Genomic DNA, 112,581 nt, shown 5'->3' with positions numbered 1-112,581 from the left:
TCGCGCGATGCTGCTCGCGTTCTCGGTCGCCACGCTCGCGTCGATTGCGGTCCTCTGGGCGGTCGGGATGTCGGCGTGGGCGGCCCTCAACCACGGCCTGTCCGCCATCTCGACCGGCGGGTTCACGGTAACCGACGCGAGCGCGGCGGCCTACGGTGCCCCCGTGCAGGTCGCGCTGATGCCGATTATGGTGGTCGGGGCGGTCCCGGTTCCGGTGTACTACCTCGCGCTCCGGGGCGACCTCCGGGAGTTCTACGTCGACCTCCAGTCGCGGTGGCTGTGGGTGTCGCTCGCCGTCGGGTCGGTCGCGGTCACGGGACTGCTCGCGTTCGACGCGACGTACCCGTCGGCCCAGTCGGCCGCCCTGTACGGGACGTTTCAGTTCGTGTCGGCGATGACGTGCGCCGGGTTCGGGACTGCCTCGGTGGGTTCGTGGCCGACCTCGGCGCTCGTCGTCGTCACTCTCGGGATGTTCGTCGGCGGCGCGATGGGTTCGACCGCGGCGGGCATCAAGGTGATTCGGGGTCTCAGCCTCGTCAAGGGGACGTGGCACAGGGTGACGAACGTGTTCTTTCCCGGCGGCGACACCGGGTACCGGGACGCGGCGGCCAGCGAGTCGTCGTACATCGGTTCCATCGTCACCCGACACGCCGCGACCAACTACGACGACGCGTCGTTCGTGACGGTCCTGTGGTTCGGAACGTTCGTCTTCGGCGTCCTCGCCCTCGCGATACTCATGCCCGACTCGGTTCCGCTCGCGCGAATCGTTTTCGACGTGGCCAGCGCCGTCAGCGCCGTCGGACTCTCGACGGGCATCACGGGCGCGGAGATGCCGGGGTCGGCGAAGCTGACGCTGGTGGTCGTCATGTGGGCCGGTAGACTCGAAGTGTTCCCGGTCCTCGTCCTGCTCCGGAGTCTCCTCGTGGCGGACGACGACACGTTCGACGTCACCGAGGACTCCGACGACTGACCGGTCGGCGTTCGGATGCCACCGACGGTCGGCCGCCAGATTCGACTGCGCCGCCCGCAGCGAACGCTGTTCGGTCGGCGGACGCGAAGAAAGCAGAACGAAATGGGTTCCGGGACGCGGTGCCAGACGACAGCGCGCAACTGAATCGGATGGTCGGTCGGTGCGGTCGAGCGTCGGTGGAGCGGTGAAGCGAGGCGGTGGGCCTAGCTTACATCGCGCCGCCCATACCGCCCATACCGCCCATGCCGCCCATGCCGCCGCCCATACCGCCGCCGGGGCCGCCAGCGCCGGGGTCGCCGCCGTCGTCGCTGTCGACCTGACCGCCTTTCAGGTCGCCCGCGGCGATGACGTCGTCGATGCGGAGCAGCATGACGGCCGCCTCGGTGGCGGACTCGATGGCCTGCGTCTTGACTCGGAGCGGCTCGACCACGCCGTCCTCCTCCATGTCCACGATGTCGCCGGTGTAGGCGTCGAGACCCGCGTTGAAGTTACCGCCGTCGTGCTGACTGCGGAGGTCGACCAGCGAGTCGATGGGGTCGAGACCCGCGTTCTCGGCGAGGGTGCGCGGGATGACTTCGAGGGTGTCGGCGAACGCTTCGACCGCGAGCTGTTCGCGGCCGCCGACGGAGTCGGCGTAGTCGCGCAGTTCGAGCGCGAGTTCCGTCTCGGGCGCGCCGCCGCCGGGGACGACCTTGCCGTCCTCCAGCGTGACGCGCACGACGCCGAGACTGTCCTCGATGGCGCGCTCGACTTCGTCCACGACGTGTTCGGTGCCGCCGCGGAGGATGAGGCTGACGGACTTGGCCTCTTCGACGTCCTCGACGAAGATGCGCTGGTCGCCGCCGACGTCCTTCTGGGCGACGGAGCCGGCGAAGCCGAGGTCGTCGGCCTCGATGTCCTTGACGCTGCTGACGATGTTCGCGCCGGTCGAGCGGGCCAGCTTGCTCAGGTCGTCGGACTTGGCGCGGCGGACCGCGATGATGCCCGCTTCCGCGAGGAAGTGCTGGGCCATGTCGTCGATGCCGCCGTCCACGAAGACGACGTCGGCGCCGACCTCTTCGAGCTTGTCGACCATCTCGCGGAGCTGCTCCTCTTCCTGGTCGAGGAACTGCTGAAGCTGGTCGGGGTCGGTGACGTTGACCTCGGCGTCGATTTCGGTCTCCTTGATTTCGAGGGCGTCGTCGAGCAGGGCGATGTTCGCGTCCTCGACGAAGTAGGGCATGTTCTCGTGGACGCGCTCCTTGTCCACGATGACGCCTTCGACGAGTTCGGACTGGTCGATGGAACCGCCGACGACCGTCTCGACCTTGACGTTGTCCGTGTCGACGCCGTCCTCGTCGGCGACGCTCTGGACCGCGCGGACGACGAGTTCGGCGAGGTACTCCTTGGAGTTCTCCGCGCCCTTGCCGGTCATCGCGGTGGACGCGATCTTCTCGAGGTATTCGGTGTCGTCGGCGTCCACGTCGATGGCCTTCTCTTCGAGGATGTCCTTGGCCTTCTCGGCGGCCTGACGGTACCCCTGCGCGAGCGTGGTCGCGTGGATGTCCTGTTCGAGGAGGTCCTCGGCCTTTTCGAGGAGTTCACCGGCGACGACGACCGCGCTGGTCGTCCCGTCGCCGACCTCGTCCTCCTGCGTCTCGGAGACTTCCACGACCATGTTGGCCGCGGGGTGCTCGATGTCCATCTCCTTGAGGATGGTCACGCCGTCGTTCGTGACGACGACTTCGCCCGTGGAGTCCACGAGCATCTTGTCCATCCCTTTCGGACCGAGCGTCGTCCGAACGGCCTCGGCGACGGCGGTCCCGGCGGTGATGTTCATCGACTGCGCGTCCTTCCCGGAGGTGCGCTGGCTGTCCTCGGAAAGTACAATCATCGGCTGGTTGCCCATTCGTTGTGCCATGTTCGTTGCAATGATTGATTGCCATTCTACATAAACCTTTCCCTAAACGCCGTGAGAACGCCATGCACAGAAGCCGACACATGATATGGGAATGGTTATCACATCGGGTTTTATATACTATGGTGCGAACCGTCGGCTCGGACAGAGACGCACTCGATTTCGATTCCGAGACGGGCGTCTCTGTATTTCATCGCTTCTCTACATATTAGAAGAGTAACATTACTGAGGGAACGCTCGACGATACCGCTGTGACAACGAAACCCCGAGCCGAAACTGCCGAACGCTCCGAAAGAAGAGGACGCCTATCCGGGGAACTGGTGGAACTCCATCCCCTCGCGCTTCATCTCGTTGCGCTTGCGTTCGAGGAACGAGTACACCGACCCGTGGGGCGCACCGTCGAGAATCATCTCGGCGGCGCTCCGGACGACGTCGACCTGCTTGGGACTGCCGATGACGCCCATCGTGGTGCCGTAGATGACGACGCTCGCGCCGGTCAACTCCTCCATGAGTTCCCGAGTCCGGCCGTTCTCGCCGATGAGTCGCCCCTTCTGGCGTTCGAGGTCGTTCTTGTTCCGGGCGGCGGCGTCGATGTCGATGATGTCGAACATCATCATGTCGTCGTCCAGAAGCGTGAGCGCCTCGTCGGGCGCGAACCCGCGGCCGATGGCCTTCACGATCTCCGGTCCCTTGAGGCCGAGGATGGGGTCGCCGTTCTTCTCGATCTCGACCTTCCCGTTCTCGGAGTCGATGTCGAGTCGCACCTCCGCGCGACTCTCGATTTCGCGCATCGTCTCACCTCCTTCGCCGATGAGAACACCGATTCGGTCCTGCGGAATCTTCACGTGTTGCATGCGAATACGTACTCGCTCGGGGTCTTTTAAGCCTTCGTCCGCGTGCGAACGAATAGAAAAACCGCCACTGGTCAGTCGAAGCGACCGACGCCCTCCGGGAGCGCGCGCTCGCGTTCGTCGTCGGTGAGCCGGTACTTCTCGAACTCGGCTTCGAGGTCGTCGATGCGCTCGCGGCGCTCCCGATGGCCTTCGAGGAGGTCTCCGATTTTCTCGGCGGCGTAGGCCTTGAGTTCCCCGCTGAGGAGGTCGCCCGCCCGGTACTCCCGAGCGAGTCTATCGAGGGTCGCGTCGTCCTCCTCGAAGAAGAACGCGAGCAGTTGGTAGGCGACGTCCACCTCGGGGGCGCCGCCGTGTTCGCGGTGAGCGTCGAGGCTCGACCGTCCGCCGGAGTAGGCGTGGGTCTGGACCTTCTCCTCGACCGTCTCGCGGTCGTCGGTGAGGTAGATGGCGGGCGCGCTGTCCGAACTGCTCATCTTCCCCGGCCCGTCGAGCGTCGGCAGGAACTTGCTCAGCAGGGCCGCGGGCTTGTCCACGTCGAAGCGCTCTTTCCCCGCAACGTCGCGCGCGAGGCGGACGTGGGGGTCTTGGTCGGCCGCGATGGGAACGAGGCTGGCGTGTCGCCCGTGGACCAGTTGGGGCAAGAGCAGATGGGCGATTTGGACGGCGGGGTAGAACGACGCCCCGACGTTGTCGGGTCGCCCATACGTCGCCTCCATCGTCGACTGGGTGACGTGCTTGGCGAACTGGGCCGCGAGCGGATATATCACGTCAGCGTCGGCGGTATCGACCACGATGCGGGTTCGCTCGGGGTCGAAGCCGACTGCCAGCAGGTCGCGCAGGTTCTCGCGCGCGTACTCGCCGACCTCGGCCAGCGAGAGGTCCTTCCCGAAGTACTTCTCGTCGTCCGACACGGGGACGTAGACGTGCGCGCCGGTCCGCTCTTGGAGGTGCTTGGCGTGGTAGAAGTGCATCGCGTGGCCGACGTGCATCGGTCCCGAGGGGCCGACGCCTGTCACGAGCGAGACGGTCTCGCCCGACTCCGCGGCCTCGTCGACCTGCGTCGAGTTGCCTGCAGAGCCACGCTCTACGGCGTCGAGGAACCTGTCAACGTCCCGGCCCGCGTAGAACACCTTCCGGCGAACCATCGGGTGCGGGTCGGGGAAGCGGGCTACCTGTTCGTCGGTCAGTTCGTCCGCGCCGAAGCGTTCGAGCAGTTCGCGGTAGTCGACGTCGCCCTCGACGGTGTCGGGGGTGACGGTGAACTCGGCGTCTCGCGTCGCGTCGTCCGTCGCGGCGTTTTCGGTTGCGGTGTCGTCTGTCGTGGTGTCTTCTGCCATGTGTCTGGATACGGGTGGCTGGCGCTCGGAAGTCGATGCGCGAGAAAGCGAGTGAGCGCCGCCGCCTCGGACGCCCGGTGAAGGCCGGTGCGCCCTCGGTTACGACACTGTCCGCTCTCCGGGCGACTGCCAGCGCCAAGTGCGGAGAGCGGACTCCATCGAGTTCACGTAGCCGCTCCGGGAGTATCAGCGTTTCGCCGACCGCTCGCCCGGCCGACGCTCCGACTCACTTGTCCGGGTCGGCGTTCTCCCGAATCCACGCCTCCAACTCGTCGCCGTGAACGTCCATCCCCTGTCGCTGGAAGAAGGAGGCGACGTTGGCGCAGTCCCGCGTCAGGAAGTCGTCGCTGTTAGGGTGGTGAATCGTCACGGCCTGACCGAGGTCGATGATGACGAGTTCGCCGTCGTGGACGATGATGTTGTACTCGCTCAGGTCGCCGTGGACCAGTCCGGCGTCGTAGAGTCGTCGCATGTACTCGCGGACCACCTCGAAGGTGGTCTCGGGATTTTCGAGGTGGGCGTCGTCGAGGGTCGGCGCGCGCTCGCCGTCGGACCCCAGAAACTCCATGACGAGGACGTTCCGTTGGACCGCGATGGGTTCGGGGACGCGCACGCCGGCCTTCCGGGCGCGCTTGAGGTTGGCGAACTCCTTGCGGGTCCACGCGAGGACGACCCGCTTCTTGTTGCCGCCCAACTCCTCGAACCGGGGGTCGCCGACGAGGTACTCGCGCATGTCCCGGAAGTCCGAGGCGTTGATGCGGTAGACCTTCACCGCTACCTCGCCGCGTTCCTCGCTCCCGAGTGCGGTGTAGACGTTCGCCTCTTTCCCCGAGGAGATGGGGCCGCCGAACGCCTGCACGTAGCCGTCCTGAACCAGTTTGTAGAGGGCCGCCAGCGTGGCGTCGTCGAACACCGACTGCTCGACTTTGAACTGTTCGGTGTTCTTCAATCGCTCGCGGAACTCGTTGAACTCCCGGTCGCGCTGGCGCTGGACTTTGTCGGCCTCGGTGTCGGATACGTCTATCTCCTCCCACTCGTCCCCGACGCCCTCGACGTTCTCGGGTTCGAGCAGGCTGTGCTCCTCCGTCATCTGACCGGACCTAGCGCGCCCAGCGATAAAAGGGTGGGCTTCGGTACGAGGGAGTAGACTTCAGTACGTCTCGCGGTGGAGAATCTCCTCGACGTCGCGTCGCGGGAGTCGCTCGGGTTCCTCGCCGCCGCTCGGTCCGACGGCGATGAGCATCACCGGAATCTTGTCCTCGGGCAGGTCGAGGAACTCGGCCATCCCCTCGAAGTCGAAACCGCTCATCGGCGTGGCGGTCAGGCCGCGGGCGTGGGCCGACAGCAGCAGGTTCTGGGCCGCGAGGCTGGCGTTCCGGATGCCGTAGTCGCGCCCGGCCTGCTCGCTCTGGTAGCCGGCGACCGTCTGCTCTTTGACCTGCTCGCCGGTCTCCGCGTCGAAGCGGCCCGCTTCGACCCACTCCTCGAAGACGCGGTCGGCCGTCTCGGGTTCGGTGTGGCCGACCACCAGAATCGCGGTGCCGGCTTCCTTGACGTGTTCCTGCCCGTAAGCCAGTTCCACGACCTCGTCGAGCGCGTCGTCGTTCTGCACGGCGACGAACTCCCACGGCTGGAGGTTGTACGACGAGGGCGCGAGCGCGGCGTCTCGAATCAGCGCTTCGAGCGTCTCGTCGTCGAGCTTGGCGTCGGGGTCGAAGTTGTGACCCGACCGTCGGGACCGGATGGCCTCGATTGCGGTCGGAATCTCCTCGTCGTGGGCTACCTCGGGGTCGTCGGTTTCGGACTGCTGTGATGACATACCGAACAGTAGGGACTAAACACTTAACGGGTAATCGCAATCCCGCGTTCTTGCCTATTGGGGTCTGGTGCCCTGACACAGACGTAACCACCCGACGCCGACGTTACTTTGTCGGTGAAAAAGTCCAACTACTTCCGTCGGAGGTAGCGTCAGAGCCGTTCGGGCGAAGCGGCCGAACGTCGTCCGACCGGTCGCTCTCCCGCGAGCGAGAGCGCCGGAGGACGGCCCGCGTCTCTACTGGATGTGGCCTTCTTCGCGGAGTTGGTCGGCTTCCTGCTTGTCGTAGCGCCACTTGATGTCGGCCTTCTCGTCCTGCCAGTCCCACGGTTCGACCAGCACCACGTCGTCCTCTCGAATCCAAATGCGCTTTTGCATCTTGCCCGGAATCCGAGCGGTGCGCTCAGTTCCGTCGGCACATCGTACTTTTACGCGGTTCGCCCCGAGCATATTCGTGACAGTGGCGAAAACCTCGTCGTCGTCGGGCATGCGGAGGTTCTTCCGCCGTCCGCCGTCGTTGTCACTCATATTTCCGGTTTGGAGACGGGGAGGTTTAAATCCGCCGTCGTTCGTCGTCCCGCCGCCGGAGCAAGGGAGTTTAAGTTACGCCCGAACCCACCCCGACGTATGTTCGACAAACTCGGCGCGAAAGGCATCGTCGGGGTGTTGCTCCTGCTCGGCGGAATCGCAGTCATCGCACTCCAGAACCTCATCATCGCGGCCGGAATCGGACTCGTCGTCCTCGGATTCGTCCTCACGGCGTGGGGCCTCGTCTCGGGCCTCATGTCGAGTTTCGGTCTCGGCGGGATGATGGGCGGCGGTGGCGGTGGCTTCCAGTAGAACCGTTCGCGGTACGACTTCTGTCCGACCGACTCTGGCCGACTGACGAACGAAGAATATCGTTCGACGCGTCCGCTCGATTGGAGAGAGAACGAGGCGATTACTGCTCTATCTCTCGCAACTTCTCGCGGCCCGGCGCGACCAACTCGTCGAGGTAGTTCGCCAGCGCGCCCTTCGCGTCCGCCGGATGGAGTTCGCCGCTCTCGAGGTCCTCGGCCAGCGCCTCGTAGTCGTCGTACTCCAGATTCCCGCCGTACTCGTCGGGTCGCTCGACCACGACGGTCTCGAACCGCGGGAAGACGTGGTACTGGAAGATTTCGAGGACCGGGTTCTCGAGGTCGTCCTCGGGGTCGCGGGTCGGCGGGCAGAACGCCGAGTTGACCTTCTCCTCGATGTCCTCGGTCGAGTCCTCCATCGAGATGGTGACGCCCGAACTGCTCGACATCTTGCCCTCGCCCGTGCCGAGGTCGGCGAGGATGGGCGTGTGCAGACACGGCCGCGCCTCGTAGCCGATTTCGGGCAACTCCTCGCGCATCAGCATGTGGACCTTGCGCTGGTCGAGTCCGCCCACCGCGAGGTCCAAATCGAGGTACTCTATGTCCAGCGCCTGCATCAGGGGGTAGACCACGTGGCTGACCTTCGCGGTCTCGCCGCCCTGAATCTCGGCCATCGCGCGCTGGGCCCGGTTGAGGGTCGTGTCGAGTTCCAGTTTGTGGAGGTCCAGCGCGTAGTCGTCGTCCAGTTGGTACTCCGACCCGTAGACGAACTCCGTCTTGTCTTCGTCGAGTCCGTATGCGAGGAACTGCTTGCGCATCTTCTCGGCGGTCTCCTCTATCTCCTCGAAGGTGCCCTTCCCGTTGAGGTAGGCGTGTACGTCCGCCAGCAGGATGACGACCTCCATCCCCGCCTCTTGGAGGTCGATGAGTTTGTTCGCCGTGAGCATGTGCCCGATGTGGAGGACACCCGACGGCTCGTAGCCGACGTAGACGCGCTTGCCTTCGGGGTCCTCGGCGAGCGCTTCGACCTCCTCCTCGGTCACGACCTCCTCGGTGTTCCGCGAAATCAACTCGTAGGCGTCCATACGCGACCTGTGTCTCGCGCGCGGCTTTAGCGTTCCGGGACTGTGCCAACGATTCGAGAACGCGTCGGCGGTTCTCGCGGTATTTCTTCTCGAATAAAAGACGAAATTTACGTCACGGACTCTGCCCGCTGGCCTCCGACCCCGCGTCGTACTTTCGGTCGGCACGGTGTTCGCTGATGAGTCGGTCCAACTGCTCGGCCTTCTGCTCCTTTCGGCGGCTCTCGGCGTCCTCCTCCCAGTCCTCGATGACCGCCTCGACCTCCCGCTCGCGGGTCACGGCCAGTTCGTCGACCTCCTGAATCGTCACGTCGTCGGCGGGACCGACCGGAATCTCGTTCTCGAAGAGGACGCGGTCGGCCGCGTCGGAGAGTCCGCCTTCCCCGATTAGCACGACCTTCGGGTCGACCTCGGCGAGTCGCTCGGCGGTCGAGCGCCCCGCCCCCGAGGCGTCCCGGAGGTACACGATGTCGTCGGTCGCCAGTCCGAAGCTCTCATGGGCCGACTCTATCGCGACCTTGGTGAACTTCTCGACGGGCTTGACCGGCGTGAGTCCGGCCTTCTTCTCGGAGACGTCGCTGAAGTTCGAGTGGTCGAGTTTCCAGAGTTCCTTGAGGCGCGCGAGTTTGCCCTCCAGTTCCTCGATGCGCTCGTCCTTCTGGTCGAGTTCGCGCTCCAGTCGGTCGTTCTCGCGTTCGAGTCGGGAGACCTCCCGGCGCTCGCGAACGTCCTTGCGCTCCTCGCTTCTGGCGGCTTCGAGGTCGCCCTCCAGTTGCCCGATGCGGCCCTCCTTGCTCTCGATGGTGTCGTTCAGGTCCTCGACGTGGTCTTCGAGGCGCTCGACTTGGGCCTCCAACTGCTTGATTCGCTTCTCCTCGGCGGTGAGTTCCCGGGGCGTGTGTTCGGTCTCCTCCTCCTCGGTCTCCTCGTCGTCCGAGAGCGCGGCCAGCGCCGTCTCCACCGAGTCTTCGCCCGCCACCACGCGCGCGGTGACTTCCCCGCGGTCCATCCGCGGGGGCACCTTCTCGGCGATGCGCTGGAACTGGTCCTCGTGGTCGTCGAACGCGAAGAGCGCGGCCGCCATCGCGTCGCGTTCGTGGTCGTTGTCGTAGTCGTCGTCGCGGGTCCGGTGTTGCTTCTCGTCGACCGGCAGGTCCGACTGGGGAATCCACCCGGCGGCGTCGAAGCTTCGGCGAATCTTCTCGACGGTCTCGGGCATCGGTTCCACGTCGGCGGCGACCACGACCGGCCGGCCCCGCTCGATTATCCACTCGATGACTTCGGCGGTGTCGGCGGTCCGCGTGCTGAGCACGTCGAGGAGGTTCCCGTCCAAGTCCGCCACCGCGACCGCAGTGGTGGTTCCGGGGTCGATGCCGACCAGCACGTGGTCGCGGCGCTTGGCGAGCGGTTCGAACTCGATGCCGTCTCGGCGCTGGCGTTCGACCTCGACGCGCACGTCGCCCGAGCGCTCGTTCGACACCGGGATGTCCTCGGGGCGGCCCTCGACCTCGAAGACGGCGTTCGAGAACCCGCCGTACTTCTCGGTCGCGTCGCGCTCGTAGTCGAGGCCCGCCGAGTCCAGTTCGCTCTCGATTTCTCGACTTCGCTTCCGGACCGCGCCGTGAATCCGGCGGGTGTATCGGTCCTCGCTCCATCCGCCCTTGCCGGTCGAGCGCCCCCGCGAGACCTTTATCTCGGTGGTGTTGGTGAAGGCAGCGACCTCGTAGCCGACGTTCCCGGCCGCGAGTCGCGCGGCGGCCTCGGCCTCCTTCATCGGCTTCTTGCCGTAGGGGACCCCGTGGCGCGAGGCGACCCGCGAGAGTGGTTCGGGGCGCTCGGCACCCGTGACCTGGACGAGACGAGTCCCGTCCGGGAGGTCGCGCAGGAAGTGGACGAGCGCGTCCTTGTCGGACGCCAACTCGTACATGTTGTCGGTCGCGACGAGGGTGGGTTCTTCGCGCTCGACGAGTCGCCGTAGCTTTCGGTGAGATACCACGTCGCGGTCGATGTTCTCGCCATCGAACGCGACGAGCGCGTAGGAGGGTGCGTCGCCGCGGACGTCCCCGCTCTGGACGTCCACGCCGAAGACGAGCGTGTCGAGGGCACTCGTGCGGGCGTTCACGCTCCGGAGTAGGGTGTCGGCGGATATAAATCCGACGCGGGGGTCTCGATTTCCGGCACGAGGCGACGCCGGGGAACCGTCCGAGACGACCATCGACGTAGCGCGAGAAAAAGAAAACGGGCGTCGGTCAGACTCGACGCAGCACCACGAACACGGCCGCGAGCAGCGCGACGACGCCGGTCACCGGGGTGAAGCCGGGAATGTCGGTGTGGGTCTCGCCGGTCGTCGTCTCGGTCCCGTCCTCGACCGGAGCCTCCCGGGTCGTCGCCGTGGTGGTGTCGACCGTGGTAGCAGGCTCCGTGGTGGTCGCCGTGGTCGTCTCCGCGCCGAACTCGTCGGCCGACACCTCGGCGTTCAGCACGGAGTTGTTGAAGTAGACGCGCTGGTAGGCCGAGGTGTTGTACCCGCCGTAAATCTGGACGGCGTCGCCGCTCGACAGTTCGCGGAGTTCGGCGATGTCGAACGCGACCGTCACCGTGCCGTTCGACAGCGAGACCGATTCTGCCGCGAGGCGGTCGCTCGCGTCGCCGGTCGTCGCGTAGAACTCGCTGAGGTTCTGGGTGCCGTTCGGCGCGGCGAGTTCGACCGTCGCGGTCCTCTCGCTCGCGGTCACGGACTTCGTCTCGACCTCGGCGTCGACGCGCCGGATGCGGTTCTCGTCGGTCGGCGAGACGGGGCTGTTCGACCGGACGTACTTCACGAGGGCCGTCCCGTACAGCATGTGAGACTCGCTGACGACGGTGGCGTTCTGGAGCACCGAGTCGTCCCACCCGGCCATGTAGGAGTTGACCGTGACGTTGTACGTCTCGTCGTCGCTCACCGGTTCACCGCCGACCCACGCGTCCCGAATCCGGTCCGTGCCGTTGTGGCCGACCCACTCGTAGGTCACGCCGCTGACCTGCAACTTGGACTCCGCGCCGTACTGCTGGCCCTCCTCGCTTTCGAGCGTGACGACCTGACTGGCGAGCAACTGCTCCAGTTGCGCGCCGGTGAGTTCGACGGTGACCAGCGTGTTGCTGAACGGCAGCATGTTGTACGCGTCACCGACGGTCAGGTTGCCGGGTCCGTAGACGCCGTTCGAGCGGATGCCGCCCGCGTTGGTGATGGCGACCTCTGCGCCGGTCTGTGCCCGGAACGAGTCGCCTATCATGTTCCCGAGCGCGGTCTCGTCGTGGTAGTTCGAGGCGAACCGAGCGTCGAGTTCGACCGTCGTCCGCCCGGCGACCTTCGAGAGTTCCGCCTTGCGGGCGTCGGTGACGATGTTCGAGACGGTCTCGTTCTTCGAGACGTTCTCGGTAACGTCGAGGAGGCGACCGTTCCACCCCGTCACGTTGCCGTTCTCGACGGTGAGGTTGAGTTCCGCGACGTGTTCCGCGCGGGCCTCGGCCTCCATGATGACCGCGCCGCCGGTTTCGGCGGGCGGGTACTCGATTTCGTCGTCGCCGACCACGATGGCGTCGACGTTCTCGGTGGTGTTGGCGAGGGTCTTCGCCACGGGAACGCCGAGGTGGGCCGAGACGACGACCACGTCGACGTTCTTCTCCTGTTTGAGCATCGTGGCGTACTCGCTCGCGGTGTCGGAGTAGTTCTTCAGTTCGTAGCCCTGCTCGTCGAAGTCCACCGAGGTCTTGGACTTGATCTTCCGGTCGGCCACGCCGACGATGCCGACCTTCACGCCTCGTCGCTCGACGACGGTGTAGGGCTTCGTGCCGGGAATCGGTTCGCCGGTCTCCTCGTCCACGACGTTGGCCATCAGCCACGGGAACTCCGAGTTCTCGCTGAAGTTCGCCACGGCGTCGAAGCCGTAGTCGAGGTCGTGGTTCCCGATGACCTCGGCGGCCGGGTCGAGGACGTTCAGGACCTCGACCGGGGTTCGCCACTGCGTGAGCGGCGAGAGCGAGTGAGGACTCACTTCGTCACCGCCGCCGACCACGACGGTCGGGTTGTCGTGAGCGGCGCGGCGCTGGTTGATGAGCGTGACCATCCGCGGCAGAGTCCCGTTCTGGGCGGCCGCGGTCTGCACGTCGTTGTACGACAGGATGGTCAGCGTCGTCGCGCCGTCGGACGTGTTGTTCGTCGGGGTCTGCGCCGCGGTCGGTGCGGGCGCAGCGGTCCCGGTCGTGCTGTGCGAATCGGAGGCGCTCGCCGCGGCGGGCGGCACCGCACCCGCGACGACGAGAGAGAGAATCAGGAACAACGTTGCGGATTTGCGCATGCGTTCGGCCAATCGGAGAACCTCAGAATAAAACCAGCTATTTCCTGATAATTAGTCAAACGATGTCACAGTAATGGTTTTTGCGACTATCCTCGAAATGAACCCGCGCACCGGGGAGTGCGGATTACTCGTCGGGGTACGGAACGTCGAGCGTCTCGCCGTCGTCGGGGACGAACGCCTCGCCGTCGAAGACCTCCCGGGCCTCTGCGAGATGGTCGGAGATATCGCCCGCGTACCGCGAGGAGATGTGGGTCAGTGCGAGACGCCGAACGTCGGCCCTGCTGGCGATTTCTCCGGCCTGTCGAGCGGTCGAGTGGCCGGTGTCGCTCGCGCGGTCGGCCCGGTCCTCGGCGAAGGTGGCGTCGTGGACGAGCAGGTCGGCCTCGTCGGCGACTTCCGCGACCTCGGCGCTCGGCCGGGTGTCGCCGGTGTAGACGAACCGGCGGCCGGGTCGGGGGTCGCCGACGACCTGTTCGGGGTCGACGACCGTGCCGTCGTCGAGTTCGACCGATTCGCCCTCGTGGAGTCGCGAGAACTTCGGGCCGACCGGGACGCCCAGTTCCTCGGCCTTCTCGCGGTCGAACCGGCCCTTGCGGTCGTCCTCGACGAGTACGTAACCCAGCGAGTTGGTGTCGTGGTCGGTCCGGACTGTCCGGACCTCGTAGTCGTCGCGCCGGACCGCGGCCTCGTCGGGTCCGACGCCGTAGACGTGGACCGGAAACGACGGGCGGTTGTCGGCGGCGTGAATCAGCGCGTCGATTTCCTCCTCGGTTCCGGCGGGCGTGTAGACGGTCAGAGCCTCCTCGCGGTCGTTGAAGTCGAGGGTCTGAACCAGTCCGGGGAGTCCCAGCACGTGGTCGCCGTGGAGGTGCGTGACGAAGATTTCGGAGATGGTGAACCCCGTGCCGAAGCGCATCATCTGGCGCTGGGTGCCCTCGCCCGCGTCGAACAGCAACCGGTCACCCTCGCGGTTGACCAGCACCGAACTCGGGTTTCGCTCTGTGGTTGGCACTGCCCCGCCGGTTCCGAGAAAGGTAACGCGCATCGACATCTCAGAGAGACTCGGAGAGCGCGCGGGAAAGCGCCTTCGAAATCCCGAGCGCGGTACGCTGCGTTACTAACGCGGAAACAGCGGGTTACGACTCGAAGACGCATCGGAGAATCATCGGATAGTCCGGGCCTAAACCGGCGTATCAGCCTGTTACGGCCGTGAACGGTCGCGCCCGTTTATTCGCGGCCTCGCCGTCGCTTACTCTGCCGATTGGGGGTTACACATGACACGTGACAAAAAGACACTTAGCGCCGTCTTCATGGCGGTGTTGCTGGTTTTGGCGAGCGGAACAGCGGTATCGCTCGCCGTGACGGGGAGTACAGCAGACGCAGGTGCGAACGCCGTGGGGGTTCAGGAGACGACCACCGCGCAGAACGGCGAGGAGACGACCAGACAGGCCGACGAACCGGCCAACGGCGGAGCGAACGTGACGATCAACGAGCAGCAGTCCAACGGTGAGCGGATCGTCGTCGAGTCGGCGACCCTCCCGGAGGGCGGCTTCATCGCCATCCACGACTCGTCGGTCGCCGAGGCTCCGCTCGCGAGCGTCCTCGGCAACTCGGTGTACCTCGAACCGGGCACTCACGAGAACGTGACTATCACGCTCGCCCGGCCTATCACCGAGAGCCAGACGCTCGTCGCGATGCCGCACTTCGACACGAACAACAACCAGGTCTACGACTTCGTTCTCTCGACCGGTGAGGTCGACGGTCCGTACACGACCGACGGCCAAGTTCTCGTCGACCAAGCCAACGTGACCGTCGCGCAGGAAGAGACGACGACCACCGAGGCGGAAGCCGAGGAGACCACCACCACCGAGGAAGAAGTCGAGGAAACCACGACGACCGAGGAGGACGTCGTGGAGACGACCACTACTGAGGAAGAGGTCGAGGAGACCACCACCACCGAAGCGGACGTCGAGGAAACCACGACCGAGGCGGACGCTGAGGAGACCACCACCACCGAAGAAGTAGTCGACGAGACGACGACCGAGGGAGAGGTCGAGGAGACGACGACCGCCGAGGCTCCCGAGGGAATGGAGCAGTTCGTCTTCAAAATCGAGCAGATGAACATCGACCGATGGTCCTTCGTCATCGGTGACGAGGAGACGCCCGACCGGACGCAGACGATCAGTAACGTCACCATCACCGACCGGCGCGTCACCATCAACCTGACCAAGGTTCTCCAGCAGAGCGCCGCGGCCCAGCAGCAGGCGGGACCGATAACGACCGTGAGTCCCGAGAAGGCCGAGCAGATGATAGAGGAGAACCTCTCGCAGGACCTTCAGACCGTCCGCTACGTCATCAGCGACGTCACCATCGAGAACGTGACGTTCGTCGTCACGGCTCCCGAGGACATCGAACTGCCTCAGCCGCCGATGACGACCACGACGGCGCAACCCGAAGAGACCACGACCACCGAAGAAGAGGTCGAGGAAACGACGACGACCGAGGAAGTCGTCGAGGAGACCACGACCACGACCGAGGACGTAGTTAACGAGACTACGACCACGGAGGAGGTCGAGGAGACTACGACGACCGAGGAGGTCGTCGAAGAGACCACGACCACCGAAGAAGAGGTCGAGGAGACCACGACCACCGAGGAGGAAGCCGAGGAAACGACGACCACCGAAGGAGAGGTCGAGGAGACCACCACGACCGAGGAAGTGGTCGGTGAAACCACGACCACCGAAGAGGGTCAGGGCACGGCCGCTGGCGTCCAGTCCTTCGAGGTCGCGCAACTCGACGCGCCCGACAGCGCAACGGCGGGCGACAACGTCACCGTGAGCGCCACGGTCAGCAACCCCAACGACCAGCAGGCGACCCAGCAGGTCGCGTTCCGGCTCGAGGGGACCGTCGTCGCGCGTCAGAACGTCACGCTCGACGCGGGCGAACAGACCACCGTCGAGTTCGAGGTCGGCACCGAAGGCGTGCCCGCGGGTCAGTACATCCACGGGGTGTACACCCGCGACTTCGGTGAACTCGGGGTCATCGTGATAGAGGAACCGAGCGAAGAGACGACCGCCGCCGCGGAGACCGAGACGCCCGGTAACGAGACGACCACGGCCGCCGCGTAATCTCGACGCCGGCGACTCGACGCGGACGACTCAAATTTCTCACTATTTTCGCCGTTCAAAATCGTTGAAACGCAAGACAACGGCGGGTCGAAAACGGATACGAACGAGAACGACGATTTATCAACCCGTGCTGAGTCCGAACGAACCGTCATGAGTCGATACGCAGCGGTTTGTCTCGCGGTCGCGCTACTGCTCGCCGGATGTGTCGGCGGGCAGGGAGGAACGACGACGTCGCCCGCGCCCGGCGACGCCGAAACGACGACAGTCGCCGAAACGACGGAGGTCGCCGGAACGACCGCCGGAGGAGGCGCGACCGGCGGCGGGGAAACCACCAGCGACGCCAGCGCGGTGAACTTCTACCTGAGCGACGAACGGAACGCGATGGGTGACTTCGAGCATCTGAACGTCACCGTCTCGAAGGTCGGAATGAAACGCGCCGACGGTAAGTGGACGAACTACGACGTGGACAACCGCACCGTGGACTTGACCACGCTGACGGGCGCGAACGCGACCCGACTCGGCACCTTCGACGCGTCCAACGGCACGTACGACACGGTGTTCGTCCACATCGCCGAGGTGAACGGGACGCTGACGAACGGCGAGCAGGTCCGAGTCAAGTTGCCGAGCCAGAAGCTTCAGATTCACCAGTCGTTCACCGTCGGCGCGAACCAGTCGGTCGATTACGTCTTCGACACCTCCGTGTTTAAGGCGGGCAAGAGCGGGAAGTACATCCTCAAGCCGGTCATCAGCGAGTCGGGGACCGACAAGAAAATCGAGTCGGTGGACGACGAGGACGACAAGAACGAGCGTGAGGAGCGCGAAGGCGACGAGGACGCGAAAGACGACGAGAAGGCCGAGAAGGACGACGAGACGACAGCGGATGACGAGGCCGCGCTGAACGCGACGTTCGTCGGCAACGTCACCCGCGGCGAGAACGCCACCGTCTCGGTCGCGCAGAACGGAAGCGCCGCGGCGAACGCGACGGTCGCGGTGAACGGCGAGACCGTCGGCCGGACGGCCGCCGACGGGACCCTGACGTTCGCGGTGCCCGACGCCGACGAACTCGAAGTCGAAATCGAGACCGAGAACGGGTCGGCCAAACTCGAAACCGAGTTCGAGTCCGGCGACGACGGGACGGGAAGTGGCGAGACGGGGAACGGTGAACGGGGCGACGGCGGGAACTGACGCCGCGACCCGACGACCGTACTCGCGTGTGTAGGCTGTAAAACAATATACACGATTCTTTCGAGTGGAACTTCACGTCTTAGACGTGACTATAGCTGTCTAAAATTCCCGCAGTGGTGTCACGGCGGGCGTGTCCGAGCGCGGACGCTCGGACCGGACCGACCGATTCTTACCCGCCGACTCCCTACCTACCGGTAATGGACGCGCCGCTGTGGACCGAACGGTACGCCCCCGACCTCGCCGACCTCCCGCAGGAAGAGGTCCGCGACTACCTCCAGAAGGCCGTCGAGGACCCCATCAACCTCGTCATTCACGGCCCGGCCGGGGCGGGCAAGACCGCGGCAGTGCGGGCGCTGGCCCGCGAAGCCCACGACGACCCGGACAACGACCTCGTGGAGATAAACGTCGCGGACTTCTTCGGAATGACGAAAAAGGAGATAGCATCGGACCCGCGCTTCTCGTCGTTCATCGACAGCAAGCGCAAGCGCAACTCCTCGAAGGCCGACCTCATCAACCACGTCCTCAAGGAGTCGGCGAGCTATTCACCCGTCTCGGGGACGTACAAGACCGTCGTGCTGGACAACGCCGAGGCCATCCGCGAGGACTTCCAGCAGGCGCTCCGCCGGGTGATGGAGCGCCACCACGAGGCGACCCAGTTCGTCATCACGACGCGCCAACCGACCAAACTCATCCCGCCGATTCGCTCGCGGTGTTTCCCGGTGGCGATGCGCGCGCCCTCGGTGCCGGAAATCGTCGCGGTGCTCGAAGGCATCGTGGAGGCGGAGGGCGTCGAGTACGACGACAACGGCCTCGAATACGTCGCGGGGTACGCCAGCGGCGACCTCCGGAAGGCGATTCTGAGCGCCCAGACCACCGCCCAGAAGGAGGGCGAGGTGACGATGAACGCCGCCTACGAGGTGCTTGGCGAGGTGGGCGTCGCGGCCGAAATCGAGTCGATGCTGGACGACGCCGAGGCGGGCGAGTTCAGCGACGCCCGCAAGACCTTGGACGACCTGCTCGTCGACGAGGGGTACAGCGGCGAGGAAGTGCTACGGGAGATTCTCGACGTGGCCCACTCCGGCCGGTACACCGGCGACGAACTCGCGGAACTGACCCGCCTCGCCGGCGAAATCGACGCTGACCTCGCGGAGGGCGCGAACGACCGCGTCCACATCGGCCACCTGCTCGCGGAACTCGGCGCGGGCGAGGCGTAGCGAGCGCCGACCCACGTTTCTTCAGCGTCGCCCGCGAAGCCACGGCCATGCCGACGCTCTCGGAGACTCGCATCCAGAACCGCTACCGCGTCCAACCGAACGACGCCAACAACTACGAGACGCTCCACGGCGGCGAACTCATGAAGTGGATGGACGAACTCGGCGCGATGTCCGCGATGCGCTTCGCGGGCGAGACCTGCGTCACCGCGGGCGTCGACGACTTCTCCTTTCACCGCCCGGTCCCGGTCGGCGAAGTCGCGCTCATAGAGGCCTACGTCTACGACGCCGGTCGGACCAGCGTCAAGGTCCGACTCCGCGCGTGGCGCGAGAACCCCCGAACCGGCGACACCGAGCGCACCACCGGGTCGAGCTTCACCTTCGTCGCGTTGGGCGAGGAAGGAAAGCCGGTACCGGTGCCCGAACTGACAGTCGAGACGGACGAGGAGCGAGAACTCCGCGAGGCCGCCCGCGAGGCCGAAAACTGAATCACTCGACGCCCATCGAGTCGCCAATTCGGTCGGGCGACGACCCGTCGCTCGCGTCCAACACCGCGATGTGGCGCACGAGCGACCGATGCACTCGGCGCTCGAACTCGTCCTCGACGGTCCACCCCGCCGCGCGGGCCGCCTCGCCCCACGACCGGTCGCCGACGACGACGGCCCGGTCGGCGACCCGGCGGGCCTCCGCCAGCGCGCCCGCCACGAGGTCGTCCAAGTTCAGGTTCGCTATCTTCGACTGGCGGCCGTACGGCGCGTCGAAGACCACGGCGTCCACCGAGTCGTCGGGCAACGGTAGGTGGGTCGCGTCGCCCAGTAGGGTCGCCCACTCGCCCGTCGCTCGCTCCTCGCCGTCGAGGTAGCGCGACAGGTTCTCGGCCGCGCCGCGGGCCATCTTCGTCTGGGCGTCCGCGCCGAGTACGTTCGCACCGACCAGTCCGGCCTCGATGAGGCCGCCGCCGGTGCCACACATCGGGTCCAGTACGGTCGCGCCGGGCCGGGCACCCGCGAGATTGACCAGTGCGCGGGCCAGCAGCGGGTCCATCCCGCCGGGTTGGAAGAAGGGCCGGTCGGTCGGCTTCCGGGTGCCGAAGTCGCGGACGCTCTCGGCTTCGAGCCAGCCGAGCAGGCAGGTATCGTCGGAGAACAGCGCTCGGAGCTCGTGGTCGGGGTCGTCCAAGTCCACCGCGAAGCCGCAGTCGGTCAGCACTCCGCCGAGGACGCGCTCGGCGCGCTGAGTGTCGATTCCGGCGGTCTCTCGCACGTCGCGGGCGCGGACAGCCACGGTCCCCTCGCGGTCGGGCGCAGCGTCGGACGCGGTTTCCTCGCGGTCGAGTCCGGCTTCGAGCAGGACGCGCGCGGATTCGACGCTCGCGTCGGTCGTCCCGACCAACTCGCTGGCGCGGTGGGTGTAGGCCAGATTCCGCACGCGGTCGGTGACGGCGTTGGCGGTGGCGAGTCCGGGCGCGACGACTTCGACGCCGGTCGCGGCGCTCGCCGCCTCCGCGGCCGCGAATCGGTCGTCCTCTCCGCCGAGTTCGAGCGCGTACACGGTGTACCGGACTCGGCGGTGGCTCTTGGGGGTTTCGTCTGCGCCGCGCTCGTCCGGGCCGCCTCCGTCGGGCGACTCCCTCACGGCGGGCGCATCCGTATTAAAACCGCGACGGCATCTGTCAGGAGGGAGTACCAACCTTTATAAACCTTAAATACGACATTTAAGTCGCATATGACCGACCCAAAGGAGACCATCAACATTGAAAACGTGGTCGCCTCCACCGGTATCGGGCAGGAACTCGACCTGCAGAGCGTGGCGATGGACCTCGAAGGGGCCGACTACGACCCGGAGCAGTTCCCCGGTCTCGTCTACCGGACCCAGAACCCCAAGTCCGCGGCGCTCATCTTCCGGTCCGGCAAAATCGTCTGTACCGGCGCCAAGAGCACGGCCGACGTACACGAGAGTCTCGAAATCGTCTTCGACAAACTCCGTGAACTCCAGATCGACGTGAACGAGGACCCCGAAATCGTCGTCCAGAACATCGTCACGTCCGCGGACCTCGGGCGTAATCTCAACCTCAACGCCATCGCTATCGGTCTCGGACTGGAGAACATCGAGTACGAACCCGAGCAGTTCCCCGGTCTCGTCTACCGACTCGACGAACCCGAGGTCGTCGCGCTGCTGTTCGGTTCCGGCAAACTCGTCATCACCGGCGGGAAGAAACCCGAAGACGCCGAGCAGGCGGTCGACAAGATCGTCTCTCGACTCGAAGAACTCGGTCTGCTGGAATAGCGCGGTCGAACGACGGAACGGCCGGTACTTCGTTTTTCCGGCGCGGCGGGTCCGACGCTCCGGTTCACGTCGCCCCGAATCGCTACTTCCTTGGCCCGTGCCTCCCGAGTGGCCCACATGGCGGTCCCCATCGTCGCGCTGGTCGGCACGTTCCTGTTGGCGGTACTGTTCTACGGCGTTACGGCTCACATCGCCGCCCGGTACGTCCTCGGCGACGTGCCGATACTCCGCGCGTTCGTCGTCGGCGTCGTCCCCGCAATCATCTCGTTCGCGCTGCAAGCCTACCATCCGGGCGTCGTCATCCTCGTCAGCGCCACGGCGGACTTCTTCACGATTCGGGCAGTGTACCGGCTGAAGTACCGAACCGCGGTCGTCGTCGCGATGGCTCACTACACGGTGAGCGCGCTCGCCGGCATCACTATCTTCAATCTGGTCCGTCTGCTCTCGACCGCGCCGGTGTAAGCGCGGACGGACCCGCTACTCCACCAGTCGCTCGATTTCGGTGACGAGAATCCCGCTCGCGCCGACCGACTTCAACTCGTTGATGGTCTCGAACACGTCCCGTTCGTCCACGACGGCGTGGACCGCGACCGTTCCGTCGTCTTCGCTCTCGCCGTCCTCCCTGTCCTCGACGTTCATCACCGTCGGGCCGCCCAACCCGGGAATCACGTCGCGCACTTCCGCGAGACGGTCCTCCGGCGCGTTCATCATCAGGTAGCGCTTGCCGTCGGCCGAGAGGACCGACCGGAGCGCCATCACGACCTGCCGGACCTTCGAGTCCTCGACCACGTCGTCGCGGGCGAACAGGTGCGCCGAACTCGACAGCACCTCGTCCACGACGGCCAGACTGTTCACCTTCAGCGTCGTCCCGGTGCTGGTGATGTCGATGATAGCGTCGGCCATCTCGACGTGCGGGGTGAGTTCGGTCGCGCCGCTGACCTCCACGATGTCGGCCTCCACGTCCTTCTCCGCGAAGTACCGCTCGGCGATGTGGGGGAACTCGGTCGCGACCGTCTTGCCAGCCACGTCCGCGACCGATTCGATGTCGCCGTCCTCGGGGGCCGCGAGGACGAGTCGGCATCGACCGAACTCGAGGTCGAGCATCTCCTCGACGTTGCCGGGGTCGGCCTCGCGGACCTGGTCGAGGCCCGTGATGCCCACCTCGGCCGCGCCGTCGCTGACGTACTCCGGGATGTCGGCCGCACGGGCGAACAGCAGGGTCACGTCGGGGTCGACCGTGTCGGCGTACAGTTTCCGGTCGGCACCGTCGACGGCGTGGAGTCCGGCGCTTTCGAGCAGTTCCATCGCCGGGTCGTGGAGTCGGCCCTTGTTCGGGACGGCGATTCTCATGTGTCGTTTCCGGGTTGGCGTTCGCGGCGGAACTAGCTTTCGTCCGCCCGCAAGCCTCGCCGATACCCGTCGGTGCGCGCCACTCTCGGCGTCCTGCGGGACCGACCCGACCGAGAGCGGCCGTCGCCGCGGCCGGACTCGCCGCTCGTAGCGCGCCGTATCGCCGATTCCCGAACCACTATTCGTCCGCCGAACCAACACGACGACCATGACACACGCCTTCGAGTGCCTGTCGTGCGGCGCGACCACCGACCCCGACGAGCGCCCCGCGGGGTGCCCCGAGTGCGGCGGTCCGCTCGAAGTCGCCCACGACGACCTTCCCGACGCCCTCCCCGACTCGGACCGGACCGACCTCCGGCGCTACGCCGACTGGCTTCCCTCGCTCGGCGAGTCGAGCGTCGACGCCCCGGTGTCGATGGGCGAGGGGTGGACTCCGCTGGTGGAGACGCCGCGACTCGTCGCGACCGCGGCCGCCGAGTTCGAGGACGCGACGCCGGACTGCTACCTGAAGAACGAGACCACCAACCCGACGTGGTCGTGGAAGGACCGCCTCGCCGCGGTGGTCGTGCCCCACGCGGTCGCCGGAGGCCCGTCGGACCGCGACGGCGCCGACCGCATCGCCACCGCCTCGACCGGGAACCACGCCAGCGCAATCGCGGCCTACGCCTCGCGGGCCGGAGTCGAGCGAGTCCTCGCGTTCCTCTCGCCGTCGAGCGAACCGCCCCACCACCGGCAGATTCGGGCCTACGGCGGGGAGGCGCTCGGCCTGACTGACTACGGCGAGCGCAAGCGCCTGCTCCGCGAACTCGCCGACCGGGGGTGGTTCGCGGCGTACGACCTCGACGACCGCTACACCGGCCAACCCTACGTCTACGAGGGCTACAAGACCATCGCGTACGAACTGGTCGAGCAGTTGGGCGAGGTCCCCGACGCCGTGGTCGTCCCGGTCGGCGCGGGCGACGGTCTCTACGGCATCTGGAAGGGCTTCCGGGAACTCGCGGCCCGCGGCGTCGTCGCCGACAAGCCCCGCGTGATAAGCGCCGAATCGGCGGAGCGCCACCCGCTCGCGGCGGCGTTCGAGGCGGGCGCGGAGTCGGTCGGGCGCGACGACGGTCCGGAACCGCTCAGCACCTCCACGATGGGCACCACCTCCGGCGACCACGCGCTGGCCGCGGTCCGGGCCTCGGACGGCGCGGCCTACGCCGCCGACCGCGAGGCGGTCGAGGCGGCGATTCGGACCGCCGGGCGCGACGGGGTCTTCCTCGAACCGGCCTCTGCGCTCGCGCCGGCCGTGGTCTCGCAGGCGGTCGCCGACGGCGTGGTCGGTGCCGACGACACCGTGGTCACCGTCGGGACGGGTTCGGGCGTCGCGTGGCCCGAGAAGACGGCGAGCGCGGTCGGAGAGTCGCCGACCGTCGAACCGACGCTGGACGCAATCGCGGACGCGACGGGTCTCGAACTGGACTGAAGCCGGAGGTTTCAGGCACCCTCGGGGAAAACCCTCGGTCATGACGAAACTCCGAATCGCGGGCGGACAGGTTCTCCGTCCCGACGCGACCGTCGAACGCGCCGACGTACTGGTCGACTCCGAGTCCGGCGACATCGCCGCGGTGGGGGACCCCGACGACGTGCCCGAGGGCGACGAGACGCTGGACGCCGAGGACGGACTGGTGACGCCCGGTCTCGTCAACGCTCACACCCACGTCGCCATGACGCTCCTGCGGGGGCACGCCGACGACAAGGAACTCGACGCGTGGTTGCAGGAAGACATCTGGCCGGTCGAGGCCGAACTCACGCCCGAGGACGTGCGCGCCGGGACCGAACTCGGTCTGCTGGAGATGATTCGGTCGGGTACCACCGCGTTCGCGGACATGTACTTCCACGAGGAGGAGGTCGTCGAAGCGGTCGAGGACGCCGGCCTGCGCGCCCGACTCGGCTACGGCATCGTCACGGTCGGGAAGGACGAGGCGGGCGCACGCGACGACTGCGAACAGAGTCTCGAAGTCGCGCGGGAGTTCGACGGCGCGGCCGACGGCCGGGTGAAGACAGCGTTCATGCCCCATAGCCTCACGACCGTCGGCGAGGAGTACCTCCGGGAGTACGTCGCAACTGCCCGCGAGGAGGGGATTCCGCTCCACTACCACGCCAACGAGACCGAAGACGAGGTCGACCCCATCGTCGAGGAGGAGGGCGAGCGTCCCCTCGAATACGCCCGCGACCTCGACATGACCGACGGGTCGGACTTCGTGGCCCACGGCGTCCACCTCGACGGCGCAGAAATCGACCTGCTGGCCGAGACCGGCACGAGCGTAATCCACTGCCCGGCCTCGAACATGAAACTCGCCAGCGGGATGGCTCCGGTCCAGAAACTCCTCGACGCGGGCGTGACGGTCGGTCTCGGCACCGACGGCGCGGCGTCGAACAACGACCTCGACGTGTTCGACGAGATGCGCGACGCCGCGATGCTCGGCAAACTCGCGGCGGACGACGCCAGCGCGGTCCCGGCCGAGAGCGTCGTCCGGATGGCGACCGAAGGTAGCGCGTCGGCGCTCGGGTTCGACAGCGGCCGCATCGAGGAGGGCGCGAACGCCGACCTCGCCGTGGTGGACCTCGACGCCGCCCACCTTACGCCCCATCACGACCTCGTGAGCCACCTCGTGTACGCGGCCCGCGGGTCGGACGTGCGCCACACGCTCTGCGACGGCGCGGTCCTGATGCGCGACCGGGAGGTCCTGCCCCTCGACGCCGCGGCGGTCAGAGAGCAAGCAGAGGAGCGCGCCGCCGCCGCGGTCGAACGCGCAGAGTAGCGCGCCGCCACCGCGGTCGAACGTGTAGAGCGCCGGACCGTCTCTCCTGACCGTCGGCACAGCGGCCCGGTCGTCCCGTCTGTCGGAACTCCGAGCTAATTCTCGCATTCTCGCTCCGGAAACGAGACGTTGAACGTTTCAATTGAACGGTTAAAACGAGTCTTAAACTTTATCGGATGCTCTGAGCCTTTCTATCGGTCATATTGAACTGCGAAAACAGATTGGACGGCAGGCGGGGTTTAATCTCCCATTTCCCCTCTGAACGAGTGCATGAACTCGAAACATCGCACCCTCGCGGTCGCTCTCGTCGGAGCCTTGCTCCTGTCGAGCGCCGCGACCGCGGGCGCGGCGAGTAGCGCGACAGCCAGCGAGACCGCGAATTCGCTGTCGGTCACGGTCGAACAGGCCGAGAACGACGGCGCAACTGTGACGATAACTCAGAACGGGTCGGCGGTCGAGAACGCCACCGTGACGGTCGGCGTTGCCGACGAGAACGTCACGTACGCGGGTGCCGGTGACTACGCGACCGACGCGAACGGCACGGTCGAACTCCCCGAACCCGCCGAGAACGTGACCGTCGCGGTCACCGCCGAGAAGGGGAACGCGACCGGCACGACGACCGTCACCCTGACCACCGCGCCCGAGAGCGACGAACCGCTCTCGGGGTCGCTCGCGGTCTCGGTGGACCAGACTGACGGTGCCACGGTGACGGTGAGCCACAACGGCTCTGCGGTCGAGAACGCCGCCGTCACGGTCGGCGTCACCGACGAGAACGCCACCTACGACGGCGCCGGCAACTACACGACCGACGCGAACGGCACGGTCGACCTGCCCGCCCCGTCGGAGAACGTCACCGTCGAAATCACCGCCGAGAAGGGGAACGCGACCGGAACGGCGACTGCCACGCTGACCGTTTCCGAGAGTGAGAAGAGCGGTTCCTTCGGCGACCTCGTCTCCTCGTTCGTCCACGAGATGATGAACGCGGGCGACGACGGCGGCCCCATCGGACAGGTCATCTCGGACTTCGTGACCGAGAACAACCCCGGGAATGCCGACGAGAAGCGACCCGACCACGCCGGAAAGCCCGACGACGCTGGCAAATCCGGTGACAAGGGGAAGCCCGACGACGCCGGTAAGTCCGGCGACAAAGGTAAGCACGACGCGGGCACGCAGAACGGCACGGACGGCGACGACTCGCAGGGCCCGCCCGAAGGCGCGGGTAACGACGACGGCAGCACTAGTGAGGATGGTTCCGGCGGAGACGACTCCGAGAAGGGCAACAACGGCAACGGGAAGAGTAAGGGCAACGGCAAGTAGTCCGAACTCGCCCACGCGTTCTGACATTCCGTCCCCGCTGACGTTTTTCGCGGCGTTCGGCCCGCTCGACGTTTCGGCCCTCGACGCTCCGGTTCGTTAGCGGACTTTTCCCTCAGTGACTTTTCTTGCAAGTCGGTCGTCGCCGAGTGACGGGACCACATTCGAAGGTAGCGGTGTCGGTAATTACTGGACGGGGAAACCGCTCACCGAAACGCCGCCGCGTCGACCTTCGGTAGCGTTTTGGGCGCGGTGGCCCTTTGCTCGGGTATGGCAGACTATCCGACGATAAGCGAGCAGGTCGAGGACGTAGAATCTGCTCGCACCGAGGGCCATCGCAAGATGGACTGGGCGCGAGAACACATGCCGATTCTGACCGCGATGCAAGGCGACTTCGAGGCGAACCAGCCATTCGAAGGCCAGCGCATCGGGATGGCGATGCACGTCGAGGCAAAGACCGCGGTGCTGGTCGAGACCCTCGCCGAGGGCGGCGCGGAAGTCGCCATCACCGGCTGTAACCCGCTCTCGACCCACGACGACGTGAGCGCCGCGCTCGACGAACACCCCAACATCACCTCCTACGCCAAGCGCGAGGTGGACGACGAGGAGTACTACGCCGCCATCGAGGCGGTCATCTCCCACGAACCGACCATCACCGTGGACGACGGCATGGACCTCGTGGCGGCCATCCACGAGGACTACCCCGAACTCATCGACTCCATCGTGGGCGGGGCCGAGGAGACCACCACGGGCGTCCACCGCCTGCGCGCGATGGACGAGGACGGCGAACTCGACTACCCCGTCTTCGCGGTGAACGACACGCCGATGAAGCGCCTGTTCGACAACGTCCACGGCACCGGCGAGTCGTCGCTGGCGAACATCGCCATGACCACGAACCTCTCGTGGGCGGGCAAGAACGTCGTCGTCGCGGGCTACGGCGACTGCGGCCGCGGCGTCGCCAAGAAGGCCTCGGGCCAGAACGCGAACGTCATCGTGACCGAGGTCGAACCCCGGCGCGCGCTCGAAGCCCACATGGAGGGCTACGACGTGATGCCGATGGCCGAGGCGGCCGAAGTCGGCGACGTGTTCCTCACCACGACCGGGAACAAGAACGTCGTCACCCGCGACCACTTCGAGAAGATGGACGACGGCGTCCTGCTGGCCAACGCCGGCCACTTCGACGTGGAGGTCAATCTCGACGACCTCTCTGACCTCGCCGTGAACGAGCGCGAGGCACGCGACGGCGTCCGCGAGTACGAGATGGACGACGGCCGCCGCCTCAACGTCCTCGCGGAGGGCCGCCTCGTCAACCTCGCCTCGCCCATCGCGCTGGGCCACCCGGTCGAGGTCATGGACCAGAGCTTCGGCGTGCAGGCCGCCTGCGTCCGCGAACTGGTCGAGAACGGCGACCAGTACGACGCTGGAGTCCACGAGGTCCCCGACGAACTGGACCGGGAAATCGCGGAAATCAAGCTGGACGCCGAGGGCGTCGAGTACGACGACCTGACCGACGAACAGGCCGAGTACATGAGCAGTTGGCAGCACGGGACGTAAGCCCGGTCGACTGGGCAGCGGACGGCCGTAGTTTCGGACGGGAGACCGTGGAGGCGAGGTTCCTTGACGCCGCCGACGGCTGGCGCATCGACAGCCAATGAAGGTCTCGCCCCGGCTCTGACCGCCGGACGCGGCTCTCGCCTTCCGCGGTCGCTAACGCTTTTCCTCCCGAGCGCGTAATCGGAACCGTGACGCTTCAGTACGACCACCGCCCGAGCGAGACGGCGCGACCTTACGTCGAAGCCCTCGCGGAGGTCTGCGACCACTACGACGCGGACGCCGAATCCAGATACGCCGACCTCCCCGACCCCGCCGGCCGGGTCCACTACCTGACCGCTGGCGAGGGTCCGCCTCTCCTGCTCCTCCACGGACTCAGCACCAACGGGGCAACGTGGGTGCCGATGTTCGACGCCCTGACGGACCACTTCACCGTCTACGCGCCCGACCGGCCGGGCCGCGGTCTCTCGACCGCGGTGGACTACCGCGAGACCGGCTTTCGGGAGTTCGCGGTCGAGTACGTCGCCGACTTCCTCGACGCGGTCGGCGTCGAGGAGACGGCCGTGATGGGCAACTCGCTCGGCGGGTTCCAGTCGCTCGCGCTCGCGGTGGACCGCCCCGAGCGCGTCGAGCGACTCTGCCTCGTCGGCGCGCCCGCCGGCCTCTCGCTCGACATCCCGTTTCTCTTCCGCCTGTTCGACCTGCCGGTCGTCGGGCGCTGGCTGTTCGACTACTTCGAGGCCGAGACGGTCCCAGAGGCCCGCGCGGAGTTCCGGCGCATCAACGTCGAGGACGACGCGGCGATTCCCGACGCCTACTTCCGGCCCGGCGTCGTCGGCGAGGGCCTGCCCGGCCAGCGCGAGAGCCTCTGGTCGCTGCTGGAGGCCCTCGGCACGATGCGGGGGATGCGACCCCAGTTCGACCTCCGCGAGGAGGTCCGGGACCTCGCGCTCCCGACCCGGTTCGTCTGGGGCACCGAGGACTACTTCTGGCCGCCGTCGGTGGGTCGGCCGGTCGCGGGAGCGATGCCGAACGCCGACTTCGTGACGCTGTCGGACCGCGGCCACATGCCGTGGATGGAACCCGACGACGAGGCCGTCGAGGCCGCGGTGGCGTTTCTGACGGGCGAGGTCGGTCCCGAGTAGCTTCGTCCGAACGGCTACCCGGTCTCGGACTCGCCGCCACCGCGGACGACGTGGCCGTACTTCAGCAGGGCGACGAAGACCGACCCGCCGACGGCGTTGCCGACCGTGGCGAGCGCGAGGAACCCGGCGTACTGCGCGAACGAGATGCGCGGCGAGACGAGCGTCCCGGCCAGCACCTCGACGTTGCCCGCGATGGAGTGGGGCAGGTGGGCGAGACCGATGCCGGTCGTCACCAGCCAGACGACCGCGATGCGCGAGATGCTCTCTTTGGCCGCCGTGAGAAGCCACGAGAGCAGGCCCATCAGCCACCCGGCGACCACGCCGCCAGCGAGGAGGAGCCACGGGCCGTGAGACGTCAGGTTCGACGCGATTTCGGTGAACGCCGAGGGCTCGACGATACCGTAGGCCGGCGCGAACGACACCATCGCGACGGCGAAGACGCTGCCGCCGAGGATGTTCCCGCCGTAGACGAGCGCCCAGAGCCGGGCCAGTTCGCCGACGCTCGCCCGGCCGTCGAAGACGGGGAGGCTGGCGCGCGTGGTGTGTTCGGTGAACAGTTCCGACCGGCCGCCGATGACGAAGATGAATCCGACCGCGTAGGCGTTGGCGACGACGATTCGCGTCAGGGGGTCGCCCCATCCCTTGCCGACTATCGTGAGCAGGACCGCCATGAACAGCGGACCGAACCCGATGTCGAGTCCGGCCGAGATGCCCGACAGGAACAGACCGTCGGCCGGGCGTCTGAGTTCCTCCAGTCCCTCCTGAATCTCCTCGGCCAGAATCTCCTGCTTGGACTTCTGGCCCTGACCCGGCGGTTCGGTCTCGATTCGCCGGTCGAGTTCTTCCTTCGCCACTACCGATAGCGTCGGACCGTTCGACAAAAAGCGGTCTGGCCGCCCGAGAGGCGGACGCTCGCGTCGAGGCCGGGCGCTTCACTTCCACCGCGCTCCCGAGGGACTTAACACGGGGAAGGCGAGAGTACCAGACATGGCAGACGCGACGGGTCTTCCGGGGGTGCCGTGATGTCCAACGCGAAGGGCGACAGGCGCGAGCGCGAACTCGTCAACCGACTCGACGAGGCCGGGTTCGCGGTCATGCGCGCACCCGCCAGCGGGAGCGCCACCGAACGCGAACTCCCGGACGTGCTGGCGGGCGACGGCGTCGCCTTCTACGCCATCGAGGCGAAGTCGAGTTCCGGCGACCCCATCTACCTCACCGGCGAGGAGGTAGAGGCGCTGGTCTACTTCTCGCAGAACTTCGGCGCGAAGCCGAAAATCGGGGTCCGGTTCGACCGCGAGGACTGGTACTTCTTCCACCCCGCGGAGATTCACCAGACCGACGGCGGCAACTACCGGGTCAAGAAGGAGACGGCGCTCGAAGACGGCGACCCGATGGACGCGCTCAGAGCGACCGACGACGATTCGGACGACGACGACGGCCACGACATCCGCGACGTGCTTCACGCGGTCGAACAAGGCGTTCTCTCGCCGGACGAGGCGGCCTCGATGCTGGAGTAGTACGGGTCTCCGCGCTCTCGCGGCGTTCCGGTTCTCCGCTTCGACGGTCTCGGACGGTCGCCCGATGCCTCAGACGGACGCCTCGAAGTCGTCGAGCGCCGACTGGTCCTCGCGGTCGGCCGGCCGGGCGTCCTCGCGCCTGCGGGCGAGTCGCCCGCGCGGGAACGAGTAGCGCCGGAGGTGCGTGGGTTCGAGGTCGTCGGGACCGAGGCCCGCCGGAACCGGGTACATCGCTTCGACCACCACGTCGTCGTCGCGGTAGCCCTCGTTGGTCGAGTACGCCGCGACGGTGCAGTCGTGGCCGGTGATTTCGACCTCGTCAGCCCGCCGGTTCGTCGTCCGAATCACGACCAGCAGGTCGCCGGTCTCGCGGTCCACGACGGTGTCGCCGGGTTCGAGGTTGCACTCCTCGCAGAAGTGAGGCCCCGACTCGGTCTCGTCCACGAATATTTCGTCGCCGCAGTTTCGGCAGGCCACCGCCCGCTTGCCGGGCGGCGGGACGAGTCCCGCCGTGACCTCCATCGCTACCCGTCGGATGTGCTTGCACCTGACGTGCCGGAAGTTGTGGTCCGGACAGGTACACCGCCCGCCGAGCAGGTCCACGGAGTACGTGTTGCCAGTCTGGCTCTCGACTTCGTAGACGCCGCCGCCGAGCGCCGTAACTGCCATGCGCTCCATGCGGGCGCGCTGTGACCGGAGGTCGGTCACGCCGTCCGCGGGAGGCAGCGATGCTCGCGTTCGTTCGGAAGCTGTTGTGTTTTCCATGGGCTTCCCTCTCAGTGTGCGGCCGACCGACGGTCCGCAAAATCGGCGTCTCCACCCCTCCTCCTCTCTCCCTCGGTCGGTTCCGCGTACGAATGTGTAGGTGCTGGACGCTCCTAAGTGTTGCATCTACCAGTACGGCTAGAAGTGCGAGACAGGACGGTAATGGTTCAATAACGCGTAAATTCGAGGGACGAGGAGATGAATGAATTGGGGGCGAGAAAGCGCCTAACTCGACCGACACGTTTCACCGGGCCGACGGCTCGCACGCCGCCGGTTCGACCGCGAGCGAACCACGAAACCCCTTGACGGAGCGACCGAACGGAGAGGACCGAGCGAGGAAGTGACGCCGCGGTTTCTCACCACGCTTTCGCGAGGGAGCGCCGCCTGCGGCGCGACCGCTGGAAAGAGTGGTTATCGAAGCCCTTTTGCCGATACCATGGGAAGCCACCGCTATGGTAGACCAGGAGACGCGCCGCGAGATTCTCGTCGGTGCGGGGTCCGTCGGCCTGTTCATCGCCCTCCTCGTCGGCGTGGGCATGACGTACGGCAACGGCGGCCTCACGCAGACGGGAGCGTTGGCGGTCGTGGGCGTCATCGTCTTGTTCGTCTTGTTGATGAGTGGCGTCGGAATCTGGATGTCGCGGCAGTACTGAATTCTAACCGAGTTTCGCGGTCTTCGCTTTCGATTTCCGCACCCCCGTTTTTACTCCGTCAGTCTCCGGCGCTCTCAGCGGCGGCCAGTGCGTCCTCGTAGTAGGCCAGTGGGTGGGAGACAGAGTCACAGCGGGCGTCGGTCGTCGGGTCGGCCTCGTCGGCGACCGGACACTCGCCGTAGGCCGCCATCGTCTCGCAGGATGGCGGCGCGTACTGGGCGCCCGACTCGTCGCCGACCCGATTCGACCGGTAGCGGACCGCCTTCGCGCGAGTGTCACTGTCCACGCCGCAGAGCGCCAGCAGTTCGTCGGTGTCGGCGTTGGCGCTGGTCAGGAACGCGACCAGTGCGAACTCCGCGGGGTCGTCCAGACTCTCGCCGTCCTGCGCTCGCTCGACCAGCGAGGCGACGCACGGCGGGAAGCAGTCGGGCGCGAGTACGTCGATGTCCCGCGAGATGTCGATTTCCGAGAAGGTGTCCTGCAACTCGGCCACCTCGTCGGTCAGACCGTCGCGAATCTCGTCGGGCACGTCGGTCGGCAGGCCCGCGGCGACGCGCTGGCGGACCGCCTCCCGGAGGAGTTCGTGGAGTTCGGCCTCGGAGACTTTCACGGTCCCGTCGGCCAACTGCCGGGTGGCGAGCGTCCAAGACTCGCCGTCGAGGTTCGAGGAGAGCGCGAGATAGCGCCCGACGGCGACGCGGTAGCCGTCGCCCGCGGCGGTCTCCCGGACCGCGTCCGATAGGTCGAACTCCGCGAGGAGCGCGTCGAGCGTGATTGCGGTGTCGGCCGTGGACTTCAGGCCGTCGTCGGGGTTCTCGAAGTCGTCGGTGAATCGCTCGTAGGCGGTGTCGGCCTCGGCGCTGGCGTACTTCTCGACCGCGCCGGGCGCGTCCACGAGCGACACCAGCACGCGCGCGACCGGATACGAGAGCAGTTCCGCGCGCGTGCTCCAGCGTCGCTCCCCGTCCGGGTCGGGACGAACCGTCCCGTCGACGAGCGCGCGGCGCACCCGCTCGACGCCGCGCTCGACGGCGGGGTGGCGCTCGTCGCCCGTCACGACGGCGACGAGACCGATGTCGGCCTCGCGGACGCTCTCGCGGGCCGCCGCGAGGAACGGGTACCGGGCGTGAAGCGGGTTCATACTCGCCCCATTTCGGCCGACCCCGATAAACGCGACGAATCGGATGGGTTGATACGGCCGACGACCGTCGGTCCCGACGTGACCGACCCGACCGACCTCGCCCGGAGTTACTACGACGCCATCGACGCGGGCGACTACGACCGATTCGAGGACCTGCTCGCGCCGGACGTCGTCCACGAGCGCCCGGACCGGACCATCGAGGGCCGCGAGACGCTCGTGGGGTTCATGCGCGACGACCGGCCGAACAAGGACACGTCCCACGAGGTCCGGACCGTCTTCGCCGCGAGCGACGGGGTGGCGGTCGAGGGTCGCTTGCTGGACGCCGACGGCGCTCAGATGTTCGCGTTCGTAGACAGCTTCGACGTCGAGGACGCGCCCGACGAGAGCGAGGCGGACGCGGGTCGAGGTGATGGACGTCCGAGCATCGCTCGAATCCGGACCTACACCCGGTAAGTACCGACGCCCGGTAGCTACGGATGCCACTCGCTGCCAAAGCTTATCCCTCGGCTGTGCTTCTCTAGTTACTATGGGCCTCTTCAGAGACCTCGGCAACAAAGTCGAGAAGTTCAAGCAGGCGTCGGAAGCCGCGGCCGACGAGGAAGCGAGCCACGAGTGTCGGGACTGCGGCGAGCGGTTCTTCTCCGACCGCGAGACGTGCCCCGAGTGCGGGAGTTTCGACGTGACGCCGCTGAGCGAGTGAGGTAGCCGGCAGTCGGTCGCCCGTACGTGGCGGACGCGTCGCCGGCGCGTCCCGGTCGCGGGACGGGACGCGTTCCGGAATCCCAACCGATACGTGCGGCAGTTTCCAATGGGCCGCCATGAACTACATCGCGTGGGCGGTCGTCGCGCTGGTCGGCTACTCGATTTTCACGCCGCTGGCGAGTCTGGCGACCAACCAGATTCCGAGTACGGTCGTCGCGCTGGTGGCCAACAGCATGCTCGCGGTGTCGGCGGCCGTCGTCATCGTCTACCGGAACGAGTCGGTCGCGCCGTACCTCGCGGGCGAGAACGCGGTCTACATGTACGCGGCGGGAGTCTTCCTGAGCGTCGGCATCATCGCGTACTATCAGGCGCTGGGAGCGGGCCCGGTCAGCGTCGTGGTCCCCATCTTCGGCATGTTCCTCGTCGGCAGTTCGCTGCTCGGCGTCGTGTTTCTGAACGACCCGCTGACCGCGAAGAAGGCCCTCGGAATCGTGCTGGCGGCCGTCGGGGTCTACCTGACGACGAGTTAGTCCTTCTCGCCCGCGCCGAGCGCGCTCTCGCCGACCGGTTCGTGGCCCTCGATGACCTCCTTGCCGCCCATGTAGGGCCGGAGCGCCTCGGGCACCGTGACGGTGCCGTCGTCGTTCTGGTAGTATTCGAGGATTGCGACCATCACGCGCGGCAGGGCCAATCCCGACGCGTTGAGCGTGTGGAGGTACTCGGTCGATTCGTGGCGCTCGGGCCGGTAGCGCAGGCCGGCGCGCCGGGCCTGGAAGTCCTCGAAGTTCGAGGCCGTCGAGACTTCGAGCCACCGACCGCCCTCCTCGGGGCCGTCGTCCATGTCGTCGCCGGGCGCCCAGATTTCGAGGTCTATCTGCTTGGCGGCCTTGAAGCCGAGGTCACCCGTGCAGAGTTCGAGGACGCGGTACGGCAGGTCGAGGCGTCGGAGGACCTCCTCGGCCTCGTCCAGCAGTTCGCGGAGGCGGTCGTAGCTCTCGTCGGGTTCCACGAAGTTGACCATCTCGACCTTGTTGAACTGGTGGACCCGGACGATGCCCCGCGTCTCGGTGCCGTGTTCGCCCGCTTCGCGCCGGAAGTTCGGCGTGTAGGCCTGATGCTTCAGCGGGAGGTCGTCTTTCAGGAGGATGTCGTCGCGGTACATGTTCGTGACCGGCACCTCCGCGGTCGGACAGAGCCAGAGGTCCTCGTCCTCCAGTTTGTAGGCGTCGTCGGCGAACTTCGGCAACTGGCCCGTCCCGGTCATCGACTCGCTGTTGATGGGGATGGGCGGGAATATCTCCTGATACCCCTGCTCGCGGTGGACGTCCATCATGAATTGCATCAGGGCGTGTTCGAGTTGGCTCCCCTCGCCCTTGAGGAAGTAGTAGCCGCTTCCGGTGGTCTTGGCGGCCCGCGCCTCGTCGATGATGTCCAACTCCTCGCCGAGGTCGTAGTGGGGCGTCACCTCGTCGGGCAGGTCGCGCAGGTCGTCGAAGCCCTCGCGGCGGGTCTCGACGTTGTCGTCCTCGTCGTCGCCCTCGGGGACGCTCTCGTGGGGGACTTGGGGAACGCGCAGGAGCGCCTCCTCCAGTTCCTCCTCTAACTCGGCGGCGCGCTCCTCGACCTCTTCGATTTCGGCCTTGAGTTCCTGCGACCGTTCGATGGCCTCGTCGGCCTCGTCGTGTTCGCCGGCCTGCTTCAACTCGCCGATGCGGTCGCTGACCTCGTTGCGCTCGTGGCGCAGGTCGTCGCCGCGCGCCTTCAGGTCGCGCCACTCCTCGTCCTTCTCCAGAATCACGTCGAGGTCCACGTCCGCCCCGCGCTCGCGGAGTCCCTCGCGGACCTCCTCGGGGTTGTCCCGAATGTAGTTCCGGTCTAGCATTCCTACTCTCTCAATTCTGCTCCCGGCAAAAAACCGTATCGTTCGTGGGGCAGGGGTTGACAGGGGCGTGATTCGGAGACGGCGTACGACCTTTCCGCGGGCGAACACCTTTTACCCCGCCGCGACCCACCAACGAACATGCCAAGAGGCGACCTCCGAGAGGTCACGGTCGGCGACTGTTCGGACCTCTACTACCTCGACACCGGGATGTACGACACCGACGAGTACGGCGCGGTCTACATCTACGATGCCGCTCGGCCCGCCATCGTCGACACCGGAATCGGGACCCACCACGAACTGATTCTGGACGCGCTGGACGAGTTGGACATCGCCCGCGAGGACGTGGCGGTCATCGCGCCGACGCACGTCCACCTCGACCACGCCGGCGGTGCCGGATTCCTCGCCGAGGCCTGCCCCAACGCCGAGGTGATGGTCCACGAAATCGGTGCGCCCCACCTCGTGGACCCGGAACGCCTCGTGGAGGGGACGAAGGCGGCGGTCGGCGACCAGTGGGAGTTCTACGTCGAACCGAAACCCGTGCCAGAGGACCGCGTGGTCGAACTCAACGGCGGCGACACCATCGAACTCGGCGACCACCACCTCGACGTGTACCACGCGCCGGGCCACGCGCCCCATCAGGTTCTCTTTCACGACCGGGACGACGATTCGGTGTTCACCGCCGACGCGGCCGGCATCTGGGTCCCCTCGGTCGAGACGATTCGGGAGACGTCGCCGCCCTCGAACTTCGACCTCGACCAGTGCCTCACCGACCTCGAAACCATCCGGGACCTCGACCCCGAGGCCCTGCTCTACCCCCACTTCGGCCCGCGAGAGTACGAGCAGGGCGTCATGGACGAGTACGCCGATGTCCTCCGCGAGTGGGTCGAGACGGTCGAGGAGAAGTACGAGGAACTGGGCGACGCGGACGAGGTGGAGGACTACTTCGTGGAGAACGCCGAGATGGTCGACGTGTGGGGCGAACGCAAGGCCAGTGAGGAGGCCCGGCTAAACGTCCGGGGCGTCGTGACGTATCTGGACTACCGCGACGACGAGTAATCTCTCCGCCTGCGCTCGCCAAACGTCTCGAAGCGGTCGGGAGTGTGACTTCGCTCGTCAACACGCAGTTGACTCGCAAGACCAGTCACTCGGATGGAGTCATTTGGACAGTCACTTGGAGAGAGCTATCTGGACAGTCACTCGGAGGGAATAATCCGGAAGTCCGCGGCCAGACGAGGACTGCTTTCGAGGAGGACGAACCGATGCCGACCGGGACGCAGTTCTCCGAGGAGGTCCCCAGTCTGGGTCTCCAGTCGCTCTTTGGACATCGTTGCACTCTCGACGCGGGACTCCCCGGGCGGTAGTTCGAGCGCACACATCTGGTAGTGACTCCGCGGCGTGTCCGTAACGTCTCGCCACTCACCGTCCGAATACGTCTGAACGATCCACGCGTTGTCGCATCCGAGGACGACTGTCGAATCGCTGGTGTTGGTGACCTCGAACCGTATCGTCTCTCCGAGTCTGACGCTGTCCCGAAGCGTCTCTAGTCGGAGGTCCTCGTGTTCGTAGACGACGCGCGCGTTCTCGTTTTCCAGACTCTCCGAGCCGTTTTCGGACCGATTCAGCACGATACCGCCGGAGAGCGCGGCGGCACCGACACCGATAGAGGCGAGATACGTTCGACGTTTCACGTCGCGTCGTTGCGCACCGAACGGATAAATATCGTCGCAAGAGTGAAACGTACGTTTCACCGACTCGCGCGTTTCGGACCACTCCATCCGAAATCAGACGCGTACCCGGTCGTCACCCGTCGAACTTCGACCTCGGCGGGTCTCCCGACCTCGTAGATAGAAATATCCAGCTGAGTGTCACGCCGACGGTCAGTTTTCGGACGCGAGGAACGGCTGAATGGCCTTCATAATCTCCTCGGGCGGTTTCGCCTCGTCGAACGCTCGCGGGAACGGCGACTTCCCGGTCAGTCCGTTGAGATACGCCGAGTGGCGGCCTTCGACCGTAGCGATGGTCGCCGCCGCGGTCAGCAGTTGGTCGCTCCCGCTCAGCAGGTTTATCGCACCGTCGTAGGCCGAGACGCCGGTTGTCTCGAGCGTCTGGGCCGTTTCGATGAACCCCTCGGGGCTTTCGAGCGGGAACTGGAACTCGAGTTCGTCCTCGCCGATGGGGTCGCCGCCGAGGTCGTTTATCGTCTTCACGAGCGTCTCGACGTGGGCCTTCTCGTGGTCCCGAATCGTCGCGAGTTGCTCTTGGATGGACGCTTGGACCTTGTCTCCGAACTTCTGGCCGATCTCCGAGTCCTCGATTTCCGACTCGCTGAACTTCTGTAGCCCCTCCACGTAGAACGTCGCCTCGAGTCGTTCGAGCGTGAGCGCGTAGTTGAGCGTGTCGACGTACTTCTGGCTGCCCTCGCCCTCCGTCGTGGTTTCGTCGTCGGCCGCCACGGCGCTGCCGGCGCCCGCCGAAAGTCCGAGACCGACCGCCGACGCGGTCGCTCCCTTCTTCAGGAACCCTCGCCGGGACTCGAAGGCGCTTCCGAGGTCGTTGGTCAGCGATTCGATTCGCTCGTTTCCGCCGTAGTCGCGTTCGTCTGTCATGAATTGAACTCTCCGTTTCCGCGTGCCGTCTCTCGGCGGCATCCGCCTCGCTGCGTCCGTAGGAACGGCTATACGTACAAAAGTGGTATCGCACGTTTCAGTCGTCACGAAGCGGTTTCTCGCGATAAGCCAGAGATATGGCCTCGTCGTCCCGCGAATCGGAACCCGCGGCCGCCGAAACGCCGCGCCGCTCGGAACAGTCGGTCGGCGAGCGGAACGCCCCGCGAACGCCGCGTTACGGTCGAGAAATCAGGAAGTGGCTGCCGATACCGGCCGGACTGGGGTTCGGGTCGCGGCGACCATCAGCGGTTTAGGGGTCCGCGTCGCACGACTGTCTGATTCTGATGGGAGCGCACCTCACCGAGCCAATCCGAATCGGTATCGTCGGCGCGGGCAACCGCGGCCGGAACCACGCGGCGCGTTACGACCGAATCCCCGGCGCGGAAATCGTCGCCGTCGCCGACGTGGACGAACCGAAGGCGGAGGCGCTCGCCGAGCGGTACGCCGCCGAGAGCTATCCGACCCACGGCGCGATGCTCGACGCGACCGACCTCGACGCGGTGAACGTCTGCGTCCACGCGACCATCCACGCCGACATCGCGGTGGACGCTCTCGAAGCCGGTACGGCGGTCTTCTGCGAGAAGCCGATGGCCGGCGACTACGCCGACGCCCGGCGGATGGCCGACGCCGCCGACCGGACCGGAAATCGGCTCGCGGTCCAGAACCAGTTGCTCTACACCAAGGAGACGCTGGCCGCGAAGGCGCTGGCCGACGCGGGCGCGCTCGGCGACGTCTACCACGCCACCGCGGCCCGGTCGCCCGGACTGGCGTTCGGCGGCGACGGCGACCCCGAGGCGGTTCCGCTCGGCGCGCGCCGCCGCGGGACGCCCTACGTGGACGGCTACGGGACGCCCGCCTTCGTCAGCGAGGAGTCGGCCGGCGGCGGCGTCGTCCTCGACCTCGGGAGCTACACGGTCGGCCAACTGCTCTACCTGCTCGGGTCGGCCGCGTCGTCCGGCGGCGGACCGTCGGCCGGCGAGTCGTCCACCGGCGGGTCGTCAGCCCTCGAAATACCCCGCGTCGAGCGCGTGCGCGCCGAGACGTTCCGGACCGTCCCCGACCGCTTCGAGACCGGGAGCGAGTACCAGCGCCGAATCGAGGAGACCGGCTACGACGTGGAGGACGTGGCGGTGGCCTTCGTCACCTTGGCGGACGGGGCGGTCCTCTCGGTCCGGACGAGTTGGTCGCGCTACATGGAGGACGAGTCGAGTGCGCTCGTCGGCACTCAGGGCGGCGTCCGACTCGACCCCTTCGAGTACTTCGCCACGGTCGGCGACGTGGAGATGCGCGCCAGCGCCGACCTCGAAGAGTACCTGTTCCGCCAGCAGTACCTCCGGGGCGAGCGCGGCCGGGCGGCCTACGACGCCGGACTCTGGGCGGACCCGCTCTACCACTGGGTCACGGACCTGCTCGGCCACAGCGAGGCACCGCCGACCGCCGACATCGCGCTGGAGTCGATGGTCGTCACCGACGGCATCTACCGGTCGGCGGAACTCGGCCGAGAGGTGACGCGCGAGGAAATCGTCGAGGCCGAGGAGACCGAGTAGCCCCGCCGGGCGCCGCCCGATAAACGCGATTGAACGCTCCGAAAGTTCGGGAGTACCTTAATGTCACGGGCTTCTGATTGAATGGTATGGAGTGGCGTGACGCCGAACGGGAGTACGACGGCGAAGTGGTCGGCCGGTCCACGATACCGCGACTGTTCGAGGAGAGCGCGGCCCGGCACGAGAACCGTCCGGCACAGCAGTACAAGGGCGGGGTGTACGACCGGTCGCTCGCGGGGTCGGCGGTCTCCGCGGCGGCCGACGGGGAGTTCCGGTCGCTCTCGTACGCCGAGATGCGCGACGTCGTCCGGTCGCTCGCGGCCGGGTTCCGCGAGTTGGGCGTCGAGGCCGACGACCGGGTGGGCATCTTCGCCGACACGCGCATGGAGTGGGCGCAGGTAGACTTCGGCCTGCTCGCGGCGGGCGCTGTCGTGACCACCGTCTATCGGGGGTCGTCGCCCAATCAGGTCGAGTACCTGCTGGGCGACCCCGACGCCGACGGCGTGGTCGTGGAGAACGCCGAACTGCTGGAGCGGGTCGTTCAGGTACAGGACTCGCTCGACCTCGAATTCGCGGTCGTGATGGACGAACTGAGTAGTGGCGGTGAGTCGCTCGTGGAGGACGCCGACTTCGAGGTCCACACGCTCGGGGACCTATACCGGCGCGGGAGCGAGGCGTTCGACCCCGACGAGTACGAGTCGTGGCTCGAAGCGCGGGACCCCGAGGACCTCGCCACGCTCATCTACACCTCCGGCACGACCGGCAAGCCGAAGGGCGTCGAACTCACCCACTGGAACTTCCGGGCGAACGTAAACCAGTGTTACAAGCGGTTCGGCCCCCGGCCCGACAAGGGCGACCAACCCGCCATCGACGAGAACGCCCGGACCGTCTCGTTCCTGCCGCTGGCTCACGTCCTCGAACGACTCGCGGGCCACTTCCTGATGTTCGCGGCGGGTGCGACCGTGGCCTACGCCGAGGACCCCGAGACCCTACAGGAGGACTTCCAGAAGGTCGAACCGACCACCGGGACCAGCGTCCCGCGGGTCTACGAGCGCATGTACGACGCCATCCGCGAGCAGGCCGAGTCCTCGCCGGTCTCCGAGCGCCTGTTCGAGTGGGCCACCGAAGTCGGCCGGGAGTACTTCGAGACCGAAAATCCGGGTCTCGCGCTCCGGGCCAAGCGGGCCGTCGCCGACAAACTCGTCTTCCGGAAGGTCAGGAACGGTCTCGGCGGAAACATCGACTTCCTCATCAGCGGCGGCGGAAGCCTCTCGCCCGAACTCTGCGCGCTCTACCACGGGATGGGGATGCCGATTCTGGAGGGGTACGGCCTGACCGAGACGTCCCCGGTCGTCGCGGTCAACCCGTCCGAAGAACCGAAGGTCGGCACCATCGGTCCACCGGTGGTGGACGCGGAGGTGCGGGTCGATGGCACGGTGGTCTCGCAGGACACCTTCGACGACTCCGAGGGCGAGGTCGGCGAACTCCTCGTCAGAGGGCCGAACGTCACCGAGGGCTACTGGGAGATGCCCGAGGCGACCGAGCGAGCGTTCACCGAGGACGACTCCGGCGAACGGTGGTTCCGGACGGGCGACATCGTGGAACTCCGGCCCGACGACTACATCGAGTTCCGCGAGCGCGCCAAGGAACTGCTGGTCCTCTCGACCGGGAAGAACGTCGCGCCGGGTCCCATCGAGGACGCCTTCGCGGCCAGCGACATGGTCGAACAGGTCGTGGTCGTCGGCGACGGCCACAAGTTCGTCTCCGCGCTCGTGGTCCCGAACTTCGAGGGCGTCCGGAAGCGGGCCGAGAGCGAGGGCATCGACCTGCCCGACGACGACCGGGACCTCACCCGGAACGACCGGGTCCGGGAGTGGATGGACGAGGAGGTCGAGCGCGTCAACCAGCAGTTCGAGTCCCACGAGCGAATCAAGCAGTTCCGGGTCGTCGGCGAGGAGTTCACCGAGGACAACGACCTGCTGACGCCGACGATGAAGAAGAAGCGCCGGAACATCTTGGAGCGGTTCGCCGACGAGATAGACGAAATCTACGGCCGCGAGTACGAGGAAGCCTGACCGGCCGTCCGGTCCGCACCGCGCTCGCAACTGTTCTACGCTCGCTCTTAGCCTGTCCCCGCGACTGTCCGTCACCTACCCCCGGCCGCGCCGCGGTCGTCGGCCAACAGTTTCTCGACGAGACTGTCGATTTCGGCCTGAACGGCCTCCAATTCGGGTATCGTCTTCGCGTTGTAAGCGCGCTTGGACGTGTCTGTGTGTTCGGGCACGATTTCGTGCGCTTCCATCGACAAATCGGCGAGTCGCCGCTGTTGCTCGCTGTCACGCCACTCGGGCAGTTCGAGCTTCGAGACCACGGTCTTCGAGAGGCTGGCTTTGCCCTCCGAGGCGACGTTCTCGAGCGACCGCTGGTATATCGCCGAGTTGAGCAGGGCGCAGAGGAAGTGGGCCTCCCGCTCGCTCCCGGCCGCGACGAACATGTAGTGGTCGCCCGGGACGACCAATTTCTCGCCGAGGTCCTCGTCCTCGACGGTCGAGACGACCGCGAAGTGGGGTTTGAACCCGAGCCTGCACCACACCACCTTGTACTCGCTCCACGTGTAGTCGCCCAGTCCGAAGACGTTGTAGAACGGTCCCTTCTCCAGCCACGAAGACGCGCGGTCCTCCAGCGCCTCGCGGTGACTCCGCAGGTAGTCGTAGGTCTCGGGGTACTGATTCCGTAACTCCGCCTCGTTGTCCTCGTTGGCCTTCCGCATCGGGACCAGACGCAACTCGTGACCGAACAGGCCGTACTTGACGACGTGCTTCGATTTGATATAGGGGTAGACGAACGCCGACTCCATCTCGGCCAGTTCCTCGCGACTGATGGAGAACACGTCCTGAGCGTCGTCTTTCACCCCGTGGCGGATGTCGTGGGCGCACTCGCCGAGCGCGGCGCGTTCGGCGTCCTCGCGGACCCACGCCGACGCGCGCTCATCGGCGTCCACCGGGACGAGCGCGGTCTCCTCGCGGTCGAGGGTCCGGCGCATCGAAGCTGCCGTCGAGAAGTCCGGTTCCTCCTCACCGGCGGTCCACGACGCCGTCTCGACGGGGAACTCGTGGTCGGCGTCGGCCCGGAGCGCGTAAATCGCGGCGTTCGCGCCGACCTGCTCGCCGAAGGGTCGGAGGCGGTTGAAGTCGTGGACTCGGGTGAGCGCGAGCGGTCGGTCGCCCACGGTCAGCGTCCGGAGGAGTTTGCCCGCGGGCCCCTTCGAGACGGCGCGCTTCAGGACGAAGCTCGCACCGCCGCCCTCGGTCAGGTAGCGGCGGATGCAGACCCAGACGAAGGGCAGCGACACGTCGTCGTTCGCGTGGCCGAGTCGGGAGGCGGCCCCGCCGTGGGGGAGCAGGTCGAGGCCGTCGTACCCCTCGCGCCAGCGGGCTTTCACCGCCTCCGAGAGCCGACTCCACGGAATCCACGGCGGGTTGCCCACGAGATAGTCGGCGGTCGGGTCGAAGCGCTCGCCGCCGAACGAGAGCGCGTCGTCGCGGGTCAGACCGAGTGCGTCGGTCAGAAAGACGGGGAGTTCGACCGCGTCCGCGTCGGCCGATTCGAGGACTGGCAACAGCGAGAGCAGGTAGTTCAGCTTCGTGCTCGTGACCGCGACCGGGTTCAGGTCGATGCCGACGACGGTGGACGTGACGTTCTCCAAGACTTCCTCCGGCGAGTGGGTGTCGTTCATCGCCGACAGTTTGCGGTCGATGCAGACCGCGGGGAACACGCCCGACCCGCACCCGGGGTCGAGGAACGTCGCGGCCTCGAAGTCGGCCACGTCGAGCGCGTCCACGGCGAGTTCGGCGACGCCCCGCGGGGTGTGGTACTCGCCGAGCGCGAGTCGAATCTCGCGGGAGACGACGCTCTCGTAGAGCGTCCGCAGGAAGCCCGTGTCGGCGGTCCGGAGGTCGGACTTCGAGAGGTCCGCCTCGATGGGGTCGGGGACGCTCCCGTCGAGCGACTCGATTTCGCCCGCGATTCGGTCGTGTAACTCCCGGAACCCGAACGACAGCGCGTCGGTGTTGGCTCGCGGTTCCCGATTGACGAGTCGGAAGTCGAACTCGCGCTCGGCGAGGGCGACGATGCGGTCCACCACGAAGTCGTAGTACAGCGAGTCCACGAACAACTCGTCCTTGGGCCTGTCTCGGTCCACGTCCGCGAAGGCGTCGCCGTGGCTGGTGACGAAGAACTCCTCCCACTCCGACCGGGCGTCCCGAAACCGGTCGTCGGTCGCCAGCAGGTCGAGCGCCGTGGCTCGGAACTCCCCGTACAGCGCGCTCTCGCGGCCCCATCCCTCGACGATTCCGGCGTCGGTCATGTCGTGGTTGCTACGGTGGGGCGGTCGGGTTATTTAAATACTGGTTCGGTTCGGCGGTCCGAACTCGAACAACCCTCCTCTCCGGCCGCTACCGACCGGTTTAAACACCCGTCCCCACTTTACAACAGTACGGAGGATTACAGAGAGTGGCAGCAGAAGGTGGCACACAACTCGTCCCCATCGTCGCCGCAATCATCGGTCTCGGTGTCGGAGCACAGGTCTTAGCCGACCGTTTTCAGGTGCCTAGCGTGCTGTTTCTCATTCTCGCCGGTATCATCATCGGTCCGGAGGGCCTGCAGATAATCACCCCCGAGGCGTTCGGCGGCGCGCTGTCGGCCATCGTCGGCCTCTCGGTCGCTATCATCGTCTTCGAGGGTGCGTTCCACCTCACGACCGACAAGCTTCGCGAGGCCCCTCGGGAGACGGTCAAACTCGTGACCCTCGGTGCCGTCGTCGCGCTGGTCGGCACCGCGGTCGCGGTCAGACTCGCGCTCGGGGTCGCCTGGGACGTGGCGATGCTCGTCGGGTCGCTGCTGGTCGCGACCGGTCCGACGGTCATCACGCCCATCCTCGAAGTGGTTCCCGCCCGGGACCGCGTCGAGATTGCGCTCGAAACCGAGGGCGTCGTCAACGACGTGACCGCCGCGATTCTGGCGGTCGTGACGTTCGAGGTCGTCGTCCTCGAGAACCCGACCGTCAACGAGGTCGTCGGCGACTTCGCCCGACGCCTCGGTATCGGCGTTCTCGCGGGTCTCGTCGTCGCCGGAATCGTCTGGTACCTGCTCCGGTACGTGGACCTCTCGCCGACCAACGCCCCGCAGAACGCGCGACTCATCACGCTGGCGGGCGCGTTGGTCGCGTTCGGAAGCGCCAACACGCTGGCCGCGGAGGCCGGAATCGCGGCGGTCGCCACCGCGGGCATCGTTCTCGGGAACGTCGACATCCCGTACAAGGAGGACATCGAGGCGTTCAAGGGCGACATCACCCTGCTCGTCCTCTCGTTCGTGTTCATCGCGCTGGCGGCCCTGCTCCAGTTCGAGAACCTGCTGGCGCTCGGACTCGGCGGCCTCGTCGTCGTCGTGGCCGTGGCGCTGGTCGTCCGCCCGCTCGGCGTTCTCCTCTCGACGACCGGAGACCGCTACACCCTCAACGAGCGCATCTTCATGAGCGCCGTCGGACCCCGTGGTATCATCCCGGCGTCGGTCGCCACTCTGTTCGCGGTCCAACTGCAGAACCAGGGACTGAACGAGACTGCGAACGTCCTCGTCGGGACCGTCTTCCTCGTCATCTTGGCGACGGTCGTGTTCGAGGGCGGGTTCGCTCGACACATCGCGGAGTACTTGGACGTGATTCCTATGCGTGTAATCATCGTAGGAGGCGGGAAGGTGGGCCGCTCGCTCGCCGAACGCCTCGAAGACCGTGGCGAGAACGTGGTCATCATCGAGAGAGACCAGGAGATGGTACAGCTAGCCCGAAGCGAGGACTTCACCGTCCATCACGGCGATGGAACCGACACCGAGGTCCTCAGGAGCGCGGGCGCGAACAACGCGAAGATAGTCGTCGCCGCGACGGGCGACGACGACGCGAACCTGCTCGTCGCGCAACTGTCGAACTCGAAGTTCGACGCCGAGACCGTCATCGCACGGGCCAACAACCCCGACAACGTCGACGCCTTCGAGGACCTCGGTGTGAAAACCATCGACGCCTCGTCGGCGACCGCGTGGGCAATCGACAACGTCATCGAGCGTCCGGCGCTGTCGGACTGGATGACGGAACTCGGCCGGTCGGGCGACGTACAGGAGATAGAGGTCACGGCCGACGACCTCGTCGGCAAGACGATCTCGGAACTCGACGACGAACTCCCGAACGGCGTCCTCATCGCGCTGGTCGGCCGGAACGGCGAGAGCGAGGTGCCCAACGAGGACTTCACTCTCCAGCACGGCGACCACATCACCTTCCTCGGTCGGAAGGAGTCGGTCCATCAGGCCATCAACCGCTGCCATCCGACGACGTGAGCCGGTAGCGGTAACTCCGCGTTCGCCGAACCGTTCTCTCGTCGCGCTGTCGGCTGTAATTCGTCGAACTCGCGCCGACGGAAACGATGGTGCGAAAGTAACGCGACGCGTTTACTTCGAGATTAGAGTACCCCGAGTCGCCGGTATCAGTCGCCCGCGCTGATGCTGAAGAACTCGAAGTCCGGACTCCGGGACTCGAATCTGTCGAGGGCGAACGGAGTGAGCGGAAACGGCGCGGCCGCTCCGCCGACCAGTTCCCGAACCGCGCTCGCGGCCACCGGCGCCGTCATCACGCCGCGCCCGTGGAACCCCGTGGCGACGACCAGTCCCTCCGGAGCGTCGTCGGGGGCGTCCACGATGGGCCGCGTGTCCGGGGTCGCGCCGTCGACTCCGGCCCAGCCGTTGACGAACCTCGCCCGGTCGAACTCCCGGAGGAAACTCGGAACGAGGTCGGCGACGTGGTCGCGGAAGGCCTCGTCCTCCCGTTCGCTCGCGGCCTCGGGGTCGTCCTCCGCGAACGACCAGCCCCCGACCAGCAGGTCACCGTTGCGTTCTGGCCGGAAGTAGACGTGTTCGCCGGGCACCCAGCCCATCGGGAACTCCGCGCCGAGCGCCGCTTCGGGGTCCAGAACCACGCACTGGGTCCGGTAGGGGCGGACGGGGAGACGGACGTGCTCGCGGAGGAACCGCTCAGTCCGCCACCCCGCGGCGACGACCACGAGGGGCGCGTCGAAGTCCCCGGCCTCGGTTTCGACGCCCGCGACTCGTCCGCCGGCCGTCCGCAGGCCCGTGACCTCGGTGTCGGTCGCAACCGTCGCGCCCCTCGCCTCCGCGTCCTCCGCGAGCGTGACCGCGAAGGTGTAGGGGTCGACGAAGCCGGTCTCCTCGTGGCGAACCGCCCCCGCGAACGCCGAGAGGTCGAACCGGGGGTGGCGGCGCTCGGCCTCGTCGGCGTTCAGGAACGCCACCCGGACGCCTTCGTCGGAGAGGCGCTCGACGCGGCGTCGGGCCTCGCCCTCGCGGTCCGGCGGGACGAGTTCGAAGCTCGGCCGTTCGGTGAACGAGAACTCGCCGGTGCCGTCGTACTCGCGGAAGAACTCGTTGGCGTGGTCGGCGACCGCCGACTCGTCGGTGTACGACGGGGACATGGTGATCTCGCCCGCGGCGAGCGCGGTGGCCCCCGCGGCGATTTGGCCGCGCTCGACGAGCAGCACGTCGCGGTCGGCGGCGAGTTCGCGGGCAACCGCACAGCCGACGACGCCGCCGCCGACGATTATCGCGTCGTAGCCGTCCTCGGCGGGGCGGACCTCGTCGCGCGAGGTGAGGTCGGCGTGCTCCATGTTAGGCTTCGACCGCTCGGAGTCCGTCCTCCAGCGCCCCGACCGCCCGCTCCAGTTCCTCGCGGGTGATGGTCAGCGGTGGCTGGAATCGGATGACGTTCTTGTGGTAGCCGCCGACGCCGACGAGGACGCCGTGCTCCTCGCGCATGTAGTCCTTGACCGCGTCGGCCGCCTTCTTCGCGGGTTCGCCCTCGGCGGTGCCGGCGTCGCGGTCGCTCGCGTCGGTGTCCTCCTCGGCCAGCGGCCCGACCAGTTCGACGCCGAACATCAGGCCGCGGCCCCGCGTCTCGCCGACGAGGTCGTACTCGTCTTCGAGGTCCGCGAGCCGTTCGGCGAGCCACTCGCCCTGCTCGGCCGCGTTCTCCACGATGCCGTCCTGCAGGGCGTCGATGTTGGCGAGCGCCGCGGCACAGCAGACGGGGTTGCCGCCGAACGTCGAGAGGTGGTCGCCCGCCTCGAAACTGTCGGCGATGTCCGCGGGCGCGGTGAACGCGCCGAGGGGCAGGCCGTCCGCGATACCCTTCGCCTGCGTCAGGATGTCCGGTTCCACGTCGAACTGCTCGCTGGCGAACATCGTGCCGGTCCGGCCGTACCCCGTCTGGACCTCGTCCAGAATCAGGAGCGCGCCGTGGTCGTGGGCTATCTCCTGCACGCGCTTCAGGTATCCCTTCGGCGGGACGACGATGCCGCCCTCGCCCATCACGGGTTCGAGGACGACGGCCGCGAGGTCCGTCGAGGTGTGGGTGCCGATGACTCGCTCCAGTTCCTCGGCGGCCCGCGCGGCGAACTCCTCCTCCGAGCAGTCGCCGTACGGCGACCGGAACTGGTAGGGCGCAGGCGCGTGGACCACGTCGTTCATCGTCGGGGCCATCTCGTGCTTGTAGGCGTGGTTGCCGGTGAGCGCGAGGCTGCCGAGGGTGCGGCCGTGGAACGCCATCTCCAGCGCGACGACCTCCTTGCTCCCGGTGTGCTTGCGCGCGAGCTTTATCGCGCCCTCGACGGCTTCGGTGCCGGAGTTACAGAAGAACGTCTTCTGGAGGTCGCCGGGCGTTATCTCGGCGATGCGCTCGGCGAGGTCCGCCACCGGTTCGTTGCGGTAGACGTACGAGCAGGTGTGTATCAGGTCGTCCAGTTGGTCCTTGGCGGCCGCGACCACCTCGGGGTTGTTGTGTCCGGCGTTCGTCACCGAGATGCCCGAGAAGCAGTCGAGGTACTGGTCGCCCTCCGTCGTCTCCATCGTCGTGCCCGACGCGCGCTCGACCGTGAACGGGTCGTAGCCCTTCGTGATGGGCATGACGTACTCGTCGTACTTCTCGGCCGGACTCGTCGTCGGCTCCTGCCCGTCTCGCTCGGCGTTCGGTTCCTGTTCGCTCATGGTTCAGTAGTCGTGGTCCACCGCGCGGAAGGCGTCCTCGGCGACTTCGAGCGCTCGGTCGATCTGCTCGTCGGTGTGGGTGTAGGTGGTGAAGAACCGCTCGCCCTGCATCGGGTTGCCGAACAGGACGCCGCGACCCGCGGCTTCGAGCCACCAGTCGGCGAACTGGTCCTCGTTGGCCTTCCAGGAGTCTCGGTACCGGCGAATCTCGGCGTCGGTCATGTACACCTGTCCCATCGACCCGACGTGCTGGACGTTGGCGTCGATACCCACGTCGTCGGCGACTTCCTGCAGGCCGCCGAACAGCCGGTCGCCCATCTCCTCGATGTGGTCGTACACGTCGCGCTCGTCGAGGATTTCGAGGGTCTTCAGCCCCGCGGCGGCCGACACCGGGTGGCCGTTGTAGGTGCCGCCGTGGAACGCCGAGGAGTTCCACTTCGAGGCCTCCTCCTTCCTCGGCGGGACTATCTCCTCCATTATCTCTGCCTTCCCGCCGAACCCGGCCATCTGGTAGCCGCCGCCCGCCGCCTTGGCGAAGGTGGTCATGTCGGGAGTGATTCCGAACCGGCCCTGCGCGCTCTGGGGGCCGAGTCGGAACCCGGTCATCACCTCGTCCCAGATGAGGACGATGCCGAGTTCCTCGGTCAGTTCCCGGAGGAACTCGTGGTAGCCGTCCTCGGGCTTCAGACAGCCACAGGAGAACATCACTGGTTCGATGATGACCGCCGCCAGATCGTCGGCGTGCTCGCGGAGTATCTTCTCGGTCGCCTCCTCGTCGTTGAACGGGAACGCGACTACCGTCTCGCTCACGGCGTCCGGGATGCCGGTGCCGTAGGAGACGGTGTTAGGTTCGTCCGCGGGGCCGAGCGCCTCCTCGCTGGCGTAGACGCTCTGGAGCGCGTAGTCGTGCGCGCCGGCGTAGCCGCCCTCGGGTTTCGCTATCTTGTCGTTGCCCGTGTACGAGCGCGCGACGCGCATCGCGTGCATGGTGGCCTCGCTGCCGGAGTTGGCGAGGCGCACCCGCTCGATGCTGGGTGTCATCTCGGCCACCTTCTCCATGAACTCGACGGCGATTGGCTGGGGCGTGGCGGTCAGGTCGCAGGTGTCGACCTGTTCCTTGACGGCTTCCTTCACCTCGGGGTGGCCGTGCCCGAGAATGATCGGGCCGAGCGCCAGCAGGAAGTCGAGGTACTCGTTGCCGTCCATGTCGTAGAGGTACGAGCCGTCCGCTTCCTCCACGTAGAAGGGGTAGGGGTCGAACGCCCGGACGTTCGACTCGACGCCCAGCGGCGTGACCTCCGACGCTCGCTCGAAGAACTGCTTGCTCTTTCCGGTTCGGTCGCGCAGTCGCTCTGCGTGGTCCCGTTCTTGCTCTTTGTCACCGAGACTCATCGTCCGACACGACGGAAGGGCACTCAATAAATCTTTGGCAAAAAGATGGTAAACACGAAAATGATACGAAATTCTATCGCGTTCAGAGTAAAGAGACCGGCTAGCTTCGCTCTAGCGGGAGGACCAGTCCCTTCAGTCCGCCGCCGGTCTTCCGTATCTCGCGCAGGTCGAGTTCGACCACGTCGATGCCGTGTTCGGTGAGCGACTCCCGCACACGGGGATTGCCCGAGGGAAGGAGCACGCGGCCGGGTTCGACCACGATGGTGCTCGTCGCTCGGTTCCGCTGTTCGCGCATGGGGACCTTGATGGTCTCTATCCCGCGGTCGTGGAGGAGTTCGAGGAACTCCGGGGGAATCGCCTGCGGGTAGACCAGCGCGAGGTCCTCGGCGACCATCGCGAACACCAGCGCGAGGTGGGTCTGGCCGGTGCTCTCGGTACTTCCGAAGATGGGGACCTCGACGACGTCGATGTCGTAGGTTTCCAGTACGTTTCGGACCTGCCGGATGCCTTCGGCGTTCGTGGTCTGGGACCGGCCGACGGCCACGGTGGTCTCGTCTATCCACACCACGTTCCCGGCCTCGAATCCGCCGGAGCCGTGGACTGTGTGGTAGACGGGGATGCCCAGTTCGAGCGCGCGCTCGGCGACTCGACGCTCCTCGCCGTGACGCGTCTCCTCGACCATCTTTCCGACGACGAGTCCGCCCTCGACGGCGAGTCCGACGTCTCGGACGAACAGCGACTCGGCGAGTCCCTCGGACGCGCCGCCGAGTCGGTCGACCGTCACGCCGTCGCTCTCCAGTTGTTCGACCAGCGCCCGATGCTCTTCGGCCGCGGTCTCCTGTCGGGGGAGTCCGTCCCACTCCCACGCGTCTGGGTCCACCACGGTCGAGAACTCCGGTCCGGGCTCGTGGACCAGCACGCGCTCCAGTCGCCCGACTTCGCTCCGCACCGACGGCGAGAGGTCCCAGCCGGTCATCATTCCGGAACGTTCAGCCGATTCTCTTCCTTCACGCTGCGCAGGGCAACGTCGGTCTTGGTCGAGACGACGCCCTCGTATTTGCCGATACTGCTCAGGAAGTCGGTCAGGTCCTCGCGGCTGCCGACCCTGACCTTCAGGAGCAGGTCGGTCTCGCCGGTGAGTTCGTGAATCTCCTGAATCGCGCTCTCCTCGGCGAGCCGTTCCGCCACCTCCGAGAACCGCCCCGCGTCGGTCTGGACCCGGATGAACGCCACGTTGTCGAGACCGAGCAGTTCGGAGTCCAGCACCGCCCGATAGTCCTGGATGTACCCCTCCTCTTCGAGGGTGTTGACTCGCTCGTGTATGGTCGCGCTTCCCATGTCGAGCCGTCGGGCGATCTCCGACAGGGCGGTCCGACCGTCGGCCTGTAGTATCTTGAGTATCTTCGCGTCTATTTCGTCGATAGTCATGGTGGAAGGTTCGGTCCGCGTTTCCGTATTCGTTCTGTTTCTCATCAAGAGTCACTCCTCGCCTCGTCTCGCGTCGGTGTAGGGCCGAACCGACGCGTCCGCTCGGGACCGCCGCACCGCGTCCACGTCCACCGAACACGTCGCGGCCGCGCGTTCGTCGCGCGGGAGCGAGAGGCGGGTGCCGCCCGCTCCCACGACGTCGTCACAGGGGGCGAACACCGCTGACCGCCCCGTCCCTCGGAGGTCCGCCGACCGCTCGCCCACGACGCTGACCTGCGCGACGTACAGTTGGTTCTCGACCGCCCGGGCCGCCGAACACCGGCGGACGCGCTGGAAACCGGCCTCGCTGGCGGTCCACGAGGGGACCGCGACGACCTCGGCCCCGCGGTCGGCGAGGTCCCGGACTAACTCGGGGAACTCCACGTCGTAGCACACCGCGACGCCGACCCCGACGCCGCGGTGCTCGACGACCGGCGGTCGCGCATCGCCCGCACGCTTCCCGGCCGTTCGCTCTTCGGGGATGAGGCGGGACTTGTCGTAGGTCTCGACGGGTTCGCCCGGGACCGCGACGGGACACCGGTTGTACACCGACCCGTTCTCGGTGACGTTGTACGACCCCCCGACGACGACCGCCTCTCGGTCGTCGGCCGCGTCGGCGAGCGCGCGGTGGAGTGCGGTCCGCTGGGACGGGTCGAGGGTCGAGAGGTCCCCGTCGGCGGGGAGGCAGTCGCTGGCGAACAGTTCCGGGAGGACGTAGCAGTCGGCCTCGCCGGCCCGGTCGAACAGTCGCTCGACTCGTCGGCCGAGCGCCTCGACGGACTCGCACCCGCCGAACTCGTACTGGCAGAGGGCGACGTCGAACGTTCCGCGGTCCGCACTCATGCTGATGAACGTATTGAGGCACAGTAACAAAAACTTTGTCTGAATGGGGGCGAATGAGCGGGAAAATCATCGGACGATGTCGGAACAGAGCAAAACTTATTTCGGGGGGCCACGACGATGAGACACAGAAACGCATGGCAAGTGAACACAAGTCGCGGGAACGAGACGTCGAGTCGGGTCCGAGCCTGCGCCAGCGGATCCGGCGGAGCCGGTGGACGGGGTTCGCGGTCAACGTCACCCCGAGCGCGTTCTGGCTGTTCGTCTTCTTCCTCGTGCCCTTGGGCGTGATGTTCTACTACAGCTTCGGCCAGCGAGGGGCGTTCGGCGAGGTGCTCGTCGCCCCGAAGTACCTCGGTCTCCAGCAGTATCGTCTGTTCTTCGTCCCGGAGGACGCCTCGGTGTTTCAGGCGATCTGGTGGACCGTCGCGTGGTTGCTGGAAGCCATCGTGCCGACGAACCTTCAGTTCGCCGCGGGCGAACCCACTCCGTACGTCCAGTTGACGCTCAAGAGCATCGGATACGGACTGCTGGCGACGCTGGTGTCGTTCGCCGTCGGCTACCCCGTCGCCTACTACGTCGGTCGCATCGCCCCGGAGGAGTACCAGGACCTGCTGTTGGTGCTCATCATCCTCCCGTTCTGGGCGTCGTTCCTCGTCCGCATCTACGCGATTCAGATACTGCTGTCGGGCAACAGCGTCCTCACGAACGCGCTCGGCTTCCTCCCGTTCTACGAGGCCGGGCAGTCGCTGATGAACTCGCAGTTCGCGGTGATGGTGGGACTGGTGTACATCTGGATTCCGTTCATGATCCTCCCCGTGTACGCCAGCATCGAGGAGATAGACTTCACGCTCCAGGAGGCGGCGATGGACCTCGGCGCGAACAAGCTTCAGGCGTTTCGGAAGGTCATCTTCCCGCTGTCGATGCCCGGCGTCGTCGCGGGGAGCCTTTTGGTGTTCATCCCGAGTACCGGCGCGTACGTCATCCCCGACCTGCTCGGCGGGACCAACAGCCAGATGATCGGCAACTTCATCGCCGCGCAGTTCGGCGCGGCGGGCAACTGGCCGCTCGGCGCGGCGGGGTCGTTCACGCTCATGGGAATCATGCTGCTAGCTATCGCGCTCTACCAGAAGTACGGGAGCGCTGATATCGCATGAGCACCGGGTCGCGAAATCGCAGTCCGTTCGCCCGCCTCCGGTCCCGAATCTTCGAGTGGGGCGGCACGCTGCTCGCGGTCGAAGCGGCGCTGGTGTACCTGTTCCTGTACCTTCCCATCGTCGTGCTTATCGCGCTCTCGTTCAACGACTCGCGGTACGCGCTCGTCTGGCAGGGGTTCACGACCGAGTGGTACGAAGCGCTGCTGGCGGGCGAGACGGTCGCACGCGTCAACCCCTCCGCGGCGTTCTCCGCGCTGGTCCACTCGGTCGAGATCGCGCTCGTCACCGTCGTCGCGAGCGTCGTCTTCGGGACGATGCTCGCCTTCGCGCTCGACCGCTACGACTTCCCCGGGAAGGGACTGTTCACGGGCATCGTCTACATGCCCATCATCATCCCGAGCATCGTGATGGGCATCTCGCTGCTGTTGTTCTTCAACATCGTCGGGATGTCGCTCGGACTCCACACCGCCGCCATCGGTCACATCGCGTTCGACATCAGCTTCGTGACCATCGTCGTCCTGGCGCGTCTCCAGCGGTTCGACCGGACCCTTGAGGAGGCCGCCAAGGACCTCGGCGCGAACGAACTGGAGACGTTCCGGTACGTCACCCTGCCCATGCTCAAGCCCGGCATCGTCGCGGGCGCGCTGCTGGCGTTCGCCATGAGCTTCGACGACTTCGTCGTCACGTTCTTCATCATCGGCAATCAGAACACGCTGCCCATCTTCTTCTTCTCGATGGTGCGCCAGGGCATCACGCCGGGGGTCAACGTGGTCGCGGCGCTCATCATCGTCGTGACCATGGGGGTCGTCGGCATCGCGCAGTGGTTCGAGGGCCCCATCTGGTAGCCCCGAACCGCCGGTTTCAGGCCGCTCGAGGGGTGGAAAAAGTTCGGCACGTGAAGACTTTATCCCCAATCTTTATGCCATATACACCCCTTTAGCCGAAAAGAGTCGGTGTGATAAAGATGGTCAAGCAAAGAAAGACGGACGGCGACAGGCGGCGCTTCCTCAAGACGACCGGTTCGCTCACGGCTATCGGGCTGACCGGACTCGCAGGTTGTACCGGTGGCGACGGCGGCGGACAGGCCACGACGACCACGGCTTCCGATACGACGACGGCGGCGTCCAAGAACCCGCGCGAGAAGTACGGGCTGAAGGAACTCGACTACGAACTGGAGGACAAGCTGAACATCTTCCAGTGGGGCGACTACTGGCCCGACGGCACGGTTCAGGACTTCGAGAAGACCTACGGCGTGAAGGTCAACGTCTCGAACTACGCCTCCAACGAGGAGATGTTCAACAAGCTGAAGGCGGGCGGTCTCAAGCAGTACGACCTCGTCTTCCCGAGCGACTACATGATCAACGTCCTCGTGGACCAGGGGATGCTCCAGAAGCTGGACAAGAGCAAGATTCCCAACTACGGCAACCTCGGGTCGAAGTTCACCGACACGCCGTACGACCCCGACCCCGGGACGTACTCCGCGCCGTACCAGTGGGGCACCTCGGGCATCGGCTACAACAAGGAGATGCTCGGGAGCGACGTGAGCATCAACTCCTGGGACGCGATGTGGAACGAGCAGTGGAAGGGCCAGATGACGATGCTCGACGACATGCGCGAGACCATCGGCGCGACCCTCAAGCGCCTGGGCTACTCGCTCAACACGAAGGACGAGTCGAAGATAGAGGAGGCCAAGGAGATGCTCATCAACCAGAAGAGCCTCCTCAAGACCTACGACTCGTCGAACTTCACCACCAACCTCATCAACAAGCAGGCGAGCCCGGTCCACGCGTGGTCCGGCGGCGTGTTCCAGGCCTACTGGGAGACGTACAAGGACGGCTCCTCGCCCATCGCCTACGCGGTTCCGAAGGAGGGCGGCGTCATCTGGGTTGACAACGGTGCCGTCACCAAGAAAGCGCCCCACCCGAACGCCGCGCACGCGTTCATCAACTACTACCTCAACGCGAAGATCGGCGCCCGAATCACCAACTGGACCTACTACGGCAGCCCCAACGAGCAGGCCGAGAAGCACATCAGCGAGGACATCCTCAACAACAAGAGCATCTACCCGGACTCCTCGACGATGAAGAAGCTGGAGTACATCCAGAACCTCGGTCAGGCCACCCAGACGTACAGCCGGGCGTGGACCGAGATTCAGAACGCGTAGACGATGACGAGCTACGACGTTCAGCTCGACGGCATCACCAAGCGGTTCGACGACGTGGTCGCGGTGGACGACGTGAGCCTCGACATCGAGGAGGGGAAGTTCCTCACGCTGCTGGGTCCGTCGGGCTGTGGCAAGACGACGCTGCTCCGGTGTATCGACGGCTTCGAGACGCCGACGGAGGGAGAAGTGTACATCGACGGCGAGCGGGTGACCGACGTGCCGCCGTTCGAGCGCGACACCAGCATGGTGTTCCAGTCGTACGCGCTGTTCCCCCACATGACCGTGGGAGAGAACGTCGCGTTCGGCCTCCAGATGAAGGGGCTCCCCGACGAGCGCGCGGACGGCGGCTCCTCGGGCGGCGGACTCAAGAGCCTCGCCAAGCGGACGGGCAGCGAGGAGATAGACGCCCGCGTGGCCGAGATACTCGAACTGGTCGAACTCCCCGACTATCAGGACCGGGAGATCGACGAACTCTCGGGCGGTCAGCAACAGCGGGTCGCACTCGCGCGGGCGTTGGTGACCCAGCCGACGGTGCTCCTGCTCGACGAACCGCTCGGCGCGCTCGACCTGAAGCTCCGGAAGAACATGCAGGTCGAACTGAAGAACCTCCAGGAGGAACTGGGAACGACGTTCGTCTACGTCACCCACGACCAGGAGGAGGCGCTGACGATGAGCGACGAGATCGCGGTGATGAACGACGGTCACCTCGAACAGTTGGGCACGGCGACCGAAATCTACGAACAGCCCGAGACCGAGTTCGTCGCCGACTTCATCGGCGAGACCAACCTCGTGCGCGGCGCGTACGCCGAGACGCAGGAGGGGCCCGTGGTCGAGAGCGACGGACTGTCGTTCCGGGTCCCCCGCGAACCCGCGGCCGACGGCGAGGTCTCGTTCGCGGTCCGCCCCGAGAAGATACGGCTCGGCTCCGAGGCGCAGGGGCTCGACAACGCGTTCGAGGCCGAAGTCGTCGACGAAATCTACAAGGGCAACCTCGGGAAGTTCGTCGTCGAACTGGAGAACGGCAAGACGCTGACCGTGGACATGCAGATAACCGACCGCGGGGAGTACCTCTCGACCGGCCGAACCGTGACCGTCGGCTGGTCCGTGGACAACGTGGTCGTGCTGACCCGGTGACTCCCTCATCGAACCGATAGACGACATCCTTTTCCCATGACAGGCTACGACGACTCACTCAGAGCGAATCACGAATCGGCGATCGAAGAGGCGACCGAGGGCGTCGAGTTCGGCGCCGTCGTCGCCGGCGAGACTACCGCCGCGGCCGACGGCGAGACGTTCGCGCCCGAAGACCCCGCTATCGGCGAACCGATAGCCGACGTGGCCCGCGGACGCGAGGCCGACGTCGACGCCGCGGTGTCGGCGGCCGAAGAGGCCTACGACGGCGAGTGGGGCGAGATGACCGCGATGGAGCGGGGCGACCTCGTCCGCGAGTGGACGACCGTCCTCCGGGACCATCTCGACGAACTCGCCCTGTTGGAGACGTTGGAGGTCGGTAAGCCGCTCTACGCCGCGCGTGCGGACGTGGAGACGGGCATCGATTTCTTCGAGTACTACGCCGCCGCGGCGGCGGGCGAGGAAGGGTCGGTACCGGACGTCGGCGACGACTCGCACGCCTACGTCCGGCGCGAACCCTACGGCGTCACCGGCCAGATACTCCCGTGGAACTACCCGGTCCTCCTGATGGGGTGGAAGGTCGGCGCGGCGCTCGCGGCCGGCAACACCTCGGTGACGAAACCCGCCGAGCAGGCTCCGCTCGCGGTGATTCGGGCGGCCCAACTCGCCGAGGACATCCTGCCCGACGGCGTGCTGAACGTGGTCCCGGGCTTCGGCGACGAGGCCGGCGCGGCCGTCTCCGGCCACGACGGGATTCGGAAGGTCTCGTTCACGGGGTCGGTGCCCGTCGGCAGCGAGGTCATGCGCGCGGCGGCCGACGACGTGACGCCAGTCACGCTGGAACTCGGCGGGAAGAACCCCTTCGTGGTCTTCCCGGACGCCGACGTCGAATCGGCGGCCGAGACCGCGGCCGTCGCCGGACTCTACAACAACGGCCAGTCCTGCGACTCGGGAACTCGCCTGCTGGTCCACGAAGACGTGGAGGAGGAATTCCTCGACCACTACCTCGACGCGGTCGAGTCCCGAACCGTCGGCGACCCCTTGCAGGACGCGAACCAGGGGCCGCTCTGCTACGCGGCCCACCGCGAGAAGGTCGAGGAGTACGTCGAACTCGGGAAGGAGGAGGGCGCGACCGTACTCGCGGGCGGCGGCCGCCCCGACGACGCGGAACTCGACGAGGGTTACTACGTCGAACCGACCGTGTTCGGCGACGTGAACCCGGAGATGCGCATCGCTCAGGAGGAGGTGTTCGGCCCGGTCCAGTTCGTCACGACGTTCTCGACGTACGAGGAGGCCATCGACATCGCGAACGACGTGTCGTACGGTCTCACGGCCGGCGTGTTCACGACTGACGCCTCCCGGGCCCACCGTGCGGCCGCCGACGTCGAGGCGGGGAGCATCTGGGTGAACCAGTACTTCGGCACGGTCCCCGGAACGCCGTTCGGCGGTTTCAAGCAGTCCGGCATCGGCAGGGAGTGCGGAAAGGAGGCGCTGGCGGAGTACACCCAGAGCAAGTCCGTCCACCTCGCGCTCGACGACCCGTCGCTCTGAGAGGGCCGGTCGTCCGCGCTCCGCCGGGGGTGAACTCTCGGCGGTTCGAGTTCGCGCCCCGATTCTCGAAGTCTTTGCGGATAAAGGACGATTTTTCAGAAAGATTTTTGGCCCGCCTCACCATTCGATAGAGTGACTCACGCATGAGACAGCTCTACATAGACGGCGAGTGGGTCGACGCCGAAGCGAGCACGGGAATCGACGTCGACTCGCCCGTCGACGGCGAGGTCATCGACACCGTGCCGGCCGGGTCGGCCCAGGACGTACGGAAGGCCGTGGAGGCGGCCCGCCGCGCCCAGCGCGAACTCGAAGAGATGACCGCGTTCGAGCGCGCCGCGGTGCTCGACGAGGTGACCGACTACTTCGAGGACCACGAGGACGAAATCGCGGAGGGAATTACCCGTGAGGAGGGCAAGCCCCTCCACGAGTCCTACGAGGAGACCGAGTACGTCATCGAGTCGAGCGACGACTACGCCCACGACGCCATCCGACTGTTCGGCGACGTGGTGCCCTCGGAGTTCCGGGGTCGGTTCGCCTACACGCAGCGGGAAGCCTACGGCCCGTGCGCGGTCATCAGTCCGTGGAACTTCCCCCTCGAAGTGCCCGGCGGGTCCATCTACTCCGCCATCGCCACCGCGAACCCCGTGGTGTTCAAACCGGCCGAGGAGACGCCGCTGACCGCGTACCACATCGCCGAGGCCTTCGACCAGTCGAGTCTCCCGGACGGCGCGTTCAACCTCGTCACGGGCGCGGGCGAGACCGGACAGGCGCTGGTCGAGCACCAGGACATCCGACTTATCGCGTTCACGGGCAGCACCGAGGTCGGCCAGCAGATAGCGAAGACCGCGGCCGAGCGCAACGCCCAGTGTCTGCTGGAGATGGGCGGCAAGGACCCCATCCTCGTGCTCGACGACGCCGACGTGGACCACGCCGCCGAGAGCATCGTGATGGGGAGCAACTGGAACGCGGGGCAAGTCTGCTGTGGCACCGAGCGCGTAATCGCCACCGAGGGCGTTCACGACGAACTGGTGGACGCGGTGGTCGAGAAGACAGAGGCCCTCGAACTCGGCGACCCCTTCGAGGAGGGCACGGACGTCGGACCGATGGTGTCCGAGCGCATCCAGCAGAAGGTCGTCGACCACGTCGAGGGCGCGGTCGAACAGGGCGGCGACCTGCTGACCGGCGGTGACACCGAGGGCCTGTTCTTCGACCCGGCGGTCATCGACGGCGTGACCGAGGAGATGGACATCGCCCGCGAGGAGACGTTCGGCCCGGTGACGCCCGTTATCTCGGTCGACGACTACGAGGCGGCCATCGAGGTGGCCAACCGCTCGAAGTTCGGCCTCCAGGCCGCCATCTTCACCGACTCGCTCGAACGCGCCCACGACGCCGCGAATCGCCTCAAGGCCGGCGGCGTGTTCGTCAACGAGACCAACAACTACTGGGAGCGACTCCTCCCGTTCGGCGGCTACGGCGAGAGCGGGTCGGGCGGCCGGTACGGCAGCAAGTGGCACCTCGAAGCGATGACCCAGACGAAGGCGGTCATGATGAACTACAAGGACTACTGAGCTTACTGAACCACTACAGATAATTACATGAACGTTATCGCACTCGGCGGATGCGGCGCGATGGGTCGCGCCACGTCCCACGAACTCGCGGAGAACAGCGACGCGGAACTGACTATCGCGGACGCCGACGTGGAGGCCGCGGAGGAACTCGCGGCTGACCTCCCCGGCGAGGTGGAGGTGGCGGAGGTGGACGTGACCGACCACGACGCGCTGGTCGAACTGCTCGCGGACGCCGACGTGGTGGCGAACGCGCTTCCCTACGCCTTCAACGTGGACGTGATGGAGGCGTGTCTGGAGGCCGACGCCCACTACCTCGACCTCGGAGGTCTCTACCACAAGACGCAGGACCAACTCGAACTCGACGCGGAGTTCGACGAGGCGGGACTCACCGCGGTCCTCGGCATCGGCGCGAGTCCGGGCCTCACCAACGTCGCGGCCGCGCAGGGCGCGAGCCATCTCGACCGGGTGGACGAGGTCCACATTCGGACCGGCGCGAAGGGCGGCGGCGAGGGGTTCGCCTACTCCGCCAAGACGATTCTGGACGAACTCACGATGAACCCCATCGTCTGGGAGGACGGCGAGTACGAGGAACTCGAACCGCTCTCGGGCCGGGAGACCTACACGATGCCCGACCCGGTGGGCGAGGTGGAGGGGTTCCACAGCATCCACTCCGAACTCGCCACGATGCCCTACACCTTCGAGGGCGTCCGGACGGTGGACTTCCGGGTGGCGTTCTCGCCCGACCTCGTCAACATCTGCGACGTGCTCATCGGCCTGAACCTCACCAGCGAGGAGGAAGTCGAGTTCGAGGGCGCGGAGTTCAGCCCCCGGGAGTTCCTCGACTGGCACCTCGACCGCCAGCCCAAGCCCGGCGCGGTCGAGGAGTGGAAGTCGTTCCGCGTGGACGTGACGGGCGAGGAGGGCGGCGAAGACGCCCACTACCGGTACGAGGTCGTCGTGGAGTCGCGCCTCGACGACTGGGGACTGAAGGCCACGGCGGTCTGGACCGGCGTCCCGATGGGCATCGCGGCCGACCTCGTCGGCCGCGGCGAGGCGCTCGACACCGGGGCCAAACCCCCGGAGGAGATACTCGACCCCGCGCAGTTCATCGACGAACTCGCCGAGCGCGACATCGAGATAGTCGAGACCGAGGTGGCGTGATACCGATGACGCTAACCCGACACGAGACACTCACGAGAGGCGCACGGACGCTCACGGACCCCTCGACGCTCACGTAACGCCATGACTGACATCTCATTCGCTCGGTCCGCCGAGCAAGCGAAGAACTACGTGGCGGGCGAGTGGCGCGACCCCGCCGGCGAGGGCGAGCAGGACGTGGTGAACTCCGCGACCGGCGAACCGGTCGGCGTCACGCCCTTCAGCGACGAGACCGGCGTGAACGAAGCGGTCGCCGCGGCCGACGAGGCGTTCGAGGACTGGTCGGCGCTCCCCGTCGAGGAGCGCATCCAGCCCCTGTTCGAACTCAAGAACCTCCTCGAAGCGAATCAGGACGACCTCGCCGAGACGCTCGCCCGGGAACACGGCAAGACCCTCGCGGAGGCGAAGGGCGAACTCCGGCGGGGCATCGAGAACGTCGAGGTCGCGTGCGGGATGCCCTCGATGATGCAGGCGGGCCACCTCCCGAACGCCGCGCCCGACATCGACGAGACCGCGGTTCGACAGCCTCTCGGGGTGTTCACCGCCGTCACGCCGTTCAACTTCCCGGGCATGATTCCGCTGTGGTTCCTGCCCTACGCGGTGGCGACCGGCAACGCGTTCGTGCTGAAACCGAGCGAGCGCACCCCGTTCACCGCGATGGGAATCCTCGAACTCGTGGACGCCGCGGGCTTCCCCGACGGCGTGGTCAACCTCGTCCACGGCGGTCCCGACACCGTGAACGCGCTGCTGGCCCACGACGACGTGGTGGGCGCGTCGTTCGTCGGTTCGACGCCCGTGGCCGAACACGTCTACGAGACCGCCGCAAAGCACGGCAAGCGCGTGCAGGCGCAGGGCGGCGCGAAGAACCACATCGTGGTGTCGGACTCCGCCAATCTCGAGTTCGCGGCCGAACAGACCGTCTCCTCGGCGTTCGCCAACTCGGGCCAGCGCTGTCTCGCCAATCCGGTCGCGGTGGTCCACGACGCCGTCTACGACGAGTTCGCCGACCGCGTCGTCGAGCGCGCCGCCGCCCTCGAAGTCGGCGACGGACTCGACGAAGCCACGGAGATGGGACCGCTGGTCACCGCCGACCACGAGCGGACGGTCCGCGAGTACGTCGAGACCGGCGTCGAGGAGGGCGCGACGCTCCTGCTCGACGGTCGGGAGCGCGACTCCGACCTCCCCGACGAGGGGTTCTACCTCGCGCCGACCGTCTTCGGTGACACGGACCCCGAGATGACCGTGGCCCGAGAGGAGATTTTCGGCCCCGTGCTCGCGCTGATTCGGGCCGAGGACTTCGACGACGCCCTGTCGATTCTCAACCGGAGCGAGTACGGCAACGCGGCCAGCCTCTTCACCGAGCGCGGCCGCGAGGCCAAGCGCTTCCGCCACGAGGCTGAGGCGGGCAACCTCGGCGTCAATATCGGTACGGCCGCCCCGATGGCGTTCTTCCACTTCGGCGGGCGGAAGGACTCGTTCTTCGGGGACCTCCACGCGCAGGGCGAGGACATGATTCGGTTCTACACCGACGAGACGGTGTACATCGAGCGCTGGCCCGAGGAGTGACCCGCCGACCGCACCGACCCCCACTGTCGGGTGACACAATTTTATTAGCTGAAAACAGAAATCATCGACCATGAAACACGCGAAAGGACCGCTTCTGACCATCGACGTAGGCGAACGCGAGACCCGCACCGAGGAGATAGACGACGTGCTGGAATCGTTCGTCGGCGGCCGCGGCGTCGCCACGAAACTGGCCCACGACCGGGTTCCGTTCGACGCCGACCCCTTCGGCCCGGAAAACAGCCTGTTCTTCACGACCGGACCGATGCAGATGTCGAACATGAGTTTCACCGGCCGGACGAACCTGACGGGAGTCTCCCCGCTCACCGGCGGCCTGCTGTCGTCGAACGCGGGCGGGTTCATGTCCCGGCACGTCGCCGACACCGGCTTCGGCGCGGTCGAGATTGCGGGCGAGAGCGAGGAACTCCTCGTCGTCCACGTCACGGACGACGGCGTCGAGTTCGAGGAGGCGCCCGACCTCGAAGGTGCGACGGTGCCCGAGACCTGCGCGTACGTCGAGGACGAGCGCGGACTCGACTCCGAGCACGTCGCCTGCATCGGCCCGGCGGGCGAGAACCGGGTCCGGTTCGCCTCCGTGATGACCACCGAGGAGCGCGCCTTCGGTCGGGGCGGACTCGGCGCGGTGCTCGGCGCGAAGAACGTCAAGGCCGTCACCTTCGCGGGCGACTCCCGGCCGGACGTCGAGATTCCGGCCGACCAGATGGAGATTCACCGCGAGGCGGCCACGGCCGACCACATCATGAAGGAACAGGGGACCGTCGCGGTGATGGACCTCGCCAACGAGATGGACGGTCTCCCCTCCTACTACTTCTCCGAGCAGTCGTTCGAGGGCGCAGAGGGCATCAACGGCGCCGCAGTCGCCGAGAAGAAGTACAAGAAGGGCACCTGTTCGGCCTGCGCGTTCGCCTGCAAGCTTCCCACCAGAGACGAGGCGGCGGGCGTCGAGACAGAGGGACCGGAGTTCGAGACGGCGATGGCGTTCGGGTCGAACGCCGGCATCGACGACATCGTGGACGTGATGAAGTCCAACGAACTGTGCGACCGCTACGGTCTCGACGCCATCTCCTGTGGCAACACCGTCTCGGCGTACCTCGCCAGCGAGGACGAGTTCGGCGACGAGGACCTCGTCCTCGACCTGGTCGAGAAAATCGCCCACCGAGAAGGCGTCGGCGACCTGCTCGCGGAGGGCATCGACCGCGCCCACGAGCAACTGGGCGTCGAGAACTGGACCGTCAAGGGCATGGACTTCGCCGCCCACGAGGGCCGGGTCCTCCACGGGCAGGGGCTGAGCTACGCCGTCGCCAACCGCGGGGCCGACCACATGTACGCGACCTTCTACTCGGTCGAGTACCCCCTCGTCGGCAAGGAGGAGGCGATGGAACCGACCGGCTTCGAGGGCAAGCCTCAGCGACTGGTCGAGCGCGAGAACCTGATGGCGCTCAACGACGCCGGCATCGTCTGCAAGTTCTCCCGGGACTTCATGAGTCCCGACCGCTACGAGACGCTATTCGACGCCGACTTCGAGGACCTGCTCGAGATAGGGGGCCGCGTCGTGGAACTCGAACGCCACTTCAACAATCAGCGGGGGGTCGCTCGGGACGCCGACCGCCTCCCCTACGACCTGCCGAACTTCGAGTCGGCGCTCGACGAGTACTACGAGGTCCGGGGCTGGAACGACGACGGGACGGTGCCCCAGAGTCGGATTTCTGGCGGTTCGGACGCGGCGAGCGCGGACGACTAACTGTCTGATTCCCTCTCAATCATTTTCCATTCTCTAAAATAGGTATAGTTACCCAGACTCGGGCCCAGAGAACGAGCGGCGAACGGGCGAGCGGACCGTCGCTTCAGCGGTCCTGCGCGGCCGTCGTCGTCTCGTCCGTATCGACAGTGGTCGTCTCGGCACCGGGCGTCTCGGTTCCGGCAGGGTCCTTCCCGACGGTCGTGGTCCCTTCTGCTCCGTCCGTCGTCTCGCCGTCCGCCTGCGTGGTCTGCCCGCCGTCGCCCTGTCCGGGCGGCACCAACTTCAGCACCGCGCCGGTGTCGCCCTCCGGGACGCCGCGCTTGTTCACGAGGACGTAGATTTCGCCGTCCGCGCCCCGACCGAACATGCGGACGAACCAGTCGAATCCGCCAGTTATCTGGAGTTCGCGCATCTCCCAGAGTTCGTCGCGCGGGACGACCTGCGGGCCTTGGGGCGGAACGTCGTCCTCGCCACCACCGGCCGTGGTCGTCACGTCGCCCGGCGTGCCGGTCTCGGCCGGGGCCTTCTCGACGTTCTCGGTCTCGGCCGGTTCCACCGTCGGCGTGCCGGTCTCGTTGGCGGTCGTGGTCGTCTCGTCTTGAAGCGCACCCTCCTGTGTGGTCGTCTGTTCGCCCGCCGCGGTGGTCTCGCCCGCCGCGGTCGTCTGGTTGCCCGGCGCAGTCGTCTGGTTGCCTGCCGCGGTCGTCTGCTCACCCGCCGCAGTCGTCTGCGTCCCGCCGCCCTGTCCGAAGCTCTCCGGCGGGTCGGCGGTCAGAATCCGGCCGGCGGGTTCCTCCCGCGTCGGGTCTTCGGTCCAGATGCCGTAGACGTACTTGCCCTGCATGCCGGAGATGGTCGACTGCTCGTAGCGGTGGCCGCCGATGATGGTGATGCCGACCCATCCGCCCCCGTACTCGTGGGGGAACTCGACGATGGGGTCCCGAAGCGGCGCGCCGCCGTACGGCTGGTCGGGCGCGTTCGAGGGGCAGTCCGTGATGGCCTCCGGACTGCTGGGTTGCTCCGTGCTGAAGCAGTGGGTACCCTCCTTGATGTTCCACCCGTAGTTGCCGCCCTTCTCGACCACGTCGGCCTCCTCCCAGAGGTTCTGGCCGGCGTCCGCGACGAACAAGTTCCCGTCGCTGTCGAACGAGATGCCGAACGGGTTGCGGAACCCGTAGGCCCATATCTCGTCTCGCCCCGGCGCCTCGCCCGCGAAGGGGTTGTCCTCCGGGATTCCGTACGGCGTGTCCTCGCCTTCGCTGTCCACGTCGATGCGGAGAACGTCGCCCAGCAGGTTGTGGACGATGTCCTGTCCGTTGCCGCCCGTGTTGCGGTCGTACCAGTCGGGGACGTGGCCGTACATGTTGTCGTTCGCGCCTCCGCCGTCGCCCATCGGAACGTAGAGGTAGCCGTCCGGTCCGAACGCCATCGGTCCGGAGTCGTGGTTGTACTGGGGCGACGGGATACGGAGCAGTTGGCGCTCGGAGTCGGGGTCGCCGGATGAGAAGTCCTCGGTCGCCTGAAACTCCGAGACGACCTCGATGTGGTCCCAGTTGATGGTCCGCAACTCGTCGGTGGGCGGCGCGCTGTAGTGGAGGTAGAACTTCCGGTTCTCCTGGAAGTTCGGGTGGAAGTCGATGCCGAGCAGTCCGCGCTCGTCGTAGTTCTGCTGAGCGTCGGCGTACAGGCCGTAGAACCGGCCCAGTTCGACCATCCGGTCGGTGACGTCCATGAACGGTTCGTCCCGGAGGCCGTTCTCCGTGATGACGTACACCTGTCCGGTCTGGTCCGTGACGTACTGGCGCTGGTTCTGCCCCTGCGCGACCGCGAAGTCGGTCGGCGCGGTCAGGTCGCCGTTCGCGACCATCTGGGTCCCGACTTCGGTTCCCTGCTCGAAGAAGCCCTCCTGTCCGCCCTGCTGCGTCGTCGTCTCCTGTCCGGCCGCCGCGTCCCCGCCGTCCCGTCCGGCCGCGAGTCCGCCCAGTCCGACTACGGACCCGGCGGCGACCCCCTGCAGTACTGTTCGGCGCGAGGTGTTCGCTCGGTTCTGTTCGTCCGTTCGGTTCGCGTCGTCGATTCGGTTCTCGTCGTTATCGCTCATGGGTAACCCCTCGAATCGGGTCGGGACCCATCGGGATAAGGGAACGCGATAGTTCGCCCTCGCGGGAGCGGCTTTCCCGCGAGTAGTGGGAATTACTACGGCGAGGGTCGAGTGGAACGCGAGCGTTCGCAGGGTATCCCCGAGCTATAGCGTGAAAAAGGGGATATTTCTGGGGTAAAGTCAGCCGCCGCCGTCCCCGTGTTCGGCGCCTCCGCCGCCGCAACGCGAAAGATGTTCTACACTTCTCGAGTCGGTGGCGAACGGTGGGCGGCGCGAACGTCCCGAAGTCCGAGCGGGCAACGTCCGCGAGGACGGGAGCGACCGAACGCGAGAAAACGCCGAGGAAACGACCGCGGTCGGACTACTTCCGCTCGAACGTAATCGCCGCACCCTGACCGAATCCGACGCAGAGCGTCGCCAGACCCTTGTCGGCGTCGCGCTTCTGCATCTCGTGAATCAGCGTCACGGGCAGGCGAGCGCCCGAGGCCCCCAGCGGGTGGCCGAGCGCGATTGCGCCGCCGTTGACGTTGAACTTCTCGGGGTCGACGCCGAGTTCGTCGCGGGAGTAGACCGTCTGACTGGCGAACGCCTCGTTGAGTTCCACGAGGTCGAACTCCTCGATGGACTGGCCGGTGCGCTCCAACAGGCCGCGGGTCGCCGGGACCGGCCCGATGCCCATCACGGTGGGGTCCACGCCCGCGACGTTGTTGTCGCCGACGTGGGCCAAGATTTCGAGGTCGTGTTCCTCGGCGAACGCCTCGCTCGTGACGAGCGTCGCGGACGCGCCGTCCGAAATCTGGGAGGCGTTGCCGGGCGTGACCGTCCCGTCGGCCTTGAACACCGTCGGGAGTTCCGAGAGCGTCTCCAAGTCGGTGTCGGGTCGGATGCCCTCGTCTTCCTCCACGAGGCCCTCGTCGGTCTCGATGGGGACGATTTCGTCGTCGAACCGCCCCGATTCGGACGCCTCGGCCGCCCGCTGCTGGCTCTGGAGCGCGTACTCGTCCTGCATCTCGCGGGTGATGCCGTACTCCTCGGCGACCTTCTCGGCGGTCATCCCCATCGAGAGTTCGCCGACGTTGTACATATCGGCGATTCCGGGGTGGACGTTCCCGTAGCCCTGACTCATCGGCACGCGACTCATGTTCTCGACGCCGCCCGCGATGATGGCCCGTCGCTGGCCCGCCCGGATGGCGTCGCTCGCGCTGATGATGGCCTGCATCGAGGAGGCGCACCAGCGGTTGATGGTCGTGGCGGGCACGCTCTCGCCCAACTCCGAGAGGAGGGCGATGACCCGCGCGACGTTGTTGTCCTGTTCCTCGCGCTGCTGGGCACAGCCCCACATCAGGTCGTCGATGTGTTCGCCTTCGAGACCCGTCTCGTCGAGGATGGTGTCGATGAGCGGCACCGAGAGGTCTTCGCTCCGGGTGTCGGCGAAGACGCCGTCCTCTTTACCCTGCGGCGTTCGGACCGCCTTGGCGATGACTGGGGTGGTGTCGTCTCCCATACCTCCGTATGGGTTCTCTATGGTCTTAAATGACAGTAGAACTCGGCCCCCGTGGCGCGGAGTTTCCGGACGACCTCCTGTCGGGCCGACCGCGCGAGGGCGTCGTGGGCGTCGAGGGCGACGCGAACCGCGGCCGTCCGCGAAGCCGTCCGCCGAACGCATCGGTCCAGAAACTATTTGTCCGAACCCGCGGCTATAACTGTGCAATGACTTCCTCCGCTCGCGTCGCTCGCAGACCGACTGCCCCCCACCGACCGCCGAGCCATGGCATCGCAAACTGAAACCTCCGAAAGCTCCGTCTCGACCGCGGACGCCCGCGAGACGCTGACGGACTACGCCGCTCGAACCCAACTCGTCGTGGCCGCGATAGCCGTCGTCGCCCTCCTCGCGCGCTTCGTGGAACTCGGGGCCCGGGTCGCCCATCAGGACGAGGCGCGGGTCGCCTACTGGGCCTACCGCTTCATGGAGACCGGGGTCTACGAGTACCGACCCATCGTCCACGGCCCGTTCCTGACCATCGTGGACGGCTACCTCTTCGGTCTGTTCGGGGCCTCGGACTTCACGATGCGCTTCGTCGTCGCCCTCGTCGGGGGTCTGCTCCCCCTCGCGGCGCTCCTGTTCCGCCAGCGACTGCGCGACTCCGAGACGGTCGCGCTGGCGCTCCTGCTGGCGTTCAACCCCGTCCTGCTCTACTACTCGCGGTTCTACCGCAACGACCTGCTGCTGGCGGGGTTCATGCTGGTCGCGTTCGGCTTCTTCGTCCGGGCGTACGACCACCGGCGGCCCGCCGCCCTCTACGCCGGAACCGCCGTGTTCGCGCTGGCGTTCACGACCAAGGAGAACGCGCTGGTGTACCCGGTCTGTTGGCTCGGAGCCACGGCCCTGCTCTGGGACCACCGCCTCTTCGTCGAGCGCGCCGGCGAGCGCGGCCTGCTCTCGGCCGTCGCGGACCGACTCCGCGTGACTGGGCGCGGCCTCGCGCGTTGGTGGCCCCACCTCACGCTCGCCGTCTTCGAGCTCTTCGCAATCGTCGTGTTCTTCTACGCGCCGCGCAACACCGACCGCATCCCCGGCGTTGACGTGCCGGGCCTCTACGAGGCGCTCGCCAATCCGGTCCTGCTCCCGGCGGTTATCGAACACGCGACCCTCGGGTCGTGGAACGACTTCGTCGGCCAGTGGGGCGGCGGCAATCAGGAGTCGTACCTCTCGGCGCTGAAGTCGCTCTGGCCCGTGCTGGAGTCGGGCGCTATCGTCCTGCTCGTGCTCGCGGTCCTCGGGTTCGTCGTGGACCGCTACGTCGGCGAGCGCCCGAGCGACGTGGTGTCGTTCGCGGCCTACTGGGGCTTCGCCAGCGTGCTGGGCTACCCCGTCATCGTGGACAACCCCTTCCCGTGGGAGGTCATCCACATGATAGTCCCGCTCGCGATTCCGGCCGCGGTGGGGCTGGCGCTCGTCGCCCGACTCGGCGTCGAGAGCGTGACCGACGGCGACGCGGTTTCCGCGACGGCGGCCGCGCTGGTCGTCCTGCTGGTCGTCGCGCAGGTCGGCGCGACGGCGGTCGGCACCTCGTACCTCGACGCCCAGAGCGAGGACAACGAACTCGTCCAGTACGCCCAGTCGTCGAGCGAGATGAAACCGGTCCTCCGCCAGATTCGCGACGCCGCGAAGGGCAACGAGGGGGTGGACGTGATGTACTACGGCGACGACCCCGACTTCGACGGCGACAACTTCTACGCGCCGGACCCTTCGACCCACGACACGCCGCCCGCGGGCGACGGCTGGTTCGCCCGCCTGCCGTTCGCGTGGTACATGGAGATGTACGGCGCACAGACCGACAGCGTGAACCAAGCCGAACTCGTCCAAGAGGAGTTGCAGGACGGCCAGAAGCCGCCCGTCGTCATCGCGCTCGGCCAGACCGACTCCTGTTCGGACGACTACGACAACGCCGGTGACATCGACCAGTACATGGACGGCTACGAGCGCCACGAGGTCCAGCGGTACCTCCACGACAGCGGTTGCGTCATCAGCACGACGGTCATCTACGTGAACGAGAACGCGACGCAGGGCTGACCTCCTCGGACGGCGCTCGGTTCGCGACCGCTGACTCGCGACCATCTTCCTGCGACCACCTGCCCGCCGACCGCCGCCGACTGGGCGAAGCCTTCGACGCGCTTAAGCACCTTTGGCGTCAAAACTCCGGGGAATGAGCGACGCGGCACTGGACGTCGTCGAGTTTCTGCTCACCGCGAGCCTCTACAACGACAATCGAGAGTTAGACGAGAACGACCTTCCCCCGCGCTACCGACAGGTGTTCTGGCCCGACGGCACCGCCGACGACGGCCCGGACCGACCGGGGAGCGACGACTCGCCGCTGGGTATCGAGCGCCCGATTCGGGCGACCATCGACACCGCGCGGCGAGCCACCGGCGTCGAGAACCCGTGGAGCGCCATCTCGGGGCTGATGTTCAGCGACCGCGACGAGTTCTCCGGGTCGCTCGAACTCACCCAGCAGGAGATGGCCGAGGAGTGGTTCCTCGACCGCGGCGAGGAGCGGGTCCTCCACAACCCGGTGCTGGCCCACGCCTTCGCCGACGAGGTGGCCGAGGCCGACTACGAGGCGGCCCGGGAGGCCAACCGGCCCGTACAGGCCGACCGCGCGTGGATAGACGGCCTGCTCGCCCAGTACTTCGCCGACGAGGAGGAAGAGGAGATGCTCGACCTCGTGGACATCCGAGCGCCCGAGGAGATAGAGACCACGCTGGACGACCTCGTGTTGACCGAGGACCAGGAGTCCGAGATTCACAAGATAGTGAAGGCCATCGAACATCGGGAGTACCTCGCCCAAATCGGCCTGCGCGAAATCGGGAAACTCCTGTTCGTCGGACCGCCGGGGACCGGCAAGACCTCGACCGCTCGGGCGCTGGCCTACGACCTCGACCTCCCGTTCGTGGAGGTCAAACTCTCGATGATAACGAGCCAGTACCTCGGCGAGACCGCCAAGAACGTCGAGAAGGTGTTCGAGGTGGCGAAACGGCTCTCGCCGTGTATCCTGTTCATGGACGAGTTCGACTTCGTGGCCAAGACCCGCGCGAGCGACGAACACGCCGCCATCAAGCGCGCGGTCAACACCCTCCTGAAGTCCATCGACAACATCAGCCTGATTCAGGACGACGTGCTGCTCATCGGCGCGACCAACCACCCCGACCAACTCGACGCCGCGGCGTGGCGGCGCTTCGACGAAATCGTCAACTTCCCGAAACCCGACCAGGGGATGCGCTCGGACATCCTGCGACTCATCACCCGGCCGATGGACATCGTGGACTTCGACCCCGACGAGTTGGCCGAGGAGACCGAGGGCCTGACCGGCAGCGACCTCCGGATGGTCCTGCGCGAGGCGGTGCTGGACGCCCTGACAGAGGAGCGGACCGCGCTCACGCAGGAGGACTTCGTGGACGCGATAAAGGACTTCGAGGAGCGGGACAACCTCAAGGACCTCGACATGATAGAGGGCGACCACGACGCGCTGGTGGCCGGGGGCGACATCTCCGGGTCCGGCGGCGCGAGCGCCGACGGCGGCCACAGCCACGACCACTGAGCGGTTCCCGCGAGTTCTCGACCGCTTACGGTCCCGCCCCCGAGTTGTCCGGCGTCTCGTCCAACAGCGATTCGGCGCGCTCTCGGAGCGAATCCGACAGGCTCTCGCCCTCCGTGAGGTCTTCGAGCACCGATTTACACTGCGGATGGGCCAGTCCCGTCAGCGCCCGCTCTCGGTACTGCTTGGCGATGTCGTCCGACCGGGCGAGGTCGGCCAGCATGCCGCACTCGTTGGCGGTTTCGAGTTGGTGGATGGCTTCCTCGCGGGCCTCGTCGTCGCTCGACTCGTCCATCGCGGTCTGAAAGCTCTGCTCTGGCGTACTCATGCGAACATCGGTCGTTCGTCCTCCACCGTGATGGAACTGCGGGCCGGGCGGCGCGTCCGTCCCCGGAAGCTTTGTACCCCAAGCGACTACCTCCGGCAAATGCAGGTCACGCTGCTCGGAACCGGCGACACGACCGGCACGCCCACGCCGGACTGCGACTGCGACACCTGCGAGGAGGCCCGCAGTCGCGGCGTCGAGCGCTCGCGGTTCTCGGTCCACGTCCGCAACGAGCGCACCGGCGAGGCGCTCCTGATAGACGCCAGCCCCGACTTCCGCCACCAGTTTCTGACTCACGAAGTCGGCCTGCCCGACGAGGCAGTCATCTCCCACATTCACTTCGACCACCTCGACGGACTCGGCAACGCCTACCGCCTGTTCGACGACCTGCCGGTCCACGCCGCCAGCGAGGTAGACCCCCTGACCGGCGAGAGCGTCGCCGGGACCGTCCGCTCGAAGTACGACTACCTCGACCGGGTGACGGTCCGCGACCACGCGCCGCTCGAACCCTTCGAGACCTGCGGGTTCGAGGTGACGCTGGTCCCGGTCGAACACCCGCCGCTGCTCTGCTACGGCGTCGCCGTCGAGGACCCCGAGACCGGCGCGAAACTCTCGCTGACCGGCGACACAAACTACGACGTGCCCGAGGTCAGCCGCGAGGTTCTGGCCGACGCCGACCTCCTGCTCGCGGACGGTATCGTCCCCGCACACCTCTGTGAACACCACCCGCTCGGCGGCGACCACCACGACGAGGAGGGCGTCCCCCGCACGTTCGGCACCAAGCACATGACCCGGGAGGGCGCGCTGGCGCTGGCCGACGAACTCGACGCCGCGGAGACGCGACTGGTCCACCTCGCTCACTACTACCCCGTCGAGGAGGCCTTCGAGGAACCGCTGGCCGTGGACGGCGAGCAGTACGAGCTTTGAGAGCGGAAAGACAGTCCCGTCGAAATCCGTCGAGAACGACAGTAGTCGCATCGACTAATTCGCGGTACGAACCTCTCGTGAACCTGTTTTCAATATGAACGGGATTTATTATCTACTTAGACTGTTTCGGAGTATGGAAACGACGCGTACCGTCCGCATCGTTGGGAGCAGTATTCTACTCCTCAGTGTCTTGAGCGTTGCCGGACTGGGTGTGGTGTCAGGGATATTCGACTCGGAACGATGCTGTGAAAAGCCGAGCGCAAACGTCGAATACAATCAGTCCGTGGACGGCAGCAGTCACCGACTCACTATCAACCTCACAGAACTCAGCGATGCGTCCCACGTTTCGGTCCACGAATCGTACGCTGAGGGACATGGTCAGTACGCTTCGCTGGACGAAGTCGGAGACTCGGTAACTGTTCGCGTTCTCCAACCGGGCGAGATACTCATCCTCGAAGTACATACGGAGTGTGACACCAGTCGAGTCGTGGACGTCTACGAGGTAAAATAGCGAACAGGCTCTGCTTTGAACACGCTCTGTATTGATTAGTAACCCACTCTATCTGTCTGTCGCGGAGGACTTCACGGAGGTCAGAAAGACGACTTCGCTACCGACTCCGACGAGTCCCGACGCCGAGCGCGACGAACGCGGTGAACAGGCCCGCGAGCGCCGCGAGCGGGCCGAACCCGGGGACTCCGGTCGAAGCGGTGTCGCTCGTCGCGTCACCCTCGCCGGTCGTCGCGTCGCTTCCGTTGTTGGCGGACTCGCCGTCGCCGCTCGTCGTTTCCTCTCCGCTCCCCGGCGCGTCGCTTCCGTCGCTCTCGCTCGACTCGTCGTCCATCGCGCCCTCCGTCGTCTCTCCGGCGTCGCTCGCGTTCGACGGCGTCCGACCGTCGGCGAGACCGCTGACGTTCCGGAGAACCCGGTGGCACTGCCGCAACTCGGTCCGGTTCCGGTCGGTGTCGCCGCGGAGTTGGTAGGTGCCGGTCGCGTTCAGGTCGGTCATGGTCGGGCCGCCGTGTTCGCCCGCCGGGATGCGGGCCGCGTCGTAGACCAGCCACGGGGCGTAGAACTCCCAGACGACCGTTCCGTTCGGCGTCACTTCCAGCACGCGGTGGTTGCTGGAGTCGGTGACGAGGGTGTTGCCGCTCGGGAGTCGGTCGGCGTCGCGGGGCCAGTTCAGGTCGCCCTTCAGCGTCCACGTCCGGGTCCATCCGCTCCCGTTCGTCAGGTCGCCGTCCGGATTCGCGTACTCCACGATGCGGTCGTTCTCGCTGTCGCCGACGAGGAGCGCGGGCGTTCCGTTCTCGCTTTCGAGGTAGTCGGGGTTGTGCTGCTCGGCGAGAATGCCTTTCTTCCCGTCCTCGCCGAGTTTCATGACGATTTCGTTCGTCGAGCGGTTCACGACGATGGCTTGGTCGAAGTTCCGCGGCGACGCGAGGTAGAGACCGTCGCCGATCTTGTCAACGTCGTTGACGTGGGTCCAGTCGTCGGTGTAGTTCTCCTCCAGATTCCGGCGGTCGTAGTGGTCGTCGAAGCGCCACTCCCACTCTATCTGCTCGGTCGTGCGGTTGTAGACGAAGATGCGGTCGTCGTTGCGCCCGGCGGTAGCGTTGTAGTTGCGCATGTTCGCCAGCAGAATCTCGCTGCCGTTGTTGATGAGGTCGGCGTCGTGGGTGTCGCCGAGGTCGAAAGTTTTCGACCAGACCTGCTCTTGGGTCTCGGGGTCGAACTCGTAGACGAGCGTCGTGTGGTTCTGCAGGGTGGCGGTGACGAAGAGGTTCCCGTTGTCCATCGGGTCCACGTCGTAGCCCCAGACGACGCCGTACTTCTCGGCGCTCTGGTGGACCCACCGTATCTCGCCGCTCGGCCCGACCCCGACGAGTTTCGCCGGGCGCTTGCCGCCGTTCTTCCCGAACTGGAAGCCCTGCACGCTGATGACGGTCGTTCCGTTCGCGGGCGAGGCCATCGTCCCCACGCAGGGGTTCGGAGCCTCGTCCGTCGCGTTCTGGGCGCTCGCGGCCGCCGGAACGCCGGCGCTCGGACCGGTGGCGCTCGGGCCTGCCACGACGGGCGCTACCATCGAGAGGCTACACAGCACGGCTAACGCGGCGGCGAGTGTCCGCCGAGAGGTCGTTTGCATGGATTCTGGTATCGTCGTTGGTCGGTTTACCGCTACTGGTTAGGGTGCGATTACTCGGACGGAGCTGTTCCCTCTCCGACGTGAATGCTTTGTGGCTTCCCGTGGTACGCCGCGGTATGTTCTCCGTCCTCCGCCGACGCCTCGCCGACGCCGACTTCTGGGAGCGCCACGAGAACCCCGCGAGCGGGTGGTCGCGCGTGCCGACCGGACCGCTACTGCTGTACGCCGTCTACGCTCGCAACTGGAGACTGCTCGGTGCGACGGCGGCGTTCGTCGCGCTCAACCCCGTCCTCTTTCCGGAACCCGGTCCGGAGGCCGACGCGAGTTGGATGACCCGCGGCGTCCGCGGCGAGCGGTTGTGGGTGCAGGGGGCCGACGCGGGCCGGGCGGGCCTCCTGAACGCCGTCAACGTGCCGGTGTTCCTCTGGGCGGTGTACGCGGCGGTCCGGCGGCGGCCCGCCCAGACCGCGGTGTTCACGGCGCTGACGATGGCGCTGAAACTCGCGTTCGTCGACCGGATGGCGAAACTGTACGACCGGGAGGCGGGCCGGGAGACGCCCGCGGCAGAACGATGACCCCGCCTGACCTCCCGGCCGCTCTCGACGCCGAGACCGGCCTGACCTGCGTCGTCGGCGCGGGCGGCAAGAAGACGACGCTCTACGCGCTGGCGGACCGACTCCGCGAGCGAGGCCCGGCCGACCCCCGGAGTCGGCCGGTCGTGACCGCGACGGTCCGCATCCCCGTCTTCGACGCGTCGGTCGCCGAAGTCGTCGTCACCGAGGACCCCGTGGCCGCGCTCCGCGAGGCAGACGCTCCCGACCGCTTTCCCCTCGGACTCGTGCCGGAACGCGAGCGCGACGACCGCTACCGGGGCTACGACCCCGAGACGGTAACCGAGATTGCGGACGCCCACGACGGGCCGGTCCTCGTGAAGGCCGACGGCGCGCGGACGCGGTGGCTCAAGGCACCGAACGAGCGCGAACCTCAAATTCCCGCGACGGCGGACACCGTGCTTCCGATAGCCAGCGCCCGCGTCGTCGGCGAGTCGCTCGCGGAGGAACGCGTCCACCGGCCCGAGCGCGTGGCCGCCGTCGCGGGCCGCGAGGTCGGCGACGAGATTCGCCCCGCGGACGTGGCGGCCGTCCTCGCCGGCGAGGCGGGCGGCCTGAAGGGCGTCCCCGAGGGCGCGACCGCGATTCCGGTCGTGAACATGGTCGACTCGCCCGAGTTGGAGGCGACCGCGCGCGAAATCGCCGACGGAGTCCTCGACCGCGCTCCCGACGTTCCCCGCGTCGTCCTGACGCGCATGGTCGCCGACGACCCGGTGGTCGCCGTGGTGGAGTGAGGAGCGCGTTCCCGTGTTCTCGGACCGGCCGGCGACCGCTCACTCCCGCAGACGCCTCTCGGCGTCCTCGAACTCCTCGCGGGTGTTGACGTTCGCGAAACTCGCCGCGTCGAACTGCGCCAACTCCTCGCCCTCCACGACCACGTAGTCCAACTCGAACAGCGGTTCGACGATTCGGCGCTCCCCGGCCGCCAGCGCGGCGTCGCAGGCGTCGGCCATCGCCGTCGCCCGGTAGACCGCGTGGGTGGTCTCGAACCACTCGGTCGGCCGCGGCACCGCGGCGTCCGTCCCCCGGGCGCGCTCGAACAGGTGCGCCACGAGGTCCGGGTCCAGAAACGGCATGTCGCAGGCCGCGACGAACCCGTACGCCGCGTCGGTCGCCTCGACTTCGCGGAGTCCGGTCCGAATCCCGGCCATCGGTCCCTCGTCGGGGTCGGGGTCGGTTGCGAACCGCACGGGTCGGTCGTACCCCGAGAGCGCGTCGGCGACGGCCTCGCGCTGGTCGGCCCGGCAGTTGACCACCAGCACGTCCACGACGGGCGCGAGTCGGTCGGCGACTCGGCGAATCATCGGCACGCCGGCGAGGTCGGCGACCGCCTTGTCGCCCTCGCCGAACCGGGTCGAGCGACCGCCCGCGAGGACGACTCCGGCGGGCATGCCGCAGGGTTCGGTTGCCAGCGTGAAATACTCCGGGGCGTCGCTCGCGCAGGTCGAAGCGCAGTCACCGACCGCGGGCGGTACTCCTCCGATACGAGGCCAGAATCCCCGGTACGGATCGGGGTTCGCCAACGATTCACTAAAAAGATTCCGCTCCGCCGAGGAATAAACCGCAAGCGTCGTTATGGATGGCCTCTCAAATCAATTGGGGGTAGTTACCAAATGACAAAACGGGCGGACGGCACCGACAGCCAGACCGGCGATAGACCAGTCAATCGGAGGGACTTCCTGAAAGCCGCCGGGGCGGGTACTGCGGCCACCAGTTTACCCGGGTACGTCGGGTTCCAGGGGAAACCGACGCTCGAAATCTGGCTGTCGTACTACACCGAGGGCGAGACGAAACGGGCGTACACCGACAAGATAGTCAACCAGTTCGAGAGCCAGACCGGCATCGGAATCAACATCACGGGGGTTCCGTACACGGACATCGTCACCAAGTTCCGGTCGGCGCGGGCCGCCGGCAACGTTCCGCACCTCGTCGAGGTAATGACCCGGCCCGGCATCCTCGCTGGCGATGCGGGGCTAATCGTCAACGACCTCTGGCAGAGTTCCGAACTCGCCGACAAGACCGCCGAGAAGATCATGAAGGGTCACAAGGTGTGGGGCGCCCAGTCGACGGGAAAGAAAGGTAACTTGGTGACCTTCCCGCTCGGGTTCAGGCCGTACTTCAGCGCCTGGCGGAAGGACTGGCTCGACCAGGCGAACATCGATCCGAGCGAGGTCAACTACAAGGCCGGAAGCCTCCACTGGCAGAACGACATCAAACCGATTTACGAGCGCCTCAACCAGACGCAGTTGGGTCAGCAGCAGGGGTTCTACCCGGACACGACCGGAATGAAACAGAGCGACGAGGAGTACCTCTCGCTGTACATCCCCCAGCACGGCGGGTCGCTCTCCGGCGTCGTCAACGTGAAAGGCACCGAGGCCACCATCGACAGTCAGGCGGCCCGGAACGCAATCAAGATGCAGTTCGAGTTCATCGACGAGGGGCTGTTCCACGAGAACTCCATCAACCACGGCGACGAGGAGTCCACGACGCTCCACTGGTCGGGGAAGACCGCGGTCAACCACTTGCAGGACTCGACCGACCTGTGGGGTGACTACCTCGAAGAACAACCCAAAGCCATGAAGAACGGCGATTACACGTGGGGGCTGCCGATGAACGCCGGCACCAAGGCGGCACTGGCGTGGCTGCCGTCGCTCGGATTCATCGCCGACGGATTCAGCAACCAACAGGAGAAAGACGCCGCGGTCAGGTTCCTCGAGTGGTGGATAGGTGACGACCAGCGTGCGGTCCAGAACTCGAAGAAGTTGGGGTTCGTTCCGGTCACGCCCCAGACGATTCAAGAGGAGGACTTCTTCGGGCAGACCCAGGCCCACACGGAGTTCTGGCGCGGTGCGTGTCTCGGGACGCTCAAGGAGTTCCAGCCCGCGGTGATTCCGGCGGTGCCGGGCGCGAGCGCGGTGACCTACGACATCCCGCGCAAGATGCACCAGCGCATCTCGCAGATGCTGCGGCGCGGCACGGGACTGGACGAGGCCGTCAACGAAGCGACGACGCAGGCCGCGAAGGAGATCAACCAAGTCCTCGAGGAGAACCGGTAGGAAAACGGCAGTCCGCTGACTGTCGCTATCCGGCCTCGGCATATTTCGGCCTCCGATCGTCCGTTGCACCCCTGCCAGAGCCACTGGCTTTCGACTGAGTCGGACGTTCCAGAACGTCGCGTGGACCGCCGACGGACCGACGAGGCCGCACGTCGCAACGTATCACCGACTCGCTCGGACCGACTCACTCGCTCCGAATTCGGGCGAGCCGCGCCTCGCCGGAGGCCGAGTCGATGTGGACGTTGAAGGTGTCGCCGTCGGCCGTCTCGACGCGGACTATCCAGGTGTTGCTCTCGCGGTACGGGTCCTCGGGCACGTCGGCGATGTCGTGGCCCTCGTCCGCGAGGACCTGCTTTGCGCGTTCGATCGCGGTCTCGTCGTCGCGGACCGCCCGGCGCTGGCGCGCGAGGTTGACAGTCAGCACCGGCACGTCGCTGGTCCGGACGACCTGCTCGGTCACGCTCCCGAGGACGTAACGGTCCACGCCCGACCGGCCGTGAGTCCCCATCACGACCATGTCAACGTCCTCGTCGGCGGCGTACTCCACGATGGTCGTCGCGGGCGTCCCCTCCCGGATGGCGGTGACGACTTCGACGCCGCGGTTCGCGCCCGCGTCGGCGATGTGCTGAGTCGCCTCCTCGCCCTCCTCGCGGCGCGCGTCCCGGGTCTCCTGCCTGCCGGACTCGGACGGTTGGTAATCCAGCGCTCGCTCGTCCACGACGTAGAGCGCGTGGACCGTGGCGTCCGCGAGTTCGGCGACGTTCATGGCCTGCGTGACCACCGGGTGCTGCTCGCTGCCGTCGGTCGGGACCAGAATCCGGTCGTACATGCGTGACTCTACTGGACTGAGACGGAAATATCTCCCCGTCGTCGCCCTCGGTTCCCGAGTCTCTCGCACCCGAACTGTTACCACGAGTCGCGGCGTAACTGACTTCGATGGGTGGAGGGAACGAACCGCGGGGAGAGCGGTCGGACGACGCGTTCGGGGGCGACGCGCCGGGCGACGAATCCGAGAGCGACGCGTCGGGCGACACCGCCGCCGGGGACGCCCCGCCGGAACACCTGCTCAGAGTAAACCTGACCGCGGGGCGCGTCGAGACCGAACCGATTCCCGAGCGGTGGCGACGGCGCTACCTCGGCGGGAAGGGACTGGCGGCCCGGTACCTCTACGACGAACTCGCGCCCGGCACCGACCCGCTCGGCCCCGAGAACGTCCTGCTGTTCGCGCTCGGCCCGCTCTCGGGATTCACGCCCGGCGAACAGCGCTACGCCGCGGTCACGAAGTCGCCGCTGACCGGCACGTTCCTCGACTCCTACGCCGGCGGCGACTTCCCGGCGGCGCTGGCGGGCGCGCTCCGGGGCGGCGAGTCGCGCGCGCCCGACGGCCGCGACCCCAGCCGCTGTCTCGCGGTCCTCGTCGAGGGCGCGGCCGACGAACCGACCGTCCTCCGAATCGCGGCCGACGGCGCGACGCTCGAACCCGCGGGGGACCTCTGGGGCGCGGACGCGGCCGAGACCTGCGCGGCGTTCGACGCGCCGGTCGCCTGCGTCGGTCCCGCGGGCGAGCGCGGGGTCCGGTACGCCACTATCGCCTCCGACGGCGGCGACCATCAGGCGGGCCGGGGCGGCGCGGGCGCGGTGATGGGGTCGAAGAACCTCAAGGCGGTCGTCGCCGGGAGCGACCCGCCCGAACCGCCCGACGCGCTCGCGGACCTCCGCGAGGCGTACGAGGCCCGGTTCGCCGACGGCGAGACCGGCCGGTGGCAGGCCGCCAGCGAGACCGTCGAGACGGTGGACTTCGCCGACGAGGTGGGCGTCCTCCCGACCCGCGGGTGGTCGTCGGGCGCGTTCGAGGGCGCGAGCGCGGTCGGCATCGAGGCGGTCCGCCGGGCCGCGGTCGCCCGCGAGCGCGAGGGGCCGATTCCCGGCGGCTTCCGCGTGGAGACCGAGTCGGAGACGGTAACGGACGCGAACGCGAGCGCGGAGACAGCGGACGCGAATACGAGTGCGGAGGCGGCGAACACGAGCGCGGAGACGGGCGACGGCGAGACCGTCCCGCGGGGTGCGACCGCCATCTCGCTCGGGTCCGGTCTCGGCATCGCGGACTTCGACGCCGTCGCGGCGCTCGGCGGGGCCTGCGACCGACTCGGCATCGACGTTATCAGCGCGGGCAACGCCGTCGCGTGGGCCGTCCGGGCGAGCGAGGAGGGCGTCCTCGACCGTGACCTCGCGTTCGGCGACGAGGCGGCGGCCCGCGACCTGCTGGGGGAAATCGCCCGCCGGGACACCGAGTTGGGCGACCTGCTCGCGCGCGGCGTGGACGCCGCGGCCGACCGCTACGGGGGCGACGACTTCGTGCCGACCGTGAAGGCGATGGAACTCCCGACCTACGACCCGCGGGGCGCGACCGGGATGGCGCTGGCCTACGCGACCAGCGACCGGGGCGCCTGCCACCGCCGCGCCCGCCCGGTGGTCGAGGAGGTGTTCGCCACCGAGTCGTGGAGCGACGAGCGCCGGGCCGAGACCGTCGTCGCCGAACAGGACGCCCGGTCGCTGCTCTGGAGTCTCGTCGTGGACGACTTCGCGGGCGAGACCTTCGAGGACTTGGGCGCGACGTGGCTCTCGGCGGTCGGTCTCGACCGCTCGCCCGCCGACCTCCGGACCGCTGGCGAGCGCATCTGGACGCTGACGCGCCTGTTCAACGTCCGGGAGGGGTTCGACCGGGCCGACGACGAACTCCCCGCGAAGCTGACCGAACCCCTCGAAGGCGGCCCGAACGAGGGGGAAGCTATCGATTCGGTCGAGTTCGAGGCACTGCTGTCGGCGTACTACGACCGGCGCGGGTGGGACGAGCGGGGTCGGCCGACCCGGGGCCTGCTGGAGCGTCTCGACCTGCTGGACGCGGTGGACGACGAGACGCCGGTGGGGTGAGGCTCACCCGAACCTGTCGAGTCCCGCCTGTCGCCTCACTTTGCCCTCGGGTTCCGCGACCCACGGCGTCCGACCGTCGCGCGCCTCGTCGGCGTCCGCGTCGGGAGCGTCCGCGGGGTCGTGGCCCGGACAGTCGGGCCCGCAGCGGGCGGGGTTGACGAGTCTCCCCTTCCAGCCACAGAAGGGCAGGCTCTCGCTCCCCTCGCGGGCGACCGCCTCCGCCTCGGCGCAGGCCGGGAACTCGTCGGGCCGCCACCCCTTGCCGTAGGCGCGCTCGGCCATCCGCCTGCGCTGGCGGGCCTTCTCGTCGGCCGGGACCGTCGCCACGTCGGTCCGGAGCGGACGCTCGTCGAGGAGTTCGACGCCCCACTCGTCGGCGTCCAGCGGGGTCGCCTCCCGGACTACCTCCCGGTCGCCCGACTCGGGGTCGAAGCGCCAGACGCCGACCTCCTCGGGGATGCGGTTGAGGTGTGCGCCGGTCACGTAGCTCTCGGTGGCGAGGACGACTTCGTCGGCGAGCGCGAGGCTCACGTCCTTCCGGAGTTGGAGTCGGAGGTCGCCGGGGTCGCCGAGGTCGGGTTTGTTCTCTATCGCGACCAGTCGTCCGAACCACTCGTCGGGGTAGCGCGCGACCCGCCTGACGCCGCCGCCGACCGCGCGCTCGAAGAAGCCGATTTCGACCGCACGCTCGGCGGTTTTTCGGGCGCGCTCGGGCCGGGCGTCGATGGCCGCCGCGGGGTCGCGCGCTCGCCCGACGCCCACGCCGCTCTCGATGGCGGCGTCGGGAATCCTCGCGGGCGTCAGCGCGGCCCGCGCGTCCATCTCCGGACCGGGTTCGACGCACACCACGTCGAGGACGCGGTTCGACGGCGCGCGGACGCCGCCGCCTATCTGCCGGGCGACGACGGCCTCCTCGTTGGCTTCGAGGTGCGCGCACAGCGCCAACTCGAAGGGGTACTCTCGCACGGCCCTGACTCGGGGCGGCGGGGAGAAAAAGGCTCGCTCGCCGCGTCCGCGCTCTGGGCCTCGGGGTCTCCTTCGCCGCTAGTCGTGGGCGGGAATCGGCTCTCGTTCGCGCTCGTCGCTCGCGTCCGCTTCGTCTTCGCTCTCGGTCAATTCCTCGCTCGCGGTCGGTTCCTCGCTCGTCGCGTCGACGCTCGGCGTCTCGGGTTCGCGTTCCACCGCCGGGCTGTCGGGAGATTCCGCCTCGCTATCGGCGGAGACGAGCGCGACGAGTCGCCGCTTGGCGCGCGCGGCCAACCCCGGAGGGTCCTCGCGCTCGGTCTCACCGGCTGATTCGCTGGCTCTGCTGGACGTACGTGACCGCTCGCCGCGTCTGTGACACATGCTAACTCCCCACTCGAATCTCCGACCGCCATCGAGTTACGAGTTTTCGACGTGCGGCGACAGGTCGCCGGCCAAAAACGAGCGCGTTTGCGATTCTCTCCCCGTCCCCGAGGAGCGCGGTTCCCCGGCCTGAGTCTCTCTACTCGTACCGTTCGAGTAGTGCGACCACGCCGCGGACGACGAGCAGCGGAAGCGCGAACGTCGCGCCGATGGCGGCGACCCAACCGGCGAGCAGGACCGGGAGCGAGACTGCCACGAGGTCCGCCGCGGTGGCGAACGCCGCGCCCGTCACCAGCGCCGAGACCACGAACGCCAGCAGGGTGGCGACCGGGAGCGTGAACCGGGTCAGTCCCGCGGCGATGCGACCGCGTCGGAGGCGAGTCGAGGGTGCGACCCGCCGGAGATGCGCGTTCAGTTTCATCGGTCTGTCCTCACGTGTAGATAGGAACGCCGACCCCAAAAGTGTAATCTGAATAATATTTCTGTAGTCGGCGTTACTGGAATCGGGTTCTGTAGAAATACTGTCCTTTTCCGGCGCGGTCGCGGGCGGGGACTCGGTCTACTACTAGCGTGCGTCCCGGTCGGGACCGGGATAATCGCCGCCCACCACGGCCTCGTAGAGCGATTCGGCGTCGAACAGCGCGGCGAACCCCTCGGGCGTCTTGACGCTCACGTTCAGTCGCGACCCGAACGTCGCGCCGGCCTCCGCGCTCCGGAGTCCCTCGTCGTAACTCAGGACGTGGGCGGCCTGCCCCCGATACGCGCTCGCCAGCGCCGGGTGGTCGTCAGGAGGATGCTCGACTTCGATGCGCAGGTCCTCGACTCGCTCGCGCCACGCCGCCGCGAGGTCGTCGTCCGCGAGGTCCCGGACCACCGCCTCGGCGTCGTCGAGCAGGTGGTCGCTGGCGACGAGTTCGACCCACGAGTGGCCCCGGACGGCGTCCATCGCCTCGCGCGCGGCCCCGCCGACCAGCAGGTCAGCGGCCAGCACGTCGGCGTCCGCGACGATGCGGGCGGGGTTCGTCTCGGGCGTCTCAGGCATCGGTCCCCTCCGCGTCGGACGCTTCGGCGGCGCTCTCCCGGTGGGCGGCGAGCGCCGCGCGTATCGTCTCCACGTCGGTCTCGGACGCCTGCGCTCGCTCGAAGAGGTCGGCCCAGTTCATGGTCGGAGGTGGGGCGTGCGCGGTGAAAAGTCTGCGTTCCGTCTCGCCCGGAGGTCGTCGCACCGTGCGCCCGGCCGCGGTCCCGTTCGGCGAGCACCTGCCGCCGCTCGGCGTCGTCGTGCCGTCTGACGGTCGGCTGTAAATCTCAGAAAAAGCGTCCGCGGCGGCCTACGCGTCGCCGAAGGCGTTCGTCTCGATGGTGTCGGTGTAGCTCATGTCGTCGAGTTCGACCGTGAACTCCTGGCCGCGGTACTCGACCACGACGTAGTACGACACCGACAGTTCGGTCCTCTCGCCCCGGTCGAGGTGGCTGACCCACCATTCGGGAATCTCGTCGTTGTCGAGGTAGCCCGTCGTCTCGATGCGCCGGGTCGCCTTCCCCGGAATCGTCGTGCCGACGTGCGTCTCGTTGTCGGCCAGCACCACGTCGTTCGCCGTCACGCGGTAGCCGAACGTCTTCACCGTCAGCGGCCGACTCCGCTCGTTGGTCACGTCGCCGGAGATTTTCATCGGCGACCGCTCCGTGGTCGCGTCGCCCCACGACGAGTTCATGTCGTGGAGTCGGGCGACCGTTCGCCCGCGGACCGCGACGGTCTGGTCGGTCTGCGAGAACCCGGCGAGCATGTCGGTCTCGAACGTCCGGTTCTGGCCGGGGAGCGGCACCGGAAGCTTAGCGAATCCGAGGTCGGCGGTCGCGCCGCCCGCGGTCGTGAGTTTCGTCCGCTCGCCGTTCTCGACGTGGCTGACCCACCACTTCTTGATGGTCCGGTCGCTCACGTCGCCCGAGAATTCGAGTTCGGTCTCGCCCGGTCCGAGCGTGGTCTGAGTGCCGTCCTCGACCAGCGTCACGTCGTTGAGCGCGACCCGGTAGTTCGCGTCGAGTCCCACTTGGCCGAGCGCGGAGTCGGCGGGGTTGGGGTTCTCCACGACGACGCGCGTCGAGAACTGGGTCCCCGAGGCGGTCGTCGACCAGTCGCGCTCGACCGACCCGATTCGCGGCGGTTCGAAGCCGAATCCCTTCTCGGAGTCGACGGCCCGGGTCGTCGCCTGCCCGCCCGCGAGGATGTCGGTCTCGAAGACGACTCGTTCACTCAGGAACGGGAGCGGAACGCGTTGGGTGCCCGAGTCGGTCTCGGAGACCGCGAACACCGACACGTTCAGCCTCGTCGTCTCGTCGTTCCGGAGGTGGCTGACCCACCACTCGTCCAACTTCCGATTGTCGAGCGTTGCGTTGATGCGGACGGTGTCGGTCGAGTTCGCCGCGATTTTGACCGGTTCACCCGTCGTCCCCTCGGCGACCGTCACGTCGTTCATCGACACCTCGTAGCCGATTTTGGAGAACTCTATCGGCGCGCCGTTGGGGTTCCGGACCGTCCCGGAGAACCGGAGCGGCGTCTCGTTCTCGGTGGCGGTCCCCCACGAGGCGCTGGTCTCCTCGACCGCGAGGACGGTTCGACCGTTCACCTCGACCGACTGGCCCGACTCGCTCTCGAACGACGAGAGTATGTCGGTCTCGAATGTCCGGTTCTGGGCGGGCAGGCCCTTCGAGAGGAACGCCGCCTCGACCGACGGTTCGACCGAGACGGTCGTCTTCTCGCCGTTGTTGATGTGGCTCGCCCACCACGCCGGAATCTTGTCGTTGTCGATGTGGGTCCGGAGCGTCATCTCGTTGCGGCCCGGCGACAGCGAGACGCCGCCGCTCGACCCCTCGGCGACCGTCACGTCGTTCATCGACACGTCGTACGAGACGCCGACGACGCCGGGGATGCCGACCCCGTTCGGGTTGTTCACGACGACGTTCGTCCGGATGCCCGTGCGCTCCTCGGAGATTTCGCCCCACTGGTTGTCTATCGATTCGACCGTCGGCGACTGGAGGCTGAGGGCCCCCGTCGAGACGGCCGCGCCCACCCCCGCGGCCGAGACGACGAGTCCCGCCGCGAGGATGGCCGCGACCTTGCCGAGCGTACCGCCCACGATGCTCACCGTACCACCCCGTACCGCTGTTCGCGTGCCATGCGGGAGGGTTCCAAATCCTCCCGTAAGTAATTTTTTCGGCGTGAGGCGACAGAATACCTATCTGTCAGAAAGCGTTGTTACGCGGTCTCGGGGAAGCGCGACGCCGACCGAGTCGTGTGCCGCGGAGGCGTCCCCGTCGGACCGCCCGCTGGCGGGCAGTTCGGCGATATCGGCGTCGGCGTAGGCGTCGAGTCGCTGACCCGCCACGTCGAGCGCGATTCGGTTCCGGCCGTCCTCCCGGACGACGCGCTCGACCGGGGCCGCGAAGTCGGGGTCCGCGGGGTCGAGTTCGACGTGTTCGGGCCGGACCGCGAGGTGGGTGGCCGATTCGGCGGTCGCTTCCGACGCTCCGGCCCCGTCGAAGCGCAGGCGTCCATCCGGCACCGCGAGCGCCCCGCCGTCGAGTTCGAGGCAGTTCGCGCCCGTGAACCGGGCGACGAACGGCGTATCGGGTCGCTCGAAGACCGCCTCCGGACTCCCGGTCTGGACGATTTCGCCGTCGCGGATGACCGCCACCCGGTCGGCGACGGCCCGCGCCGTCGTCCGATTGTGGGTGACGTACATCGCGGTCTGGTCGGCCAGCACGTCGGCGAGCAGTTCCCGGAGCGTCTGGCGGGTCGGTACGTCGAGCGCCGAGAGGGGTTCGTCGAGCAGGAAGGCGTCGGGCCGGACCGCCAAGGCCCGCGCCAGCGCGACTCGCTGGGACTCCCCGCCCGAGAGCGTCGGCGGGTAGCGGTCCGCGAGGTCCGCCACGCCGAACTCCGCCAGCAGGTCGTCGGGGTCGCGAGCGTCGTGGTAGTTCCCGCCGAACGCGACGTTCTCCCGGACCGACATGTGGGGGAAGAGCGCGTAGTCTTGGAAGACGAAGCCGAGACCGCGCTCCTCCGGGGGTCGGTCGGTCAGGTCCCGGCCCGCGAGCGCGACCCGGCCCTCGTGGTCGTGGAACCCCGCGACGGTTTCGAGCAGGAGGCTCTTGCCCGACCCGCTGGGCCCGAGGACGACCAGCGTCTCGCCGTCGGCGACCGAGAGGTCGGCCGCGACGCGGAACCGGTCCGCGCCTTCGGCGGTGAACGTCGCGGACACGTCGATGTCCAGCATCAGGGCCACCCTCCGTTAGGTGGTCTCTTCATGGCCACCCTCCGTCGTCGTAGGCGACCGTTCTGACCAGCAGGAAGATGAGCGCCGACAGCGCCAGCAGGAGCGTGGCGACCGCGCCCGACCGTTGGAGGCCCGACGAGAGGTAGGTGTTGTAGATGAAGACGGGCGCGTGCTGTGCGCTCAGGCTCTCGCCCTCGGGAAGGTAGAAGAACTCGACGCTGTAGGCCACGATGGCGACCGCGCCGAACTCCGAGACCGCCCGCGCCCACGCCAGCACCCCGCCGGTCAGGACGCCGCGCCACGCCAGCGGCGCGGTCACGCGCCGGAACGTCTCGAAGCGGTTCGCGCCGAGCGTCCGGGCCGCCCACTCGACTCGGGTCGGGACCGACTCGAACGCCTCGCGGGCCGCGTTGACCGCGAACGGCGCGGAGACGAACGTCATCGCCAGCACCATCCCGAGCATCGTCTGGAGGACGGTGAACTTGAACGTGAACTCGATTACCGGAACCGTGAACTCCACGCCGCCGAACGCGCCGCCCTCGCCGAACCCGAACAGGATGGCGAGGCCGGCGACGCTGTGGGGGACCACGAGCGGGAGGTCCACGAGGCTCTCGACCAGTTGCTGTCCGGGAAACCCGCGGGCGAGGACGAGCGCCAGCGGAACGCCGAGCGCGACGCTGGCGACCGCCGCGAGCAGGGGCGCGTACACCGAGAGGTAGAGCGCCTGCTGGACCGCCGGGTCGGCGGCCGTCTCCGCGACCAGACCGGGGTCCTGCCGGGCGACCATCATCAGCAAGGGGAGGCCGAGCGCGACCAGCAGGACGGTGCCGAGCGCGGCCGCGAGGACGCCGAAGGCGCCCCGGTTCCGGCGGGCCGCGATGGCCGCCGCCGAGAGGACCGCGAACCCGGCGTACGCGCCGGGGTAGCCGACCGCCAGCGCGGCCGCGAACGCGACGAGTTGGACCGAGACGACCGCCAGCACGGTCGTTCCCGCCCCGATTCGGTCGCCGAGACTCTCGGCGGGCGAATCGGTCGCTCGCCGCGAAGCGGACGCGTCGTCCGACCGGCGTCCGGCCTCGCCCCGGGTCTCCGTGTCGGTACTCACGGTCTCACAGTTCGAGCGGACCCACTGAAGTCTTTGCTTCCGCGTGCTTCGCCACGCGGGCGGGCACGTCGCCGTCCTTCGTGACGACCGCCGGCGTCTTCGGAATCAGGCCCTTGTTCTTCAGAATCCGCCGGCCGGGGTCGGTTATCATGTACTCGACCCACTGCGCGCCTCGGACCGGGGCCTCGGCGACGCTCGGGACCGTGATGCCGTAGGCGATGGGCGCGCCGACGTACTCGTTGCCGCCCGCCGTCACCGTCGCCTTCTCGTAGTGTTGGGCGTACTTCCGGTTCAGTTTCGAGAGGTCCACGTGGGGTTGGAGGTCCACGTGCGGCAGTCCCGACTGGGAGGCGATGGACCGGTAGTAGAGCGCGTAGTCGAGTTTCCCCGCCTTCAACTGGCCCTCGAGTTTGGTCTCGGTCCCGGTGGGGACGGTCATGTTGTCCCGAATCCGGTCGTAGGTCTGTCGGTCGTAGAGACGCTGTCCGTCCAGTTTCTCCTTGCCCAACTGCACCGCCATGACCGCTCGGTAGCCGCCGGGGTCCACGGCCGGGTCGCTGTGGCCGACTTTCACGCCGTCCCGCGAGAGAATCTCCCACCAGTTGTCCGGCCCGATTTCGTCGGCGCCCGGCGAGTCCTCGCGGTACTGGAGCGACATCGCGTTCGTGGCGAAGACGGCGTACCAACTGCCGTACTCGGGCACCACCATGTCCCGGATAAGTCGGAAGTCCGAGACGCCCAGCACGTCGGCGCTCCGGCCCTGCGTAGTGATTTTCTTCGTGGACGCGACCGACCCCTTGGCTTCGCGGTTCACCGTGACGCCGTACTTCTCCTCGAACTCGGGTTCGGCCGCGCTGAACGGCGGCGCGAGGCTTCCGGCGTGGAAGACGGTCGCCGAATCGGCGGTGGGCGTCGGGGCGTCCTCCGACGCTTCGGTCGCGTTTCCGATTCCCGTCGTGGTCTCGCTTTCGCCGTCAGTGGTCGTCTCCTGACCGGACGACTCTCCGCCGACGCACCCTGCGAGTCCGGCGACGCCGAGCGCACCGGTCGCCTTCAACAGGTCTCGGCGGGAGCGTTGTTCCCCTCTGGACATAACCCTCCGTTCTATCGCCCGAGACATAACGGTTTTGCTCGCTCGCGTTCTGGTCCGGGTATGGACGCCGGATTCGAGGCCCACCTCCGGGCCGACGAGGTGGAGTTCGACGCGGCCGACGCCGAACTCCTGCGCGCGGTGGACGAGCAGGGGTCGCTCAACCGGGCCGCCGACGCGCTCGGCCGGTCGTACTCCCGCGCCCACCAGCGACTGACCGCGCTCGAAGACGCGCTCGGGCCGCTGGTGGCCCGCCAGCGCGGCGGGTCGGGCGGCGGCGGGTCCCGCCTGACCGACGAGGCCCGCGACCTCTTGACCCGGTTTGAGCGCCTCCGCGCGGAGTTCACCGGCACCGCGGAGGTCGAGGAGACGGTTCTGTCCGGTTCGGTGGTCGCTCGCGAGGGGGAGTTGGCCACCGTCGAAACTCCGGCCGGGCGGGTCCGGGCGCTCGCACCCGCGACGGACGCCGAGGACGTACAGGTCGCGATTCGGGCCGACGCCGTGACCCTCCACGCGCCCGACGACGCCCCGGCCGCGGAGGCCACGAGCGCCCGGAACCGCTTCGCGGGTACCGTCGCGGCCATCGACGCCGGCGAGCAGGTCGCGCGGGTCTTCGTCGACGTGGACGCCGACGCGACCCTCGCCGCGCTTGTCACGATGTCGAGCGTCGAGAAACTGGACTTGGCGGCGGGTTCGGACGTGGTGGCGTCGTTCAAGGCGACTGCGACGCGTGCGAGTCCCCGCGAGTAGTTCGTTCGCGTCGAGCAGTTCGTTCCCGCCGCAGTCGCCCCGACCCGTCACCGTCGAGAATCGCGGGCGAACACCGACCGGTATACCGAGCCTAGAGACGGGAAAGAGCGCCCTACGCCCGTGAAACGAGCGATTTGTCGGCACATACTAAAACGCACCGCGTTCCAACTCCGGGACATGTCTCCGTCCAACGACGACGCGCCGTCGGTCCTGATTCCGACGGGCGTCGCGCCCTACAGCTACCCCTGCCTGCGCTCGCTGGGTCGGCGCGGCGTCCGCACCGTCGCGGCCTCGGAACACGACCGCGTGCCGGTGTTCGCCTCGCGGTTCTGCGACGAGACGGCCCGACTCCCCTCGCCCGACGACGACCTGCTCGCGTACAAGGACGCGCTGTTGGACCTCGCCGCGCGCGAGGACGTGCGGTCCGTGATTCCGATTCGGGAGTACGACGCCTACCTGCTGTCGCGCTACCGCGAGGAGTTCGCCGAGCGCGCCGCGGTCGAAGTCCCGCCGATGGACGCGCTGGAACGGGTCCACGACCGCGTGAAACTCGCGGAGGCCGCCGAGACGGCGGGCGCACCGGTTCCCGAGACCCGGCCGCTCGACGCCGTCGACGACTGGAGCGGCGACCACATCGTCAAGTCGCGGTACAACCTGCTGGCCGACCGGTACGTCGACACCCACTCGCCGGACGAGTGCGAGGAGGTCAACCACGTCACGCACGTCCGGCCGGACGAGGAACCCGACCGCGACGAGTTGGTCGCCGAGATGAACCACGTTCCCATCGTCCAGGAGTTCGTCCCCTCCAGCGACGAGTACATGTTCGCGGCGCTGTACGACGAGGGCGAACCGGTCGCCACCTTCCAGCACCGCCAGATTCGGGGCAACTCCTACACCGGCGGCGGCGGGGTGTACCGCGAGTCCATGTACGACCCGGAACTAGAGAGAGTGGCCCGTGATCTGCTGGGCGAACTCGACTGGCACGGACTCGCCTGCATCGAGTACATGGAACACGAGGAGACCGGCGAGTACTACCTGACCGAAATCAACCCCCGCATGTGGCAGTCGCTCCCCTCGACGGTGCAGGCGGGCGCGGACTTCCCGCTCAACTACTGGCTTCAGTCGCGCGACCGCACCGACGAAATCGACCCCGACTACGAACTCGGCGTCGGGAGCCACCTGCTGTACGGCGAACTCGGCTACCTCGCCAGCGTCCTCAGCGACGAGTCGCCGTACGTCGAGCGCCCGACGCTCCGGGAGACCGCGTGGGAAATCGGCGAGTCGGTGGTCCGGCAACCACGCTTCGACTTCTTGCGCTTGGACGACCCCCGGCCGTTCGTGAGCGGCGTGTTGCAGACGCTCTCGAAGAGCGACTGAGTCGTAGCGTCTGCGGAACTGAGACTGTTTTCGGTCGTTCGCTGCGGTTCGAACTCGCTACGGCGTCAGGTCGTCGACCAGCGCCTCGATTTCGGCGCGCACGTCGTCGCCGACTTCCCGGTGTGGCTTGCGGGGATACCCCGCGTCGACGCCTCGCTCGGCCATCGCGGCCTTCGCGCCCGGTACGCCGTGCTTCGACGTGACCGCGCGGTTGAGTTCGACCAGTTCGGCGTTGAGTTGGCGGGCCGACCTGTCTTCGCCCGCCTGATGGAGTTTGAAGATTTCGCTGGCCCGTTCGGGTGCGACGTTCGCCAGTCCGAGGATGCCGCCGTCGCCGCCCGAGGCGAGCGCGTGGGCGTAGACGCTTCCGCTCCCGACCAGCAGGTCGAACTCCTCGTCGTCGGTCAGTCTCCGCTCGCGCTGGAACGTCTCGATGTCGCCGCTCGAATCCTTCATCCCGGCCACGTTATCGTGGCCCGCGAGTCGGCCGACCACCTCCGGTGAGAGTTTCACGTCGGTGTACGTGGGCACGCTGTAGAGGTAGACCGGAATCGGACTCTCGTCGGCCACGTCCCGGTAGTAGGCCTCCAGCGTCTCGCCGTCGTGGCCGTAGTAGAACGGCGTCACGACGAGCGCGGCGTCCGCGCCGGCCTCGGCCGCGAGGTCGGTCTGGCGAAGCGTCTCGCTCAGGCCGGGGTGGCCGGTGCCGGCGAGGACCGGTAACTCGGTCTCGTCCGCGACGACTTCGACCACGCGGGCGCGCTCCTCGACGCCCATCAGTTCGGCCTCGCTGTTCGACCCGCAGGGGACGATGAAGTCCACCCCGCCGTCTTCGACCCATCTGACCACCTCGCGGAGTCGCTCCTCGTCGAGGTCACCGTCCGCGTCGAAGGGCGTAATCAACGGCACGCCGGTTCCGTGCATACCGTCCGACTCGGTCCGACCGACCTTGAAGGTAGGCCACCCGGCAAGCGCGAGCGCCCGGATTCGGCCGTCGGGCGACCGCCGAGTTCGCCGGAGGGCGGGCCGATGCGCCGCCGATTCGTCCGGCGTCCGTCTGACGCAGTTTTAAGTTGATGCCGTTCTCACGCCCGACTGGGCGCGCATCGACGGCCTCTCTTCCCCCATCCTCCCACACCGCGCGCCCGGCACACCACCACTCTCCCCACCCTCTCCCCACTCCCCATTCCGAAACGAGGATTTCGACCGAGTAACCGCCGGTTACGGGTGCGACAGACCGCGTTTGACCGGCCGTCGTTTCCGATGAGCAGGTGCCTACGGCGTGGGCAGACGCCACATAACAAAGTCCGAATCCGCCCAAGAAGAGAATGCGCCCGACGGCTCGGGCGCGAAGCGTGCAGCAGTCTCCCGGTCGGCGTCCCGACGGGGCCGGAGGCTCTGGCGGCGAGTTGGCCTCTCGCCACAGTGTCACCAACCCTTCCCACGAAAGTTCTCGTCTCGGGGCGCCAACCACTGACCCCGCGCTACCCACTGCCCTCCGCCGTCTTTTTCGGGAGCTTGTACCCGTTACCCGCGCGAAAACCGGTAGCGCGAACCGCCGCTTTCGACGGCTACTCGGCGGTCTCGGCCGCCTCGCCCTGCAACTGCTGGCGGACCGCCGACAGCGCGGTCTGGTCGGCGATGAGCGCGAGTTGGTCGCCGCCCTCGATGGTCGCGTTCGGGAGCGGAATCGTCATGCGCTCGCGGGCCCGGCCGTGGGCGTAGATACGCGCGTCCTCGGGGAGTTCGACCGCGCTGACCTGCTTGCCGACCACCGGCGATTCGTCGGAGACGACGACGGTCGTCAACTGGAGTTGCTCGGTCAAGTCAGCGATAACGTTGAAATTGCCTCCGAGCAGTGCCGTCTTGGCCCCGGCCGCACCGAGGCGTTCGGGGTAGACTACCTCGTCCACATCGTCGGCGAACTTGTGGTAGATGTCCTCGCGGTAGTCCTCGTCGATGCGTAACACCGTCCGACAGCCGTGGTGTTTCCCTATCATGCACGCCGCGAAGTTGACGTTGAGGTCGCCGGTCAACCCGCCGACGGCGTCGGCGGTCCCGAGGTCGGTCTGTTCGAGAATCTCCTCGCTGGCCCCGTCCCCTTCGACGACCATGAACCCCTCGTCCCGGGCGCGGTCGGCCTTGTCGGTGTCGTTCTCCACGATGTTGACCTCGTGGCCCTCTTCCTGAAGGATGCGGGCGGTACGGAGGCCGACCCGTCCTGCACCAACGATAACGAATCGCATGGTAACTCTTACTCCGAGTAGGGACAAAAGGGTTCGCGTCGAACGGGGAAGGTGACCGGCGGGTCCGCCGTCTACCGAACCGCGACCGTCGGCGTGCGGTGTTCGAGTCTCAGTACGAGACGTTTCCGCCGAGCAGGTCCGTGACCACCTGTCGGACCGTTTCGACTCCCGAGAGCGGCTTCGTGAGATAGCAGTCGTAGTCGAGGTCGGTGGCCGTAGACGGGTCCTCGGCCGACACCATGGCCACGCGACAGTCGTAGTCGCTGGCCCGTATCTCTTCGAGCAGTCGGTCGCCCGGCGTGTCCGGCAGACGGCGGTCTAACAGGACGACGTCGACCCCGTCGTGGAGCGACTCCCGGGCTTCCGCGGCGTTGTATGCCGTGAGCGTCTCGTACTCGTCGTGGAGGGCTTTCGCGAACCCGTCGGCTAGCGGGCGGTTGTCGTCCACTATCAGCACGGTCGGCGTCTCGGTCGTGGGGAAGTCGGGCATGGTGAGTTCAGGCGGCACCGTAACAGCCTCGTCTCCTCTTTGGACTCCACCTATAACGATGGGGCGGTCCGTTGCAGTGAGTTGCAGTCCGTTGCACCCTCTCAACCCCGAATTCCGAGTCGAACCGCTTATGTTTCTCTCACGGCGAAAGCCAGTAGATGGTCCGCGACCCGTTCGGAGACGGCGATTCCCCGGAACTCCAACCGGTTCTCGACGCCTTGGACGACCCGGAGTGCCGTCGGATCGTCCGCCGACTCGACGAACCCATGACTGCCAGCGAAATCTCGTCTCAGTGTGACATCCCGACCTCGACCACGTACCGCAAACTCGAACGACTCACCGACGCCTCGATTCTCTCCGAGACGACCGCCATCCGGACCGACGGCCACCACACCTCTGAGTACACGCTCGCGTTCGAGGAGGTCTCGGTGTTCTTGGACGACCAGCGCCAGTTCGAGGTGTCCATCACCCGCCCGACCAAGTCGGCCGACGAACAACTCGCGGGCCTCTGGGCCGAGGTCCGGAAGGAGACCTGAGATGGTTCACATCACCTCGACCATCGTCGCGCTCAAGACGATAACGCTCGTGCTGGGCGGTCTCATCACCTACTTCGCGTTCAAGGCCTACCGGCGGACCGGGTCGCGGCCGCTCAGGGCGCTCGCGCTCGGGTTCGGGGCGGTCACGCTCGGGTCGCTGGTCGCCGGCGTCGTGGACCGCCTGCTGGCGACCGCCGGGACGTGGGCGCTCGTGGTCGAGAGCGCGCTGACCGCGGTCGGATTCGCGGTCATCCTCTACTCGCTGTACGCCGACTGAGGCTCAGACCGCCTCGCGCTCGCTCTCTATTCGCTCGACGTACGCGTCCGCTATCCGCTCTAAAATCGCCGCTCCGGCCTCGGCGGTCCCCTCTCGGGGGTCGCCGAGGACGCCGTTCTCGGTGATGGCCGCGAACCCCTCGCTGAGCAGGCGAGCGGTCGAAATCTCGCCCTCGCGGCCGACTTCGAGTTCGTCGGTGCGGACGAGTTCCTCCGCGACCGCCAACACCACGGCCGTCTCGACCGCGCCGGCGTGAACGACCGGTTCCTCGTACTCGACGCCCGCCTCTCGAAGCCCCTCGTTCTGTAACTCCATGAGTTCGCGCAGGTCCGCGACTGCGACGACGTTCGCGTCGAGTTCCCGCCCGAGTTCCGGCGCGACGGTGTTGACCGGCGCGAAGTTGCCGCCGTGGGTGGGGACGAGGACGACGTGTTCGAAACCGTGTTCGTCCAGCGACCGACAGTACGACCGAATCAGGTCCATCAGGGTCTCGGGCGGAATCGTGATGGTGCCGGGAAACTCCATGTGGTGGCCCGAACAGCCGGGCCGAATCGTCGGTGCGGCCAGCGCGTCGCCGAGTTTCTCGGCGATTCGCTCGGCGAGCGCGTCGCCGATCAGCGCGTCCGTGGCGACCGGGAGGTGCGGTCCGTGCTGTTCGACCGACCCGACCGCGACGACGGCGGTCCGCGTCTGGCCTTCGAGCGCGGCCTCGATTTCGGTCCACGTTCGCTCGCTGAATCGGACGGCGGAAGCGTCGCTGTCGGGGGAGTCAGCTGTCATACATCCGACGTGCGTCGCAGAACAGGTAAATCTGTGGTCGCGAGACCCCGCTGCGCGGCACGCCCTCGGTTGCGCCGTGGCTCATCCGAGGACGTACCGGAGTTTGGGGTACCTCTCGACCAGTCGCTCACCGCCGAGTTCGTACTTCTCGACGAGAGCGTCGAGTCCGAGGAGGCGACCCGCGCCGAACGCCGCCACCGCGAGGAACACGAGCATGTACGCGAAGTCGCCGTTGACGAACCCGTGGGCGACCTCCCAGTTGCCGAAGTAGAACATCAGCATCATGAACGCGCCGAAGAACGCCGCGAGGCGGGTCAGCGCGCCCACCACCAGGCCGAGACCGATGAGGAACTCGCCCCACGGGACCGCGAGGTTGACGAACTCCACGAACCACGGGGTCTGGCCCATCCAGTGGAACAGGCCCGAGAGCGGGCTAGCCGCCGTGACGTGGGTGAGGTAGCCCGCGGCGCTGAACGGTTCGGCGGCCGTCAGTTTGCTCCACCCGGAGTGCAGGAAGGCGTAGCCCATCATGAGGCGGAGCGCGACGACGAACCACGCGCTCAGGCCGTGGGCCTTCCCCCGGACGGTGACGCCCGCGAGGTCACTCTCGAAGACGTTGGCTTCCGCGCCGAATCGGGACGTGTCGGTGGCCATAGTGAATCCCTCCTACGGGAGTAACTTGGCGGTCCGAAGGGGTATAACGGGCCGCCGATTCCCGGAACCTGAAAATCGGCGGGTCGTCCGAGTTCGTCTGACCCGCGGCGGTACGGCGACGTTCCGTCGCTGCCGCCCCGCCGTCCCGACGTTTTCATCGCGTGAGAACGACGGCCGGAATATATACGTTCCCGGGACGGAGTATCGAACGTGATGTACGACACAGTGTTGCTTCCGACCGACGGAAGCGCGGCAATGGAGACTGTGGTCGAACACGCCCGCGACATCGCCGAGCGACGCGGCGCGGACGTTCACGTCCTCTACGTCGTGGACGACCGGGCCTTCCTGACGCTCGACGACGACCGGATTCCCGACGTGACCGACCGACTCCGGGAGGAAGGCGAACGCGCCACCGACGAGGTCGCGTCCGCGTTCGACCCGGCGAACGTGACGGTCTCGACCGAGATTCGAGAGGGCAACCCCGCCGACGAGGTGCTGGCGGTCGCCGACGAACGCGACGCCGACCTCGTGGTCATGGGCACCCACGGGTCGGACCCGACGCGAAACATGCTCGGCAGCGTCTCCCAGAAGGTCGTCACCCTCTCGTCGGTCCCCGTGCTGACCGTCGATATCGCCGACGCGGACGCCGACTCCTCGGTCTTCGACGCCGCGATGGACACCGCCTCCGACAACTGACTCTCCGCTCCCCGCTACGACCATGACCGACGCCGCTCCCCCGAACTCGGACCGCCGAACGGTACCGACCGCCGACGAATCGCCCGCCGACCTCCGGGCGGTCGTGGAGGAACGCGACGACGGCCCCGACGAGTGTACCATCTACCCGCCGGCGGCCGACGACGAAGCGCTCGTGACCGAGTGGATAACCGCCGAAGCGGGGTCGTACGTGGCCCTCCGCGAGATACGGTGAGTCTGTCGGGGCCGAAACCGCCCGCCGGACCTAATCGCTACTCCTCGCGCCAGATTGCGGTCAGGACGACCTCGTCGTCGGTGACGGTCTCGAACTCGTACCCTCTGTCGTCGAGTTTCGGATAGAGGTGCTGGGGCGCCCGGTCGTTGGCCTGCACGAGGACGGTCTCGGCGTCGAGGTCCGCCAGCGTTTCGAGCGTCCGGGTCAGCGGTTTCGGCGGCCCGAGTTCCCGAACGTCGAGGCCATCGCGCGGTCTGTCGGCCGGGGCGTCGGTGCGTTCGACCGCTCGCTCGGTGAAGCGGGTCTGCATACTATCGACGACGGGGCCCGTCGCCACGGGGTTTGTCCCGAATACGTTCGCACCGGAGACCGGCGTCTCCCCGCCAGACCCGAACGTGTTCGGGAAGACTTATCCGGGAGTGGGGCCGGAAGATTCACCCAGAGATGCCAACCGCGAAACTGCACATCACGCTCCCCGAAGACGTGTGGATTTCGGAGGTCTCGACGGCGCACCCGGACGCCGAGTTCCGCGTCCTCGCGGCCTTCCCGGCCGAGGACACCGGCGTCGGCCTGCTCGAAATCTCGGCCGACGACCTCCCGGCGGTCGTGGCCGCGATGGACGAACGCGAGGACATCACTCGCCTCGACCTCCAGCAGGCGTCCGAGGAGTCCGCGCTCGTGGAGTTCGAGACGACCGCGCCGCTCCTGCTGTTCTCGGTCCAGGAGTCGGGCCTCCCGCTGGAACTGCCATTCACCATCCGCGACGGGCGGGCGTCGGTCGAACTCACCGCCTCGCGCGACCGACTGTCGGCGTTCACCACGCAACTGCGCGCGTTCGGGATGGAGTTCGACGTGGAGTACGTCCGCGAGATGATAAACTCCGAGAGTCTGCTGACCCAGCGCCAGCGCGAACTCCTCCACACGGCGGTCGAGGAGGGGTACTACGACACCCCGCGGGAGTGTTCGCTGACCGAACTCGCGGAGGTGGCGGGCGTGGCGAAATCGACCGCGAGCGAGACCCTCCACCGGGTCGAGGAGAAAATCGTCAAGGAGTACGTGGACGGGTAGCAAGATATTCCTGTCTTTCGGACTGGTATACCCACTTTTAAGAAAGAAATACGTTTATCTAACCGACGATAGCCGCCGTTCGACCGTCGATTCCGCCCGCCCCGACTTCGCCGCGGTTCAGGCGGTGACCGTCGAGGCCGTTTCGCGCTCGGACTCCTTTCGGGCCAGCGTCTCCGCCGTCGCCTTCGCCTCCCGAATCCGGCCGGGAATCCCGGCCCGAGAGGTGTAGTTCGTACAGAGCCGAATCCCCTCCGGCGCGGAGACCCGGTCGAGCGCGGCCCAACTCCGGTCGTAGGCGGGCATCCCGCGCCGGAGTCGGCGGACCGAGAGGGCGCGCGCTCCGTGGCCCGTAATCGCCTCGAACTCCTCGGCGGCGACCGAGGCGAGTTCGTCGTCGCTCCGCTCGACCAGTTCGGGGTTCCGAGACCCGCCGAGATAGCAGGTGTAGACGCCGTCTCGGTCGAGTAAGCTGGCGTTCCACGTCGCGCCGAGCGTCCGGAACTCCTCGTCGTACTGGACCTGATAGCCCGCGCCGGTCAGGTCGGTCTCGGCGCGGAGGTGGACGACGGCCTGCGGGTTGTAGTTCAACTCGCGGAGCGCCGCGGCCGACTCGGGCGCGAGGTCCCCGAGCAGGTCGGCGGTCACGTCCGCCGGAGTGGTCACGACGAGTTCGTCCACCGTCGTCTCGCCGTCGGCGGTCTCCAGTGTGAACCGGTCTCCCTCGCGCCGAATCCCCCGGACCGGCGTCCCGAGTCGCACGCTCTCGCGGTGGGCCTCGGCCAGCGCCTCCGGGAGTCGCTGGAGTCCGGCGTCGAACGAGACGATGGGCGGGGCTTCCCGGCCCGAGACCACTTTCCGGGCGACCGAGGTCAGGACGCTCCCCTCGATGCCCGCCCCGTCGAGCGCCTTCGCCAGCGAGTGCTCGACCGGCATCTCGCCGGGATGTGAGCCGTAGATACCGCCGTAGAGCGGCCCGAAGTAGTAGCGTGCGACCTCCGACCCGAACTTCCGGGTCAGGAACGCCTCGACGCTCTCGCCCTCGCGGGCCGGGCCGGTCAGCGGTTCCAACAGCGCGCGGGCCTTCCCCCGCCACGAGAGCAGGTCGGTGGTCACGGCCTCGCGAGGCGACTGGGGCACCAGCCGTAACTTCTCGTCGCGGTAGACGTACAGCGGCGGGTCGGAGGCCTCTCGCAACTCGTCGTCCAAGCCGAGCGACTCGACCAGTCTCCGGATGCTCGGCGTGAGGCGGGTCCGCTGGGGTCCGAAATCGAGCACTCTCCCCTCGACCTCCGCGCTCCGGACGACGCCGCCCGGTTCGTCGTCGGCCTCGAAGACGACGCTCTCGACGCCCGACTCCCGGAGGTAGTAGTGTGTCGCCAGTCCAGTGATGCCGCCGCCGACGATGCCGACGCTCATACCCGACACTCGGGACGCCGCGTCGATGGGCTTCGTCCCGAACAAGTTCGGCTCTCTGCGTCCGGGACCGCTCGCCCGCTACTCCGCGAGGAGCGAGAGCGCGGTCTCGGGGTCTACCTCGCCGTCGGCCAGTTTCGACGCCCACCGCTCGACCAGCGCGTCGGTGAGTCGGTCCGCGAGCGCGGCCAGAACCCGCCGCTGGGCGGGCGTCACCTCGCCCCGGTCCCGGAGGCGAGCGAGCGCGGTGTCGAGTTCCCGGCGGCGGACTCGCTCGCCGCGGGCGCGGATTCGGTCGGCGGCGTCCGACGAATCGAGGTCTGAGAGGTCCGAGAAGTCCGACTCCGGTCTCGCGAGTTCGGTCACGCTCCGACCTTGCGTCGCCCGCTCCGAAGCGGCTACGCCGAACACGTTCGGCCCAACGCCTACCGCCGAGCGGCGAAAACCGACGGACGTGAGCGAGACGTCCCGAGCGTCCGCGACCGACGACCTGACCGGCGTCGTCCTCGCGGGCGGCTACTCCCGGCGGTTCGGCGAACGCGACAAGGCGCTGGCCCGCCTCGGCGGTCGGCCCATGCTCGCGCGGGTCGTCGGCCGCCTTAGCGAGGCGGCCGACCGCGTGGTGGTCAACTGCCGGACCGACCAGCGCGCGGCGTTCGCCGACGCGCTGGACGCCCGCGACCCGGTCGGCGCGCCGGTCGAGTTCGTCGCCGACTCGGTTCCCGACGGGGGTCCGCTCGTCGGCTTTCGGACGGCGCTCAGTGCGGTCGAGACCCCCACCTGCGCGTTGGCCGCCTGCGACGCGCCGTTTCTCGACCCCCGAGTGGTCGCGGACCTCGCCGCGCGACTCCCTCCGACCGACTCCGGCGAGTCGGCCGACGCCGCCGCGGTCCGGTCCGGGGGCCGCCGCCACCCGACGCAGGCGGTCTACCGGACCGCCCCGACCGAGGCCGCCTGCGAGGCCCTGCTCGACGCCGACGTGACCCGACTCTCGGCGCTGCTCGACTGCCTCGACGCGCGGGCGGTCCCGGCCGAGACGGTCGCCGGAGACGCCGCGAGAAGCCTGTTCGACGTGGACACGCCCGCGGACCGGGCGGAGGCGGCCCGCATGCTCCGGGGTCGCTCCGACGCGGGCGACCCGGAGGAGCGGGAGGTGCCCCCGCGATGACCCGCGTCGTCGCGCTCGGCACCTTCGACCTGCTCCATCCGGGTCACGTCCACTACCTGCGGGAGGCCGCCGCGGCGGGCGACGAACTCCACGTCGTCGTGGCCAACGGCGAGCGCGTGGCCCACAAGGACCCGATTCTCCCGGGCGACCAGCGCGTCCGGACGGTCGAAGCCCTCGACCCGGTGACGGCGGCGCGTCTCGGCGACGCCGACGATATTTCGGTCCCGATTCGGCGCATCGACCCGGACGTGCTGGTGTTGGGCGGCGACCAGCACCACGACGAGGCCCGGGTCGCGGCGATGCTCGACGAGTGGGGCGTCGAGTGCGAGGTCAGGCGAGCGTCGCTGGCGGAAGCCGAGGGCGAGCGACTCCACTCGTCGAGCGCCATCGTCGAGCGAATCTTGGCCGAGAGCGGGGGAATCGACTCCTCGAAACGCGACCGAGCGGGAGAGTATCAGCAAATTTAATCGGCGTCTGTTCGTCGTGCTGACGTATGGATTGGGACTGCAAGTACTGCGGAGAAACTATCTCACGCTCGGACCGTGACGCGCTCAAAAACGCGGTGAAAGACCACATCGACGGCGACAACGACCACCGGCGGCAAGCCGCACTGGACTTCAGACGCAGTCACAGCGGGCGGACGTGCGGAGGCCAGAACTGCCGTCGAATTATTCGGGGACCCGATTCGGTCGAAGGCGACCCCGGATTCGAGTGTCCGGAGTGTGGTCACGACCACTGTCGTTGGTACGTCGGGTTCACGTTCGCGTTCGGAAAGTCGAACTTCGGGACCGACTGACCCGCCGACTGGAGGAGAGATTACCCGACTTCCGGTTCCTCTCCGGCGTCGAGCGCGACCGCCGACAGTCGCTCGACGCGCTTGACCAGTCGCTCGCCGGGCACGCCGTCGGCGACGAACCGCGGAAGTCCCACCGCTCCGTCCTCGCGGTCGCCCTCGCGCTCGAACGCCAGAATCCCGCCGAGCGCGGGGCGAATCGGCACGTCGGCCGCGAAATCCGCGGCCGCGACGTGGAGGTGTGTCGTCTCGCCGGGGAAGTCGGCCGCGACCGCGAGCGCGTCCACCGGGACGCCCGCCCACTCGTCGGTCCCGCGGACGCCGGAGGCGCACTCGACCGTGCAGGTGCGGGTCGCCCGCGGGAGGTCGTCGGACCGAGTCCGGGCGGCCGAGACGACGACCGTCTCTCGGCCCTCGACTCGGACCGAGGGCGGGCGCTCGCCGTCGCCGTCCGCGGCCGGTTCGGCGTTCGCTACGTTCACGGTGGTCTCACCGGGAGTTCGCCGCGGGACTGGGTTCGGGAGTCGGTTCGACGTGCGGACTGGCGTCGTCCCACGGGAGCGGGCCGTCGTAGCCCTCCGGGACGAACGAGCAGAGCGGGTCGCTCTCCAGCGGGTCGCCGGTCGTGGCGTAGGCCCGCGAGCGACTGCCGCCGCAGACGTTCCGGTAGGGGCAGGCCCCGCACTTCCCGCGGAGCGCGTCCCCGTCGCGCAGGTCCTCGAACAGGTCCGCGTTCCGGTAGATGTCCACGACGCTCCGGTCGCGGACGTTGCCCGCCGACTCGGGCAGGAACCCGGAGGGGTAGACCTCGCCGACGTGGCTCACGAAGGCGAAGCCGTCGCCCGCGGTGATGCCCATCTGGCGGTTCGGAGGCTGGTCGGTCCGCTGGACGGCGACCCGACGGTAGTGGGGCGCTTCGGTCGTCTTCAGGCCGAAGGGCCACTCGTCGCTCCGGTCGACCAGCCACTCCATCACACGTTCGGCGCGCTCGGGTGACAGCGGGTCGAGCGCCGCGCCCCGGCCCACCGGCACGAGGAAGAAGACGCTCCAGAGGACCGCGCCGAGGTCCGCCACGAGGTCGGCGATGTCGGGCAGGTCCGCGACGGTCTGGCGACAGACCGTGGTGTTGACCTGTAGCGGGAGACCGTTGCTCGTCGCGGACTGGGCGGCCGACACCGTCTCCTCGAAACTCCCGGCTTCGCCCCGGAAGTCGTCGTGGCGCTCGGCGTTCGCGCCGTCGACGCTGACCGCCATCCGGCGCAGGCCCGCGTCCGCGAGGTCGGCCACGGCGTCGGGGGTCAGCGAGGCGGTCCCGCTCGGGGTCATCGTCACGTTGAGACCGATTTCCGTGCCGTACTCGACGAGGTCCACGGCGTCGTCGCGCTTCAGCGGGTCGCCGCCCGAGAACACGACCAACTGGTCCTCGCCGAACTCGCGGGTCCGGTCGAGGAGCGTCTTCGCCTCCTCGGTCGTGAGTTCGTCGGGGCGGCGGTCGGGTTGGGCGTCGGCCCGGCAGTGTTCGCAGGTCAGGTCGCAGGCCTGCGTCAACTCCCAGATGAGGACGAAGGGTCGCTCGTCGGTGTCGACCCGTCGCGGCGGCCCGCCGGAACGATTCGATGGGTTCGACATGGCGGGGAGTTACTCCACGACGATTGCGCCCTTCATGCCCATCGCCTTGTGGGGCGTGCAGTAGTACTTGTGCTTCCCGGCGCTGTCGAACGTGTGGGAGAAGGTGTATCCCGCCTCCTGTTTCTGCTTGCTCTCGAAGTCGCCGTTGTCGGCGACGACGTTGTGGAGCGCCCCCTTGCCGGTCCACCCCCAGACGACCTTCGTCCCCTTCGACACCTTGACCGCGGCCGGACCGAAGGCGTAGTTGCCGCCGTTGCCCTTCGCGCCGACCTTCACCGTCACCTCGCTGCTCCCGGTCTTGTCGACCACGCCGTCGTAGTTGCTGGTGTTGTCGAACCACCCGTCGAAACTGACCGAACTGCTCCCGGAGCCGCCGCTTCCCGAGTCACCGCCGTCGCCGCCGGAGTCGCCCGACCCGCCGTCGCCGCCACCGCCGCTCGAACAGCCGGCAATCGTCGCGGTCGCTGCGCCTGCGGCCATCGTCTTCAGCATCGTCCGTCGGTCGAGAGTATCTCGATTCATCTTCGTTTCCACCTTCGAGGGCTACATAAATGGCGGTGGCCCTGATTCCCAGTCGGTGAAAACGGCACCCGAACGCGTTCGGGGTCACGGATACCCGCCGCTCGGCGGTAGATACGCACATGCCCGGAATCCCGCGACCGTTCGCCGGCGACGACGCCGACGAGGAGACGTTCGACGAGTACGACGAGTTCCGACCGGACCACCTGCCCGACCCCGGTCAGTTCCTCCGGGGTGCCGACGTGCTGACCGGCGAGGAACACTGCGCGTTCCACCGCCTCACCCGCGACATCTTCGAGGAGCGGGGAGTCTACGACGCTACCTTCGGGTACAACCTCGCGCGACTCAACCTCGACTCCCGACACCCCGACGCCGGGTGGCGGTACGCCCGCGCGCCGGACGGCGACGGCGCCGACGAGGACGTATTGCTCGCGGAGTTCACGCCGACCACCGAGTTCTGTCCCCAGAGCGACACCCTCACGGTCGGGGCGTTCCGCGCGTGGAACGGCCTGAGCGACCGCCACGGCTTCGACCGCGTCTCGGTGGCCGTCGCGCCGATACACCACGAGAGCACGGACATCAACGAGAAGTTGCGGAACATGGAACGGCGACTCGACGACGACGGAACTGTCGAGAGTCCCGAACGCTCCCGAGAGAGCGGCGAGCGGAGTCGCGGGCCTGCCGACGACGCCGACAGTTCGTCGCTCCCGTTCTGACGAGTCGGGTCGTCCGCGTGGTCGCCGGGCGTCGTTTCGAGTCACGGACGCGGTGGTCGAACGGCGCACACTCGGTCGAATCACCGCCCGCGCGCCTTCTCGACGGTCGGCGTCGCCGAATCCGCCATCAAGTGTTTTGGCGTACGTATTGAAAATCAGGTATGGTCGACGTAGCCGGGCACCTCGGTATGGCGCTCGTATGGCTCGCACCCGCGTGGTTCGTCATCGACAGGCGCAAGACCGCCGCGACGTTCGTCGCGGTCGGTTTCTGGTTCGGGATGTTACCCGACGTGGACCTCGTCCTCTCGAACTGGTTCCCGACCATCAAACACCACGGCGTCTTCCACACCGTACTGGTCGTCACCATCTTGGCGGCGATAATCGGGCCGCTCGTCGGCTGGATACTGAAGACGTGGCTGGACGACTCGGAGTGGTTCTCCGAACCGGCCGAGCGGAGCGCGCTCTCGCTCGGGTTCGTGATGGTGTGGGTCGCCGGCCTCTCGCACATCTTCGCCGACATGCTCTCGGCCCCGGACATCGCCGAGGCCATCGAACCGCTCTGGCCACTCTACCAGCAGTCCATCGGCATCGACCTCGTCTGGTACAACGCCACGTGGTTCAACTGGGGCCTGCTCGCGCTCGGCGTCCTGCTCAACGTGGCCTTCTACTACTGGCAGAAACCCAGCGTGGGTCGCGGCGCTTCGACGGCCTCGTAAGAGCGGACGACGGAACGAGTTCTTTTCCGTTCGATGCTCTCAGACCGCTCGCTGGAGTTCCAGCACCCACTCGTCCGGCGCGCGGCGGTGGACCTCGCAGGTCTCGAACGCCTCGTCGGCCGACTCCTCGGCGAACTCCCCGGCGAGCATCTGGGCCAGCGGCGAGGGGTCGTGGTCGTTCACGACGTAGAACTCCTCGCCGGGGTCCAACGCCGCGAACTCCTCGCCGACCTGCTCGTGGCGGATGCGGGGCGGGAGTCCCCGAACGTCGAGCGCCGAGTCGGGGACCGACACCGGCCCGGCGTCGTCGCTCTCCACGAACTCGCCGACCGACTCCGCGAGGTCTGCGACGGGGTCGGGAGTCGCGGCGTCGGGCCGCTCGGCGTCCGAACGCTCGCCCTCGCCGGATTCGCCGGGGTTCTGCAACCCGCGGTCGAACGGGAGTTCGGCCAGCACATCGACGCCCAACTCCTCCTCGGGGTCGCTCTCGCCGTAGAGGTCGTGGTCGTGGCCGCAGTTCTCGCAGACGAACCCGTGCATGTTCACCGCCGCACCCACGACCGGGACGCCGTTCTCCTCCAGTAGCGCGGCGCTCCGGCCGGTGTCCGAGAGACTCGTCGGGAACGGCGTCGTCACCAGCACCGACCCCGTGACCGGCACCTCCTGAAGCATCGTCAGCACCACGTCACCGGTCCCCGGCGGCAGGTCAACGACCAGCACGTCCCGGTCGGACCACTCGGTGTCTTCGAGCAGTTCGGTCAGCGCGTCGTGGGCCATCGCGCCCCGCCACGCCAGCGGCGCGTCGTTGGCTATCAGGCCGACGCTCATGACCTCCATTCCGCCGACCTCGGCGGGCGCGGCCCGCCCGTCGTCGGTGGCCTCGACCGGTCCCTCGACGCCGACCATCTCGGGCACGTTCGGCCCGTGGATGTCGGCGTCGAACAGGCCGACGTCGTAGTCGTCGGCCAGCGCGCGGGCGAGGTGGGTCGCCACGGTGGTCTTGCCGACCCCGCCCTTCGCGCTCCCGACCGCGATTACGTGGTCGATTTCCGGGAGCGAGAGGCCGCCGTGCGCGCCGCCGGCATCGTGTGTGTCGCCGTGTGCGTCACCGCCACCCTCCGCGCTGCCGGCGTGGGTGCCGCCACCGTCGGGCGTCTCGCTCTCGACGCGGACCTTCTCGATTCCGGCGACCTCGAACGCCTCGCGCCGGAGCGCCTCCGTGACCTCCTCGGCGGCCTCGGGGTCGGCGCCCGCGAGGTCCACCGAAATCGTCGCCGCGCCGTCCGCGACTTCCACGCCGGTCACGAGTCCGGCGTCGAGCGCGCTCGCGCCGAAGTCGGGGTCCTCGACGCTCGCTATCGCCTCCTCGACTCGGGCCGTAATCTCGTCTGTGTCGTCGGTCATGTTACCACGCCTCGAAGTCGTCCATCGGGTTCTCGTCGTCCTCGCCGTCCTCCTCGTGCATCAGCGTCCCGCCGTAGGGTCGATACTCGAAGTCGAAGGCGTTGGCGACCCGGTCGAGTTCGTCCTCGCGTTCGGCGATGACGCCGGTGTCGAACTCGCCCTCCTCGACCGCGGCCACCAGTTCGTCGTCGCCGACCACTCCCTCGTCGTAGGCCGCGGCCACGCCGTCGCGGAACCGGTCGGCGTTCCGGCGACACCGCATCGCCTCGTCGTAGTCGTCGCGAATTTCCGGGGTGGGCTTGCCGCGGTCCGTCGGAATCCCGGCGAGTCGCTCGACCGCGCGCTCGTCGTAGTCGGCGGCGGCCGAGAGGACCGCCGCGACCTGCTCGCTCGGCGCGAGGGCATCCCACTCCTCGCGGGCGTCGTCGGCGACCAGCGCCGAGACGATTCGGTCCCACGTCGTGTCGGACTCCACGTCCTCGAACACCTCCGCGACGAACGCGCCGACGTGTTCGTCGGGGATGGAGACGCCTACTGATTCGTTCTGTACCGCTTCGTTTTCGGAGTCGGTCTCGGACATCGTTGTCACCTCTCGGTCGGGTCGTTCGGGGGTCCTCCGGGTCGTCCGCCGGGGCCGCCCGTCGGTCTGTTCTCGGGACCGCCGGTCGGTCCAGGCCCGCCCGGCGTCTCGCCGGGCGCTTGCGGCCCGCCGCCGGGCGGCCCGTCGTCTATCTCCACGTCCAACTGGTCGGGGTCCACGCCGCGGGCCGCGGCCAGCGCGCGCTTGGCGGTCCGCTTCACGTCGTCGCTCCGGTCGGTGACGCCGTGTGTTTCGAGCGCTCGCTCGGCCCGGTCGGTGGCGAGACCGCCGAGCGACTCGGCGGCCTTCGCCCGGACGAACGCCTCGGGGTCGCGGGCCAGCACTGCCGCCAGCAGGCGGACCGCTTCGCTCACCGACTCGTCTCCGCCGGGCGCGTCCTCGGCGTCTGCGTCCGCCCTCTCGGCGCACTCGCCGAGGTAGCGCGCGGCGTACTCCCGGACCGCGGGATGGGGGTCGTTCTTGATGCGGTCGGTCAGGTCGCCGAAGGTCGCGCGCTCGGTCTTGCCGAGCGCGATGACCGCGTTCCGGCGGACCCACCCGCTGTCGTCTTCGAGCGCGGCGGCCAGTTCGTCGGCGCGGGGCGCGACCCGCGAGAGCGCGACCACGGCCTCCGCCCGAACCCACTCGTCGTCGTCCGCGTCGAGCGCGTCTCGTATGGCGGTCACGGCGTCGGCCGGCGCGTCGGGGCCGGCCACGCCCAGCGCTTCGACCGCGAACTGTCGCACGTCCTCGCTGTCGCCCTCGGCGAGGCGGTCGGCGAGCGCGCTCGCGGTTTCGTCGTCGATTCCCGCGGATTCGGCCGCGTCAACCAGCGCGAGCGCGGCGTCTCGTCGCTCGTACTCGTCGGGCGAGTCGAGCAGTCTCCGGAGGTCGGTCTCGTCGCCGCCGTCGCGGGTCGGCGACCGAGCGCGGGCGCTCCGGTTTTTGTACTGCTCGCTCATTCTCTGGCCCTCCAGTAGACGACGGTCCACGTCAGCAGGGTCGTCACCACGAGTCCGCCGACCCAGTTGCCGACCGACCGGACTATCCACGGCCCGTCGCTCTGGCCCGAACTGGTCCCGGAGGACTCGCCGGCCGACTGTCCGCTTCCCGAGTCGCTCGACCCGCTACTCGCGTCGGACATCGCCCACTTCTGGGTGTTCAGTTGGGTGAACTGGAGCGAGAGCGACTTCTGGCCGTTGACCTCGTCGGCGCTCCCGTTCCAGACCGCGAACGCCAGATACACCTTCTTCGACCCGGAGAACGACGCGTCGAACTTCCCCTCGGTGTCGTGCTTCCGGGTGAAGACGACCGACCACTCGCCGTCTCCGTACTCGGCGCGCGCCCGGACGTTCTGGCGCGGCGCGTGTGTCAGCGACCCGTACCCCTTCGCGTAGTAGTTCTGGGCGAACCGCTCGTACTGGGACTTCGAGAGCGGATTCCCGGCGGCCCGCCCCGGCATCGTCTCGTTGTTCGGGTGCGGGTAGGTGTACATCTCGCCGAACGCCGAGTGATTCTCGAACTGCCAACTCGCGCGCCAGTACCAGATGTCCACGGGCTTGCCCGCCGCGCCCATCGTGATGGGCGGCTGGTCGCCGGTCCGGAGCATCACCGCGGCGGCGTCGCTGTAGTTCTCCGGCGCGCGGATGTTGGCGTCGCGAGTCGGGTCCTCCCACGTCAGTCTGAACGCGGTGTGCGTGTCGTTGTGGACCGTCTGGACCCGCACCTCGTCGGTGCTTCCGCCGCCGAACGGCGGGGCCATCTGCTGTTTCGACAGCGAAACGGTCCGGGTCGGCGCGTCCTGCCACGTCGCGGCGGTCGGGTCCTCGGGCACCGACTCGACCGACATCGCCGGTTGCGTCCCGCTCGTGACCGCGGCGGTCACCGCGGTCTGGGCGACGACCAGCGTAGCCACGACCACCGCCGTGACGACGGTCGCGCGCCGCGCGGCGTCCCGGTCAGCCACGACTTCTCACCTCCGACGACCCGTCGAAGTCCACATCGGGTTCCGGGTGATTGGCCACGTCGCGGGTGACGACGGTCTCCGCGAGGTCCGCGGCCGCGCGATAGACTGCGGCCGCGCCGAGGTCGTCCTCCTCGCCCGGGTCGGCGTCGGTTCCCGTCTCGTCAGGGTCGGGCGCGGACTTCCGGACCTCGTGGGCGAACGCGGGCACGAAGTCCCCGAGGTGTTCGTCCAGCACCATCGCCTCGGCGCGTTCGAGGTTGGCCGCGGTGTCGTCGTCTCCCTCCTCGCGGGCGACCGCCCGTCGCGCCGCGAGGACCTGTAGCAGTTCGAGTTCCACGACCACGTGGTCTTGGCGCTCGTCGAACCGGTCGGACGGTTCGACGCCGAACGCTTCGAGCAGGCCGACCACGGTGGCGATGCGGCGCTGCTGGCGGCCCACCTCGTCGCCGACCGTGTACTCGGCCTCGTAGGGCACCACGGGGTAGGTGCCGTCGTCGCTCGGCAGACCGAACAGGCCGTTGTACGCCGATTCGAGGTCGTCGCGGTCGGTCGATTCGAGCGCCCCGAGGAAGGTCTCGACTTCCGATTGCAGGTCGAGGGTCTCGGCGGCCGACCGGAGGCCCTCGGCGGTCTCGGCGTGGGTCAGGTCCGCGACCAGTTCGTCGTCGGGGTAGCAGAACGCCCCCGCCGCGGCGCTGTAGAGGGCCGCGCGGGCCGCGTGGCGCTCCGCTCGCGGTCCGGCGTCGGCGTCTGAAGTCGCGTCGTCCGTTGGGGTTATGTCGTCCATGCTGTCACCTCACGGTTGGTTGGTCCACTTCTCGCCCTCGCGGACCTCGATGTCCTCCTCGATGGGCATGTCCACGACTTTCTTTCCTTTGCGGTCCCAGCCCTTCACGCGGTTCTCCTTGACGTTGTACGTCTCGATGAGTCGGGTCGTCGCGCCGAACAACTGGAGCACGCCCAGCAGGTGGTGGCTCGGATTTCGGACGCGCTGCTGGATGATTTTGACCGACTCCTCGTAGGTGCTGCCGGGCCAGTCGTTGCGCTTCTGCTCGGTGTTCGGCGTGAACATCTGGGTCAGGAACTCCGGCGGCACGTGGTACGGCGGCATGTAGAACACCTGCGGCCGGGTGCCGAACTGCGGGTAGAGCGGGAGCGCGACCTTCTCGTCGGACTTGGCGAGGTAGTTGATGGGACTGCGGCCCTTCGCCGCCGACTTCTTCCCGTTGGGGTGGCCCGCCTTCGGCCCGCGGTTGATGTTGCCGTGGAGTCGCGTCTTCCCGATGCAACTGCTCACGCACCGGGGGACGTTGCCCTCCTCGATGCGGGGGAAACAGCCGACCGGCTTCTCGGAGACGCCGGTCTCGGGGTTGTACATCGGCTTGTGGTAGGGACACGCCTTCACGCACTTGCGGTACCCCCGACAGCGCTCCTGGTCGAGCAGGACGATGCCGTCCTCCGAGCGCTTGTAGATGGCCTTCCGGGGGCACGCGGCGAGGCAGGCCGGGTTCTTACAGTGGTTGCAGAGGCGCGGCAGGTAGAACTGCCAGATGTCGTGGTACTTGCCTTTCTCGGGGTCGGACTCGACCACCTCGTCCTCGGGATACTCGCCGTGAACCGAGTCGTCGCCCAAGGCGGGATACTCCCACTCCTCCTTCTGGGCGACGTACCCCTTGACCTTCTCGCCCTGCTCGGCGGCCTCGAAGATGGTCTCCTCGGCACCGAGGTCGTCGAGCAGGCGCATGTCCCACCCCATCGGGTAGCCCCCGTAGGGTTCGGTCTCGACGTTCATCCACCACATGTACTCCTCGCCCTTCCCGCTGGTCCACGTGGACTTGCAGGCGAACGAGCAGGTGTTGCAGTTGATGCACCGATTCGTGTTGATGACCATCCCCCAGTGCCAGTCGCGTTCCTGCTGGCGATGCTCGTAGGGGTAGCTCTGCTTGCGGCCGAGTTGCGGATTGTACACTTCTGGCATCAGTCGTCACCTCGCGTCGTCGCGCTGCCGCCGGTCGTCCCGCTACCGCCGCCCTTCGACTGGAGCGACCCGCCGATGTAGTCGGAGACGAGTTCGTCCTTCCGGGCGTCGCCGGGCCACCAGTCGGCCTCTTCGTACTTCTCGACGGTCACGAGGTCGTCGCGGTTCACCCCGGTCGGTGCCCAGACGGTCTCCTCGTAGCCGTGTTCGAGTTCCGCGCCGTGCCACGCGATGTCCTCGCCCACCTTCTCGGAGACGTTCGGGTCGCCGAACACCGCCTTGTGGACGAGTTCGTCGGTCTCCTGACCGGGGTCAAGCCAGATGTTCGTCGTCGTGTTGAACCCCTTCACCTCGTCGTCGTCTTTCTCCTCGTCGTCCGGGAAGTGCTGGGGCCACCAGCCGTGCCAGAGGGTCAACTGGCCCATGTCGCCCGCCTTGCCGGGGCGCTGGCGCTCGCTGAGCATGGCCCTGACCACCGTCCCGCCGCGCTTGCCCTTGATTCGCACGTAGTCGCCGTTCTCCACGCCGATTTGCTCGGCGTCGCTCGGGTGTATCTCCACGAACGCCTCGCCCAGCGGCGGGGCCTCGCTGGTCTCGCCCTCGGCCTCGGGGAACGAGAAGTCGTCAATCAGGCGCTCGGTGCCCTCGGGGTCGGCGCTGGTCGACCCGAAGTCCCGCGACGACCAGATGAGGTTCCAGTCGGTCATCCCCCACGAGGAGTGGGTCCGGTACTTGCTGTGGGGCGTGTTGTAGTAGAA

General features: G+C 67.4%; 109 protein-coding genes (2 of these 109 only partly in view). 51 read left to right on the top strand and 58 right to left on the bottom strand.

The genetic code is table 11. The features are described 5' to 3' along the window. Positions 1-970, top strand: the 3' portion of a protein-coding gene (locus M0R89_RS05135; protein ID WP_248651492.1) for a TrkH family potassium uptake protein. Its footprint begins 590 nt before the window's first position; the window shows 970 of its 1,560 coding nt (coding positions 591-1,560); its start codon lies off the left edge, out of view; the stop codon is at positions 968-970. Positions 971-1,178: 208 nt separating this feature from the next. Here the strand turns inward: M0R89_RS05135 and thsA are convergent, their stop codons facing one another. The 6 genes from thsA to eif1A all read right to left on the bottom strand — a co-directional run bounded on the left by thsA (position 1,179) and on the right by eif1A (position 7,402). After that, entirely contained in the window at positions 1,179-2,858 is a 1,680-nt protein-coding gene (thsA, locus tag M0R89_RS05130; protein WP_248652319.1) for a thermosome subunit alpha, read from the bottom strand. A 314-nt stretch (positions 2,859-3,172) separates the two neighbouring features. Next, positions 3,173-3,721 (bottom strand): KH domain-containing protein, encoded by a 549-nt coding sequence (locus M0R89_RS05125; protein ID WP_248651491.1) that lies wholly within the window; start codon positions 3,719-3,721, stop codon positions 3,173-3,175. Between the two features lie 71 nt (positions 3,722-3,792). Beyond that, positions 3,793-5,058 carry a tryptophan--tRNA ligase gene (locus tag M0R89_RS05120; RefSeq protein ID WP_248651490.1) on the bottom strand — a complete coding sequence of 422 codons (1,266 nt, stop codon included), beginning with the start codon at positions 5,056-5,058 and terminating at the stop codon, positions 3,793-3,795. Positions 5,059-5,284: 226 nt separating this feature from the next. After that, on the bottom strand, positions 5,285-6,148 hold the full coding sequence (gene rio1, locus M0R89_RS05115; protein ID WP_248651489.1) for a serine/threonine-protein kinase Rio1: 864 nt from the start codon (positions 6,146-6,148) through the stop codon (positions 5,285-5,287). A 60-nt stretch (positions 6,149-6,208) separates the two neighbouring features. Continuing rightward, complete coding sequence (locus tag M0R89_RS05110) at positions 6,209-6,877, bottom strand: nitroreductase family protein (protein ID WP_248651488.1); 669 nt, start codon at positions 6,875-6,877, stop codon at positions 6,209-6,211. Between the two features lie 234 nt (positions 6,878-7,111). Continuing rightward, positions 7,112-7,402 carry a translation initiation factor eIF-1A gene (gene eif1A / locus M0R89_RS05105; protein WP_135824748.1) on the bottom strand — a complete coding sequence of 97 codons (291 nt, stop codon included), beginning with the start codon at positions 7,400-7,402 and terminating at the stop codon, positions 7,112-7,114. Positions 7,403-7,501: 99 nt separating this feature from the next. Between eif1A and M0R89_RS05100 the strand changes: the two genes are divergently transcribed. After that, positions 7,502-7,714, top strand: a complete 213-nt coding sequence (locus M0R89_RS05100; RefSeq protein ID WP_248651487.1) for a DUF7470 family protein — start codon at positions 7,502-7,504, stop codon at positions 7,712-7,714. Between the two features lie 100 nt (positions 7,715-7,814). Here the strand turns inward: M0R89_RS05100 and M0R89_RS05095 are convergent, their stop codons facing one another. From M0R89_RS05095 to rnz, 4 genes are all read right to left on the bottom strand, one after another. Next, complete coding sequence (locus tag M0R89_RS05095) at positions 7,815-8,795, bottom strand: tyrosine--tRNA ligase (RefSeq protein WP_248651486.1); 981 nt, start codon at positions 8,793-8,795, stop codon at positions 7,815-7,817. Between the two features lie 112 nt (positions 8,796-8,907). Then, complete coding sequence (locus M0R89_RS05090; RefSeq protein ID WP_248651485.1) at positions 8,908-10,914, bottom strand: DUF460 domain-containing protein; 2,007 nt, start codon at positions 10,912-10,914, stop codon at positions 8,908-8,910. A 127-nt stretch (positions 10,915-11,041) separates the two neighbouring features. Further along, positions 11,042-13,129 (bottom strand): 5'-nucleotidase C-terminal domain-containing protein, encoded by a 2,088-nt coding sequence (locus M0R89_RS05085; RefSeq protein WP_248651484.1) that lies wholly within the window; start codon positions 13,127-13,129, stop codon positions 11,042-11,044. 124 nt (positions 13,130-13,253) lie between these two features. After that, the gene (gene rnz, locus M0R89_RS05080) at positions 13,254-14,180 is read right to left on the bottom strand and encodes a ribonuclease Z (RefSeq protein WP_248651483.1); all 927 of its coding nucleotides are present in this window, start codon (positions 14,178-14,180) and stop codon (positions 13,254-13,256) included. 223 nt (positions 14,181-14,403) lie between these two features. Between rnz and M0R89_RS05075 the strand changes: the two genes are divergently transcribed. From M0R89_RS05075 to M0R89_RS05060, 4 genes are all read left to right on the top strand, one after another. Beyond that, complete coding sequence (locus M0R89_RS05075; RefSeq protein WP_248651482.1) at positions 14,404-16,257, top strand: DUF7282 domain-containing protein; 1,854 nt, start codon at positions 14,404-14,406, stop codon at positions 16,255-16,257. 150 nt (positions 16,258-16,407) lie between these two features. Continuing rightward, positions 16,408-17,442: a DUF4382 domain-containing protein gene (locus M0R89_RS05070; protein ID WP_248651481.1), complete on the top strand. Its 1,035-nt coding sequence runs from the start codon at positions 16,408-16,410 to the stop codon at positions 17,440-17,442. A gap of 197 nt (positions 17,443-17,639) precedes the next feature. Then, positions 17,640-18,656: an AAA family ATPase gene (locus M0R89_RS05065; protein ID WP_248651480.1), complete on the top strand. Its 1,017-nt coding sequence runs from the start codon at positions 17,640-17,642 to the stop codon at positions 18,654-18,656. 47 nt (positions 18,657-18,703) lie between these two features. Continuing rightward, complete coding sequence (locus tag M0R89_RS05060) at positions 18,704-19,141, top strand: acyl-CoA thioesterase (protein WP_248651479.1); 438 nt, start codon at positions 18,704-18,706, stop codon at positions 19,139-19,141. A 1-nt stretch (position 19,142) separates the two neighbouring features. Here the strand turns inward: M0R89_RS05060 and M0R89_RS05055 are convergent, their stop codons facing one another. After that, positions 19,143-20,204, bottom strand: a complete 1,062-nt coding sequence (locus M0R89_RS05055) for a methyltransferase domain-containing protein (protein WP_248652318.1) — start codon at positions 20,202-20,204, stop codon at positions 19,143-19,145. A 174-nt stretch (positions 20,205-20,378) separates the two neighbouring features. Between M0R89_RS05055 and M0R89_RS05050 the strand changes: the two genes are divergently transcribed. Together M0R89_RS05050 and M0R89_RS05045 are read left to right on the top strand one after the other, a co-directional pair. After that, positions 20,379-20,939 carry a TATA-box-binding protein gene (locus tag M0R89_RS05050; protein WP_115797963.1) on the top strand — a complete coding sequence of 187 codons (561 nt, stop codon included), beginning with the start codon at positions 20,379-20,381 and terminating at the stop codon, positions 20,937-20,939. A 117-nt stretch (positions 20,940-21,056) separates the two neighbouring features. Continuing rightward, positions 21,057-21,401 carry a DUF7473 family protein gene (locus M0R89_RS05045; protein WP_248651478.1) on the top strand — a complete coding sequence of 115 codons (345 nt, stop codon included), beginning with the start codon at positions 21,057-21,059 and terminating at the stop codon, positions 21,399-21,401. A gap of 15 nt (positions 21,402-21,416) precedes the next feature. Here the strand turns inward: M0R89_RS05045 and hisG are convergent, their stop codons facing one another. Next, complete coding sequence (gene hisG / locus M0R89_RS05040) at positions 21,417-22,289, bottom strand: ATP phosphoribosyltransferase (protein ID WP_248651477.1); 873 nt, start codon at positions 22,287-22,289, stop codon at positions 21,417-21,419. Between the two features lie 208 nt (positions 22,290-22,497). Here hisG and M0R89_RS05035 point away from each other — a divergent pair, with 208 nt between their 5' ends. From M0R89_RS05035 to M0R89_RS05015, 5 genes are all read left to right on the top strand, one after another. Further along, a complete protein-coding gene (locus M0R89_RS05035; protein ID WP_248651476.1) occupies positions 22,498-23,757 on the top strand; it encodes a threonine synthase in 1,260 nt (419 codons plus the stop codon). 40 nt (positions 23,758-23,797) lie between these two features. Next, positions 23,798-25,096 (top strand): amidohydrolase, encoded by a 1,299-nt coding sequence (locus tag M0R89_RS05030; RefSeq protein ID WP_248651475.1) that lies wholly within the window; start codon positions 23,798-23,800, stop codon positions 25,094-25,096. 270 nt (positions 25,097-25,366) lie between these two features. After that, positions 25,367-26,413 carry a hypothetical protein gene (locus M0R89_RS05025; RefSeq protein WP_248651474.1) on the top strand — a complete coding sequence of 349 codons (1,047 nt, stop codon included), beginning with the start codon at positions 25,367-25,369 and terminating at the stop codon, positions 26,411-26,413. Between the two features lie 267 nt (positions 26,414-26,680). After that, positions 26,681-27,964 carry an adenosylhomocysteinase gene (locus M0R89_RS05020; RefSeq protein WP_248651473.1) on the top strand — a complete coding sequence of 428 codons (1,284 nt, stop codon included), beginning with the start codon at positions 26,681-26,683 and terminating at the stop codon, positions 27,962-27,964. 188 nt (positions 27,965-28,152) lie between these two features. Continuing rightward, positions 28,153-29,106, top strand: coding sequence for an alpha/beta fold hydrolase (locus M0R89_RS05015; protein WP_248651472.1), 954 nt, complete (start codon positions 28,153-28,155; stop codon positions 29,104-29,106). Between the two features lie 14 nt (positions 29,107-29,120). Here the strand turns inward: M0R89_RS05015 and M0R89_RS05010 are convergent, their stop codons facing one another. Next, a complete protein-coding gene (locus M0R89_RS05010) occupies positions 29,121-29,960 on the bottom strand; it encodes a formate/nitrite transporter family protein (RefSeq protein ID WP_248651471.1) in 840 nt (279 codons plus the stop codon). 168 nt (positions 29,961-30,128) lie between these two features. Between M0R89_RS05010 and hjc the strand changes: the two genes are divergently transcribed. Beyond that, positions 30,129-30,623, top strand: a complete 495-nt coding sequence (hjc, locus tag M0R89_RS05005) for a Holliday junction resolvase Hjc (RefSeq protein ID WP_368408853.1) — start codon at positions 30,129-30,131, stop codon at positions 30,621-30,623. A gap of 69 nt (positions 30,624-30,692) precedes the next feature. Here the strand turns inward: hjc and M0R89_RS05000 are convergent, their stop codons facing one another. Continuing rightward, positions 30,693-31,388 carry an SWIM zinc finger family protein gene (locus tag M0R89_RS05000; protein ID WP_248651469.1) on the bottom strand — a complete coding sequence of 232 codons (696 nt, stop codon included), beginning with the start codon at positions 31,386-31,388 and terminating at the stop codon, positions 30,693-30,695. A 452-nt stretch (positions 31,389-31,840) separates the two neighbouring features. Here M0R89_RS05000 and M0R89_RS04995 point away from each other — a divergent pair, with 452 nt between their 5' ends. Then, positions 31,841-32,041: a DUF7472 family protein gene (locus M0R89_RS04995; protein ID WP_248651468.1), complete on the top strand. Its 201-nt coding sequence runs from the start codon at positions 31,841-31,843 to the stop codon at positions 32,039-32,041. A gap of 58 nt (positions 32,042-32,099) precedes the next feature. Here the strand turns inward: M0R89_RS04995 and M0R89_RS04990 are convergent, their stop codons facing one another. Continuing rightward, positions 32,100-33,182, bottom strand: coding sequence for a DNA primase large subunit PriL (locus tag M0R89_RS04990; protein ID WP_248651467.1), 1,083 nt, complete (start codon positions 33,180-33,182; stop codon positions 32,100-32,102). A gap of 78 nt (positions 33,183-33,260) precedes the next feature. On the opposite strand from M0R89_RS04990, the gene M0R89_RS04985 reads away from it, so the two are divergent. From M0R89_RS04985 to M0R89_RS04975, 3 genes are all read left to right on the top strand, one after another. After that, positions 33,261-33,635: a nuclear transport factor 2 family protein gene (locus M0R89_RS04985; protein WP_248651466.1), complete on the top strand. Its 375-nt coding sequence runs from the start codon at positions 33,261-33,263 to the stop codon at positions 33,633-33,635. Between the two features lie 73 nt (positions 33,636-33,708). Next, the gene (locus M0R89_RS04980; protein WP_248651465.1) at positions 33,709-33,882 is read left to right on the top strand and encodes a hypothetical protein; all 174 of its coding nucleotides are present in this window, start codon (positions 33,709-33,711) and stop codon (positions 33,880-33,882) included. 118 nt (positions 33,883-34,000) lie between these two features. Then, the gene (locus tag M0R89_RS04975; protein WP_248651464.1) at positions 34,001-34,414 is read left to right on the top strand and encodes an EamA family transporter; all 414 of its coding nucleotides are present in this window, start codon (positions 34,001-34,003) and stop codon (positions 34,412-34,414) included. On the opposite strand, the gene serS is transcribed toward M0R89_RS04975, so the two are convergent. Next, entirely contained in the window at positions 34,411-35,766 is a 1,356-nt protein-coding gene (gene serS, locus M0R89_RS04970; protein ID WP_248651463.1) for a serine--tRNA ligase, read from the bottom strand. The two genes, M0R89_RS04975 and serS, sit on opposite strands and share 4 nt — an antisense overlap. A gap of 138 nt (positions 35,767-35,904) precedes the next feature. On the opposite strand from serS, the gene M0R89_RS04965 reads away from it, so the two are divergent. Continuing rightward, positions 35,905-36,822, top strand: a complete 918-nt coding sequence (locus tag M0R89_RS04965) for an MBL fold metallo-hydrolase (RefSeq protein WP_248651462.1) — start codon at positions 35,905-35,907, stop codon at positions 36,820-36,822. A gap of 137 nt (positions 36,823-36,959) precedes the next feature. On the opposite strand, the gene M0R89_RS04960 is transcribed toward M0R89_RS04965, so the two are convergent. After that, a complete protein-coding gene (locus tag M0R89_RS04960; RefSeq protein ID WP_248651461.1) occupies positions 36,960-37,454 on the bottom strand; it encodes a hypothetical protein in 495 nt (164 codons plus the stop codon). 189 nt (positions 37,455-37,643) lie between these two features. Beyond that, the gene (locus tag M0R89_RS04955) at positions 37,644-38,372 is read right to left on the bottom strand and encodes a ferritin-like domain-containing protein (RefSeq protein WP_248651460.1); all 729 of its coding nucleotides are present in this window, start codon (positions 38,370-38,372) and stop codon (positions 37,644-37,646) included. A 344-nt stretch (positions 38,373-38,716) separates the two neighbouring features. Between M0R89_RS04955 and M0R89_RS04950 the strand changes: the two genes are divergently transcribed. Together M0R89_RS04950 and M0R89_RS04945 are read left to right on the top strand one after the other, a co-directional pair. Further along, positions 38,717-39,979, top strand: a complete 1,263-nt coding sequence (locus tag M0R89_RS04950; protein ID WP_248651459.1) for a Gfo/Idh/MocA family protein — start codon at positions 38,717-38,719, stop codon at positions 39,977-39,979. A gap of 86 nt (positions 39,980-40,065) precedes the next feature. After that, positions 40,066-42,051 carry an AMP-dependent synthetase/ligase gene (locus tag M0R89_RS04945; protein ID WP_248651458.1) on the top strand — a complete coding sequence of 662 codons (1,986 nt, stop codon included), beginning with the start codon at positions 40,066-40,068 and terminating at the stop codon, positions 42,049-42,051. A 71-nt stretch (positions 42,052-42,122) separates the two neighbouring features. Here M0R89_RS04945 and M0R89_RS04940 read toward each other — a convergent pair whose 3' ends face one another. Continuing rightward, positions 42,123-44,342, bottom strand: a complete 2,220-nt coding sequence (locus M0R89_RS04940; protein ID WP_248651457.1) for an N-6 DNA methylase — start codon at positions 44,340-44,342, stop codon at positions 42,123-42,125. Between the two features lie 146 nt (positions 44,343-44,488). Here M0R89_RS04940 and M0R89_RS04935 point away from each other — a divergent pair, with 146 nt between their 5' ends. Then, a complete protein-coding gene (locus M0R89_RS04935) occupies positions 44,489-46,357 on the top strand; it encodes a cation:proton antiporter domain-containing protein (RefSeq protein WP_248651456.1) in 1,869 nt (622 codons plus the stop codon). Between the two features lie 146 nt (positions 46,358-46,503). On the opposite strand, the gene M0R89_RS04930 is transcribed toward M0R89_RS04935, so the two are convergent. The 6 genes from M0R89_RS04930 to M0R89_RS04905 form a co-directional block, all read right to left on the bottom strand. Then, positions 46,504-47,697, bottom strand: a complete 1,194-nt coding sequence (locus tag M0R89_RS04930; protein ID WP_248651455.1) for an NAD(P)/FAD-dependent oxidoreductase — start codon at positions 47,695-47,697, stop codon at positions 46,504-46,506. 1 nt (position 47,698) lies between these two features. Continuing rightward, positions 47,699-49,072: an aspartate aminotransferase family protein gene (locus M0R89_RS04925; RefSeq protein WP_248651454.1), complete on the bottom strand. Its 1,374-nt coding sequence runs from the start codon at positions 49,070-49,072 to the stop codon at positions 47,699-47,701. A 3-nt stretch (positions 49,073-49,075) separates the two neighbouring features. Next, positions 49,076-50,464: an aspartate aminotransferase family protein gene (locus tag M0R89_RS04920; protein ID WP_248651453.1), complete on the bottom strand. Its 1,389-nt coding sequence runs from the start codon at positions 50,462-50,464 to the stop codon at positions 49,076-49,078. Positions 50,465-50,564: 100 nt separating this feature from the next. After that, complete coding sequence (locus tag M0R89_RS04915; protein ID WP_248651452.1) at positions 50,565-51,443, bottom strand: dimethylarginine dimethylaminohydrolase family protein; 879 nt, start codon at positions 51,441-51,443, stop codon at positions 50,565-50,567. After that, a complete protein-coding gene (locus M0R89_RS04910; RefSeq protein ID WP_248651451.1) occupies positions 51,440-51,892 on the bottom strand; it encodes an Lrp/AsnC family transcriptional regulator in 453 nt (150 codons plus the stop codon). The genes M0R89_RS04915 and M0R89_RS04910 overlap by 4 nt, the downstream gene beginning before the upstream one ends. Positions 51,893-51,943: 51 nt before the next feature. After that, positions 51,944-52,774 (bottom strand): nitrilase-related carbon-nitrogen hydrolase, encoded by an 831-nt coding sequence (locus tag M0R89_RS04905; protein ID WP_248651450.1) that lies wholly within the window; start codon positions 52,772-52,774, stop codon positions 51,944-51,946. A 134-nt stretch (positions 52,775-52,908) separates the two neighbouring features. Between M0R89_RS04905 and M0R89_RS04900 the strand changes: the two genes are divergently transcribed. The 9 genes from M0R89_RS04900 (at position 52,909) to M0R89_RS04860 (ending at position 64,825) form a co-directional block, all read left to right on the top strand. After that, positions 52,909-53,928 carry an ABC transporter permease gene (locus M0R89_RS04900; protein WP_248651449.1) on the top strand — a complete coding sequence of 340 codons (1,020 nt, stop codon included), beginning with the start codon at positions 52,909-52,911 and terminating at the stop codon, positions 53,926-53,928. Further along, positions 53,925-54,773 (top strand): ABC transporter permease, encoded by an 849-nt coding sequence (locus tag M0R89_RS04895; protein WP_248651448.1) that lies wholly within the window; start codon positions 53,925-53,927, stop codon positions 54,771-54,773. The genes M0R89_RS04900 and M0R89_RS04895 overlap by 4 nt, the downstream gene beginning before the upstream one ends. A gap of 119 nt (positions 54,774-54,892) precedes the next feature. After that, complete coding sequence (locus M0R89_RS04890; RefSeq protein WP_248651447.1) at positions 54,893-56,092, top strand: polyamine ABC transporter substrate-binding protein; 1,200 nt, start codon at positions 54,893-54,895, stop codon at positions 56,090-56,092. A gap of 3 nt (positions 56,093-56,095) precedes the next feature. Continuing rightward, on the top strand, positions 56,096-57,226 hold the full coding sequence (locus tag M0R89_RS04885) for an ABC transporter ATP-binding protein (RefSeq protein WP_248651446.1): 1,131 nt from the start codon (positions 56,096-56,098) through the stop codon (positions 57,224-57,226). A gap of 36 nt (positions 57,227-57,262) precedes the next feature. Next, positions 57,263-58,774, top strand: a complete 1,512-nt coding sequence (locus M0R89_RS04880; RefSeq protein WP_248651445.1) for an aldehyde dehydrogenase family protein — start codon at positions 57,263-57,265, stop codon at positions 58,772-58,774. Positions 58,775-58,917: 143 nt separating this feature from the next. Then, positions 58,918-60,342: an aldehyde dehydrogenase family protein gene (locus tag M0R89_RS04875; RefSeq protein WP_248651444.1), complete on the top strand. Its 1,425-nt coding sequence runs from the start codon at positions 58,918-58,920 to the stop codon at positions 60,340-60,342. 27 nt (positions 60,343-60,369) lie between these two features. Then, positions 60,370-61,503 carry a saccharopine dehydrogenase family protein gene (locus M0R89_RS04870; RefSeq protein ID WP_248651443.1) on the top strand — a complete coding sequence of 378 codons (1,134 nt, stop codon included), beginning with the start codon at positions 60,370-60,372 and terminating at the stop codon, positions 61,501-61,503. 81 nt (positions 61,504-61,584) lie between these two features. Then, the gene (locus tag M0R89_RS04865; protein WP_248651442.1) at positions 61,585-63,066 is read left to right on the top strand and encodes a CoA-acylating methylmalonate-semialdehyde dehydrogenase; all 1,482 of its coding nucleotides are present in this window, start codon (positions 61,585-61,587) and stop codon (positions 63,064-63,066) included. Positions 63,067-63,136: 70 nt separating this feature from the next. Beyond that, on the top strand, positions 63,137-64,825 hold the full coding sequence (locus M0R89_RS04860; protein ID WP_248651441.1) for an aldehyde ferredoxin oxidoreductase family protein: 1,689 nt from the start codon (positions 63,137-63,139) through the stop codon (positions 64,823-64,825). Positions 64,826-64,928: 103 nt separating this feature from the next. Here M0R89_RS04860 and M0R89_RS04855 read toward each other — a convergent pair whose 3' ends face one another. Together M0R89_RS04855 and M0R89_RS04850 are read right to left on the bottom strand one after the other, a co-directional pair. Continuing rightward, positions 64,929-66,926, bottom strand: coding sequence for a PQQ-dependent sugar dehydrogenase (locus M0R89_RS04855; protein WP_248651440.1), 1,998 nt, complete (start codon positions 66,924-66,926; stop codon positions 64,929-64,931). A 361-nt stretch (positions 66,927-67,287) separates the two neighbouring features. Then, a complete protein-coding gene (locus tag M0R89_RS04850; RefSeq protein ID WP_248651439.1) occupies positions 67,288-68,430 on the bottom strand; it encodes a thiolase family protein in 1,143 nt (380 codons plus the stop codon). A 264-nt stretch (positions 68,431-68,694) separates the two neighbouring features. Here M0R89_RS04850 and M0R89_RS04845 point away from each other — a divergent pair, with 264 nt between their 5' ends. Both M0R89_RS04845 and M0R89_RS04840 read left to right on the top strand, forming a co-directional pair. Continuing rightward, positions 68,695-70,500: a flippase activity-associated protein Agl23 gene (locus M0R89_RS04845; protein ID WP_248651438.1), complete on the top strand. Its 1,806-nt coding sequence runs from the start codon at positions 68,695-68,697 to the stop codon at positions 70,498-70,500. A 133-nt stretch (positions 70,501-70,633) separates the two neighbouring features. Next, positions 70,634-72,025, top strand: coding sequence for an ATP-binding protein (locus tag M0R89_RS04840; protein ID WP_248651437.1), 1,392 nt, complete (start codon positions 70,634-70,636; stop codon positions 72,023-72,025). Positions 72,026-72,050: 25 nt separating this feature from the next. Here M0R89_RS04840 and M0R89_RS04835 read toward each other — a convergent pair whose 3' ends face one another. Then, positions 72,051-72,350, bottom strand: coding sequence for a hypothetical protein (locus M0R89_RS04835; RefSeq protein ID WP_248651436.1), 300 nt, complete (start codon positions 72,348-72,350; stop codon positions 72,051-72,053). 99 nt (positions 72,351-72,449) lie between these two features. Between M0R89_RS04835 and M0R89_RS04830 the strand changes: the two genes are divergently transcribed. Together M0R89_RS04830 and M0R89_RS04825 are read left to right on the top strand one after the other, a co-directional pair. Then, a complete protein-coding gene (locus tag M0R89_RS04830) occupies positions 72,450-73,274 on the top strand; it encodes an MBL fold metallo-hydrolase (RefSeq protein ID WP_248651435.1) in 825 nt (274 codons plus the stop codon). A 133-nt stretch (positions 73,275-73,407) separates the two neighbouring features. After that, positions 73,408-73,785: a hypothetical protein gene (locus M0R89_RS04825; RefSeq protein WP_248651434.1), complete on the top strand. Its 378-nt coding sequence runs from the start codon at positions 73,408-73,410 to the stop codon at positions 73,783-73,785. A 97-nt stretch (positions 73,786-73,882) separates the two neighbouring features. Here M0R89_RS04825 and M0R89_RS04820 read toward each other — a convergent pair whose 3' ends face one another. Beyond that, the gene (locus M0R89_RS04820; protein ID WP_248651433.1) at positions 73,883-75,418 is read right to left on the bottom strand and encodes an arylsulfotransferase family protein; all 1,536 of its coding nucleotides are present in this window, start codon (positions 75,416-75,418) and stop codon (positions 73,883-73,885) included. Between the two features lie 116 nt (positions 75,419-75,534). Between M0R89_RS04820 and M0R89_RS04815 the strand changes: the two genes are divergently transcribed. After that, the gene (locus M0R89_RS04815) at positions 75,535-75,993 is read left to right on the top strand and encodes a DUF6653 family protein (protein ID WP_248651432.1); all 459 of its coding nucleotides are present in this window, start codon (positions 75,535-75,537) and stop codon (positions 75,991-75,993) included. After that, positions 75,990-76,763, top strand: coding sequence for a selenium cofactor biosynthesis protein YqeC (yqeC, locus tag M0R89_RS04810; RefSeq protein WP_248651431.1), 774 nt, complete (start codon positions 75,990-75,992; stop codon positions 76,761-76,763). Before M0R89_RS04815 ends, yqeC begins: the two co-directional genes overlap by 4 nt. 39 nt (positions 76,764-76,802) lie before the next feature. Here the strand turns inward: yqeC and M0R89_RS04805 are convergent, their stop codons facing one another. Further along, positions 76,803-77,420, bottom strand: coding sequence for a molybdenum cofactor guanylyltransferase (locus M0R89_RS04805; protein WP_248651430.1), 618 nt, complete (start codon positions 77,418-77,420; stop codon positions 76,803-76,805). A 222-nt stretch (positions 77,421-77,642) separates the two neighbouring features. Here M0R89_RS04805 and M0R89_RS04800 point away from each other — a divergent pair, with 222 nt between their 5' ends. Beyond that, positions 77,643-79,085, top strand: coding sequence for an ABC transporter substrate-binding protein (locus tag M0R89_RS04800; RefSeq protein WP_248651429.1), 1,443 nt, complete (start codon positions 77,643-77,645; stop codon positions 79,083-79,085). A gap of 184 nt (positions 79,086-79,269) precedes the next feature. On the opposite strand, the gene M0R89_RS04795 is transcribed toward M0R89_RS04800, so the two are convergent. Then, positions 79,270-79,914 (bottom strand): universal stress protein, encoded by a 645-nt coding sequence (locus tag M0R89_RS04795; protein WP_248651428.1) that lies wholly within the window; start codon positions 79,912-79,914, stop codon positions 79,270-79,272. A gap of 107 nt (positions 79,915-80,021) precedes the next feature. Between M0R89_RS04795 and M0R89_RS04790 the strand changes: the two genes are divergently transcribed. Next, positions 80,022-82,016: an aldehyde ferredoxin oxidoreductase family protein gene (locus M0R89_RS04790; protein WP_248651427.1), complete on the top strand. Its 1,995-nt coding sequence runs from the start codon at positions 80,022-80,024 to the stop codon at positions 82,014-82,016. Positions 82,017-82,019: 3 nt separating this feature from the next. Here the strand turns inward: M0R89_RS04790 and M0R89_RS04785 are convergent, their stop codons facing one another. From M0R89_RS04785 to M0R89_RS04750, 9 genes are all read right to left on the bottom strand, one after another. Beyond that, a complete protein-coding gene (locus M0R89_RS04785; RefSeq protein ID WP_248651426.1) occupies positions 82,020-82,982 on the bottom strand; it encodes a DUF5787 family protein in 963 nt (320 codons plus the stop codon). Positions 82,983-83,060: 78 nt separating this feature from the next. Next, positions 83,061-83,363 (bottom strand): hypothetical protein, encoded by a 303-nt coding sequence (locus tag M0R89_RS04780; protein ID WP_248651425.1) that lies wholly within the window; start codon positions 83,361-83,363, stop codon positions 83,061-83,063. A 139-nt stretch (positions 83,364-83,502) separates the two neighbouring features. Next, complete coding sequence (locus M0R89_RS04775; RefSeq protein ID WP_248651424.1) at positions 83,503-83,784, bottom strand: hypothetical protein; 282 nt, start codon at positions 83,782-83,784, stop codon at positions 83,503-83,505. 144 nt (positions 83,785-83,928) lie between these two features. Then, entirely contained in the window at positions 83,929-84,405 is a 477-nt protein-coding gene (locus tag M0R89_RS04770; protein WP_248651423.1) for a DUF7384 family protein, read from the bottom strand. Beyond that, complete coding sequence (locus M0R89_RS23295; protein WP_256478495.1) at positions 84,398-84,526, bottom strand: hypothetical protein; 129 nt, start codon at positions 84,524-84,526, stop codon at positions 84,398-84,400. Before M0R89_RS23295 ends, M0R89_RS04770 begins: the two co-directional genes overlap by 8 nt. 168 nt (positions 84,527-84,694) lie before the next feature. Next, positions 84,695-86,509 (bottom strand): LEA type 2 family protein, encoded by a 1,815-nt coding sequence (locus M0R89_RS04765; protein ID WP_248651422.1) that lies wholly within the window; start codon positions 86,507-86,509, stop codon positions 84,695-84,697. Between the two features lie 90 nt (positions 86,510-86,599). Next, on the bottom strand, positions 86,600-87,640 hold the full coding sequence (locus M0R89_RS04760) for an ABC transporter ATP-binding protein (RefSeq protein ID WP_248651421.1): 1,041 nt from the start codon (positions 87,638-87,640) through the stop codon (positions 86,600-86,602). 28 nt (positions 87,641-87,668) lie between these two features. Continuing rightward, entirely contained in the window at positions 87,669-88,745 is a 1,077-nt protein-coding gene (locus tag M0R89_RS04755; RefSeq protein ID WP_248651420.1) for an ABC transporter permease, read from the bottom strand. Positions 88,746-88,749: 4 nt separating this feature from the next. Then, the gene (locus tag M0R89_RS04750; protein ID WP_248651419.1) at positions 88,750-89,838 is read right to left on the bottom strand and encodes a substrate-binding domain-containing protein; all 1,089 of its coding nucleotides are present in this window, start codon (positions 89,836-89,838) and stop codon (positions 88,750-88,752) included. Between the two features lie 60 nt (positions 89,839-89,898). On the opposite strand from M0R89_RS04750, the gene M0R89_RS04745 reads away from it, so the two are divergent. Then, positions 89,899-90,585, top strand: coding sequence for a TOBE domain-containing protein (locus tag M0R89_RS04745; RefSeq protein ID WP_248651418.1), 687 nt, complete (start codon positions 89,899-89,901; stop codon positions 90,583-90,585). 177 nt (positions 90,586-90,762) lie between these two features. Then, entirely contained in the window at positions 90,763-91,962 is a 1,200-nt protein-coding gene (locus M0R89_RS04740) for a carboxylate--amine ligase (protein WP_248651417.1), read from the top strand. Positions 91,963-92,019: 57 nt separating this feature from the next. On the opposite strand, the gene M0R89_RS04735 is transcribed toward M0R89_RS04740, so the two are convergent. From M0R89_RS04735 to M0R89_RS04725, 3 genes are all read right to left on the bottom strand, one after another. Beyond that, entirely contained in the window at positions 92,020-92,886 is an 867-nt protein-coding gene (locus tag M0R89_RS04735; RefSeq protein ID WP_248651416.1) for a dihydrodipicolinate synthase family protein, read from the bottom strand. Positions 92,887-93,533: 647 nt separating this feature from the next. Continuing rightward, the gene (locus M0R89_RS04730; RefSeq protein ID WP_248651415.1) at positions 93,534-94,208 is read right to left on the bottom strand and encodes a potassium channel family protein; all 675 of its coding nucleotides are present in this window, start codon (positions 94,206-94,208) and stop codon (positions 93,534-93,536) included. A 109-nt stretch (positions 94,209-94,317) separates the two neighbouring features. After that, the gene (locus tag M0R89_RS04725; RefSeq protein ID WP_248651414.1) at positions 94,318-94,716 is read right to left on the bottom strand and encodes a response regulator; all 399 of its coding nucleotides are present in this window, start codon (positions 94,714-94,716) and stop codon (positions 94,318-94,320) included. Between the two features lie 140 nt (positions 94,717-94,856). Between M0R89_RS04725 and M0R89_RS04720 the strand changes: the two genes are divergently transcribed. Beyond that, positions 94,857-95,234 (top strand): winged helix-turn-helix domain-containing protein, encoded by a 378-nt coding sequence (locus M0R89_RS04720; protein ID WP_248651413.1) that lies wholly within the window; start codon positions 94,857-94,859, stop codon positions 95,232-95,234. Between the two features lies 1 nt (position 95,235). Continuing rightward, positions 95,236-95,511 (top strand): DUF7521 family protein, encoded by a 276-nt coding sequence (locus tag M0R89_RS04715; RefSeq protein WP_248651412.1) that lies wholly within the window; start codon positions 95,236-95,238, stop codon positions 95,509-95,511. A gap of 3 nt (positions 95,512-95,514) precedes the next feature. Here the strand turns inward: M0R89_RS04715 and M0R89_RS04710 are convergent, their stop codons facing one another. Further along, positions 95,515-96,291: a creatininase family protein gene (locus M0R89_RS04710; protein ID WP_248651411.1), complete on the bottom strand. Its 777-nt coding sequence runs from the start codon at positions 96,289-96,291 to the stop codon at positions 95,515-95,517. Between the two features lie 81 nt (positions 96,292-96,372). Continuing rightward, positions 96,373-96,945 (bottom strand): DoxX family protein, encoded by a 573-nt coding sequence (locus M0R89_RS04705; protein ID WP_248651410.1) that lies wholly within the window; start codon positions 96,943-96,945, stop codon positions 96,373-96,375. A gap of 213 nt (positions 96,946-97,158) precedes the next feature. On the opposite strand from M0R89_RS04705, the gene M0R89_RS04700 reads away from it, so the two are divergent. After that, positions 97,159-97,641 carry a universal stress protein gene (locus M0R89_RS04700; RefSeq protein ID WP_248652317.1) on the top strand — a complete coding sequence of 161 codons (483 nt, stop codon included), beginning with the start codon at positions 97,159-97,161 and terminating at the stop codon, positions 97,639-97,641. Positions 97,642-97,663: 22 nt separating this feature from the next. After that, positions 97,664-97,873 carry a DUF7511 domain-containing protein gene (locus M0R89_RS04695; RefSeq protein ID WP_248651409.1) on the top strand — a complete coding sequence of 70 codons (210 nt, stop codon included), beginning with the start codon at positions 97,664-97,666 and terminating at the stop codon, positions 97,871-97,873. A 37-nt stretch (positions 97,874-97,910) separates the two neighbouring features. Here the strand turns inward: M0R89_RS04695 and M0R89_RS04690 are convergent, their stop codons facing one another. Next, positions 97,911-98,183: a DUF2249 domain-containing protein gene (locus M0R89_RS04690; RefSeq protein WP_248651408.1), complete on the bottom strand. Its 273-nt coding sequence runs from the start codon at positions 98,181-98,183 to the stop codon at positions 97,911-97,913. A gap of 134 nt (positions 98,184-98,317) precedes the next feature. On the opposite strand from M0R89_RS04690, the gene M0R89_RS04685 reads away from it, so the two are divergent. Continuing rightward, entirely contained in the window at positions 98,318-98,941 is a 624-nt protein-coding gene (locus tag M0R89_RS04685) for a helix-turn-helix domain-containing protein (protein WP_248651407.1), read from the top strand. Between the two features lie 117 nt (positions 98,942-99,058). On the opposite strand, the gene hemG is transcribed toward M0R89_RS04685, so the two are convergent. Continuing rightward, positions 99,059-100,357: a protoporphyrinogen oxidase gene (gene hemG, locus M0R89_RS04680; protein WP_248651406.1), complete on the bottom strand. Its 1,299-nt coding sequence runs from the start codon at positions 100,355-100,357 to the stop codon at positions 99,059-99,061. A 78-nt stretch (positions 100,358-100,435) separates the two neighbouring features. Next, positions 100,436-100,720: a glutamyl-tRNA reductase gene (locus M0R89_RS04675; RefSeq protein WP_248651405.1), complete on the bottom strand. Its 285-nt coding sequence runs from the start codon at positions 100,718-100,720 to the stop codon at positions 100,436-100,438. Between the two features lie 88 nt (positions 100,721-100,808). Between M0R89_RS04675 and mobA the strand changes: the two genes are divergently transcribed. From mobA to M0R89_RS04660, 3 genes are read left to right on the top strand one after another with little or no spacing between them, the layout of a single operon-like run. Further along, positions 100,809-101,522 carry a molybdenum cofactor guanylyltransferase gene (gene mobA / locus M0R89_RS04670; RefSeq protein WP_248651404.1) on the top strand — a complete coding sequence of 238 codons (714 nt, stop codon included), beginning with the start codon at positions 100,809-100,811 and terminating at the stop codon, positions 101,520-101,522. Further along, on the top strand, positions 101,519-101,989 hold the full coding sequence (locus tag M0R89_RS04665) for an FAD synthase family protein (protein WP_248651403.1): 471 nt from the start codon (positions 101,519-101,521) through the stop codon (positions 101,987-101,989). Before mobA ends, M0R89_RS04665 begins: the two co-directional genes overlap by 4 nt. Before the next feature lie 26 nt (positions 101,990-102,015). Beyond that, positions 102,016-102,318 carry a hypothetical protein gene (locus M0R89_RS04660; RefSeq protein ID WP_248651402.1) on the top strand — a complete coding sequence of 101 codons (303 nt, stop codon included), beginning with the start codon at positions 102,016-102,018 and terminating at the stop codon, positions 102,316-102,318. A 20-nt stretch (positions 102,319-102,338) separates the two neighbouring features. On the opposite strand, the gene M0R89_RS04655 is transcribed toward M0R89_RS04660, so the two are convergent. The 3 genes from M0R89_RS04655 to M0R89_RS04645 are packed head-to-tail and all read right to left on the bottom strand — an operon-like array spanning position 102,339 to position 104,466. Beyond that, positions 102,339-102,797 carry a molybdopterin-dependent oxidoreductase gene (locus M0R89_RS04655; protein WP_248651401.1) on the bottom strand — a complete coding sequence of 153 codons (459 nt, stop codon included), beginning with the start codon at positions 102,795-102,797 and terminating at the stop codon, positions 102,339-102,341. Between the two features lie 7 nt (positions 102,798-102,804). Then, entirely contained in the window at positions 102,805-103,944 is a 1,140-nt protein-coding gene (locus M0R89_RS04650) for a radical SAM protein (protein WP_248651400.1), read from the bottom strand. 9 nt (positions 103,945-103,953) lie between these two features. Further along, positions 103,954-104,466, bottom strand: coding sequence for a halocyanin domain-containing protein (locus M0R89_RS04645; RefSeq protein ID WP_248651399.1), 513 nt, complete (start codon positions 104,464-104,466; stop codon positions 103,954-103,956). 119 nt (positions 104,467-104,585) lie between these two features. Between M0R89_RS04645 and M0R89_RS04640 the strand changes: the two genes are divergently transcribed. Beyond that, positions 104,586-105,179 (top strand): DUF7998 family protein, encoded by a 594-nt coding sequence (locus tag M0R89_RS04640; protein ID WP_248651398.1) that lies wholly within the window; start codon positions 104,586-104,588, stop codon positions 105,177-105,179. Between the two features lie 161 nt (positions 105,180-105,340). Further along, positions 105,341-105,895 carry a metal-dependent hydrolase gene (locus M0R89_RS04635; RefSeq protein WP_248651397.1) on the top strand — a complete coding sequence of 185 codons (555 nt, stop codon included), beginning with the start codon at positions 105,341-105,343 and terminating at the stop codon, positions 105,893-105,895. A 39-nt stretch (positions 105,896-105,934) separates the two neighbouring features. On the opposite strand, the gene M0R89_RS04630 is transcribed toward M0R89_RS04635, so the two are convergent. The 7 genes in view from M0R89_RS04630 to M0R89_RS04600 are tightly spaced (at most 9 nt apart) and all read right to left on the bottom strand, a layout consistent with a single transcriptional unit that may run on beyond the window. Further along, positions 105,935-107,299, bottom strand: coding sequence for a P-loop NTPase (locus M0R89_RS04630; RefSeq protein WP_248651396.1), 1,365 nt, complete (start codon positions 107,297-107,299; stop codon positions 105,935-105,937). Position 107,300: 1 nt separating this feature from the next. After that, entirely contained in the window at positions 107,301-107,879 is a 579-nt protein-coding gene (locus M0R89_RS04625) for a hypothetical protein (RefSeq protein ID WP_248651395.1), read from the bottom strand. Positions 107,880-107,884: 5 nt separating this feature from the next. Further along, the gene (locus M0R89_RS04620; protein WP_248651394.1) at positions 107,885-108,841 is read right to left on the bottom strand and encodes a HEAT repeat domain-containing protein; all 957 of its coding nucleotides are present in this window, start codon (positions 108,839-108,841) and stop codon (positions 107,885-107,887) included. Then, complete coding sequence (locus tag M0R89_RS04615; RefSeq protein WP_248651393.1) at positions 108,838-109,845, bottom strand: ethylbenzene dehydrogenase-related protein; 1,008 nt, start codon at positions 109,843-109,845, stop codon at positions 108,838-108,840. The genes M0R89_RS04620 and M0R89_RS04615 overlap by 4 nt, the downstream gene beginning before the upstream one ends. Further along, positions 109,838-110,632 carry a TorD/DmsD family molecular chaperone gene (locus M0R89_RS04610; RefSeq protein WP_248651392.1) on the bottom strand — a complete coding sequence of 265 codons (795 nt, stop codon included), beginning with the start codon at positions 110,630-110,632 and terminating at the stop codon, positions 109,838-109,840. The genes M0R89_RS04615 and M0R89_RS04610 overlap by 8 nt, the downstream gene beginning before the upstream one ends. Before the next feature lie 9 nt (positions 110,633-110,641). After that, positions 110,642-111,823, bottom strand: coding sequence for a 4Fe-4S dicluster domain-containing protein (locus M0R89_RS04605; protein WP_248651391.1), 1,182 nt, complete (start codon positions 111,821-111,823; stop codon positions 110,642-110,644). Next, positions 111,823-112,581 carry the 3' end of a molybdopterin-dependent oxidoreductase gene (locus M0R89_RS04600; RefSeq protein WP_248651390.1) on the bottom strand. It continues 2,427 nt past the right edge of the window, so the window shows 759 of its 3,186 coding nt (coding positions 2,428-3,186); its start codon lies beyond the right edge, outside the window; its stop codon occupies positions 111,823-111,825. The genes M0R89_RS04605 and M0R89_RS04600 overlap by 1 nt, the downstream gene beginning before the upstream one ends.

The organism is Halorussus limi, from assembly GCF_023238205.1.
Classification (GTDB): domain Archaea; phylum Halobacteriota; class Halobacteria; order Halobacteriales; family Haladaptataceae; genus Halorussus; species Halorussus limi.
This window is presented reverse-complemented; position numbering and strand designations above follow the sequence as displayed.

Coding starts and splice junctions, on each gene's coding strand:
- thsA (WP_248652319.1), bottom strand. CDS start 2,858: ATGGGCAACCAGCCGATGATTGTACTTTCCGAGGACAGCCAGCGCACC.
- M0R89_RS05125 (WP_248651491.1), bottom strand. CDS start 3,721: ATGCAACACGTGAAGATTCCGCAGGACCGAATCGGTGTTCTCATCGGC.
- M0R89_RS05120 (WP_248651490.1), bottom strand. CDS start 5,058: ATGGCAGAAGACACCACGACAGACGACACCGCAACCGAAAACGCCGCG.
- rio1 (WP_248651489.1), bottom strand. CDS start 6,148: ATGACGGAGGAGCACAGCCTGCTCGAACCCGAGAACGTCGAGGGCGTC.
- M0R89_RS05110 (WP_248651488.1), bottom strand. CDS start 6,877: ATGTCATCACAGCAGTCCGAAACCGACGACCCCGAGGTAGCCCACGAC.
- eif1A (WP_135824748.1), bottom strand. CDS start 7,402: ATGAGTGACAACGACGGCGGACGGCGGAAGAACCTCCGCATGCCCGAC.
- M0R89_RS05100 (WP_248651487.1), top strand. CDS start 7,502: ATGTTCGACAAACTCGGCGCGAAAGGCATCGTCGGGGTGTTGCTCCTG.
- M0R89_RS05095 (WP_248651486.1), bottom strand. CDS start 8,795: ATGGACGCCTACGAGTTGATTTCGCGGAACACCGAGGAGGTCGTGACC.
- M0R89_RS05085 (WP_248651484.1), bottom strand. CDS start 13,129: ATGCGCAAATCCGCAACGTTGTTCCTGATTCTCTCTCTCGTCGTCGCG.
- rnz (WP_248651483.1), bottom strand. CDS start 14,180: ATGTCGATGCGCGTTACCTTTCTCGGAACCGGCGGGGCAGTGCCAACC.
- M0R89_RS05075 (WP_248651482.1), top strand. CDS start 14,404: ATGACACGTGACAAAAAGACACTTAGCGCCGTCTTCATGGCGGTGTTG.
- M0R89_RS05070 (WP_248651481.1), top strand. CDS start 16,408: ATGAGTCGATACGCAGCGGTTTGTCTCGCGGTCGCGCTACTGCTCGCC.
- M0R89_RS05065 (WP_248651480.1), top strand. CDS start 17,640: ATGGACGCGCCGCTGTGGACCGAACGGTACGCCCCCGACCTCGCCGAC.
- M0R89_RS05060 (WP_248651479.1), top strand. CDS start 18,704: ATGCCGACGCTCTCGGAGACTCGCATCCAGAACCGCTACCGCGTCCAA.
- M0R89_RS05050 (WP_115797963.1), top strand. CDS start 20,379: ATGACCGACCCAAAGGAGACCATCAACATTGAAAACGTGGTCGCCTCC.
- M0R89_RS05045 (WP_248651478.1), top strand. CDS start 21,057: ATGGCGGTCCCCATCGTCGCGCTGGTCGGCACGTTCCTGTTGGCGGTA.
- hisG (WP_248651477.1), bottom strand. CDS start 22,289: ATGAGAATCGCCGTCCCGAACAAGGGCCGACTCCACGACCCGGCGATG.
- M0R89_RS05035 (WP_248651476.1), top strand. CDS start 22,498: ATGACACACGCCTTCGAGTGCCTGTCGTGCGGCGCGACCACCGACCCC.
- M0R89_RS05030 (WP_248651475.1), top strand. CDS start 23,798: ATGACGAAACTCCGAATCGCGGGCGGACAGGTTCTCCGTCCCGACGCG.
- M0R89_RS05025 (WP_248651474.1), top strand. CDS start 25,367: ATGAACTCGAAACATCGCACCCTCGCGGTCGCTCTCGTCGGAGCCTTG.
- M0R89_RS05020 (WP_248651473.1), top strand. CDS start 26,681: ATGGCAGACTATCCGACGATAAGCGAGCAGGTCGAGGACGTAGAATCT.
- hjc (WP_368408853.1), top strand. CDS start 30,129: ATGTCCAACGCGAAGGGCGACAGGCGCGAGCGCGAACTCGTCAACCGA.
- M0R89_RS05000 (WP_248651469.1), bottom strand. CDS start 31,388: ATGGAAAACACAACAGCTTCCGAACGAACGCGAGCATCGCTGCCTCCC.
- M0R89_RS04995 (WP_248651468.1), top strand. CDS start 31,841: ATGGTAGACCAGGAGACGCGCCGCGAGATTCTCGTCGGTGCGGGGTCC.
- M0R89_RS04990 (WP_248651467.1), bottom strand. CDS start 33,182: ATGAACCCGCTTCACGCCCGGTACCCGTTCCTCGCGGCGGCCCGCGAG.
- M0R89_RS04980 (WP_248651465.1), top strand. CDS start 33,709: ATGGGCCTCTTCAGAGACCTCGGCAACAAAGTCGAGAAGTTCAAGCAG.
- M0R89_RS04975 (WP_248651464.1), top strand. CDS start 34,001: ATGAACTACATCGCGTGGGCGGTCGTCGCGCTGGTCGGCTACTCGATT.
- serS (WP_248651463.1), bottom strand. CDS start 35,766: ATGCTAGACCGGAACTACATTCGGGACAACCCCGAGGAGGTCCGCGAG.
- M0R89_RS04965 (WP_248651462.1), top strand. CDS start 35,905: ATGCCAAGAGGCGACCTCCGAGAGGTCACGGTCGGCGACTGTTCGGAC.
- M0R89_RS04955 (WP_248651460.1), bottom strand. CDS start 38,372: ATGACAGACGAACGCGACTACGGCGGAAACGAGCGAATCGAATCGCTG.
- M0R89_RS04950 (WP_248651459.1), top strand. CDS start 38,717: ATGGGAGCGCACCTCACCGAGCCAATCCGAATCGGTATCGTCGGCGCG.
- M0R89_RS04945 (WP_248651458.1), top strand. CDS start 40,066: ATGGAGTGGCGTGACGCCGAACGGGAGTACGACGGCGAAGTGGTCGGC.
- M0R89_RS04940 (WP_248651457.1), bottom strand. CDS start 44,342: ATGACCGACGCCGGAATCGTCGAGGGATGGGGCCGCGAGAGCGCGCTG.
- M0R89_RS04930 (WP_248651455.1), bottom strand. CDS start 47,697: ATGGAGCACGCCGACCTCACCTCGCGCGACGAGGTCCGCCCCGCCGAG.
- M0R89_RS04925 (WP_248651454.1), bottom strand. CDS start 49,072: ATGAGCGAACAGGAACCGAACGCCGAGCGAGACGGGCAGGAGCCGACG.
- M0R89_RS04920 (WP_248651453.1), bottom strand. CDS start 50,464: ATGAGTCTCGGTGACAAAGAGCAAGAACGGGACCACGCAGAGCGACTG.
- M0R89_RS04915 (WP_248651452.1), bottom strand. CDS start 51,443: ATGATGACCGGCTGGGACCTCTCGCCGTCGGTGCGGAGCGAAGTCGGG.
- M0R89_RS04910 (WP_248651451.1), bottom strand. CDS start 51,892: ATGACTATCGACGAAATAGACGCGAAGATACTCAAGATACTACAGGCC.
- M0R89_RS04905 (WP_248651450.1), bottom strand. CDS start 52,774: ATGAGTGCGGACCGCGGAACGTTCGACGTCGCCCTCTGCCAGTACGAG.
- M0R89_RS04900 (WP_248651449.1), top strand. CDS start 52,909: ATGGCAAGTGAACACAAGTCGCGGGAACGAGACGTCGAGTCGGGTCCG.
- M0R89_RS04895 (WP_248651448.1), top strand. CDS start 53,925: ATGAGCACCGGGTCGCGAAATCGCAGTCCGTTCGCCCGCCTCCGGTCC.
- M0R89_RS04890 (WP_248651447.1), top strand. CDS start 54,893: ATGGTCAAGCAAAGAAAGACGGACGGCGACAGGCGGCGCTTCCTCAAG.
- M0R89_RS04885 (WP_248651446.1), top strand. CDS start 56,096: ATGACGAGCTACGACGTTCAGCTCGACGGCATCACCAAGCGGTTCGAC.
- M0R89_RS04880 (WP_248651445.1), top strand. CDS start 57,263: ATGACAGGCTACGACGACTCACTCAGAGCGAATCACGAATCGGCGATC.
- M0R89_RS04875 (WP_248651444.1), top strand. CDS start 58,918: ATGAGACAGCTCTACATAGACGGCGAGTGGGTCGACGCCGAAGCGAGC.
- M0R89_RS04870 (WP_248651443.1), top strand. CDS start 60,370: ATGAACGTTATCGCACTCGGCGGATGCGGCGCGATGGGTCGCGCCACG.
- M0R89_RS04865 (WP_248651442.1), top strand. CDS start 61,585: ATGACTGACATCTCATTCGCTCGGTCCGCCGAGCAAGCGAAGAACTAC.
- M0R89_RS04860 (WP_248651441.1), top strand. CDS start 63,137: ATGAAACACGCGAAAGGACCGCTTCTGACCATCGACGTAGGCGAACGC.
- M0R89_RS04855 (WP_248651440.1), bottom strand. CDS start 66,926: ATGAGCGATAACGACGAGAACCGAATCGACGACGCGAACCGAACGGAC.
- M0R89_RS04850 (WP_248651439.1), bottom strand. CDS start 68,430: ATGGGAGACGACACCACCCCAGTCATCGCCAAGGCGGTCCGAACGCCG.
- M0R89_RS04845 (WP_248651438.1), top strand. CDS start 68,695: ATGGCATCGCAAACTGAAACCTCCGAAAGCTCCGTCTCGACCGCGGAC.
- M0R89_RS04840 (WP_248651437.1), top strand. CDS start 70,634: ATGAGCGACGCGGCACTGGACGTCGTCGAGTTTCTGCTCACCGCGAGC.
- M0R89_RS04835 (WP_248651436.1), bottom strand. CDS start 72,350: ATGAGTACGCCAGAGCAGAGCTTTCAGACCGCGATGGACGAGTCGAGC.
- M0R89_RS04830 (WP_248651435.1), top strand. CDS start 72,450: ATGCAGGTCACGCTGCTCGGAACCGGCGACACGACCGGCACGCCCACG.
- M0R89_RS04825 (WP_248651434.1), top strand. CDS start 73,408: ATGGAAACGACGCGTACCGTCCGCATCGTTGGGAGCAGTATTCTACTC.
- M0R89_RS04820 (WP_248651433.1), bottom strand. CDS start 75,418: ATGCAAACGACCTCTCGGCGGACACTCGCCGCCGCGTTAGCCGTGCTG.
- M0R89_RS04815 (WP_248651432.1), top strand. CDS start 75,535: ATGTTCTCCGTCCTCCGCCGACGCCTCGCCGACGCCGACTTCTGGGAG.
- yqeC (WP_248651431.1), top strand. CDS start 75,990: ATGACCCCGCCTGACCTCCCGGCCGCTCTCGACGCCGAGACCGGCCTG.
- M0R89_RS04805 (WP_248651430.1), bottom strand. CDS start 77,420: ATGCCCGCCGGAGTCGTCCTCGCGGGCGGTCGCTCGACCCGGTTCGGC.
- M0R89_RS04800 (WP_248651429.1), top strand. CDS start 77,643: ATGACAAAACGGGCGGACGGCACCGACAGCCAGACCGGCGATAGACCA.
- M0R89_RS04795 (WP_248651428.1), bottom strand. CDS start 79,914: ATGTACGACCGGATTCTGGTCCCGACCGACGGCAGCGAGCAGCACCCG.
- M0R89_RS04790 (WP_248651427.1), top strand. CDS start 80,022: ATGGGTGGAGGGAACGAACCGCGGGGAGAGCGGTCGGACGACGCGTTC.
- M0R89_RS04780 (WP_248651425.1), bottom strand. CDS start 83,363: ATGTGTCACAGACGCGGCGAGCGGTCACGTACGTCCAGCAGAGCCAGC.
- M0R89_RS04775 (WP_248651424.1), bottom strand. CDS start 83,784: ATGAAACTGAACGCGCATCTCCGGCGGGTCGCACCCTCGACTCGCCTC.
- M0R89_RS04770 (WP_248651423.1), bottom strand. CDS start 84,405: ATGCCTGAGACGCCCGAGACGAACCCCGCCCGCATCGTCGCGGACGCC.
- M0R89_RS23295 (WP_256478495.1), bottom strand. CDS start 84,526: ATGAACTGGGCCGACCTCTTCGAGCGAGCGCAGGCGTCCGAGACCGAC.
- M0R89_RS04760 (WP_248651421.1), bottom strand. CDS start 87,640: ATGCTGGACATCGACGTGTCCGCGACGTTCACCGCCGAAGGCGCGGAC.
- M0R89_RS04750 (WP_248651419.1), bottom strand. CDS start 89,838: ATGTCCAGAGGGGAACAACGCTCCCGCCGAGACCTGTTGAAGGCGACC.
- M0R89_RS04745 (WP_248651418.1), top strand. CDS start 89,899: ATGGACGCCGGATTCGAGGCCCACCTCCGGGCCGACGAGGTGGAGTTC.
- M0R89_RS04740 (WP_248651417.1), top strand. CDS start 90,763: ATGTCTCCGTCCAACGACGACGCGCCGTCGGTCCTGATTCCGACGGGC.
- M0R89_RS04735 (WP_248651416.1), bottom strand. CDS start 92,886: ATGCACGGAACCGGCGTGCCGTTGATTACGCCCTTCGACGCGGACGGT.
- M0R89_RS04730 (WP_248651415.1), bottom strand. CDS start 94,208: ATGCGATTCGTTATCGTTGGTGCAGGACGGGTCGGCCTCCGTACCGCC.
- M0R89_RS04720 (WP_248651413.1), top strand. CDS start 94,857: ATGGTCCGCGACCCGTTCGGAGACGGCGATTCCCCGGAACTCCAACCG.
- M0R89_RS04715 (WP_248651412.1), top strand. CDS start 95,236: ATGGTTCACATCACCTCGACCATCGTCGCGCTCAAGACGATAACGCTC.
- M0R89_RS04710 (WP_248651411.1), bottom strand. CDS start 96,291: ATGACAGCTGACTCCCCCGACAGCGACGCTTCCGCCGTCCGATTCAGC.
- M0R89_RS04705 (WP_248651410.1), bottom strand. CDS start 96,945: ATGGCCACCGACACGTCCCGATTCGGCGCGGAAGCCAACGTCTTCGAG.
- M0R89_RS04700 (WP_248652317.1), top strand. CDS start 97,159: ATGTACGACACAGTGTTGCTTCCGACCGACGGAAGCGCGGCAATGGAG.
- M0R89_RS04695 (WP_248651409.1), top strand. CDS start 97,664: ATGACCGACGCCGCTCCCCCGAACTCGGACCGCCGAACGGTACCGACC.
- M0R89_RS04690 (WP_248651408.1), bottom strand. CDS start 98,183: ATGCAGACCCGCTTCACCGAGCGAGCGGTCGAACGCACCGACGCCCCG.
- M0R89_RS04685 (WP_248651407.1), top strand. CDS start 98,318: ATGCCAACCGCGAAACTGCACATCACGCTCCCCGAAGACGTGTGGATT.
- hemG (WP_248651406.1), bottom strand. CDS start 100,357: ATGAGCGTCGGCATCGTCGGCGGCGGCATCACTGGACTGGCGACACAC.
- M0R89_RS04665 (WP_248651403.1), top strand. CDS start 101,519: ATGACCCGCGTCGTCGCGCTCGGCACCTTCGACCTGCTCCATCCGGGT.
- M0R89_RS04660 (WP_248651402.1), top strand. CDS start 102,016: ATGGATTGGGACTGCAAGTACTGCGGAGAAACTATCTCACGCTCGGAC.
- M0R89_RS04650 (WP_248651400.1), bottom strand. CDS start 103,944: ATGTCGAACCCATCGAATCGTTCCGGCGGGCCGCCGCGACGGGTCGAC.
- M0R89_RS04645 (WP_248651399.1), bottom strand. CDS start 104,466: ATGAATCGAGATACTCTCGACCGACGGACGATGCTGAAGACGATGGCC.
- M0R89_RS04640 (WP_248651398.1), top strand. CDS start 104,586: ATGCCCGGAATCCCGCGACCGTTCGCCGGCGACGACGCCGACGAGGAG.
- M0R89_RS04635 (WP_248651397.1), top strand. CDS start 105,341: ATGGTCGACGTAGCCGGGCACCTCGGTATGGCGCTCGTATGGCTCGCA.
- M0R89_RS04630 (WP_248651396.1), bottom strand. CDS start 107,299: ATGACCGACGACACAGACGAGATTACGGCCCGAGTCGAGGAGGCGATA.
- M0R89_RS04625 (WP_248651395.1), bottom strand. CDS start 107,879: ATGTCCGAGACCGACTCCGAAAACGAAGCGGTACAGAACGAATCAGTA.
- M0R89_RS04620 (WP_248651394.1), bottom strand. CDS start 108,841: ATGAGCGAGCAGTACAAAAACCGGAGCGCCCGCGCTCGGTCGCCGACC.
- M0R89_RS04610 (WP_248651392.1), bottom strand. CDS start 110,632: ATGGACGACATAACCCCAACGGACGACGCGACTTCAGACGCCGACGCC.
- M0R89_RS04605 (WP_248651391.1), bottom strand. CDS start 111,823: ATGCCAGAAGTGTACAATCCGCAACTCGGCCGCAAGCAGAGCTACCCC.